The following is a 110,569-nucleotide window of genomic DNA, read 5'->3' on the forward strand; positions in this document are numbered from 1 at the left end:
ACGATCGAGGGGGCGCTGCGCGCTTCCCTCATCGACGGCCTCGGGCTCAAGCCGCGACTGGCATTCGGGCCGGTTCGCGTTGCGGTGACGGGAAGTCGGATCTCTCCGCCGCTGTTCGAGTCGCTCGAGCTGCTGGGTCATCGCAAGACCCTCGCGAGGCTGGATGCGGCGCTGGGCTGAACCCGGTTTGAGGCGTCGGGGGGCCGTCAGGTAATGTTTGGTCTCGGTTCGGACAACGTCCGAGGCCGGTGGGATATGGTGTAATTGGCAACACAGCGGTTTCTGGTACCGCCATTCTAGGTTCGAGTCCTAGTATCCCAGCGAGACCCGCTAAACCTCCTCCGGGAAGCGTTTGGTAGGGTTGCTCAGGTCGAAAGACCACCGTGGCCCCGTTGTGTAGCGGCCTAGCACGTCGCCCTCTCAAGGCGGTAGCGCGGGTTCGAATCCCGTCGGGGCTACCACGGAAAGACCCCCTGACCTGCGGAAACGCAGGTCAGGGGGTCTTCTGCTTTCCGTCCCTCCGGGGCGCGGTCTCGGCGCCACCGATCACCGGGGGAGGGCGCCGGACCCCGTCCAGCAGGAAGATCGTGTGGCCGTTGTGCCTGGCGACCCGGTGGTACCGGGCCGCGATGAGCCGGCGGGTGCGGGACGTGTCCAGCCCCCACGACCTGATCCGGTCCGTGACGAGGAGCCAGGTGGGTGCGTCGGGGCCCGCGAGCAGGGAGTCGAGCTCGGTCAGGCGAGGATCGAGAGTCTTGACCGGCAGGCTCCACAGGTGGGGGTAGGGCGATGCGAGCCCGGCGGCCAGGTTGACCTGGGGCTGGCCGTACAGCGTCGTGAGCGTGTCCCCGGGCCGGCTGGAGGCGGCGATCGCCGTCCCGATCTGCTCGCCGGTTGAGCTGGAGGGGACGTCGGAGACCTGGAGGACGGCCGGGGCGCCGGCGAGCACGAACGCGGTCAGCGCCGCGCCGGTCGCGACACGGCTGGTCCGGGCCGCGAGCACACCGATGGCCACGGCCAAGGGGACGATCATCTGGATCAGGTAGTGGAACCAGTAGGCACCGCCCGCAGCAACGGAGACCGCATCGAAGGCGATGGTCGCGGCCAGCGCGACCATGACCGGGCTGCGCCGCCACCGAGGTGCCGTCACGGCAACTGCGACGGTGAGGAGGGCCAGCCCGCTGCTCACCCAGGCCCAGGCCAGCAAGGCCGCACGAGGCCTGGCGTGGGCCAAGCCGCCGCCTTCGGAGATGGTCCGCGCTGCCTGGACGCGGAAGGCGTACATCGCATGGAAGACGTCCAGGGGGGACGTGCCCCGGGCCAGCACCCACACCGACGCGATCACCACCGTGGTGACCACACCGGCGACCAGGTACCCGATGCGCACCTGCGGCCGGGCCGAGCGGTCGCGTCGACCGAACCACCGCATCGCGACGACCAGCACGGTGGCGAAGACTGCCACGTCCACCAGGTTCTGCTTGACCAGCACCGCGCACGTGCCTGCGACCCCGCCGACGAAGGACGGCCATCGCGGGTCACGGGCTCGCTCAGCCTGCACCAGGGCAAGCAGCCCGCCGGCGACGAAGGGCGCCGCCAGCAGCTCCCCGCTGATCTCCTGGGTGCCGAGTCCCGGCGCCACCAGCAGCGCCGCCGTCGTGATCGCAGTCCAGGCGGACGCACGGGGACCGGCCACGATCCCGGCGGCGCGCGCGCTCAGGACGATGGTGGCGGCGACCGCGACGCAGCCGATCAGTCGCAGTGCGACCAGGCCGCCGGTGGAGTCGGCGATCTGGAAGAGGGTGATCAGCAGGGGCGGCCGGTCGACCCAGTAGCTTCCGTAGAGCGATCCGCCGCCCGGCGACCACTGGCCGGCGACCTGCAGGAAGCCGGCCTCGTCAGGGCCGGCGGGTATCGCGACGAACGGCAGGCGCAGCGCCAGCGCGACGATCACCGCCGTCCACTCCACGACGTGGTGCGACCGCCATGACGCCCTCGCCGTGCCCCCGGCTGCCGGTGCGACCGGCTCGGCGTGGGACACGTGTCGACCTCTTCGTTCGCGGGACGCCCTGACTGGCCGGGAGCGGCGCGGGCTGAATCTCCTTTCTTAGACGGCGCCGGCGGCGTGACGAAGGGCTCCAGGACCCCGTGCTGGGGGACGTTGGACCTCAATTGGAACCGCGTTCTTCCGGGCCGTGTCTCAACCGCCGGACGGCGGGTACGCCCGGCAGATGGTTCTCGCAGAAGCGGTTCAGACCCTCGCCGGCAACGACCCCGCCGGGCTGCTGCCGGCCCGCGAGCAGATGGCGCTCTCCCTCGGCTGGCACATCGTGCTGGCCGCGTTCGGCGTGGCGTTCCCGGCGATGATCCTCGTCGCCCACTGGCGCGGCGTGTACCGCAATGACGACGTGGCGCTGGGACTGGCGAAGCGCTGGGGCAAGGTCGCGGCGGTGCTCTTCGCGATCGGTGCGGTGTCGGGCACGGTGCTGAGCTTCGAGATGGGGCTGCTGTGGCCCGGCCTGATGGGGCCGTTCGGCGACGTGCTGGGGCTGCCGTTCGCCTTCGAGGGGCTGGCGTTCTTCACCGAGGCGATCTTCCTGGGCCTGTACCTCTACGGGTGGGGACGCATCCCGGCCAAGCAGCACCTGCTGATGCTCGTGCCCATCACCGGTGCAGGGATCTTCGGCACGTACTGCGTCATCGCGGTGAATGCGTGGATGAACATGCCGGTCGGCTTTCGGATGGAGAACGGCAACGTCGTGGACATCAAGCCGTGGGCGGTGCTGCTCAACAAGGGATCGGTGCTGCAGTTCGCACACATGTGGGTCGCGGCGTACATGGTCGTCGGCTTCGTCGTGGCAGGTGTCTACGCCGCCGGGATGCTGAAGGGCCGCCGCGACCGTCATCACCGGCTGGGCTTGACGATCCCGCTGGTGTTCGCGTCGGTGGCCGCCGTGCTGCAGCCATTCGTGGGTCACCTGCTGGGGCTGCGGATCGCCGACCGGCAGCCGGCCAAGCTGGCCGCCTTCGAGCTCGCGCTCGAGACCGAGTCGCCGTCTCCGCTGCGGCTCGGCGGCGTGTTGATCGACGGCGAGCCGCGCTTCTACATCGACATCCCGCGCATCGGTTCGATCATCGCCCGCAACTCCTTGACCAAGCCGGTCGAGGGCCTCAACACCATCCCGCCGGAGGATCGCCCACCGGTCAACATCACCCACCTCGCCTTCCAGGGGATGGTCGGCATCGGGACCCTGCTGATGGTGGCCGTGCTGATCTACTGGCTGTGGCGCTGGCGCGGTCACGATCTCTCGCAGAACACGTGGGTGCTGCGGTTCGCCGTCATCGCCGGGCCGCTGGCGGTCGTGGCGCTCGAGGCCGGGTGGGTCGCGACAGAGGTGGGCCGCCAGCCCTGGGTCGTGTACAACGTCCTGCGCACCCGCGACGCGGCCGGGGACAACCCCGATCTGTGGGTGCTGCTCGTGGCCACGGCCATCCTGTACACGGGCCTGACGGTGGGAGCGGTGATCGTCCTGCGCTCGATGGCGAGCAGATGGCGCGCCGGCGAGGAGGACCTGCCCAGCCCTTACGGTCCCGAGCCCGAGCCCCTTCGGGCGGACGCATCGGATTCGAGGCGGTCGTCATGACCCTGGCGGACGCGGTGGCGGCCGCGCTGTTCGTCGGGGTGATCGCCTACGCGCTGTTCGGCGGCGCGGACTTCGGCTCGGGATTCTTCGACCTCACCGCTGGGGGAGCCCGCAAGGGCGCCCAGCTGCGGACCCTGGTCGATCACAGCATCGGGCCGGTCTGGGAGGCCAATCACGTCTGGCTGATCTACATCCTGGTGATGTGGTGGACAGGCTTCCCGGAGTCCTTCGCCGCGGCGATGAACACCCTGATCATCCCCATGCTGCTGGCCTTGCTGGGCATCGTCCTGCGCGGTGCTGCCTTCGCCTTCCGCAAGTACGCCCCCACGATGGGGCAGGCCCGCCTGTACGGCACGATCTTCGCCGGCTCCTCCCTCATCACCCCGTTCTTCCTCGGTGCCGTGGCCGGGGCCATCGCATCGGGACGGGTGCCCATCGACCGCCGCGGCGACCTGTGGTCGTCCTGGCTCAACCCGACCTCGGTGCTGGGCGGTGTCATCGCGGTGGGGACGTGCGCCTTCCTCGCGGGCGTGTTCCTGACCGCCGATGCCGATCGCTCCGACCTGCCGAAGCTCGCCGAGACGCTGCGCCTGCGGACGACGCTGGTGGGCGTGGTGACCGGCGGCGTCGTGTTCGCGGCCCTGGTGCCCATCCACCGCGACGCCACGACATTGGCCCACGGGCTCGAGCACAGGGCCGCCCCGCTGATCGTCGTGTCGGGCCTGGCCGGCGCGGCCACGCTCGGCTGCCTGATCACCCGCCGGTACCGGGCCGGCCGGGTCACGGCGGTCGTGGCCGTCGGATCGGTGATCACCGGGTGGGGCGTCGCGCAGTACCCATGGCTCCTGGTGGACCAGGTGCGCATCGAGGACGGCGCGGGCGTGGACGCCACCCTGGTCGGGCTCCTGGTCGTGGTGGGGCTGGCGGCGGTGATCGTCGTGCCGCCGCTGGCCTATCTGTTCTACCTCGCGCAGCAGGCCGACACAGAGACCGAGACTGTCACCGCGAGGTCCGAATCCCGCCAGTGACCGTCGGGGCATCGGGGCATCATGGAGGCATGCACACCGATCACGAACGCTGCTACCGCGCGGTCCAGTCGCGCGACAGACGATTCGACGGTGTCTTCTACACGGCCGTCTCGAGCACGGGCATCTATTGCCGGCCGTCGTGTCCGGCCCTCACCCCGAAGCCGGAGCACGTCACCTTCCACGCGACCGCCGCGTCCGCGCAGGAGGCCGGATACCGCGCGTGCCGCCGCTGCCGTCCGGACACGACGCCGGGCTCGCCGGAGTGGGACGTGCGCGCAGACGCCGTCGGCCGGGCGATGCAGCTCATCGGCGACGGCGTCGTCGAGCGTGAGGGGGTCGAGGGTCTGTCGAGCCGCCTGGGTTACAGCTCGCGCCACGTGACCCGCCTGCTCGCGCAGGAGCTCGGCGCGGGCCCGCTGGCGCTGGCGCGCAGCAACCGGGCCCACACCGCCCGGGTGCTGATCGAGACCACTGACCTGCCGATGTCCGACATCGCCTTCGCAGCGGGCTTCGCCTCGATCCGTCAGTTCAATGCCTCGGTCCGCCAGGCGTACGCCCTCACACCCACCCAGATGCGGGGCAGGCGTCGGGGCACCGTGACCGGACGTGTCACGGTGCGGCTCGCGGTCCGACAGCCCTTCCACGCCGGGGCGCTGCTCGACTTCCTGGCGGCCCACGTCCTGCCGGGGGTTGAGGCGGTCACGGGGGCGACCTACGCACGGGTGCTCCGGCTGCCGCACGGCCTGGGTGTCATGGCGCTGACCCTGGACGACACCGGCGTCGTGTGCGAGCTCGAGCTGGCCGATCTGCGCGACACCGCCGTCGCGATCGGACGCGCGCGGCGACTGCTGGACCTCGACGCCGATCCGGTCGCGATCGACACGGTGCTGGGTGCCGATCCGGCGCTGGCCGACCTGGTGGCGGCCGAGCCGGGCCTGCGGGTGCCGTCGCACGTGGACGGATTCGAGCTCGCGGTGCGCACGGTCGTCGGCCAGCAGGTCTCGGTCGCGGGTGCCAACACCGTCCTGGGCCGGCACGTCCCGGCCCGCGGGACGCCGGTGGACTTCGCGTTGGCGGCCGATCATGGGCTGACCCACGCCTTTCCCGAGCCGGAGGCGTTCGCCGATGCCGACCCGACCGCGATGGGGATGCCACACGCCCGGGCCCGCACCATCATCGGGCTCGCGCAGGCGGTCGCCGACGGGAAGCTCGACCTGCATCCGGGAGCCGATCGTGCGGCCGTGCGCGAGCAGCTGCTGGCGATGCGCGGCATCGGCCCGTGGACCGCCGACTACGTGGTCATGCGGGGTCTGGGTGATCCCGACATCCTGCTGACCACCGACCTGGTGCTGCGCCGCGAGCTGGAACGCCGCGGCATCACCGCCGACGACACCGAGCGCTGGCGTCCGTGGCGCTCGTACGCCGGCATGCACCTGTGGCGGGCGTCCGCCGCCGTCGAGAGGATCCCCGCATGAACACCCGATGGATGGACTCACCGATCGGCGGCCTGCGGATCCACGCGGCGGCCGGACTCGTCACCGCGATCGACTTCGGCGCGCAGCAGCCGCGGGGGAGCCAGGTGCCCGAGGCGCTGCTCGATCGTGCCGAGCAACAGCTCGCCGAGTACTTCGCGGGAGAGCGCACGGAGTTCGACCTCCCACTGGCCAGCGAGGGCACCGAGTTCCAGAAGAAGGTCTGGTCGGAGCTGCTGCGCATCCCGTACGGGCAGACCGCCAGCTACGGAGACATCGCGCGGCGGCTGGGGTACGAGCCCGGTATCTCGCGGGCGGTGGGCGCGGCCAATGGCGCCAACCGGATCCCGATTCTCGTGCCGTGCCACCGCGTCGTCGGCGCCGACGGCACGTTGACCGGCTACGCCGGGGGAGTGGAGCGCAAGAAGATCCTGCTCGAGCTGGAGCAACCGGGCCTCTTCTAGGGCAACGCCACGCACGCACACCGCGGAGGTGGCACGATCGGGGCACACCGTTGCCACGTCCCGAGGAGAACCATGGCCAAGAGCTCGTCCAGCAAGATCAAGCGCCCGAAGGCGTCGAAGGCGTCGAAGGCGGACAAGAAGTCGTCTGCGCTCGAGACCGAGCTCGCGGCCGCGCGGGCCAGGATCAAGAAGCTCAAGGGGACCGTGGTCTCGCTGGAGAAGCAGGCCCGCAAGCTGGAGAAGAAGACCGACCGGCTCAAGACCGAGCTGAAGAAGGCGCGCTCCGGAGCCGTCAGCAAGGCCAAGAAGGTCGGGGCGGAGGGCACCGCGAAGGTCACCAAGTCCAAGCGCGTCCGCGAGGCGCTCGTGGAGCACGAGGACGTCGTCCCCGCGGAGGACATCGCACCTGCGGAGGAGGTCGCTCCCGCCACGGACGTCGTCCCGGCGGCGGAGACGCCCACTGCCGACCTCACCGTCGCGCAGCTGCGGGCGGTCGCGCGTGAGCGGGGCATCGCGGGCTACTCCCGCATGCGCAAGGACGATCTGATCGCCGCCCTGTCCTAGCAACCACCGGACGTCATCCCGGGCGCGCTCCCAGCGCCACGTGCGGGATGACGTCCCGGGGGGTGTGGATGAGCGACTCGACGGCGGCCCGTTACCCGGACCACGGTGGAGCCATGACATCGCGGCCCCCCAACCAGTGGACGTCATCCCGCCCGAGCCGCAGGCGGCTCGAGCGGGATGACGTCCTGCGCCCGGTCCTGTCGTTGGCGCGGGAGCAGGGTGGGGTGGTGTCGCGGCGTCAGCTGGGGGATCTGGGGGTCCCGCGGTGGCGCACTCGTGCGGAGGTGCTGGCCGGTCGCTGGCGTGCCCACTGGCGGCAGACCGTGGCGATCCACACCGGCCCCCTCGAGCAGCGCGGCCTGCTGTGGGCGGCGACGTTCGAGGGCGGGACGCGCAGCCTGCTCGACGGCGCCAGTGCCCTGATCGCGTCCGGACTCACCGGGTTCACGGTCGACCGGATCCGCGTCTCGGTGCCTCGCGGCGCGAAGGTTCACCGCTCCCGGGCGATCGACGTGCGCCAGACCCGTCGGCTCGAGCCATCGGACCGGTGGGAGGGGAGCGGCCCACCCCGCGTGCGTCCGGAGGTGGCGGTCGTCCGGGCGGCGCTCTGGGCACGCAGCGACCGGCAGGCGGCGATGCTCGTCGCCATGACGGTGCAGCAGCGGCTGGCCCCGGCCGAGCAGATCGGCCGTGAGCTGCTGAAGGTGCGGCGCGACCGCCGGCGCAAGCTCATCGAGCGCTTCGTGCTCGATGCGATGGGCGGCTCTCAATCGATGGGCGAGCTCGATCTCGTCCGGGAGTGCCGGCGTCGCGGCCTGCCGGTGCCCGATCGTCAGGTGGTCCGCAGGACCAAGGCAGGAACGTTCTTCCTCGACGCGCGCTGGGTGCAGTTCCGTGTCGTGCTCGAGGTCGACGGCTGGGCCGACCCGCAGGACGTCATCTCGCGCGAGGCGTAGACACCACGCGCGGGATGACGTCCCGGGTCAGCTGCTGCGGCGCAGGCTCTGGGAGAGCCGCTCGGCGGCCGCCACCACGGCGGGGGCGTGCATACGGCCGGGCTGACGGGTCAGGCGCTCCAGCGGCCCGGACACCGACACGGCCGCGACGACCTTGCCGGAGGGGGCGCGGACGGGCGCCGACACCGAGCCCACGCCGGTCTCGCGCTCGCCGACGCTCTGCGCCCAGCCGCGGCGGCGGACCGCCGACAGCTCCGCGGCGGAGAACGTCGCCTTGAGCAGCCCCTTGTTCATCCGCTCGGGGTCCTCCCACGCGAGCAGCACCTGTGCGGCCGAGCCGGCCGCCATCGTGAGCTGGCCGCCGACGGGGATCGAGTCGCGCAGGCCGGTCGGACGATCGGCGGCGGCGACGCACACCCGGAAGTCGCCCTGGCGGCGGAACAGCTGGGCCGACTCGCCGGTGATGTCGCGCAGTCGCGCCAGGACGGGGCCGGCGGCCGCCAGCAGGCGGTCCTCGCCGGCAGCGGCGGCGAGCTCACCCAGGCGCGGGCCGAGGATGAAGCGTCCTTGCATGTCGCGGGCGACGAGCCGATGATGTTCGAGCGCGACCGCGAGGCGGTGAGCGGTCGGGCGGGCCAGACCGGTGCTCGCCACCAGACCGGCCAGCGTGGCCGGACCCGGTTCGAGGGCTGCCAGTACCAGAGCCGCTTTGTCGAGAACGCCGACTCCGCTAGAGTTGTCCATGACTTGATACTGCCGTATCGCATTGTGAGACGCAAGCCGGGAATCCGGGCGTCCTGCAAGACCAGTTCCTGCTGATGCAGGAGATGAGGAGAGCACCAATGGGCAAGACTCTTGCCGAGAAGGTCTGGGACGAGCATGTCATCCGTTCGCACGAGGGCGAGCCGGACCTGCTCTACATCGATCTCCACCTCATTCACGAGGTCACCAGCCCGCAGGCGTTCGACGGCCTCCGTCTGGCCGGCCGCTCGGTGCGCCGCCCCGACCTGACGCTGGCGACCGAGGACCACAACATCCCGACGACGGACCTGGACAAGCCGATCGCCGACATCGTGTCCCGCACGCAGGTCGAGACGCTGCGCCGCAACTGCGCGGAGTTCGGCGTCCGCCTGCACCCGATGGGCGATGTCGAGCAGGGCATCGTGCACGTCGTCGGCCCGCAGCTGGGACTCACGCAGCCGGGCATGACGATCGTGTGCGGCGACTCGCACACCGCGACCCACGGCGCCTTCGGCTCGATCGCCTTCGGCATCGGCACCTCGGAGGTCGAGCACGTCCTGGCGACGCAGTCGCTGTCGCAGGCGCGCCCCAAGATGATGGCCGTCGAGGTCGATGGTGAGCTGCCGGCCGGCACATCCGCCAAGGACCTGATCCTGGCGCTCATCACGCAGGAGACCACCGGCGGCGGCCAGGGCTACATCGTGGAGTACCGCGGTGAGGCGATCCGCAAGCTGTCGATGGAAGCGCGCATGACGATCTGCAACATGTCGATCGAGTGGGGCGCCAAGGCCGGACTCATCGCGCCGGACCAGACGACGTACGACTACCTCAAGGGTCGCCCGTCCGCGCCGACCGGCGCCGACTGGGACGCCGCCGTCGCGCACTGGGACAGCCTGGTCACCGACGACGACGCGCACTTCGACAAGATCATCCGCATCGACGCCAGCCAGGTGACACCCTTCGTCACGTGGGGCACCAACCCGGGCCAGGGCGTCCCTCTGTCGGGCAACGTCCCCGATCCGGCCTCGTTCGAGGATCCCAACGAGCGCACGGCCGCCGAGAACGCCCTGCGCTACATGGGGCTTGAGGCCGGGACGCCGATGAAGGACATCGCGGTCGACACGATCTTCATCGGCTCGTGCACCAACGGACGCATCGAGGACCTGCGGGTCGCAGCGGACCTGATCAAGGGTCACCGGGTCGCCGAGAACACGCGCGTCCTGGTCGTCCCGGGATCCGTGCGCGTCCGCCTCGAGGCCGAGCAGGAGGGCCTCGACGTGATCTTCAAGGACGCCGGGGCCGAGTGGCGCGGAGCGGGCTGCTCGATGTGCCTGGGCATGAACCCCGACCAGCTCGCACCGGGCGAGCGCAGCGCGTCCACGTCCAACCGCAACTTCGAGGGACGCCAGGGCAAGGGCGGGCGCACGCACCTCGTCTCGCCCGAGGTCGCCATCGCGACCGGCATCCTCGGCCACCTGGCCGGGCCCGCCGACGTCGCCGAGCTCGAGAAGGCAGGAGCCTGACCATGGAGAAGTTCTCAACCCACACCGGCGTGGCCGCACCGCTGCGCCGCAGCAACGTCGACACCGACCAGATCATCCCCGCGCACTGGCTCAAGAAGGTCACGCGGGACGGTTTCGAGGACGGCCTGTTCGAGGGATGGCGCCGCGATCCGGAGTTCGTCCTGAACCAGCCGGCCTATCGCCAGGCCACAGTCCTGGTGGCCGGTCCGGACTTCGGCACCGGCTCGTCGCGTGAGCACGCGGTCTGGGCGCTGCAGAACTTCGGCTTCAAGGCCGTCATCTCGCCGCGCTTCGGCGACATCTTCCGGGGCAACTCGGGCAAGTCGGGCCTGCTCGCCGCGCAGGTGGACGAGAAGATCGTCCAGCGGCTGTGGGAGCACCTGGACGCCAACCCGGGCGCCACCGTCACGCTCGACCTGGTGAGCCGCACCGTCAAGGCCGGTGAGGGTGTCGACGCGATCGAGGACACGTTCACGATCGACGACTACACGCGCTGGCGCCTGCTGGAGGGCCTGGACGACGTGGGCATCACGCTCAGCCACGAGGAGGACATCGTCTCCTACGAGGCGAGCCGCCCCAGCTTCAAGCCCGTCACGCTCTGACCCGACGCTGACGCGTGGGTCACCCACGCGTCAGCGCCGGTGGACACGCCGTCACGGTCTAGGCTCAGGCCCATGCAACGACGCCCCTTCCCGAGGACACTGCGCATCATCGTGCTGTTCCTCCGGCCGGTGCTGATGGTGATCACCAAGCGCGACTGGCAGGGCCAGGAACGTCTCCCCGAGGGTGGCTTCGTCCTGGCCCCCAATCACCTCTCGCACCTCGACCCGTTCCTGATCTCGCACTTCATGGTCGACCAGGGCATCCCGCCCCGGTTCCTGGTCAAGGACACGTTGATGAGCCTGCCCGTCGCGGGCAGGATCCTGCGCAGCGCCCAGCAGATCCCGGTCTACCGCAGCTCCGAGGGTGCCGCCGAGTCGCTGCGCGCCGCGATCGCAGCCGTCGAGGCGGGAAGTGTCGTCACGATCTACCCCGAGGGCACCATCACCCGTGACCCGGCGGCGTGGCCGATGAGCGGACGCACGGGAGCCGTGCGGGTCGCCCTGGCCACCGGGTGCCCCCTCGTCCCGGTCATGCAGTGGGGGCCGCAGGAGATCCTGTGGCCGTACACCAAGCGCCCGCGGTTCTTTCCCCGCAAGACGATCCACGTGCGCGTCGGCGAACCGCTCGACCTGTCCGACCTCGCCGGCCGCGAGCTGACCGAGCAGGTGCTGCACGAGGCCACCGATCGGCTCATGGACGGCCTGACTGCGATGATGGCCCAGGTGCGCGCAGAACTGCCCTCGACACCACGCATCGATGTGCATACCTTGGGCAGGCCAAAGACCAACTACAGACGATCGGATCAGTGAATGGCGCAGATTGCGGTGATGGGTGCGGGCTCCTGGGGAACTGCCTTCGCGCTCGTGCTGGCCGACGCCGGCAACGACGTTCGCCTGTGGGGCCGCCGCCCCGAGGTCTGCGACATGATCAACGCCAAGCACGAGAATTCCGACTACCTGCCCGGTATCGAGCTGCCCGCGGCCATCTCTGCGACGCCCGATCCTGCCGAGGCGCTGGCCGATGCCGAGGTCGTGGTGCTGGCGGTGCCGTCCCAGCAGCTGCGGTCCAACCTCGAGGCGTGGAGCGAGCACATCCCGGCCGACGCCGTCATGGTCAGCCTCATGAAGGGCATCGAGCTGGGCACGCACCTGCGCATGAGCGAGGTCATCGCCGAGATGACCGGCGCCGGTCCTGAGCGCATCGCGGTCGTGTCCGGCCCGAACCTGGCCCGGGAGATCGCCAATCGCGAGCCTGCCGCCAGCGTCGTGGCGTGCGCCGATCAAGCGGTCGCCGAGCGGCTGCAGAAGCTGTGCCACTCGGCGGCGTTCCGTCCCTACTCGATGACCGACGTCATCGGGTGCGAGCTCGCCGGCACGGCCAAGAACATCATCGGCCTGGCGGTCGGCGTGTGCGTCGGGCTCGGCTTCGGCGACAACACCAAGGCATCGGTCATCACCCGCGGACTGGCCGAGACCGCGCGCCTCGGCGCGGCGATCGGCGCCGACCCGGTCACGTTCATGGGCCTGGCGGGCATGGGCGACCTGGTCGCCACCTGCTCGTCGCCGCTGTCACGCAACCGGACGTTCGGCGAGAAGCTCGGCGAGGGCATGAGCGTCGAGGAGGTGACCGCGCAGACCCGGCAGGTCGCCGAGGGCGTCAAGTCGTGCCGCTCGGTCAGCGAGCTGGCCAAGGCCAATGGCGTCGAGATGCCGATCGTCGAGCACGTCACGGCACTCGTGGCCGGCGAGCTGACCCCCGACGAGCTGGTGCGCCGGCTCATCTCGCGGACGGCCAAGCCCGAGACCGTCTGACGCCGGCCGCGGCCGGGGGCTACGCGACGGCGGCGAGGACGTTCTGGATGTCGAGCCAGAGGTCCTCGACGTCCTCGATGCCGACCGACAGGCGGATGAGGCCCTCCGGGACGCTCGTCGGCTCGCCGGGGTGACGGCGCCGCCGCTCCCACGTCGACTCGACGCCGCCGAGGCTGGTGGCGTACGTGATGATGTCGCTCTGCTCGGTCATCTTCTGCGCTGCGGCGGGGCCCGCGACGACCTCGAAGGCGATGATCGTGCCGAATCCGGGATAACGGCTGTGCGAGATGCGGGGAGAGGCCGACAGCCGGCGGTGCAGCTCCTTGGCATTGGCCTCCGCCCGGTCCAGGCGCACGTGCAGCGTGCGGATCCCGCGCGCAGCCAGCCAGGTCTCCATCGCACCGGGAATGGCCCCGAGCACGGTGCGCCGCTTCTCGATCGCGCGGAACGCCCGGTCGTCATTGGTCACCACCGCGCCCAGGATCAGGTCGCTGTGCCCGGCCAGCAGCTTGGAGGCGGAGTGCACGACGAAGTCGGCGCCCAGGTCGAGTGGCTTCTGGCGCAGGGGAGTGGCGAAGGTGTTGTCGACCGCGACCGCGGCCCCGGCCTGGGTGGCGGCGCGGGCGATGACCTCGATATCGGCGATCTCCAGGGACGGGTTCGTCGGTGACTCGATCCACACCAGGGCGGCGCCCTCGCACGCCGCGATGACCTGCGCGGTGTCGTCGATGTCGACCAGCCGCAGCTGGACCTGCCCGCGGCGATCGCGCTCGACGAGCTGGGCGATCGTCCCGTAGTACGCGTGGCGGGGTGCCACGACGGCAGCGCCGATCGGCACCAGGTCGAACAGCGCCGCCGAGGCCGCGACCCCCGACGAGAACGCCAGCGCGCGCCCACCCTCGAGCGCGCCGAGCACCGTCTCGAACGAGTCCCACGTGGGATTTCCCTGCCGGCCGTACTCCGACCCACCTCCGGGGACGAGGGCGCTGGCCAAGGTGATCGGGGCGTTCAGCGGCCCGCCGGGGACGCGCGCGGGACGGCCTGCGGCGACGGCGATGGTCGAGGGCGACAGTTCGGGTCCATGCATCGATCCATTGTGCACAGAACGATAAGGTTCTTGGCAATGAGCCCGGTCACCACTTCCTCGTCCGTCAAGCCCCGCCTCGCCGTGATCTTCGGCGGACGATCCAGTGAGCACGGTGTGTCGTGCCTGACCGCGCGGGAGGTGCTGGCCGCGATCGACGCAGATCGCTACGACGTCCAGCCCGTCGGCATCACCCGCGACGGAGCCTGGGTCGAGGAGACCGCCCAGTGGGACGACCTGGAGGCCGGGACGCTCCCGTCGGTCCGCGACGACCTGCCGGGCTTCGCCTGGGAGCGCCTGCGCGAGTTCGACGTCGTCTTCCCCCTGCTGCACGGGCCGTGGGGCGAGGACGGCACCCTGCAGGGCCTGCTGGAGATGGCCGACGTCCGCTACGTGGGAGCCGGCGTGCTGGCCAGCGCCGTGAGCATGGACAAGCCCTTCACCAAGACCGTCTTCTCCGCCGCCGGGCTGCCGCAGCTCCCGTACGTGACGATCCGCCCGTGGGAGTGGAAGCAGGAGCGCGAGCGGGTCGAGGCGCGCGTTCACGCCCTCGGCCTGCCGGTGTTCGTCAAGCCCGCCCGCGCCGGGTCGAGCTCGGGCGTCATGATGGTCGACACGTGGGAGGAGCTCGACGGGGCCGTCCTGAAGGCGCGCGACTTCGACCCCAAGGTCATCGTCGAGGCGGCCGCGCGCGGCAAGCGCGAGCTGGAGTGCGCCGTCATCCAGGGCCTGGACGGCAAGCCGGTCGCCAGCGTCGTGGGCGAGATCACCGTCGCGCAGGAGTCCAGCCACGAGTTCTACGACTTCGAGGCCAAGTACCTCGACGGGACGAGCAGCAACGTCGTCCCCGCCGATATCTCGGTCACCCTCAGCGAGCGCATCCGGGCGTACGCGGTGCAGGCCTTCGAGGCCGTCGGCTGCGAGGGCCTGGCGCGGGTCGACTTCTTCTGGACCGAGGACGGGCTGGTCATCAACGAGATCAACACGCTGCCCGGCTTCACGCCGTACTCGATGTTCCCCGTGCTGTGGGAGGCCAGCGGCGTGAGCTACGCGGAGCTGGTCGAGCGGCTCATCCAGCTGGCGCTGCAGCGTGAGACCGGCCTGCGCTGAGGCCTACACGCAGGGCTTGACCGAGGGGTCGTGCTTCTTGATGGTGCCGGCCACATCGGCCAGTGCCTCGGAGGCCGGGTCGTACGCCCGGGGCACCTCGAGGCTGACGAAGAACGAGCGGCCGATCGTCGTGAACAGGTAGCCGTCGGCGGTCGTCTCGGCGAACCAGTCGACGTCCCCGACGGGGTAGCACGGTGAGGAGATCGTCAAGGCGTCCGGCTTCTCGACCCCGCAGCGCATGACGATCGCCGGAGCCCCCCACGCCACGGCGTTGTCGTCCTTCACCAGGATCGAGTCCTCGCCGGCGACGGTCCGGGGTGCGTCGGCGTACAGCGCCTTGCAGTCGACCGCCGTGCCGGGCTCGGTCGGATAGGCGTCGACGGTGTATCCGGGGCTGCACCCCGCGACCAGGAGGATCGCGAGCGGCAGGAGCCTGCGCACCGTCAGACGCGGACGATCGGGCACGTCAGGGTGCGGGTGATGCCGCCGACGCCCTGGATCTGCGAGAGGACGAGTGCGCCGAGCTGGTCCATGTCGGGGCCCTCGGCGCGCACGATGACGTCGTACGGTCCGGTCACGTCCTCGGCGAGCGTCACACCGTCGATGGCGCTGATCGCCCGGGCGACGTCGGCGGCCTTGCCGACCTCGGTCTGGACGAGGATGTATGCCTGCACGGCCATTCGAGGTGCTCCTTTGGATCGGACGGGACTGTGCCACGCTACCCGATCCCGCGGGCGGACCCGTCCGGGGCTGCGAGAAGATGGACCCATGACTGCCAACGGCTCGAACGGATCCACGATCGGCGACATCGGAGAGTTCGGGCTCATCGACCAGGTACGCGAGCAGATCGGCCACAACCGCCACATCCTGATCGGTTCGGGTGACGACGCCGCGCACATCTCGACCAATGACGGCAGCTATGTCGTGTCGACCGATCTGCTGGTCGAGGGACGGCACTTCCGCCGCGACTGGTCCACGGCGAACGACGTCGGACGCAAGGCCGCGGCGTCCAACCTGTCGGACATCAACGCGATGGGCGGCGTCGCGACGGCCCTGACCGTGGGCTTCGGCGCCCCGGCCGACCTGCCGGTGGAGTGGGCGCTGGAGATGGTGCGCGGATTCGAGCAGGAGTGCGGGCGCGTCGGCGCCCACATCGTCGGTGGCGACGTGACGGCGTCCGACTCGATCATCATCGCCGTCACCGCGATGGGCGACGCCCCGCGGCCGGTGCGCCGGTCCGGTGCCGTCGCGGGCGATGTCGTGGCCGTCAACGGCGACCTCGGCCTGGCGGCTGCCGGTTTCGCGACGCTGAGCCGCGGATTCCGCTCCCCGAAGGCCGCCGTGGAGGCCCACCGGGTGCCGCACCCCCCGTACGCCGCCGGCCCACAGGCCGCGCGCGCGGGTGCCACCGCCATGACCGACATCAGCGACGGCCTGGTCGCCGACCTGGGACACATCGCCGTCGCCAGCGGCGTCGCGATCGACATCGACTCGTCGGCGCTGGTGATCCCCGAGGCCGTCGCGACCGTCGGCGAGGCGCTGGGCCGCCGGGCCATCGACTTCGTGCTGGCCGGCGGCGACTCGTACGCCCTGGTCGCGACCTTCGGTGCCGAGGGCGGACTGCCCCCGGGCTGGACGCGCATCGGTGAGGTCGCAGAGGGTGCCGGCGTGACCGTCGACGGCGAGGTCTACGACGGTCCGACCGGCCACCAGCACTTCCGCTAGGCGCTGATCCAGTACCTGCGGCGAGGCGGCTCGTCGGGGTCGTCGTGCGGCACGACGGCCTCCAGCACGCCGCCATTGGCCTCGATGACCCGTGCGGATGCGAGGTTGTCGTCGTCGCAGGTCACCAGGATCCGGTGCACGCCGCGGTCGCGCAGGATCTGCACCGACTGCCGCAGGATCTCGGTGGCGTACCCCTGACGGCGGTGCGCCGGCCGGACGGCATAGCCGATGTGGCCGCCGAGCCTGCGCAGGAAGTCGTTGAGCTCCCAGCGGATCGAGGAGCGTCCGACGACCTCGCCGTCGACCTCCGCGACGAGCTCGGCGTGGGCGACGAAGTCCTCGGGCAGGTCGATCCCGTCCTCCCAGCCGTGCACCAGGCGGACGTAGTCGGGCCACGGCAGGTCGCCGCGGTACCGGTACGACCAGTGCTCGCCCTCGGCGGCCATCTCGGCCACGGCGGCCGTGACGTCGTCCTGGTCGCGCAGCTCCAGCCGCCGCAGGACCAGCGTGCGCTCGCTCACGCCTGGATGCGCGCGAACGGGGTGTCGGCCTCCAGCTCGTAGGCCAGCTCGAGCAGCGTCTGCTCGTTGCCGTGGACGGCCGAGAAGTGCACGCCGACCGGACGACCGTCGGCCGTCTGCGCCAGCGGCAGCGAGATCGCCGGCCCACCCGCCGCATTGTTCAGGGGCGTGAACGCCGCGTACCGGATCAGCCGGTCGAAGTGGACCTCGAAACCGGCTGCCGGATTCAGGTGCCCGAGCTTCGGCGTGACGTAGCCCAGCGTGGGCGACACGATGACGTCGATGTCGGTGAACGCATCGCGATAGCTCTGCTCGGACTGCTTGAGCACGCGGATGGCCCCGGGCGTGCGCCACGCGTGCCGCCAGAACGTCCGCGCGAGCCCCCGCGTCAGCTGGTCGGTGGCTCCCTTCTCGAAGTCGGGGCTGTGCATGACGCGCTTGCCGAAGTGCTGCGTGCTGAACCCCAGCAGCGCCCAGTAGTGCGTGAACGCCCCCATGAACGCGACGGCGTCCCCGGGGATGGGCACCTCGGTCACGTCGTGGCCCAGCGCGGTGAGCCGGTCGACCGTCGCCAGGACGGCCCGGCGGCCGTCGTCGTCGGTGGGCCCGGTCACGGAGTCGAGCACCAGGCCCACGCGCAGGCGGCGCTCGGACGGGCCCTCGACGAGGCCGAGCGGCTTCATGCCCGCTGCGGGAAGGAACTGCTGGGTGCCGGCCATGAAGTGCGCCGTGTCGCGGACCGTCCGGGTGAGCACGCCGTTGGAGACGACGTCCACCGGCAACGTCGCGGACTCGGCGGCCGGGACGACGCGGCCGCGGGTCGGCTTCAGGCCGACCAATCCGCAGGCTGCTGCCGGGATGCGGATCGATCCGCCGCCGTCGTTGCCGTGCGCGATCGGCACGACGCCCGCCGCGACGAGGGCCGCCGATCCGCCGGACGACCCGCCGGGGGAGTAGTCGGTGTGCCACGGATTGCGGGTCGGCGCGAGCGTCTCCCACTCCGTGGAGGCGTTGAAGCCGAACTCAGGCATCGTGGTCTTGCCCAGCACGCCCAGCCCGGTGGACCGGAACTGCTCGGTGAACCGGTGATCGGCCGTGGCGGGGCGGGACCGGACCGCCAGCGAACCCTGGTCGGACGGCAACCCGGCGACGTCGGTGTTGTCCTTGATGAACGAGGGGACCCCGGCGAGGATCCCGGACAGCGGGCCGTCGGACCGGGCCAGCCCGCGATCGAAGTCGGGGTGCTGGATGGCGTTGAGCGTGGGGTTGACCACAGCCGCCCGGTCGACGGCCGCCTGGGCCGCCTCGCGGGCGCTGATGTCTCCGGCTGCAACGGCAGCGGCGACCCCGACTGAGTCGAGGTCGCCGAGGGCGTCATCACAAAAGGCGTGGACGCGATGAGTCGGCTCGTTGATCACGAGCCTGACTCTAAGGTCAATTCAGCGGAACTGACCAGCGGGAACTAGCGCGAGACCTTGCCGGCCTTGAGGCACGACGTGCAGACGTTGACCCGCTGCGGGGTGCCGTTGATGACGGCGCGCACGCGCTGGATGTTCGGATCGAAACGACGCTTCGTGCGTCGGTGCGAGTGGGAGACGTTGTGGCCGAAACCAGGTCCCTTGGCACACACATCACAGACCGCAGCCATGGCGAACTCCTGAAATATTGAGACTTACCGAGAAATGGGGATGCTGTCGGGAGGACGGTGACCCGCACTGCCAGACGACAACCGCTCAAGAATAGCCGACCACCCGACGCCGATGCCAATCAGGCCGTCTGGTCGGCCCACGAGGGGGTGGCGGACGATAGCCTCGCCCCATGGGCCTCACCCTCAACGCCGCGGCATTTCGCGCGTGGACGCAGCTGTGCGCGGGAGCCCTGTCGTCCGCACGCGCCGAGATCGACGCCCTCAACGTGTTCCCGGTCCCCGACAGCGACACCGGGACGAATGCGTACCTGACCTTCGTGTCGGGCGATGACGCCGTGCAGGCGCAGCCGCAGGACGCCGGCTTCGACGAGCTGGTCAAGGCCTATGTCGACGGGCTGCTGACCGGCGCCAAGGGCAACACCGGCGTCATCTTGTCCCAGCTGGTGCGGGCCTGCTTCGCCGACCTGTCGATCCGGCGGGAGGTCAGCGCGGCCGACGTCGCCCAGGCCTTCGTCGCGGCGTCGGACGCCGCGTGGGCGGCGGTCGGCGCACCCGTCGAGGGCACCATCTTGTCGGTCGCGAAGGCCGCCGCGGCCGGTGCGACCGAGGCGGCCGAGGCCGGGGTCGACGGCCGCACCGTCTTCGCCAGGGCGGCACGAGCGGCTCGCGAGGCGCTGGCCCGCACCCCTGAGCAGATGGACCTGCTGCGGCGCTCGGGCGTCGTCGACGCCGGCGGGCGCGCGCTCGTCGTGGTGCTCGACGCGACCGAGCAGGCGCTGACCGGGCGCGTCCCCGAGCAGGTGTCGGCTCACGTCCCCCAGCCGATCCCCGTCACGGGCGACGACCTCAGCGCCGACGGACCCTCCTACGAGGTCATGTACCTGCTCGAGGCTGACGACGACCGCATCCCCGAGCTCCGCTCGGCCCTCATGGCGCTGGGCGACTCGCTCGTCGTGGTGGGCGGTGAGCGCCTCTGGAACGTGCACGTGCACGTCGACGACGTCGGTGCCGCGATCGAGGTGGGCATCGCCGCGGGCCGTCCCTACCGCATCGCCGTCACGCACTTCGCCGACCAGGTGGCGCGCGGTCCGCGCCTGGACCGGGTCGTCATCGCCGCGACGACCGGGACGGGTCTCACCGGGCTGTGCCGCGAGGTCGGGGCCCACACGTTGGAGTTCAGCCGCGAGCAGCCGCTGACCGTGGCCGAGATGAGTGCGTCGCTGCGCGAGGCAGGTGCCGGCGAGATCATCGTGCTGCCCAACAACATCCGCTACATCCGCCAGTTCGAGGCCGCCGCGCAAGCCGCCCGGCAGGACGGCATCCGGGTCGCCGTCATCCCGACCCATGCGCAGGTGCAGGGACTCGCCGCGCTGGCCGTCCACGATCCGGGGCTCGGTTTCGACGAGGTCGTGGTCGCGATGTCCAGCGCCGCGGCCCACACGCAGCACGGTGCGGTCACGTTCGCGACGGAGCCGGGCATCACGATGGCGGGCCCGGTCGGCCCCGGCGACGTCCTGGGCGTCGTCATGGGCGACTTCGCGGTGATCGGCCACGAGGTGCTCGAGGTGGCGTACGGCGTCATCGACCGCATCCTGTCGCCCGCCGCCGAGATGGTGACCGTCGTCCTGGGCGACGGCGCCGACCCGCAGCACGCGGACGCCATCGGCGAGTACCTGCGGGTCTCGCGGCCCGATGTCGATCTCGTGGTCTACGAGGGCGGCCAGGAGAACTATCCGTTGTTCATCGCGGTCGAGTGATGGTCGACCTCACCACGAAGCTGGTCAACGTGATCGGCGACAAGACCGCCAAGCCGTTGGAGAAGGCCTTCGGCATGCGGGTCGTCGGCGACCTGCTGCGTCACTACCCACGCCGCTACGCCGAGCTGGGCAAGCTGACCGATCTGTCGAAGCTGGAGGTCGGCCAGCACGTTACGATCATGGCGCGCGTCGCCTCGGTCAAGAACTACTCCTTCGGCCCCGGCGGCAAGCGGACCCGCACCGAGGTCGTGGTGACCGACGGCACCGGGCGGTTGACCCTGACGTTCTTCCAGCAGGCGTGGCGGCTCAAGGCGATGGGCGACGGCTCCCTGGGCCTGGCGGCGGGGGTCGTGAGCCAGTTCAACGGCAAGCTGCAGCTGACGCACCCGGACTGGGAGCCGATCGACGAGTCGGCCGATCCCACCGAGTCGTCCCGGCTGAGCCGCGGCATCATCCCGCTGTACCGCGCCACGGCCAAGATGCCGACGTGGAAGATCGCCCAGTGCGTCGAGATGTGCCTGGACGCCGTGGGCCCCATGGACGACCCGCTCCCGGAGCCGATCCGGGCGGCGCGGGGCTTCTACGACATGTCCGGGTCCTTCGAGGCCATCCACCGTCCCCGCAGCGAGAAGGACTGGCAGGTGGGCCGTGACCGGTTCCGCTTCGAGGAGGCCTTCGTCGTCCAGACGGTCTTCGCGCAGCGCCGTCACGCCCTCGAGCACGAGCGCGCCGTGGCCCGTCCGCCCGTCGACGGGGGCCTGCGCGACCGGTTCGAGCATCAGCTGCCGTTCACGCTCACGGGCGGGCAGCGCACGGTCGTCGGTGAGGTCTCGGCCGATCTGTCCCGCACGCACCCGATGCACCGGCTGCTGCAGGGCGAGGTCGGATCGGGCAAGACGATCGTGGCGCTGCTGGCGATGCTGCAGGTCGTCGACGCCGGGGCGCAAGCGGCGCTGCTCGCGCCGACCGAGGTGCTCGCATCGCAGCACTATCGCGCGATCACCGCGATGCTCGGCGACCTGGCGAAGGGTGGGATGCTCGGCGGCGCCGACGTGGCCACCCGGGTCCGCCTGCTGACCGGGTCGCTGGGCGCCAAGGCCCGCAACGCCTCCCTGCTGGACGCCGCATCCGGCGAGGCGGGCATCGTGATCGGCACGCACGCCCTGATCCAGGACCACGTGCAGTTCGCCGAGCTCGGCCTGCTGGTCGTGGACGAGCAGCACCGGTTCGGCGTCGAGCAGCGGGCGGCGCTGGTCGACCGCTCGGAGGTCAAGCCGCACGTCCTGGTCATGACCGCGACCCCCATCCCGCGCACCATCGCGATGACGGTGTTCGGCGACCTGGAGGTCTCGACGCTGCGCGAGCTGCCCGCCGGGCGTCAGCCCATCCAGACCACCGTCGTGCCGTACCTGGAGCGGCCCGCATGGCTCGAGCGTGGGTGGGAGCGGGTGCGCGAGGAGGTCGGCAAGGGACGCCAGGCCTATGTGGTCGTCTCCCGCATCGGAGACGTCGACGAGGACGGCACCAACGAGACGTCCTCGCTGGTCGAGCTGCACGAGGAGCTGGTCGGTGGCCCGCTGCACGGGCTTCGCGTCGGCGCGCTGCACGGACGGATGAGCCCCGACGACAAGGACGCGACGATGAACGCCTTCGCGGCGGGCGATCTGGACGTCCTCGTCGCGACGACCGTCGTCGAGGTCGGCGTCGACGTGCCCAACGCCACGGTCATGGTGATCATGGACGCGGACCGGTTCGGCGTCTCCCAGCTGCACCAGCTGCGAGGGCGGGTCGGCCGCGGCTCGGAGGCCGGGCTGTGCCTGCTGGTCACCGGCAGCGATCCTGACTCGCCGGCCCGCGAGCGCCTCGACGCGGTGGCGTCGACGACCGACGGCTTCGAGCTGTCGCGGCTCGACGCCGAGCTGCGGCGCGAGGGCGATGTGCTCGGCGCGGCGCAGTCGGGCGTCCGCTCCAGCCTGCGCCTGCTCTCGGTGGTCAAGGACGGTGCGGTCATCGACGAGGCCCGCGCCGAGGCCGACGCCCTCGTGCTGGCCGATCCCTCGCTGGCCGACCACCCGGCGCTGGCGGCGGCGGTCGACGAGCTGGAGCACTCCGAGCAGGCCGACTACCTGGAGAGAACATGACACGCATCATCGCCGGCCAGTACGGCGGACGCCGCATCCAAGCACCCAAGGGCGACGGCACCCGGCCGACCTCGGACCGGGTCCGGGAGGCCTTGTTCTCGTCGCTGGAGTCCGAGCTGGGGGGCTTCGACGGCGTCCGTGTGCTGGATCTGTTCGCCGGCTCGGGTGCCCTGGGCATCGAGGCGCTGTCGCGCGGCGCCGAGCACGCCGTGTTCGTCGAGGCCAACACGCAGGCGGCCTCGGTCATCAAGCGCAACCTGTCCGAGCTCGGGGCGCCCGGCGTCGTGGAGCGCAGCAAGGCCGAGCGGTGGGTCGAGGACGGCGACCGGGACACCTTCGACCTGGTGTTCGTCGACCCCCCGTACGCGCTGCCCACCGATGCCGTCGCGGGGCTGGTCGCCGCCGTCAACGAGTCGTTCGGGGACGCGGACACGTTGTTCGTCGTCGAGCGGTCGACCCGCGACCCGTTCGTGTGGCCGGAGGGCGTCGAAGGTCTGCGCAGCAAGAAGTACGGGGAGACGACGCTCTGGTACGGACGCGCTGCGGTACGGTCGCTGGCATGACGAAGGTCGTGTGCCCCGGTTCGTTCGATCCCGTGACCAACGGGCACCTGGACATCGTGGAGCGGTCCGCCCACCTGTTCGACGAGGTCGTCGTGGCGGTGCTGGTCAACGAGAACAAGAAGGGCCTGTTCACGATCGAGGAGCGCCTCGACCTGCTGACCGAGGCCACCCGGCACCTGCCCAACGTCTCCACCGCGTCCTTCACTGGGCTGCTGGTCGACTTCTGCACCAGCAACGGCATCGACGCGATCGTCAAGGGTCTGCGCGCGGTCACCGACTTCGACTACGAGCTGCAGATGGCGCAGATGAACGGCAGCCTCACCGATGTCGACACCGTCTTCATCCCGACGTCCCCGGAGTACTCCTTCCTGGCCTCGAGCCTGGTCAAGGAGGTCGCCAAGCACGGCGGCGACGTCTCGGCGCTCGTCCCCGGCTTCGTCAACGACGAGCTGAAGAAGAAGTACGCCTGACGGTCACATCTGTCAGGCCTCAGGCGTCATACAGACATGGACCCCACCGAGGCCTTCGAGGCCGAGCGACCGAGGCTGACCCGGCTCGCGACCCGCGTGCTCGGCGACCCGGCGGAGGCCGAGGACGTCGTGCAGCAGGCGTGGCTGCGTCTGCACTCCGCCGGGAGCGACATCGCGAGCCTTCCCGCGTGGCTCACGACGGTGACCGGCCGGCTGTGCCTGGATCGGCTGCGGGTCCGGACGCCGGTGCCGGTCGAGGACGTCGAGGCGACGGAGCACGCCGCTGATCCCGCCGACGACGTCGCGGTGGCCGACTCGGTGGGCGTCGCGCTGAACGTCGTCCTGGAGCGCCTGGCGCCTCGCGAGCGGGTGGCTTTCGTGCTGCACGACAGCTTCGGCTTCGACTTCTCGGCCATCGCCGCGGTCCTCGACACGACGCCGGCCGCCGCGCGCAAGCTGGCCTCACGCGCCCGCGCCAAGGTCCGGCAGCCGGCAGCGGAGGACCAGCTGACCGACTGGGAGGTCGTCGACGCCTTCATGGCCGCCGCGCGCGAGGGCGACTTCGAGCGGCTCATCGCGCTCCTGGCCCCGGACGTGGCGGTGACGGCTGACATCGCGGCCGTCGCTGCCGGCACCCCGCAGCGGATCGACGGTCGCCGTGACGTGGCCCAGTTCTTCAACGGCAGCGCTCACGCCGCGCTGGCGGTGTCGTACCGCGACCGGCCCGGCTACGCGTGGTTCCACCGCGGCGAGGCCAAGGTGCTGTTCGACTTCTCGCTGGCCGACGGCCGGGTCACCGCGATCACATTCCGCGCCGAGCCCGAGGCGCTTCAGCAGATCACCCGACGCTCGACCAACGAACACCCGACACTGGGACATTCGACACAGAGGAGAACGCCATGAAGACCATGACCTGCCGCCAGCTGGGCGGTCCGTGCGACCTCGAGCACCACGGAGAGAGCGCCGACGACGTCATCAATGCCCAGGACAAGCACCTCAAGGACGCCGAGAAGGCCGGCGACGCAGCGCACCAGCCGGCGCGCGACGCCATGAAGGGCCGGTGGCGCCACCCCAAGAAGTCGCTCGGCTGGTACAACGACACGAAGAAGGCCTTCGCCGCCCTCCCCGACGCCTGACCCGGTCAAACCCCCACGCGCGTCAGTCGGGCAGGTGGGGGGCGGCGATCGGGTCGCGCTTGCCCAGCTGGACGGCACGGCGCAGGGCGGCCGAGCCGAACTTGTCGCGCACCGCGTCGATGGCGTCGTCCAGCTCGGCCCCGGAGGTGACGTCCAGCGGCAGTGCCAGCTGTTCGGGCTGGTCGTCGAGCGAGCCGAGGGTCACCCCGATCAGCGTGATGCCCTTGTCCTTGATCGTCCCGGCGCGGGACGCCAGCAGGCGCCGGGCGACGTCGAGCACCGTCACGGTGTGGGCGGTCGGGCGGGCCAGGGTGTGCGAGGAGGTGGAGCGGGTGAAGTCGCCGAAGCGCAGCTGGATCGTGACGGTGCTGCCCGTGCGTCCGGCGGCGCGCATCCGCCGGGTCACCCGGTCGACGAGGGTGAGCAGCGCGAGGTCGATCTCGGCGGGGGAGTGATCGCCTCCGCCCATCGCGTGCTGGGCGCCCATCGAGCCGCGGCGCTTGCCGGTCTGGACCGGACGGGGATCCCGGTTGTGCGCCAGGGCGTGCAGGTGGCGCCCGGCTCCTGAGCCGAGCAGCTGCACCAGCTCGATCTCGAGCATCTTGGCCACATCGCCAACCGTGTGGATGCGGGCGTCCCGCAGCTTGCCCGAGGTGACCTTGCCGACACCCCAGAGCCGCTCGACCGGCAGGGCGTGCAGGAACTCCAGCTCGCGCTCGACGGGGACGACCAGCAGGCCCTCGGGCTTGGAGACCGCCGAGGCGACCTTCGCGAGGTACTTGGTGCGGGCGACCCCGACCGAGATCGGCAGGCCGACGCGCTCGCGCACGTCGACGCGCAGCTGGGCGGCGATGGCCGACGGCAGCCCGCGGATGCGGCGCAGTCCGCCGACCTCGAGGAAGGCCTCGTCGATCGACAGGCCCTCGACCAGCGGCGTCGTGTCGTGAAACACCTCGAACACCGCGCGACTGGCCTCGGTGTAGGCCTCGAAGCGGGCCGGCACCACGATGGCGTCGGGGCACACGCGCAGCGCCTGGCGTCCACCCATCGCGGTGCGGACGCCGCGCGCCTTGGCCTCGTAGCTGGCGGCCAGCACGACGCCGCCGCCCACGATGACCGGCCGTCCTCGCAATGCCGGGTCGTCGCGCTGCTCGACCGAGGCGTAGAACGCGTCGAGGTCTGCGTGCAGCACGGTGCCCTCGGTCATGGCTTCCAGTCTCGCACCCGCCTCCGACACGGGCGGGGCCGATTGGCCTCGGCGTGGTCCGCCGGGTTACGATTGACGTCGGCCTGTTCGCAGGTTTTTCTTTTGTCGTGCTCTTGGACGGATGAGTGAGCGTGCACACCGGACCCCTGGTCTTCGATACCCACGAGATGGGTCGCAAGCCCGGTGCCGAACGCACCTTCACCCGCACGGTCGAGGCGCCGGCAGAGATGGGTTACGACGTCTACGCCGTGCCCGAGGGCTCCACGATCGAGCTCGAGCTCCGGCTCGAGGCGATCATGGAGGGGATCTTGGCAACAGGAACCTTCTCGGGTCGGGCCGTGGGCGAGTGTGTGCGGTGCCTGGAGCCGATCGACGAGCCTGTGGTCGTCGGATTCCAGGAGCTTTACCTCTACGACGCACCCTCCAACCCGGAGGAGGCGGACGAAGAGGATCATGTCCTCGAGGACGAGCTGCTTGACCTTGAGCCCGTCCTGCGGGACGCGGTGGTGCTTGCACTTCCGCAGAACCCGTTGTGTGGTCCGGACTGTCCGGGACTGTGCCCCGAGTGTGGGGCACGACTCGCGGATGACCCAGATCACACACACGGTGAGGCGATCGACCCTCGGTGGTCGGCGCTGAGCCAGCTGGCGGAGCAACCGGTCCCGCCAGCCGACCAGTCAGAGTCGGACATCACGTCCGACAACAGCAAGGAGTAGATCGTGGCAGTCCCGAAGAGGAAGATGTCGCGCAGCAACACGCGTCACCGTCGTTCGCAGTGGAAGACCACCGCAACGGCGATCGTCGACTGCGCCAACCCTGCGTGTGACTCCAAGGTGCAGCCGCACCACGCGTGCACCAAGTGCGGACAGTACGGAGCTCGCGGCGAGCGTCGCCAGGTCCTCTGATCACAGCCGCACTCAGCGCTGATGCGCTCCGGGAGGTCCTCGGTGTCGAGGACCTGGACCCGGAGCTGCTTCAGCATGCCCTGACGCACCGTTCGTACGCGTACGAGCACGGCGGGATCCCCAACAACGAGCGCCTGGAGTTCCTGGGCGACTCGGTGCTGGGGCTCGTCGTGACCGACACGCTGTTCACGAACCATCCCGACCTCCCGGAGGGCCAGCTGGCCAAGCTCCGGGCGGCGGTCGTCAGCGCCAAGGCGCTGGCGGTGGTGGCACGGACGCTCGGCATCGGCGAGCACATCCGCCTCGGACGGGGCGAGGAGGCGACCGGCGGTCGCGACAAGGCCTCGATCCTGTCCGACACCGTCGAGGCGATCCTGGGCGCGATCTACGTCCAGTTCGGCATCGAGCGTGCCGCCGAGGTCATCCACCGGGTCTTCGACCCGGTGATCGCCGACGCCGCCAAGCTCGGCGCCGGCCTGGACTGGAAGACGTCCCTGCAGGAGATCTCGGCCAACAACGGCCTGGGCGTGCCCCGGTACGTCCTGGTCGGCACCGGCCCCGATCACGACAAGAGCTTCACCGCCGAGGTCGTGGTGGGGGAGCGGACGTTCGGCGGCGGCGCCGGACGCTCCAAGAAGGAAGCCGAGCAGATGGTCGCCGAGATCGCCTGGCGCGAGATCAACGCCGGCCTCCAGACCTCCTAGTCGCGCCGTGCCCGAGCTTCCCGAGGTCGAGGTCGTCCGCCTCGGCATCGCCGATCACGTCGTCGGTCGCACGATCACCGGTGTGACGGTCCACGACGTCCGCTCGGTGCGTCGCCACCTGGCCGGGCCGGCCGACTTCGTCCACCGCCTCGAGGGGCGCACGGTGGTCGGCGCCGCCCGCCGCGGCAAGTACCTGTGGATGCAGCTGGACCACGGCGATGCGGTGCTGTGCCACCTGGGCATGAGCGGGCAGTTCCTGGTCTCGGACGCCGCCGCGCCGCCGCCGCGTCACCTGCGCATCACGCTGGCCCTGGACGACGGCCGCGAGCTGCGCTTCGCCGATCAGCGCATCTTCGGCGGGATGTCGTTCAGCGAGGACGGTGCCGAGCTGCCCGCGGAGATCGCGCACATCGCCCGCGACCCGCTCGACCCCTTGTTCGACCCGGCAGAGTTCGTGACACGCATCCGCAAGCGGCAGACCGGCGTCAAGCGCGCGATCCTCGACCAGACGCTGATCTCGGGGGTCGGCAACATCTACGCCGACGAGGCGCTGTGGCGCACACCGCTGCACTACGCCCGCAACACCCGGCACCTGCGCATCAAGGAGGTCGAGTCGCTGCTCGGCCACATCGGCGACGTCATGCGCGAGGCGCTGGCCCAGGGCGGGACGTCCTTCGACGCGCTGTACGTCAACGTCAACGGCAACAGCGGCTACTTCGACCGCTCCCTGCAGGCCTACGGGCAGGAGGGCCTGCCGTGCCAGCGCTGCGGGACGCCGATCCGTCGCGACCCGTTCATGAACCGGTCGTCGTTCTGGTGCCCCGTGTGCCAGCCGCGTCCGCGCAACGGACGGTTCTGACTACGCTGGCGCCATGTCATTGACTCTCCAGCCCATGACGCCTGAGCAGTTCGCGTCCTGGAACGAGAAGCTGATCGTCAGCTACGCCCACGACAAGGTGGAAGCCGGCGCCTGGCCCGAGCGCGGCGCCGTCGAGCGTTCTCGCCACGACATCGGCGCAGACCTGCCGCTGGGCCTGGACACCCCCGGCCACGACCTGTTCGTCGCTCGGTCCGAGGGTCGTGACGTCGGCTGGCTGTGGCTGGCCACCGACACCACGGGGCCCGCGCCGCAGGCGTTCATCCACGACATCGAGGTGGTCGAGGGCGAGCGCGGCCGCGGTCTCGGCCGGGCCCTGCTCGAGGCGGCGGAGGCGTGGTGCGCCGATCACAGCATCGCCGTCCTGAAGCTGCACGTGTTCGCCCACAACGAGGCAGCGGTCGGTCTCTACGAGTCGTCCGGGTTCGAGACGACCGACCTGTCCATGGCCAAGCAGATCCGATGACCCACGACCCGTACGGCGACGAGGCGTACGAGCGTTACGTCGACGAGCCGCCCAAGCGCTCCGGCCGCACCTCGTTCGAGCGCGATCGTGGCCGCATCGTGCACTCCGCGGCGCTGCGTCGGCTCTCGGCCAAGACCCAGGTCATGGGTGCAGGCTTCGACGACTTCGTCCGCAACCGGCTGACGCACTCCCTGGAGGTTGCGCAGGTCGCCCGCGAGCTGGGCAAGGCGCTGGGCTGCGATCCGGAGATCGTCGACTCCGCCGCACTGGCCCACGACCTGGGGCATCCGCCGTTCGGCCACAACGGCGAGGTCGCGCTGGACGAGGCGGCGCAGTCGTGCGGCGGGTTCGAGGGCAATGCGCAGACGCTGCGGATCCTGAGCCGGCTGGAGTCCAAGACCTTCGCACCGGACGGCCGCAGTGTCGGGCTCAACCTCACCCGCGGGACGCTGTCGGCGTGCGTGAAGTATCCGTGGCGGCGCGGCGAGGACACGGACGGCTCCGGCAAGTTCGGCGTGTACGCCGACGATCTGCCGGTGTTCGAGTGGCTGCGGGACGGTGCGCCGGCGCGGCGGCGTCCGATCGAGGCGCAGGTCATGGACCTGTCCGACGACATCGCCTACTCGGTGCACGATGTCGAGGACGGTGTCGTGGGCGGCTGGTTCGGGCTGCGCGTCGGCGACCTGGACATCGCGTCGATCCATGACGTCGCGCGCGACTGGTACGACCCGACCGCCACCGACGACCGCCTCGACGCGGCTCTCGCGCGGCTCGAGGAGATGCCCGAGTGGCCGACGACCTCCTTCGACGGCCGCCGGGCCGAGCGCGCCGTGCTCAAGAGCCTGACCAGTGCGCTGATCGGCCGGTTCGCGAACGCCGCGGAGGGGGCGACGATCGAGGCGTGGGGCAGTGGTCCGCTGACCCGGTACGGCGCCGACCTCGAGGTGCCGGTCGACACCAGGGACGAGATCACGGTGCTCAAGTCGATCGCAGCGCACTACGTCATGCGGTCGGACGACCGGGCCATGATGCTCGGGCAGCAACGCGAGCTGTTGCACGAGCTGGTCAGGGCGCTCGACCGGTCGGAGGGCCGCGAGCTCGAGGCCGAGTTCGCCCAGGACTTCGCCGAGGCCCAGGACGACGCCGCGCGTCGGCGGGTCGTGATCGACCAGGTGGCCAGCCTCACGGACGTCTCGGCGCGCGCCTGGGGCCTGCGGCTGCTGGGCTGACGCGGCCCACGGGGTGCGGGCGGTCCGGACTACCATTCACCTCATGGCCGGGCGCATCAAGGACGAGGACATCCAGCTCGTCCGTGAACGCACCCGCATCGACGAGGTCGTCGAGCAGTACGTGACGCTCAAGAACGCCGGCGGCGGTTCCCGCAAGGGACTGTGCCCGTTCCACGACGAGAAGTCGCCGTCGTTCAACGTGCGCCCCTCCGTCGGCTCCTACCACTGCTTCGGCTGCGGGGCCGGCGGCGACGTCTTCAAGTTCGTGATGGAGATCGAGGGCCTCAGCTTCGTCGAGACCGTCGAGCGACTCGCGGCCAAGAGCGGCATCACGCTGCGCTACGAGGACGGCGGCACGCCGGGACCGCGCCGCGATCCCAACCAGCGTCCTCGGCTGCTCGCCGCGCACCGCGAGGCGGGGGAGTTCTACGCCGCGACCCTGCAGTCGTCGCCGGATGCCCAGGCGGGCCGCCAGTTCGTCAAGGACCGCGGCTTCGACCAGGCTGCCGCCGAGAAGTTCGGCATGGGCTTCGCGCCGCGCGGGGGCGAGCAGCTCGTCGCGCACCTGAAGTCCAAGGGCTTCACCGACGACGAGCTGGTCGTCGGCGGACTGGCGTCGCGCGGCAACCGCGGCCTGTACGACCGCTTCCGCGGCCGCCTGCTGTGGCCGATCCGGGAGATGACCGGCGAGGTGATCGGCTTCGGCGCCCGCCGGATGTTCGACGACGACCGGGTCGAGGCCAAGTACCTCAACACGTCCGAGACGCCCATCTACAAGAAGAGCCAGGTGCTCTACGGCCTCGACCTGGCCCGCCGGTCGATCTCCTCCTCCGGCCAGGCCGTCATCGTCGAGGGCTACACCGACGTCATGGCCTGCCACGAGGCCGGCGTGACCACGGCCGTGGCGACCTGCGGCACCGCCTTCGGCGAGGACCACGCCCGCGTCATGCGCCGGCTGATGCTGGACGACCAGGCGTTCCACGGCGAGGTGATCTTCACCTTCGACGGTGACGAGGCCGGCCAGCGCGCCGCGATCAAGACCTTCAACGGCGACCAGCAGTTCGTCGCCCAGACCTATGTCGCGGTCGAGCCGCGCGGGATGGATCCGTGCGACCTGCGGCTGGCCGATGGCGACGCCGCGGTCCGCGAGCTCGTGGCCTCCCGCATCCCGCTGTACCGCTTCGTGCTGGAGAACATGCTCAGCAAGTACGACCTCGACCGCGGCGACCAGCGCGTCGACGCCGTGCGCGAGGCGGTCACGCTGGCCTCCGCGATCCGCGACCGCTCCAAGGTCGACGAGCTGCTGCGCGAGATCGCCGGCCGGGTGGGCACCGACGTCGACCAGGTGCGCAGCGAGCACCGTCGCCGGATGGCGATCGCCGCGAAGGCCACACCGGGGCAGCAGCCCGTCAGGCCCGGCCAGGCCGAGGCCCCGGCGCCCCCGCCGCCGTCGCCGGCGGTCAACTTCGGGCTGCCGCAGTTCGCCGACGAGCGCGAGGCGCTCAAGGCGATCGTGCAGCATCCGCACCTCGCCGCGAAGTACGCCGACGACCTCGACGACAACGACTTCACGCACCCGATCTCGAAGGTGCTCTGGAAGCACATCGAGGCGATGCCGTGGCCGACGGGCCCGGACAGCAACTGGCTGCCGCAGCTGGCGGACTCGGTGCATGACGAGGACGCCAAGAGGATCCTGTCGATCGCCGCGGTCGAGCCGCTGCACGCCCGGGGCAACACGGCGGCCGTGGTGATGTCGGACATCATCCGGCTGCAGATCCTGACGCTCGGGCGCCGCGTGGCCGAGGTCAAGTCCAAGCTGCAGCGCACCAACCCGATCGACGAGGCCGAGACGTACAACCGGATGTTCGGTGAGCTGATAGCGCTCGAGCAGCAGCTGCGCGATCTGCGCGACCGCTCGCTGGCCGGCGACGTCCCCAGCTGACGGACGTCCCGCCCGCCTCCACAGGGACGCGTCGGACGGGTGCCACGGCCCGTCTGGACGGCCCACGCTGGCGGCATGGATCGATTCGTCCGAACCCTGATGGCCGCGCCGGCGCTCTCCGCGGCCCAGGAGCAGCTGCTGGCCCGTCAGGCGCGCGACGGGGACCTCGAGGCCCGGGAGGCTCTGATCACCTCCGGAATGCGTTCTGTGGCCCTCAGGGCGCGGATGCTGGGCCTGCAGGGGGAGGACCTGCGTGATGCCGTGCAGTCAGGCGCCGTGGGCCTCATCCGTGCCGTCGACCGGTTCGATCCCGACCGGGGTGTGCGGCTGTCGACGTACGCGTGGCGGTGGATCGGTGCGGAGATGATGCGCACACCGCATCGGGAGCTTCCGCTGGACGACATCGAGCCGCTGGCCGACGGCCCCGTGGCTGGGAGCTGCGGGCCGTTGCTGGCGCCTCTGACGGCGGTGGAGGCGCAGGTGGTCGTCCTGCGATTCGGGCTGGGATCGCAGGGCTCATCGCCCATGAGCCGCCGCGCCGCCGCGGACCATCTGGGGCTCACCATCTCGCAGGTTCGGACCATCGAGGGGAAGGCGATGCGACAACTCCGAAGGGGGCTTGCTAAGGTTGGTGACCGTGCTCCTCACCAGTGAGAAGCCGATCCCCCATAGCTCAATTGGCAGAGCATTCGACTGTTAATCGGAGGGTTCTTGGTTCGAGTCCAAGTGGGGGAGCAGGACCCACGAAACCCCCGCCTCGGCGGGGGTTTCGTCGTTCATCACCGCATTTCTCCGGGCCCTTCGGCCCCAGACGTGGTGGCGCGGCCCGGTTAGCGTCACCACTGATGGAGCACGATCACGGCTGGCGCGAGGTCGAGCCCGACGGTGAGACGCGGTGGCCCATGGCGGCCGCCGTCGTGGTCGCCATGGGCGTGACCATCTCGCTGCCGAGCGACCTGCGGCTGGGTGGCCCCTGGGTGCTGCCCGTCATCTCGGGCCTCCTGCTCGTCGCGCTGCTCGCGGGGGACCCGGGACGGATCTCGCGGCGGACCACCGAGCTGCGGGTGGCCTCGGTGGCGCTGATCACCGTGCTGTCGGTGGGGGCGATGTGGTCGACGTTTCGGCTCGTCGTCGACATCCTCGACGCGGGTCCGACGACGGACTCGGCTACGGAGCTGCTCCAGGCGAGCGCCTGCGTCTGGTTGGGCACCGTCATCGCCTGTGCACTGCTCTACTTCGAGCTCGACTGCGGAGGGGCCGCTGCGCGCGCGGAGCGGATGCCGCGCAGTCCCGATCTGGCCTTCCCGCAGCAGCTCAATCCCGGGGTGGGTCCCGACGGGTGGCGCCCGCACTTCGTGGACTATCTCTACCTCGGGCTGACCAACGCCACGGCGTTCAGCCCGACCGACGTCATGCCGCTGGCGCGGTGGGCCAAGATGGTCATGTCGTTCCAGGCCGTGACGTCACTGGTCATCACGGGCCTGGTCGTCGCGCGCGCGGTGAACGTCCTTCGCTGAGCGCGCGGACCGGTTTCGCCCGCTGCAGCACGACCCTCACTGACCCCACTGCAGCGAGAAGACCTCGAAGGACGCTGCGTGGGTCGTGCCGAGCCGCCCGCCGGTCGGGCGCGACACGCCCTCGAGGAACTCGGCGGGGTCGAAGTTCTCCCAGCCCAGTCCCTCGATGTACGCCCGGTGCGCTGCAAGCGACTCCACGCCGCGGTCGAACGTGTCGGTGGTGTCGACCGCGTGGGTCGCATCGGGCGATCCCGCCGCCCACACCTGCTTCACACCGCCCCACGGCTCGACGCCCTCGATCAGCTGATCGGAGAAGACCCACCGGTTGCCGGCGTCCCCGGCGGAGTTGAGCGCCGCCCGGCCGACGGCCATGTGATCGGGCTGGTTGGGCGCCGAGCCGCCCCAGGTCTCGCGGAAGTTGTTCGTGATGATCACCTCGGGCCGGTGCAGCCGGACGACTCCGGTGATCGCGTGCCGCAGTGCGACGCCGTACTCCAGCACGCCGTCGGGCAGCCCGAGGAAGTCGACCGTGTCGACGCCGACGATCCGGGCCGACTCGATCTGCTCGGCCACGCGCACCATGCGGCACTCCTCCGGCGGGAGGGCGTCGATGCCTGCTTCGCCGCTGGTGACCATGCAGTAGACGACCGTCTTGCCCTGATCGGTCCACCGGGCGACCGCAGCCGCCGTCCCGAACTCGACGTCGTCCGGGTGCGCCACGACCACGAGGGCGCGTTCCCAGCTCTCGTCGACGGGTTCCAGCGGTGCGGGTCCATCAGGTGAGGAGTCCATGTCGGTAGGCTAAGCCCGCATTCCCATGGGGCGGTAGCTCAGCTGGTCAGAGCACGGGACTCATAATCCCTTGGTCGCGGGTTCGAGCCCCGCCCGCCCTACCAGAGCTACAGACCGAAGGTCGATCGCTGATCGGCCGGCACGAGCTCCACGAACTCCGGGTTGTCCCGGATGACCTTCGGCACGAACGGGCAGTACGGCAGCACCGTGCCGCCGCGTGCGGCGATCTCGGACAGGGCGCCGGAGATCAGCTGCCCGCCGATGCCGCGGCCCTCGAACTGCGGGTAGACCCGGGTGTGCGGGAGGGCGTACTCGTCCCCGTGCTTGCGGTAGTCGACGTAGCCCGCCAGGTCGCCGTCGACGGTGATCTCGAAGCGTGAGTCGAGCGCATTGTCGTGGATCTCGGTCGTCATTCGACATTCCCTCGTGAAGATGTTGTCCGGTCACCCAAAAGTACGACACAATGGTCCCGGATGTTCCCGAGACGCTGGGGAAGGCGACCTAGGGAGGCATCCATGAACTTGTCTTCGCCGACGACCCCGACGCGGGGTGTGCTGTTTGTGCACTCATCCACGTCTGCCCTGTGCCCGCATGTCGAGTGGGCGGTGGCAGGCGTGCTCGGTGGCACGCCCGATTTCAGCTGGGTCGCGCAGCCGGCAGAGCCCGGCACCTACCGCGCGGAGCTGTCGTGGCAGGCCCGGTCGGGCACTGCGGCCAAGCTGGCGTCCGCGCTGCGGGGCTGGGAGCAGCTGCGGTTCGAGGTCACCGAGGAGCCCACCGCGTCCAGCGAGGGCGCGCGCTACTCGTACACGCCGGACCTGGGCATCTTCCACGCCCTGACCGGCCTGCACGGCGACATCCTCATCCCCGAGGACCGCATCAAGGCGTTCCGGGTCAAGGTCGCGCTGGGTGAGATCGACATGGACACGGCGCTCGACGGGCTGCTGGGCGTGGCGTGGGACGCCGAGCTCGAGCCGTTCCGGCACGCCGGCGAGGGCGCCCCGGTGCGCTGGCTGCACCAGGTGATCTGAGCCGGGCTCAGCCGATCGTGACCTTGATCGTCGGGGTCGTCTCGCCGGTCACGGTGTTCTTGATCCGGAACGTCCGCTCGCCGGTGCGCGAGGTGTAGAGCTCGGTACGGAAGATGCCGCCGTCCCGGATCTGCGTCTGGATCGGGAAGTCGTCCCAGCCGGCACCGGAGCCGTCCTTGACCTCCACCTGCAGGGTCTGACCGTCCGGGCTGCCCGGGAACGCCCCGCTGAGCAGGAAGCGCTCACCGGGGGCCACCCGCTCGCTGGACGTGTTGATGGTCGGCTTCGGGTCGTCGGTCGGCGTCGCCTTCTTCGGCGCGGCCTTCTTCTTCGTGGCCGGCTCGGGCTTCGGGGTGGGCGTGGCCGTCACGCCGATCGCCGGCAGGTCGACCTTGCTGATGCCGGTCGCGCTCACGAGGGCCGCGCCGCCCAGGCCCACCGCACCGCCGATCACCAGGCCGAAGAACACGAAGGTCGCCGCGAATGTGCGCAGCTTGGTGCGGCGCACCTCCGGGTCGTGGTGGATCACCGGTGCGGGCTGGGACGCGGCGGACGGGTGGGACGCAGCGGCGCCACTGTCGTGATTGACCACGGCATCGATGGCGTCCTGCACGGTGGTCATCGAGTCGATGGTCGTGTCCGAGAGGTAGACGCCGAAGCGTCGACCCAGCTCCTCGCCCACCTCCACGATCGCGATCGAGTCCGTGCCGAGGTCCTTGAGCTTCGCGGACGGGACGACGGCGTCGGCGGGGCACCCGACGACGCGCACCAAGATGTCGGTGAGCTGCTCACGGACCGAGGAGGGAGAGGGCACGCGCTCAGTCTACCGAGACGGCGCCGCCGATCACGTCACACTCACGGCAAGGCCCGGACTGTTGTTCGCCGCCGTTCTAGACTTGATCGATGGAGAGCATCGAGGACGTGCAGTACGTCGTCGTGCACGGCCACCGGCGGGCGTATCGCATCGCCGGGTCCGGCCCAGCCCTGCTGTTGCTGCACGGACTGGCCTGCGACTCCTCGACCTGGGTCGACGTGATGCCTGCCTTGGCAGAGCACCACACCGTGATCGCGCCCGATCTGCTCGGGCACGGCCAGTCCGACAAGCCCAATGCCGACTACTCCCTCGGGGGCTACGCCAACGGGATGCGCGATCTGCTCACCGTCCTGGGCATCGACAAGGTGACGGTCATCGGGCACAGCTTCGGCGGGGGAGTGGCGATGCAGTTCGCCTACCAGTTCCCCGACCGGACCGAACGCGTCGTGCTGGTGTCCACCGGCGGGCTGGGCAAGGAGGTCACCCCGCTGATCCGCCTGATGACGGTCCCCGGCAGTGGCATGGCGATCGCGGTGGCCACGATGCGTCCGTGGCGGCCGCTGGTCCGCGGCGCCCTGGCATCGCTGTCCCGGTTGCCCATCTCGGCGACCCGCGATCTCGGCGAGGTGGCCCGGATCTACGAGTCGCTGGCCGATCCCGCGCTGCGAACTGCCGTCCAACGGGTCACGAGCCACGTCGTGGACTGGCGTGGCCAGTTCGTCACGATGACCGATCGCAGCTATCTGGCCCGGCTCATGCCCGTCATGGTCATCTGGGGGCGGGAGGACATGGTCATCCCCGTGTCACACGCCGAGTCCGCGCCGAGCCCGGTCTCCGACGTCCACGTGCTGGAGGACAGCGGGCACTTCCCGCACCGCGACCACCCGGAGCAGTTCGCGCGGCTGGTCCAGCAGTTCATCGAGGCCAACGCCCCGGCGCACTACCACCGCGGGCGATGGCGAGCGCTGCTCAAGCGAGGCGACCAGCACGAGCTGGAGAGCGTCGAGCAGCCGGCGGCGCCGCGCCCCGCGATCGTCTGAGTCAGGGGGCCGGGGAGACCGAGGGCTCGGGAGTCGCAGGGCGCGAGCCGACGGGCTCCGCGGGGTCCGGGGCGCCGGCCTGTTCGGCGGCCAGTCGTTTGCGCTTCTGCCGCTTGGTGTTGCCGGTGACGAGTGCGCCGACCCACACCGCGACAGCGCCGATCACCAGTCCGCCGATGTCGTCGGCGATGTAGTGCCAGCCGAGGTACAGGGTGGCCAGCATCGTGAAGCCGAGGTAGACCCACGCGGTGTAGCGCAGGACGCGGGCCAGGCGCGCGTAGTGCAGGAACAGGGCCAGGGTGAAGACCACCGAGACGTGCAGGGACGCGAAGCCGGCGATGCCGAAGATCTTGTCGCCCTGCGGGTCCTCCTTGAAGCCGAACGCTCCGCGCAGCAATGACATCTGCAGCTGGGTGGCACCGTTCTCGGGCAGGTCGGCGAAGCGTTGTGGCTCGTAGAACGCCGGGCCGAGCGACGGCAGCGAGTAGTAGCTGATGGTGCCGAGCACCCAGTTGAGGCTGACGGCGGTCGCGTACCAGGCGCCGACGGTGAAGTCGCGGTGCAGGACCAGGACCGCGGCCACCGTGATGGGCACGACCGGCAGGTAGAGCACGTACAGGACGGCCAGCACCTGCGCGGCGACCGTGGTGCCGAGCGCCGAGTGCAGCACCTCGGCCGGGTTGTTGCCGAAGAACAGGAAGTGGTCGAGCTCCAGCAGTGCTCGGTCGTGGATCGTGTCGCCACCCAGCAGCGGCAGATAGCTCTTGAGGTTTCGGTAGCTGACGTAGCAGATGTAGAACGACACCATGCCGGTCGCGGCGTAGGCGACGCGTCGCAGGTTCCACTCGTCGCGGACGATCGTGCGCATGCCGGGCAGCATCCGTCGGAAGCCATAGCGGTGGATGGCCTGCGGGGCGAGGCCGGCGGCGAACAGCAGGAGGCCCAGCAGCGGCAGGCGGATGTACGCCGGCCCCAAGAACCCCTCGGGGTCCTTGAGGCCGACGCCCAGATCCTGCGAGTAGTAGATCGCGGTCGCGCCCACGGCCAGCGAGAGGCAGAACGCAAATGCATACGGCCATCGGAGGAACGCGCGCGACCATCGGAGCATGGTGGTCATCTTAAAGGGCGCCCCAACCACGCTGCCATGCAGTGCCGGTCAGGCGTCGCCCCCCACCTGCTCCACTCCCGCGACCGCGGTCGGGTCGTCGATGCGGAAGCGGGTGAACGCCTCGTGGGCCGTCTCGGCGGCCACCGAACCGGCCTGGGCCAGCGTCTGCAGCACGGACACCACGATCGACTCGGCGTCGACCTGGAAGGTGCGTCGTGCCGCGGCGCGGGTGTCGGCGAAGCCGAATCCGTCCGTGCCCAGCGACTGCCACGGTCCGGGGACCCAGCGGGCGATCTGGTCGGGCACGGCGCGCATGTAGTCGCTGACCGCGACCGTGACGGCGCTGGAGTCCATGAGCTTGCCCGTGATGTACGGCACCTTGCTGTACTGGCCGGGGTGGTTCAGGTTCCACTGCTCGGCCGCGATGGCGTCGCGCGCCAGCTCGTTCCATGACGTCACGGACCAGACATCGGCCGCGACACCGTAGTCGGCAGCGAGGATCTCCTGGGCCTTCAGCGCCCACGGCACCGCGATGCCCGAGGCCATGATGCGCGCGGCGATGCCGTCACCGGTGGCCTTGCGGTACACGTAGGCGCCCTTGAGCAGGCCCTCGACATCGACGTCCTCCGGCTCGACCGGCTGGTTGAAGGCCTCGTTGTAGACCGTCAGGTAGTAGATGATGTCCTCGCCGTGCGGGAACGCGTCGCTCGTCCCGTACATGCGCTCGAGACCCTGCTTGACGATGTGGCTGATCTCGAAGCTGAACGCCGGGTCGTAGTGCACGACCGCAGGGTTCGTCTGCGCGATCAGCGGCGAGTGTCCATCGGCGTGCTGCAGGCCCTCGCCGGTCAGCGTCGTCCGTCCGGCCGTCGCGCCGATCAGGAATCCGCGGGCCAGCTGGTCGGCCATCGCCCAGATCGAGTCGGCCGTCCGCTGGAAGCCGAACATCGAGTAGAACAGGTAGACCGGGATCATCGGCTCGCCGTGCGTGGAGTACGCGCTGCCCGCCGCGATCGCCGACGCCATGGCGCCGGCCTCGCTGATGCCCTCGTGCAGCAGCTGGCCCTGGGCCGACTCCTTGTACGCCAGCAGCAGCTTGCGGTCGACCGACTCGTACGTCTGGCCGGCCGGGTTGTAGATCTTGGCCGACGGGAACATCGAGTCCATGCCGAACGTGCGGTACTCGTCGGGCGCGATCGGGACGATGCGGCGCCCGATCTCGGGATCCTTCATCAGATCGCGCAGCAGCCGCACGAAGGCCATCGTCGTGGCGATCTGCTGCTTGCCCGAGCCCTTCTTGAGCTCCTCGTAGATCGCGGGGTCCGGCAGCTTGACCGTCGTCGGGTTGACGATGCGCTGGGGCAGCGAGCCGCCGAGGGCCTCTCGCCGCGCCTTCATGTACTGCATCTCCTCGCTGTCCTCACCGGGGTGGTAGAACGGCGCGATGTCGCTCCCGTCGATCTGCTCGTCGGTGACAGGGATGTTGAGGCGGTCGCGGAAGCCCTTGAGGTCGTCCTTGGTGAGCTTCTTCATCTGGTGGGTCGCGTTGCGGCCCGCGAACGACTCCAGCAGCCAGCCCTTGACGGTGTGGGCCAGGATGACGGTCGGCTGACCGGTGTGCTTCTGCGCGGCCTCGAAGGCGGCGTAGACCTTGCGGTAGTCGTGCCCGCCGCGGGGGAGGCGCTCGATCTCCTCGTCCGAGAGGTGCTCGACCATCTTGCGCAGCCGCGGGTCGGGACCGAAGAAGTGCTCGCGGTTGTACGCGCCGGTCTCGACCGAGAGGGTCTGGAACTCGCCGTCGGGGGTGCGGTTCATCTGGTTGACCAGGACGCCGTCGGTGTCGCGGGCCAGCAGGTCGTCCCACTCGCGGCCCCAGACGACCTTGATGACGTTCCAGCCGGCGCCGCGGAAGGTCGACTCGAGCTCCTGGATGATCTTTCCGTTGCCGCGGACCGGGCCGTCGAGCTGCTGCAGGTTGCAGTTGACGACGAAGGTGAGGTTGTCCAGCTCCTCACGTGCCGCGACGCCGATCGCGCCCAGCGACTCGACCTCGCCCATCTCGCCGTCGCCGAGGAAGGCCCAGACGTGCTGCTGGCTGGTGTCCTTGATGCCGCGGTTGTGCAGGTAGCGGTTGAACCGGGCCTGGTAGATCGCGTTGATCGCGCCCAGGCCCATCGAGACGGTCGGGAACTCCCAGTAGTCGCTCATCAGGCGGGGGTGCGGGTACGACGACAACCCGTTGCCGGCGCCGTGCGAGTGCTCCTGGCGGAACCGGTCCAGCTGGGTCTCGCTCAGCCGGCCCTCGAGGAACGAGCGCGCGTAGATGCCGGGCGCGGCGTGGCCCTGGAAGTAGATCTGGTCACCGCCGCCGGGGTGGTTCTTGCCGCGGAAGAAGTGGTTGAAGCCGACCTCGTACAGGCTGGCGGCCGACTGGTACGACGCGATGTGTCCACCGACGCCGAGGCCGGGACGGTTCGCGCGCGACACCATGACGGCGGCGTTCCAGCGGATGTACGAACGGATGCGTCGCTCGATCGCCTCGTTGCCCGGGAACCAGGGTTCACGCTCGGGCGGGATGGTGTTGATGAAGTCGGTGCTGAGCAGCGCCGGGACGCCCACGTTCTGCTCGCGCGCCCGTTCCAGGAGCTTCAGCATCACGTAGCGGGCGCGGCCTCGGCCCCGACTGTCGACCATCTCGTCGAGGGAGCTGACCCATTCAGCCGTCTCATCGGGATCGATGTCGGGCAGCTGCGTCGGCAGACCCTCATGGATGACTGTCGGACGTTCCTGACCGGATTGCGGCATGTTCTCTCCCAGTTGTCTTGTGGACGTGTCCATCATTCCACTCCGGGTTCGCTACTGTGATACCGGCAACCATGCTGACGAACCTACTTTTGAGTAGGTTTTGGACAAACGTGAGGGAGACAAACCGGTGGACGCGGGCAAGCTGGGCTTCGGTCCTGACACCGTCATCCAGGAGCTGGGCTGGGATGAGGACGTCGACGAAGAACTCCGTGTCGACGTCGAGCGTCACACCGGCAACAACCTGGTGGACGGCGACTTCGGCGAAGACGTCGACGGAGTGATTCTGTGGTGGCGCGACGGTGACGGCGACCTGACCGACGCACTGGTCGACTCGCTGCAGGACCTGGTCGAAGGCGGATCGGTCTGGCTGCTGACGCCGAAGGTCGGGCGCGACAACTACGTGCCGGGCGCGGATGTCGTGGAAGCCGCGGAGGTCGCGGGTCTGTCGGTGACGACCACGTCGTCGGCCACGGCCGACTGGGCTGCCACGCGCCTCACGGCTCACAAACGCTGAGCACTCACCCGTCGAACTCAATCGACGTGGGTGACAGGTAGATCTCGATGACCAAGGGGTCACGTCGTCCGGGTGGTCCGGTGGACCACTTCAGGACGCCGTGGCCCTTCATCGTGTGATGCCGCCGGCACAGTGGGCCGAGATTGTCGGCTCGCGTGCGCCCTTCGGGCCAGGGTTCTCGGTGATCGATGTCGCAACGCTCGGCCGGCACCATGCAGCCGGGTGACTGGCAGACGCCGTCACGAAAGCGCAGCGCGACATTCAACGTGTCGGGACTGAATCTGCCGAGGTACTCGTGGCTGAGGAGGTCGTCGGTCACCGGATCGGTCACGATCCGGTGCCAGAAGGTGCTGCCGGTGCCGACCACGGCGGCGATCCATCCGGCGGGGACGGCCCAGCGCCCGTCGGTGGACTCCGCGAAGCCGGCGACGGCACCCGCGAGCACGTCGGCATCGATCATCACTGCGATGTTGGCATCGACCGCTGAGGTGGCCGCCTCAGAGTGGGTGCACCAGGCGACCAGCTGGTCGGCCTCGCGCTGAGCGACGGTGCGCTCGTCATCATCGGCGACGTTGCGACGCGCTTCCTTGCGCAACCGCGCCTCGATCGCCGCCAGCTCATGGGACGGCAGGTATGCGTACAGAGTTCCCATCGAGTCGGCCCCGTGGCGGACGGCCACGTGCCGATGACGGCGCTCGTCCTCCGCGCGTTCCACCGCCAGGTCGGCCTCGACCCGCTGCACGAATCGGCGCAACCAGGCCCGCAGCTCAGCACCCGTGTGGTCCACCGCGTAGGTGACGACCAACCGGTCGAGGCGGGTGACTGACTCGGCCCGCTTGAGCTGGTCGATCGTCGCGGCGATGTCACGCACGCGAGTGAAGTCGACCAAACCGTCGCCGAAGGCGTCCCACACCGAAGGTGCCTGCTCGCGCACCGTCCCGGCCGCGGAGAGTCGGCCCTGCACCTGTCCCTCGCTCAACCCGGTGGCCTCACCGATCGACAGGCAGATGGCCGACCGTTCGATCTGCCGACGCATGGGTGGCTCGACCGAAGCGGTCCGGGCCATCTCCGCGTCGCGGTAGTCCAGCATCGCCTCGAGCTCGTTCCACTCGGCCATCGCCCGCCACCGGACGACATCGCCCAGGCGAGTGGTCGAAGGAGCGGTCGAGGTGGCCATACCTCCAATCTAGGGGTCGGGTCAGACACTCCTTTTCGCTGCAATCCCGGCCTGTGCGCAAGTCGGTCAGCGAGTCGGTGGAGGCGCCGATACGCTCGCAGCATGACTCTTTCCGTCGGCGACGCCGCACCTGACTTCACCCTCAAGAACCAGCACGGCGAGGACATCTCGTTGTCGTCGTTCCGCGGCGACAAGAACGTGGTGCTGGTGTTCTTCCCGTTCGCGTTCAGCGGCATCTGCACCGGTGAGCTGTGCGAGATCCGCGACAACCTCGCCGCCTTCGAGACCGACGACGCCGAGGTGCTCGCGATCTCGTGCGATCACTTCTTCTCCAACCGGGCCTTCGCGGACCGCGACGGCTACACGTTCTCGATCCTCAGCGACTTCTGGCCCCACGGTGACGTGTCGCGTGCCTACGGGACGTTCAACGAGGACGCCGGCGCGCCGAACCGTGGTGCGTTCGTGATCGATCGCGAGGGGATCCTGCGCTGGCAGGTCGTCAACGGCATCGGCGAGGCCCGCAACCTGGACGACTACCGCAAGGCATTGGCCGATCTGTCGTGAGCAGCGGCTCACATTGACGATTTCTTCACGAATTCGGCTGCGGGCCCACTGCCGCATACGCTTTGATAATCGTGCGGCGGCTGCCAGGGACCCGAGACCCTGGCAGCCGCAGCCTTTTGCCTGGTCGCCCAGCTGCCTGCGGTAGTGTTCCGTGTTCCCGAGGGCGAATAGCTCAGTTGGTTAGAGCATCCGGTTTACACCCGGAAGGTCGGGGGTTCGAGTCCCTCTTCGCCCACCGTGCCGTGCAGCCCTACTTGGCTGCCTGCTCGGCGCTGAGGTTCTTGGAGACCTTGGCGACCGACTTGGCGTCGTACACCACGACCTTCTCGCCGTCGGCCACATCCGGGCTGTACGCCATGAACGAGAAGTCGCCCTCGCCGGAGATCTTCACCTGGGAGAACTGGACCTTCACGACGTCGGCGGAAGGCGCCTCGAGGTACGTCACGAAGCCAGCCTGGGCAGCCTCGTCGGAGGTTGGCGGCTTGTCGACGGAGATGTACGCCTCCAGATATTTCGCGAACTTGAGTGCGGCGTCCAGCAGGTCGGCTCGGTTCTTGGCCTCGACGCGCACGGGGTCGGACTTCGTCACCTTGGCGGTGTCCCCGTCCAGCGACGCCGACCCGTTGGGCGTGGTCACGGCAAGGTCGGCCCCGAACTCGCTGCGCTCGTACGCGGTCAGCTCCGACCCCGCCGGGAGGCGTGCGGCTGACTGTGCCTCGGCCAGATCCTTGGGGTAGTCACCCTTGTCGGCCGCGAACTTCTCGATGCTCCCCAACGCCTTGAACAAGATGTCCTCCGCGCTCGGGTTCTGCTCGGCTGCGCGCTGGGCAGACGCCAGCTCGACGGCGTACTGCGCCGCGGTGCCCGTCGGCGTCGGAACGGCCTCTGGGGTCGCGCTGGTCTTCGCGGGAGCGGACTTGGGCTCGGCGTCGTCGGAGCCGCAGGCGGCAACGCCGAGGAGCAGGGCGGTGGACAGGGCGGCGGTGGCCAGGGCACGAGTCTTCATCGCATTCCTTTGGTCGTCGAGACCGATACCTAACCAGATGTGGACGCGACGTGCCTCCGGTCACCGGCATCCGAGGCTTTTGTGCGTACGGTGACAGTTATCACACCAACTGGGGGATCGCCGTGCTCATGACCTCGAGGCAGAAGGTGAGCGTCGCCGTGACGATCGCCCTCGCCGCCGTCATGGTGCTGGCCGTGGTGTGGGCGCAGGCGTCGCCGCACTCCCCGGGGTCGGACGCGCCGGGCGCCGCGGCGCTGCTCGACCCGCAGTCGTCCGAGGTGGACTGGAGCACCCTGGAGACCGCCGGGCGCATCACCCCGGCCCCGCGAGACGCCGAGAAGGACCGGCCGGCGTTCTACGACAACGGGTCCGGATGCCAGATCGGGGACGGCGACGCCGTGCCCAAGATCTGTGCGGCCGGCGACCGTGACGCCCGCAGGACGCTGATGCTGGTCGGTGACTCCAAGATCGCCCAGTGGCAGACCGCGTTCTCCCACCTGGGAGAGCGGGCAGGCTGGCGGGTCCTGTCGTCGACCAAGAAGGCCTGCCCGTTCACGGACGCGGCGATCACCGGTGGCGACAAGGTCCGCGACGACTGCAGGCAGTGGGGCCGGTACACGATGCAGGACATCCTGCGCCTGCGACCGGACGTCGTGATCACCTCACAGCGCTTCGACACCGCACTCCCGGTCGGCACGTCCCACGGGGAGGACCGCACCACCGGCGCGATGGTCGCCGGCCTGCGGTCGTTCTGGAAGCAGATCCAGCAGGCAGGCATGCCGGTCGTCGTGATGCTGGACAATCCGTTCCCGAGCACACATCCGGTTGATGAGTGCGTGGCCGCGCACCTGAACGAGCTGAGCGCCTGCGCGTTCGCGCTCGCTCCCGGGCAGCAGGAGGCGGCCGCACCGGTCCTGCGCAAAGCCGCCCGCGGGGTGCCCGGCGTCGAGATCATCGACATGACACCGACGATCTGTCCTGACGACGGCATGTGCCCTGCGGTGATCGGGGACGTGCTGGTGTACCGCGCGGGGTCCCACCTGACCAAGACCTTCACGGTCAGTGCCGAGCGACAGCTGTCCAGGGAGCTCGCCGAGGCCACGCACGGCAGGTTCGCCGAGCGTTAGCTCACTCGTAGTCCGGGACCGGCGGCGGCGCGACCATGTGCGCGCGCTGCGCGAGGTAGACCGGCACGCCGAGCAGGAGGGCGATGCCGGCCATGAGGAACGGCCCCCACACGACGTACCAGGAGTCGCCGTTGTTGCGTGAGTAGTAGATGAAGGCGATGGACGCGGCGAGGGACACCACGGCGACGGCGACGTCCCGCACGAAGTGGGCGGTGATGCCCAGCCGCCGGTCCCGGATGCGCCAGGAGATCTGCGCCAGGGCCGAGAAGCCGAACGGGATGGCCGCGGTGATCCCCGTCATCAGCACCAGCGTCGTGAAGACCGTGGCGCCGTCGGTGCCCAGGAAGCTCACGACGACAGCGACCGAGGCGAGCACGGCCGAGGCGAGGATGCCGACGAAAGGTGCCCCGTGCCGGTTGGTGCGGATGAACGCGGACGGGAACAACCGGTCGTCGGCCGCGGCACGTGGCATCTCCGCGCAGATCATCGTCCAGCCGTTGCTGGCGCCGAGCCCGGAGATGACGACCGCGGCCGCGACCAGGTCGCCCGGCCAGCTGCCGCCCAGGATGCTGCTGGCCGCGACCGCATAGGAGTCCTTGTTCTCCCCGAGCGAGAGGGACGAGGCCGGAACGATGCCGAAGACCGCGGTCAGGGAGAGCATGTACACGACCGCCGCGGACAGCGTCCCCAGCACCGTGGCGCGGGGGATGTTGCGACGGGGGTCGCGGACCCGGGCAGCCGCGACGGCGGCGGTCTCGACCCCCAGGTACGTGAACAGGCAGATCGCCATCGCCCCGCCGATCGCGGAGACGCTGGAGTCGCCGCTGGTGTTCCACGGCGTGAAGTTGCCGGCCTGGACGAAGAACAGGCCGACGGTCGCGAGGAATACCAGCGGGATGAACTTGAGCACCGTGGTGACGACCTGGAACTCTCCCACGGTGCGGACCCCGGTGAGGTTGACCGCGGCCGGGATCCACAGGCAGGCCAGCGCGATGAGGATGCTGACGCCGGTGTGTCCGCCCTTGTTGACGAAGTGCTCGACGTAGAAGACCCACCCCACGGCGATAGCTGCGTTCCCGGCGCAGGCGTCGATCCAGTACGACCAGGCATTGCCGAAGCCGACACCGTTGCCGAATGCGGTCCGGGAGTAGGCGTACAGCCCGCCGTCGGCCGGCATGCGGCGGCTCAGCGCCGCGAACAGCAGCGCGAAGGCGATCGCCGCCAGGCTGCCGATGGCCATCGCCACCAGGCTGATCGGCCCGAACCCGGCCAGGGAGTACGGCAGGCTGAAGACGCCCACCCCGATGATCGTGCCGACGACGAGCGCCGTGGACTGGCCCAGCCCCATCTGGCGACCGGGCGCCGATTCGAGCTCCGGGTCCGACGCGGGCAGGCTCATCAAATAACCTTACGGCGATCCGGCCTCGCCGCACGATCGCTGCAATTGCGCCCCAGGTGGGGGAAGGGCTACTCGGCGATGAAGGCGAGGATGTCGCCGTCGAGGGACTTCTGGTAGTCGCCGTAGATCCCGTGGGGCGCTCCGGGGTAGACGACCAGGCGGCCGTCCTTGACCAGGTCGATCGACTTCTGCGCGGCCGCGGCGATCGGGACGATCTGGTCGTCGTCGCCCTGGGCGATCATGATCGGCGACGGTGCTCGAGCTCATGGCTGCACATCCTTGATCGTGTCGTCCCCACGGGCGGACGCGATGTTGTGTTCCCAGTATCACCATTTCCACGCCCCGTACCGCGTGGCTGCTTGATGTGGCAACGGGCCACATCTACCTTGTGACGCGACACCATGTCGCAGCACACCAGCACGTCGCGGTAGAACAAGCAAGGGGAACCATGTCGTCACGTCTCTCGTCCCGCACCGCTCCCGCGGTCGCCCTCGCCAGCCTCGGCCTGCTGCTCGGCGGGCTCGCAGCCCCGGCCGGCGCCGCGACCGGCACCGGCAAGCTCAGCGGCACCGTGACCCTCGACGGCGGTGGCATCGGCTTCGCCAAGGTCCAGCTGTACCGCAACGTCATCAAGGGCCAGGAGTCCACCAAGCCGGTGCGGGTCAAGACCGACAACACCGACGGCCGCGGCCGCTACTCCTTCACCGGCATCCCGGTGAAGAGCAGCTACAACTACACCCTGCTGGTGACCGACCGCACGGGCCGGACGGTCAAGACGTTCCGTCACGTCGACCCGGTGGCGGGCAAGAAGGTCACCAAGAACGTCCGCATGAAGGTCGCCGCCCTGCTGACCGGCACGGTCGTGCGCGCAGACGGCGGCTCGCCGGCGGACCTGACCGTCGGGGTCGACATCGACACCATCGACCGTGGTGACGCCGGGCCCGACTTCGACATGTTCTTCCCCGAGCAGCGCGCCGCCGTCAAGGCCGATGGCTCGTTCACGCTGAGCGGCCTGCCGTCCGGCCCGGCCGGCACCTACCCCAACGTCAAGGTCTCGGGCGGCCCGTACGCCGAGCAGTGCTACGACTTCGTCGCCGTCCGCCTGGCCGACTGCGCACCCCAGGACCCCGCATCGCTGCAGCGTCAGCAGATCACCCTGGCCAAGGGCGAGGCGCGCACGCTGCCGAACGTGACCGTCACCAAGCTGACGCCTCCCGTCTCCCGGCTCACCGGCACCGTGACCGACACGTCCGGCACGCCGCTCAAGGGCATGCAGGTGACGGTCCGGGCGCTGCCCAGCGGCGAGGCCGAGGCCGGCGAGCCCGTGCTGACCCGTTCCAGCGGTGGGTTCACCTTCCCGAAGGTCCCTGCCGGCACCTATGTGGTGCGCGTCGACGACCCCGACGGCGTGTGGGCCAAGCAGTACCTCGGCGGCGGCCTCAACCAGTGGGCGTCCCAGCGGGTCGTGGTCGCCGACGGCCGGCCCGTCCGGAACGTCGACGTCCAGCTGAAGTCGACCGCCACCGTCAAGGTCGGCAGGAAGGCCGGCAAGGGCTCCGCGAAGGTGGCCGTGCTGATCACCCGCACACTGACCGGCAGCAAGCCGGGCGGCCGGGTCGTGCTGTCCCACGAGGGCCGCACCAAGGAAGCGACGGTCGTGGACGGCCGCGCCACCCTGACGCTGAAGGGCCTGCCCAAGGGCACCCAGAAGCTGCGGCTGACCTACTCGGGCACCAGCAGCACGGCGGGCTTCACGAAGACGGTCACCGTCAAGGTGCAGTGACCGCGCCCGGGCTCAGACCAGGTAGTGGAACAGCGTGCTGCCGGGCTCGACGCGCTCGACGCCCAGCGAACTGTCGTCCAGGCGGGCCAGCAGCCCGTCCAGGTCGGACGCCCGCGCCAGCTCGACGCCGATCAGCGCGGGCCCGGTGTCGCGGTTGTTGCGCTTGACGTAGTCGAACAACGTGATGTCGTCGTCGGGGCCCAGGATCTCGTCGAGGAAGCGGCGCAGCGCGCCGGGCTCCTGCGGGAAGCTCACCAGGAAGTAGTGCTTCAGGCCCTGGTGGATCAGTGAGCGCTCGAGGACCTCGCCGTACCGGCTGATGTCGTTGTTGCCGCCCGACAGCACGCACACGACGGTCGAGCCCGGCGTCAGGTCGATCCGGTTGTCGAGCGCAGCGGTGGCGAGCGCGCCCGCGGGCTCGGCGATGATGCCGTCGGACTGGTACAGCCGCAGCATCTCGGTGCAGACGTGTCCTTCGTCGACCGTGATGAGCTGGGCACCGCCGTCGCGCACCAGCGGGAAGGTGTACGAGCCGGCGGTCGCGACCGCCGCTCCGTCCACGAACGGGTCCGTCGCGGCCAGCGGCACGGGCGCGCCGGCGTCGAGGGCCGCTGCCATCGATGCGGCCCCGGCCGGCTCGACCCCCACGAGGCGGGTGCCCGGGTGGCGCTCGGACATCCAGGCGGACACGCCGGCGATCAGGCCGCCACCGCCGACCGGGACGACCAGCACGTCCGGCGCCGATCCGAGCTGCTCGACGATCTCGACCGCGACGGTTCCCTGACCGGCGATCGTGCGCGGGTCGTCGAAGGCCGGCACGAGGACAGCACCGGTCTCGGTGGCGTCCAGGGTGGCCGCGACGAAGGCCTCGTCGTAGGAGTCGCCGCTGACGATGACCTCGACGTTGTCGCCGCCGAGCGCCGCGATCCGGTCGCGCTTCTGGCGCGGTGTCGTGCCCGGCACGAAGATGCGTCCGCGGACCCCGAGGGTCGAGCAGGCCAGCGCGACGCCCTGTGCGTGGTTGCCGGCGCTGGCGCACACCACGCCACGGGCCTGCGCGTCGTCGTCGAGCTGCACGATGAAGTTGTAGGCGCCGCGGATCTTGTACGACCGGACCGGCTGCAGGTCCTCGCGCTTGAGCCACACCTCGCACCCGGTCAGCTGGGACAGTCGCGTGCTGCGCACCAGGGGAGTCGTCTCGATGACGGGGGCGATCCGGGGGAGGGAGGACTCGACGTCGTCGGCGGTGGTGGTCATGGTGGTGCCAAGGTATCGGGACGGTTGCGGCCCGCCGTGATGGGATGCAGGTATGAGTGGTGGGGCCAGAGGTGACGTCGTGTCCCGTCTGAGGGCTGCCGGCAGCGTCTTCGCCGAGGACGAGGCCGCGGTGCTGCGCGCCGCCGCCTCGACACCGGCGGAGCTGGAGCGGCTCGTCTCGCGGCGCGTGCTCGGGGAGCCGCTCGAGGTCATCGTCGGCTGGGCCGACTTCCGCGGGCTGCGGATCGGGGTCGAGCCCGGGGTGTTCGTGCCGCGGGCCCGCACCGGTGTGCTCGTCGACGTGGCGACGCCGCTGCTGCGGCCGGGATCGGTCGTGGTCGACCTGTGCTGCGGGACGGGCGCGGTCGGGGTCGCGCTGCACGACCGTCAGCCGGCGATCACGCTGCATGCCACCGACATCGAGCCGGCAGCGGTTCGGTGCGCCCGCGCCAACGTCGAGCCGATCGGTGGGGTGGTCTGGCAGGGCGATCTGTTCGCAGCCCTGCCCGCGTCGCTGCGCGGCGCCGTGGACGTCCTGGTGGTCAACGCCCCGTACGTCCCCTCGGACGCCATCGGCCTGATGCCGCCGGAGGCCCGCGAGCACGAGCCGCGCGTGGCGCTGGACGGGGGAGCCGACGGGGTGGACATCCACCGGCGGGTCGCGGCCGGCGCCCGGCAGTGGCTGGCTCCCGCGGGACGGCTGATCGTCGAGACCAGCGGGCGGCAGGCGGCACTGACGTCCGCTGCCTTCGAGGCGGCCGGGCTGACGGCGCGAGTCGTGACGGACGAGGACATCGACGGGACCGCGGTGGTCGGCGCGACCGTCGTACCCGCCTGACACCATGCGGGTATGCCTTCTGCGACCACCACCGAGTCCGATGCCACGACAGCGCTGCGCCGCCTCACCGGCCGCGACGACGCGGTGTTCCACGACGGGCAGCTCGAGGCCATCCAGGCGCTGGTCGACGGACACCGCCGCGCGCTCGTCGTGCAGCGCACCGGCTGGGGCAAGTCGGCGGTGTACTTCATCTCGACCCTGCTGCTGCGCCAGCGCGGGGCCGGTCCGACCCTGCTGGTCTCGCCGCTGCTCGCACTGATGCGCGACCAGGTCGCTGCCGCGGAGCGAGCCGGGGTGCGGGCCGTCGCGATCAACTCGGCCAATCCCCACGAGTGGGACGAGACCCGCGCCAAGCTGGCCGCCGACGAGGTCGACATCCTGCTGGTCTCGCCCGAGCGGCTCAACAACCCGCGGTTCCGTGACGAGCAGCTGCCGGCCCTGGTCGAGCGGATGGGCATGCTGGTGGTCGACGAGGCGCACTGCATCTCGGACTGGGGTCACGACTTCCGACCCGACTACCGCCGGCTGGCCGAGCTCATCGCGCAGCTGCCCGCCGACCTGCCCGTGCTGGCGACGACCGCGACGGCCAATGCCCGGGTGGTGACCGATGTCGCCGAGCAGCTCGGCGCGGAGGGCGACGTCCTGACCATCCGTGGCTCGCTGGCCCGCACCTCGCTGCGCCTCGGCGTGCTCGAGCTGCCCGGCGCGCGCGATCGTCTCGGCTGGCTGCTGAGCCATCTCGCCGAGCTGCCGGGCAGCGGCATCATCTACGCCCTGACGGTCTCGGCGGCCGAGGACACCGCCCGGCTGCTGCGCGAGGGCGGGCACGCGGTGCGCGCCTACACCGGCCGCACCGATCCGGAGGAGCGCGAGCAGCTCGAGGGGCAGCTGAAGGCCAATGAGCTCAAGGCGCTCGTCGCGACCAGCGCCCTCGGCATGGGGTTCGACAAGCCCGATCTCGGCTTCGTCATCCACCTCGGCGCCCCGTCGTCACCGGTGGCCTACTACCAGCAGCTGGGCCGTGCCGGCCGTGCGACCGAGAGCGCCGACGTCCTGCTGCTGCCCGGCCGCGAGGACAAGGACATCTGGCAGTACTTCGCGACGTCCTCGATGCCCAGCGAGGAACGGGCCGCGGCCGTCATCGGCGAGCTCGGCGACACGCCGCTGTCGACGCCGGCCCTGGAGGCGCGGGTCAACCTGCGCCGTACCCCGCTGGAGCTGTTGCTGAAGGTGCTGGACGTCGACGGCGCCGTCCGGCGGGTGCAGGGCGGCTGGGTCGCGACCGGTGAGCCGTGGGTCTACGACCGCGAGCGGTACGAGCGCATCGCGCAGGCCCGGGCGGCCGAGCAGCAGTCGATGCTGACGTACGAGCACGACTCGCGCTGCCGCATGGAGATGCTGCAGCTCGACCTGGACGATGCGAGCGCGGCTCCGTGCGGACGCTGCGACAACTGCGCCGGGCCCTGGTTCCCGACCGGTGTCGACGCCGGTGCGACCCAGGCCGCGTCGGGGACGCTCGACAAGGTGGGCGTCGAGATCGAGCCGCGCGCCCAGTGGCCCACCGGCGCCGAGCGGCTCGGGGTCGAGGCCAAGGGCAAGATCCCGGTCGACGACCGCGCCGAGAGCGGACGGGCCGTGGCCCGCCTGACCGATCTGGGCTGGGGTGGCGTCCTGCGTGAGCTGTTCGCCGCCGGGGCGCCGGACGGGCCGATCTCCGACGAGCTGCTCGGGGCGTGCGTGCGGGTGCTGAAGGACTGGAACTGGGCGCAGCGGCCGGTGGCGGTCGTCAGCGTGCCGTCGCGGTCCAAGCCGCAGCTGGTCGACTCGATGGCCCGCGGCATCGCCCGCATCGGCCGCCTGCAGGACCTCGGCACGATGGACCTGGTGGGCGAGGGGGCGCGCAGCGGTCCGGGTGGCAACAGCGCGTACCGGCTGGCCGACGTGTGGGGTCAGCTCGCGGTCGGGCCCGCCATGGCCGAAGGGCTGCGGTCGCTGGGCGGGCAGCCCGTCCTGCTGATCGACGACCGCGTCGACAGCCGGTGGACCCTGACGGTCGCCGCCCGCGAGCTGCGCCGGGCCGGGGCCGGCTCCGTGCTGCCCCTGGTGCTCGCGCAGATGGGGTAGCGACTTCCGGCAACGTGGGTACGTTGGAACACATGGAGCATCGATACCTCGGCAACAGCGGTCTCAAGATCTCGGAGATCGCCTACGGCAACTGGCTCACCCACGGATCGCAGGTCGAGGAGGACGCTGCGACGGCCTGCGTGAGGCAGGCCCTCGAGGAGGGCATCACCACCTTCGACACCGCCGACGTGTACGCCAACACGAAGGCCGAGTCGGTGCTCGGCCGGGCGCTCGCCGGCCAGCGGCGCGAGTCGCTGGAGATCTTCACCAAGGTCTACTGGCCCACCGGACCCGGCGGGCCCAATGACTCGGGACTGTCGCGCAAGCACATCATGGAGTCGATCAACGGCTCCCTGACGCGGCTGCAGACCGACTACGTCGATCTGTACCAGGCGCACCGCTACGACGTCGAGACCCCGCTCGAGGAGACGATGCAGGCCTTCGCCGACGTCGTCAGGTCTGGCAAGGCCCTGTACATCGGCGTCTCGGAGTGGACCGCCGACCAGATCCGCGAGGGCCAGGCGCTCGCGCAGCAGCTGGGATTCTCGCTGATCTCCAGCCAGCCGCAGTACTCGATGCTGTGGCGGGTCATCGAGGAGGAGGTCGTCCCCACGTGTGAGGAGCTCGGCCTCGGCCAGATCGTCTGGTCGCCCATCGCGCAGGGCGTGCTGACCGGCAAGTACAAGCCCGGACAGTCCGTGCCGGAGGGCTCGCGGGCCACCGACGAGCACGGCGGTTCGCAGAACATCAGCCGGTGGCTGCGCGAGGACGTCCTGGAGGCCGTCCAGCGCCTCGAGCCCATCGCGCAGGCGGCCGACATCACGATGGCGCAGCTCGCCGTCGCGTGGGTGCTGCGGCACCCGAACGTGTCCGCCGCGATCATCGGGGCCTCGCGTCCCGAGCAGGTCACCGACAACGCGAAGGCCTCCGGGATCGTGCTGGGCGATGACGTCATGGCCGCGATCGACGACGCCCTGGGCGATGTCGTGGTGCGTGACCCCTCGCTGACCGCGAAGCAGGCACCCGTCACCCGTCCCACCTGATCGATACAGTGCCGACATGACCACCTTGCGCGATGTCGTGTCGGTCCTCGACGGTCTCTACGACCCCGCCTGGGCCGATGACTGGGACGCCGTGGGCACCGTCGTGGGCGATCCCCATGCTCCGGTCGCGAAGGTGCTGTTCGCCGTCGACCCGGTGACCGCGGTCGTCGACGAGGCCGTGGCCTGGGGTGCGGACCTGGTCGTGGTCCACCACCCGCTGTGGCTCAAGGGCGTCACGTCGGTGGCCGCGGACTCGCCGAAGGGTCGGGTGGTCCACACCCTGATCAGCAACGGCATCGGGCTGCACACGTGCCACACGAACGCCGACTGCCCGCCGCGCGGCGTGTCGGAGTCGATGGCGTTCGCACTCGGCGTCGGGGACGTCCGGCCGCTCGAGGCCGATGACGACCCGGCCCGGGGCAGCGGCCGCATCGGCACCCTCGACGAGCCGATGCCGCTGCACCGGTTCGCGCAGCGGGTGGCCGAACGCCTTCCGTCGCACCACAGCGCGATCCGGATCGCCGGCGATGCCGACCGCATGATCACGACCGTCGCCCTGTGCGGCGGTTCCGGGGACTTCCTGCTCTCCACCGCCCAGGCGGAGGGCGCCGACGTCTACGTGACGTCCGACCTGCGGCACCACCCGGTGAGTGAGCACATGGAGCAGCCGGACGCGTGCGCCGTGGTCGATGTCCCGCACTGGTCGGCCGAGTGGACGTGGCTGCCGGTGGCCGCCGATGCGTTGAGTGCCAGCCTGTCCGACATCGAGGTGCGGATCTCCACCACGGTGACCGATCCATGGACGGCGCACCTGCCGGGTACGGTGTCTTTGTGAAAGCCGACCAAACCGCCCAGACCGCGCTGCTCGACCTGCAGGCTCAGGACGCCCTGATCGCCCAGCTCCAGCACCGCAAGAAGACCCTTCCCGAGATCGCGCAGATCGCCGAGCTGGAGGTCAAGTTCAAGCAGCTCGACGGCCAGCGCATCGAGCACGACACCGCCGTCTCCGATCTGAGCCGTGCCCAGAAGAAGGCCGACGCCGAGGTCGAGCAGGTCAAGACCCGCCGCACCCGCGACGAGGAGCGCCTCAACTCCGGCGCCATCAGCAACCCGAAGGACCTGTCGAGCCTGCAGCACGAGCTCGTCGCCCTCGAGCGCCGCATCGGCACGCTCGAGGACGAGGAGCTCGAGGTCATGCAGAAGCTCGAGGAGGCGCAGGCGCGCCTGCGCAACGCCGAGGGCGACCTGGAGGTCGTCCGCGGCGAGCTGGACCGCAAGAAGGCCGACCGTGACGCCGCCCTGACCGCCATCGAGCAGCAGCTGGCCGGCGCCGAGGAGGAGCGCACCTCCTCCGCCGCTGCACTGCCCACCGACCTCATCGCGCTGTACGACAAGATCCGCTCCCAGTACGGCGTCGGCGCCGCCGCGCTGCGTGCCCGCCGGTGCGAGGGATGCCGTCTCGAGCTCAACGGAGCCGACCTGCGGGAGATCGCCTCGGCGCCCGAGGACGAGGTCCTGCGCTGCCCCGAGTGCAGCCGCATCCTGGTGCGCACCCCCGAGTCAGGGCTGTGACGTCGCGAGTCATCATCGAGGCTGACGGTGGCTCGCGCGGCAACCCCGGACCGGCGTCCTACGGCGCACTGATCCGCGATGCCGACACCGGCATCGTGATCGCGGAGCGTGGCGAGACGATCGGGGTGGCGACCAACAACGTCGCCGAGTACAACGGGCTCCTCGCGGGCCTCGAGCTGTTCGGGGCCCACACGCCCGATGCGCAGCTCGAGGTCAGGATGGACTCCAAGCTGGTCATCGAGCAGATGGCCGGCCGCTGGAAGATCAAGCACCCGTCGATGCGGCCGCTGGCGGAGCGGGCCCGGCAGATGGCGCCGACCGGCACCGTCTGGACGTGGGTCCCGCGGGAGCAGAACGCCGCGGCGGACGCCCTGGCCAATGCCGCGCTCGACAGCGCGCGCGACGGCGGCAGCGGTCTCATCACCGGACCGGATCCGATCGCGGCCCCCACACCGGCCGCAACCGGCTGGGGGGCGGCCACCGGGGCGGCGACGACGCTGGTGCTGCTGCGCCACGGCGTCACGCCCGCGACGGAGCGTAAGGTGTTCAGCGGGAGTGGCAGCAGCGATCCGGCGCTCACCGAGGCAGGCATGGAGCAGGCCCGGCGTGCCGCGCACTGGCTGCAGGCGCACGGCGGCATCGAGGCCATCGTGGCCTCGCCGATGCGCCGGACCCGGCAGACCGCCGCCATCGTGGGGGAGACGCTCGGTCTGCCGGTGGAGATCGAGGACGGTGTCGTCGAGACGAACTTCGGTGACTGGGACGGCCACACCTTCGCGGAGATCCAGAAGCGCTGGGGCGAAGAGCTCACGGCGTGGCTCGCCTCCAGTGCGGTGGCCCCACCGGGCGGCGAGGCGTTCGACGCGGTCTACGAGCGCGTCGCCGCGGCGCGCGACCGTCTGCTGCAGACGCATGCCGGCCGCACGGTCCTGGTCGTGAGCCACGTGACACCCATCAAGATGCTGGTGCGACGCGTGCTCGATGCGCCCATGGACGTCATCCACAAGATGGAGCTGTCGCCCGCCTCGATCACCACGATCCAGTGGTGGCCGGACGGGCCGGGGTCGCTGCGCAACTTCAACGTCGTCCCCTAGGTCAGGGCGACCTCCGCGACCACGACGTCGAGGCGGTTGCCCACGCGCTCGACGGACCAGCCGAGCTCCGCGAGTACGTCCTGCAGCTCCTCGATGGACTTCGGGTCGGTGCCGGACTCCATCAGGCCGCGCACGATGCGGCCCTTCGTGGCCTTGTTGAAGTGGCTGACGACCTTGCGCTGCCCGTTCTGCTCGTGCAGGACGCGCATCGTGGCCGTGCGGTCGGTCAGCTCCGCCGGCGGCTTGCCCAGCGCGGTGTAGGTGCCGGACCGCAGATCGACCAGCAGCCCGTCGCCGACGGCCTCGGTCATCACGCGGGGGAGCGGCTCGCGCCAGCGTGCGGCGACCGGGCCCAGGCGCGGCAGCGACACGGTGCCCGACAGCCGGTAGGCGGGGATGTGGTCGCCGGGACGCACGAGGCCGAACAGGGCGCTCGCGATCGCGATCGACTCGTCGGCTCGTTGCCGGGAGGCGGCGTCCAGGCTGGCCAGGTCGAGGGCCGAGAACAGCACGCCGGTGTAGATCTCGTCGGCCCGGGCCGCGGGCTCATCGAGCAGGCCCGCGTTGACGGTGACCGCGGCGGACTGCGTCGGGCCCAGGCCCAGCACCTCGGCGGCACGCTGGGCGTTGCCGGCGCACATCTTGACCAGGGTGCGCAGCAGCAGCTCGCGCACGGGGGTGAGGACGGGGAACGACAGCGAGCCGAGATCGAGCGGTGCACCGTCCGCCGGTCGGGTCTTGCCTTCGGACGGGGGAAGCAGGATCAGCACCCGCCGACCCTATCCGTCCGCCCTGTTCACCAGATGAGGGACGTCCACGCCCACAGCACGACGGTGCACCCGACGACCAGCACGGGTGTCGTCGCGAGGCCCAGCAGGTGGAACTCGCGCACCGATGACACCGTGCGGCCGCCGGACGAGCGCCACAGCACGTTCGCGACCGAGCCGATCAGTGTCAGGTTCGCGCCGACGTTGACGCCCACCAGCAGGGCCAGGATCGCGGCCGGGCCTGCCGCCGCGGCGGCAGGCAGCAGCAGGAGTGTCGCGGGCAGGTTGTTGATCAGGTTCGCGACGACCATCGCGACCAGGGCGAAGACCAGCAATGCGCCCAGGCCGGTCCCGGACGGCAGGGCCTCGGTGACGCGGTCGCCCCAGGGCGTCGACTCCAGCCAGGCCACGGCGAACGCCCAGGCCAGGATGACCGCGGCGAGGGGGAGGTTCGCTGCGTCCAGCAGGCTGCGCCAGGTCGTCTCCCGGCGCACGAGCGCGTGGACGCCGACCAGGATCGCGCCGGCTGTCGCGGGCACCCACGGCGTCGTTCCGCTCGCCAGCGCCAGCAGCACGACGATGACCACGGCGACCGGGAACAGCGGGACGGGGTGGACGCCCTCAGGCACGGAGGACGGGATGCGCAGCTCCTTGGCGAACCACAGGCGGAGCACCAGGAACTCCGCGAGGACCGCGACGACCCACACCGGCAGCATCGCCCAGGTGAAGCCGAGGAAGGTCAGACCGGTGGACGCGAACACCAAGAGGTTGGTCAGGTTGGAGACCGGCAGCAGGGTCGAGGCCGAGTTCGCGAGCCGGACCGACGCGAAGGCGTACGCCCGTCGTGGGGCGGCGGCGATCAGCACGGGCGTCAGCAGGACGACCGTCGCGTCCAGGCTCAGGACCGCGGTGACCACCGCGGCCAGTGCCACGGCGTAGATCAGCAGGCGCCGCGATGACCCGGCGGCGCGGCGCGCGACGCGTCCGCCCAGGGCGTCGAACAGCCCTTCGTCGGCGCAGGCCTGCGCCAGCACCATCATCGCCACCAGGAAGGCGACGATGCCCGCGAGCGAGCCGAGATCGTGCGTCACGCGGTGAACCTATCGGACACTCAGAGCCACCCGGCGCCCTCGGCGATCAGCAGCAGACCGAACACGACGAAGGCGGCCGTCGCGCCGATCTTGATGACCTTCTCGGGCAGCTGCTTGCCCAGCGCCGCACCCACGACAATGGCCAGCGCGTCGGCGGCGACCATGCCGATCGTGCTGCCGATCCACGTGCCGAACCAGCCTTCCTGGGTCGCGAGCGTGATCGTGGCCAGCATGGTCTTGTCGCCGAGTTCGGCGAGGAAGAACGCGACGCCGACCGCGAAGATGGCCGCGCCCTTGCTGGCCTTGGCCTTGCCGGCTTCCTCCTCGGTCAGCTCGTCGCCGCGCCACGTCCACGCGGCGAACAGCAGGAAGGCGACACCGGCGATGATCGAGATGATGTGCTGGCTCTCGGCGAAGCTGTCGCCGATCCACGCGCCGATGCCCACCGAGGCCAGGTGCACGATGGCAGTGGCGACCGTGATGCCGATCAGCACGTCGCGCACCTTGTAGCGCGTCGCGAACGTCATGGCCATCAGCTGGCTCTTGTCGCCCAGCTCGGCCACGAAGATCACGGCCGTGCTCAGGAGTAGTGCGTCCACGAAAAAAGCCCCTCGTCCACCTGGACGAAGAGCCGCGATCGACGAGTCCTCGACCAGGAAATGTCATCGACAGTTCTGGTCGAAAGTCTCGTCCGCCTCACCGGATCCGAAGATCCGTCGGGGCCCGCTGCACCGGATCTCCGCAGGTTGCACGGAGCTCAGTATGTCGACGCAGCTGTTGGGGACTACTCCCTTTCGCCTTTCAAGCGTAGCGGACGGATGGGGCACCTCTGCCCGGGGTATAGGATCGGCGACGCGAATGAGTCGGCCGGGCGGCCGCGGCACGTCCTCCGGGACGGGTCGAGGAAAGTCCGGACTCCACAGGGCAACGGTGGTGGCTAACGGCCACCCACGGTGACGTGCGGGACAGTGCCACAGAAAACAGACCGCCAGCGGCCCCAGCTCCTCGGAGTCGGGGTGCGGGTAAGGGTGAAACGGTGAGGTAAGAGCTCACCAGCGCCTCGGGTGACCGGGGCGGCTAGGTAAACCCCACCGGGAGCAAGACCAAGAGAGCATCGCTTCGTTCGCGAAGAGGTGCTTGCGCTGACGGGCTGCCCGTCCGATGTCAGCGGGTAGGTTGCACGAGGCGTCCAGCAATGGGCGTCCCAGATGGATGGTCGCCCGGGCCGGTGGAGTGATCCGCCGACCCGACAGGATCCGGCTTACAGGCCGGCTCATTCGCCCCGCCGGCTATCCGTGCACGTAGGTTACGCGATAGGCGGGCCCCAGCTCTTGTTCGAGCCGGTCGCGGAGCTCAGCTCCGATGCGACGCATCTCGTCGTCCTCGGCCGCGGCGGCTCTCTCGCGTGCGGGATGGAGGAGCCGCCCCAATGCGTAGCGTGCCCTGACGAGCGACTGCATGACCGGTACCCCGTCCCAGCGGTCGTCGTACACCTCCGGCGAGATTGACGCATCCCACCGTGCGGCGAATGCTTCCAGGTCAGAAGTCAACGAGTCGCTGAGGTGGAGCTCGTCGACATCGGCGTCGATGTCGTCGGGCCACAGAGGCAGACCGCCGCCGTACTCGTTCATCAGGCGGATGTGAATACGGTCGTCTGCTGCGCTCATGGTCATGGCTCGATTCTGTGGCACCGCTGCGTGGCATCAGGCGGGAACGTACTCCATCGCGATGTCCGGCGCAGGTGGGTAGAGCTCGATGATGAGAGGTTTGGACGGTGGTCTCGGTGGGCTGGTCGACCAGTGCAGCAGGCCGTGGCCCTTGAGGTTGTGGTGTCTTCTGCACAGCGGTCCCATGTTGTCGCCGGTGGTCGGGCCGATCGGGTGGGGTATCCGGTGGTCGAGGTCGCACCGTTCAGCGGGGACCATGCAGCCGGGTGCTTGGCAAACCCCGTGCAGGAACTGCAACGCCAGATCGAGGGTGTCGGGAGCGAACCGGCCCAAGTACTCGTGGGAGAGGACGTCGTCCTTGACGGGGTCGACCACGATGCGGTGCCAGAACGTGCTGCCGGTGGCGACCACGTCGGCGATCCACGATGCGGGAGCAGCCCAGGCGCCGTCGGTGGACTCGGCGAACCCGAATGCGGCACCGGCCAGGACGTCGGCGGCGACGGTGACGGCGATGTTCGCATCAACGGCTGAGGTCGTGGCATCGGAGCTGGTGCACCAAGCGACCAGCAGGTCAGCTTCACGCTGGGCGACGGTTCGGTCGTCGTCGGGATCGGCGGGCTTGCGGGCCTCTTTGCGCAGCCGCGCCTCGATGACCGCGGCCAAGTGCGAGGGCAGGTAGGCGTTCAGCCACGCCATTGAGTCGTCGCTGTGTGTGACGGTCACGTGCCGTTCGGCGCGTTCGGCCTCGGCCCGTTCGACGGCCAGGTCGGCCTCGACCCGCTGGACGAACCGCCGCAGCCACTGCCGCAGCTCGGCGCCGGTGTGATCGGCCGCGTAGGCCAGGACCCGGTTGTCGAGGCGGGCCACGGACTCCTCGCGGCGCAGCTTGTCGATCGCGGCGCTGATGTCCCGCACCCGCGAGAAATCGATCAGCCCGTCGACGAACGCGTCCCACACCTTGGGCGTCTTGTCACGGACCCGGTCGGCGATCGACAGCCGCAGCTGCACCTGCGCCTCGGACAACCCGGTGGCCTCACCGATGGTCAACGCGATCGCGGACCGCTCAATCTTGCGCCGCAACGAGGACTCAATCAGCGCGGTGCGCGCCATCTCTTTGTCCCGGTAGTCCAGCATCGCCTGGATCGTGTTCGCCTCGGCCATCGCCTGCCACCTGACAGCGTGCGACAACGACTGCGTTGTCGGTGCTGTCGTGGTGGCCATACCTCAAACCTAGAGGAAGCCACCGACACTTATTTCCGCTGCAACTGCAGTGTGGATCAAGATCGTCTGATCCGGTCTGGACAAGGACGACCGCGTCTCTCAACATGGCTTGGTGGAGCCAAACTCTCGCGACTGCGAAGACGCCGACCCCTTGCCCGGCCCCGGCGTCGCACCGCCATCGGCCAGCGAGCTCAGCGCCGTAGCTCAGACCCTGACAGTTGATGGGGAGACGTCGAGCTCCGCCCTGATGAGTACGGAGGCACGCACTACGAATGGGTGACGGGCCCGAACGAGGGGTACGGCTTCGGAAGCACCCCGACCCAAGGCTGGTCCATGGACCAGCACCGCGAGAACATCCGCTTGTTCCTTGCAGAGATCGACCCCACGACGGGTTACATTGGGGATTGAACTAATCGGACTCAGGTCCGCCAACCGCGCGGACGGTTGCCGGCAGTGCGTGAGCTGTGGATGAGACCTTCGCGCTCGTAGAAGTGAAGCGTCGAGACCGTCACCCCGGTGCGCGCGGCGACCTGTCCGGGCGTCATGACATGCAGTCGAGTTCTCTTGTGCGGCTCGATGCTGATCGCCTCCTTGACCTCAACGCTTGTTGAGGTTGTCTGATCGTGTCATGACCTTTGAAGTCCTCGATGAGGCGTACACCCGGCTGCGGTCCACCGGACCGGAGTTCGATGACTGGCTCAGCAACCACGGGCCCATGGCAGCAGAGGCGCTGGCCCGGCATAGACATGAAGACGAGATCCCTGGGTGGCTCGACGGCTACAGCAAGCGTCTTGAGGCCGCACCGCGACCGTCTGTGATGATCGATGACTGGCGCGCGGCGCTGGGCGACGCACGTCGTCTGGGCGACTGGCTGGGTTGGTTCGACAACGAGCTCCGGGACCAGCCGTGGACCCAGGTGTTGCAGACCTGGTGGCCTCGCCTCCTGCCCGGCATCGCTGCCGGCGCGACTCACGGAGTCATTCGCGTCGGTCACGCGGTACGCGTACTGCGGGAGGAGGGCGACACCGCGGCGCGAGTCTCGGAACTTGGCCACGGGCTGGGGTACTGGGCCGCACGATGGCAACCGGTACCTGCTGCCGCCTCGCCCGGTGGCCACCTGGATGCCGCATCCGCGGTCGCATCTATCCCGGCGATCCCTCATCAGGTCGGAGGGATCCAGTCGCGGTTCGCGCAGCTGGACCGAACCGATGGATGGCCGCAGGCCCAGCGCGCTCTGGCCAGCTCACCGGACTGGGAGGCACTGCTTCGCGACGTGGTGAACGCCGCGGTGAGGCGCTATGTGACCCATGCGCACCGCGAACCCGTGATGCTCGTCCATGCTGCGACCGCACCGAACGCGGTCCTACGCACTCTTCCCTCACTAACGGATGAGCTGTGGGCACCCAGCGCCGCAGCGGCCTGGTCGGCGTCCGCCGCAATTCATGCTGCCTACGCCTCCACGGCGAGCGCGCCACCGGCCCGGCCTGCAGCGACCGCGGCAGACGCCTTCGACAGAGCCGCTCAACACGGCGACGAACATGTCATCAAGCTCGCCGACACGGCACTGGACACCTACGCCTGGACGGGAGACCCCCAAGCGCTCGCTGCGGTCGAGACGGCGGCAAACCTCGTCGACCCACCATGAGACCTCGCGGGACACATGGCCGGGCGAACATCCCGGGTTGCCTGTCCCGCGTTGCGGACCTGAGATGCTGGTTCAGTGATGGCATCGTCAGCGCAGGACGCGTACGAGGTCTTAGTGGAAGATTTTCTGAGTCCCGCCTTGAGGGATCGCGATTTCAAAGGTTCCAGCGGGATCTACGAACTTCCCTCCGCCTCCCACTGGAAACGTCTAAGCCTTCAGAAATCGCTATACAACGACCGCGATGAGATCGCGTTTGCGGCGAACTTACTTGTCGTTCGGCGTGACCTCTGGGATGAGATGCGAGCGCGAGAGTCCATGCAACATTCTGTGCCGCGACCAGGCACGCTGTACAACGACCCGGTTGAATTCATGAGGCTGGCGCCGGCTGACGATTCTGATCACTGGTGGCAGGTGTCGCCTCGTACGGACGCAGCGAGTCTCGCCAAGGATTTCATGGACCTTCTCGATCGATTTGGCATTCCCTGGTTGGACGCGAAGTCGGCCTAGCGACATAACTAGGTGTTAGGAAGTTGGCTCTACTCGCGCCGCGGCAGATAGGCGCAGGTAAGACGCAGTCCGAACACGGATCGGACGGAGCGAGCCCGTCGATGTGCGCGAAACGGAACAACCCGCGCACGGCATGCATCCTCTGACCCGAAGCGCAGCACGGCGTTCTTTCGAGAATGTCTGTCCCTATCTCTAGTGTCACCGATACCGCCGCTCGGTGGCGCCCACTAGATGAGGAGCACTCCATGAAGGTTTCTAGCTACCACTCCAGCAACAAGTCCGATCCAGACGTCTATCACGATCACGACAACTGCCGGACAGGCCAGCAAATCCCGTCATACAACAAGTTGAGCGGTACCGGCGGCTTCCCGCGCTGCAAGCAGTGCATCGACAAGGGTTGATGTAAGACATCGGCCTTGCTGCTCGGCAGTGAGACCGCCTACGGACCAGAAGGTCAACGGCACGCGCCCATGTGCAGTCCGGACGCGACAGCGCAACCGAGTTTGGGCGAATGCGGGGGGAAGAACAGTGGATACATGTAGATGCCGCCCGTAGCGAACCGCCAGCTAGCGCATACGCGGGGGTATGACGCGCTTCTCCACATTCAAGAGAAGAGCCGCCATTAGAGCCTGATATCGCAACGCAGTCGGAGGCGGCTGTCCGCCTCATCAACATGCTCAACACAGAACGGCGCGTCGCCCACCCAGATCTGCTGGCACCCTTGAAACTCGTCCTGTGTCTGAATACTTCGATGTTTCGCCGTCCGTTCGCGCGCAGGTTCTTGAAGCACGGGCTCGAGTGAGGTCCGCGAACCAGACCATAGATAACTTGCTCCGAACCGACGCTCTAGATCCGTCGTTGATCAGCGCGATCCAAGCAATTGCTGAAGCACTTCGCTTCATCGGTGAGCACGCCCCGCACATAGTTAATGAAGACTCGGGAATCACCGACCGCATTGATTTCCTATATGCGCTTGATCAATCGTCGATTGATCAATACGCGGAACACACAGAAGACCTTCTGACAGTGCTCAACTTCATCGCGTCCTTCCCTGACGATCTCGACGACCTCGCTGACGCCGTCGAGGAATTGCTTAAACGCGTCGTCGGATTCCTCCGGGAACTGTTGGGCCAGGAGTCGCCGATGAACTCAGACCTATGGGTCGGAGTTGAGAGCCAATACACCAACTCGGCTGCAGTACTCAACTCTTTCGCCCTTTGGCGCAGTTCAGTACAGGCGTCGAAGCGTGCTGAGAGTGCCGCCGAAGCCGCAGCAGAGTCCGCTGGAGAGACGGCTCAAACTTCTCTCGCATCCGAATTCGAGTCGCTACGGGATGCTGAGAAGAGGATTGCGAACTGGTTTCGACGGTCTACCATCGGGCTCCTGCTTGCTACGCTAGGTTTCGCCGCGTACATAGCTTTCGGAGAGCATGATCGGGCAGCAGCTGAAGCCGCGCAAAAGCTCGCCCTGGCGGTGCCTGCTGTTTTGCTCGCCGCATACCTCGGCCGAGAGGCAAGCGCGCATCGGCGTACTGCCCACTGGGCCACTGTGATGGTTGCGCAGTTGAGGTCAATCCGGGCGTACTCTGCGGAACTCTCCCCGCAGGGCCGCGACGAGCTGAAATTGCGCTTCGGATTTCGAGTCTTTTTAGACGCGCCCGCGTTGGGTGGCGCGGATGAAGGCGCTAGCCCATCCAACAGGGACTTGGGGGTAGTCCAAGTTATTCGTGAGGCAAGTGAGGCTGCGCGCCCGACCAGGGGAGTTTGAATCGCACCGCCCCCGCGGGCACGAGCGAAAGCCCGTCCTGATTGCTCGCCGGGCACCCGCGGGGGTATGACGTAGGTCGCGCTAGGCCTTCCGCTGGTACTCGTCCCGAGTTGGCCAGTCACTCGGGATCAGTGCGACACCATTCCGCCAGTTATCAACGACGGCATCCTGAAACCAATCATCCGCCAGGTTTGCGTGATCGCAAACAATGACTTGCAGCTCCCCTGAGAGGGTCTCGACGACGTCGCGAAGCAGCTCAAACTGTCGGCGCACAGCAGCCCAGTCGGCATCTTCATCCTCTGCGGCGTCGACCACCTCTTCGGGGAAGAACGCCTGGGTTGGCTGGTCCAACATCAAGAACCGCGGCGTCGGACGGTCGTGGGTAACCAACCAGTGATGAAGCGCAAGGTGCGTGGCTAAGTGATATCCAACCCAGTTTTCCGCGCTCCCCATCCGTGCCAGTGGCACACGACCCCCGGGGCGGACGTATGACACTGTCAGCTCCGCGGGGTCGAGGCGCGCCGGGAACTCCGACCCTTCTAGTTGAAGGGCACGCGCGTAGAGGGTGATGAGTTCTCCGACCCCGTCCATCGTTCGCTTCATATTCTCAGTTGGGTCGTCAGCCTCGAAGAGTTCTTCGAGGCGGGCGAGCTGGCCACGGACCCGACGTTCGGCGGAACGCAACTCCTCCAAGCCGCCCTCGACCTGAACTCCGCGTTCTAGTTCTTGACTCACACGTCCCTGAAGGAATGCGATCTGCTCGCGCTGCGCCCTACCGTTTGCAAGCTCTTGGTTCTGGACGGCTGCCGCATTCAGATCGGCAGCGTTCTCGCGTAGCGATTCTCGAAGTCTGTCTCGGGATTCACCAAGTGACTCAATTAGAGATTCACGCCGTGCTTGCGACCCTCGTGAAGCCACGAGCCTGCCGTCCAGATCCACCAGCAACTGCTGCAGCGATTGGACAGACTCGTCGGGGTGTGGAAGTTCCTGCTCGCATAGAGGGCAAGAACTGGCAGGGCCGTCCTCGCTCACCCGCCGCGGAAGTAGGACATTGATCGCACTCAGTCGATCTCTCTGAATCGCAAGTTCGGACGTTGCGTCTGAATGCTCCGCTTCAAGTCGCCGCATCAGGCCGATCTGGTCATCAAGTTCTTGAAGTCGGCGCCGCAGAACGGTGCCCTCGTCGAGCAACTCCGCTTGCCGCGCCCCGGCTTCGCTCGTGGTGTCGCTGTCCTGTGTCACCCGATACGCGCGGATTCGTTCCAGAAGCAATCGAGCTTGGCTCGGGTCGGTGATTGTCTCGTCCTGGCTATCGAGCACGCCGAGGGAGACAGCAGATCGCAGGATCTGAAAAGTGCGGTCGCCTTGTTGCCCAAGGTCGGCTTCGGTCGTCCTCAGCTCCAACTGGATACGCTGGAGGCTGCGTCGCGCTTGAAGCAGTTGCCTTTGGATTGCCGACTGCTCGGGTGTGGATGCGCCCAAGAAGTAGGGCAGGACGCCGCGAATCGTTGGTCTGATGTCTGGCTCGTTCTGCCGATGAAACAGCACAGCTCGGTTCGCGATCTCATTCTGATTCTGAAAACTGAAGAAGATTGCTTGTTTGCTGGAGACCTCGAACGGATTCCGCAGGCTTCCCTGCTCTGGCTCGACCGTGAATCGATCAATACCGAGATGCTCGGTCAGCACGTCCTTCACGACTTCCGTATCCGCGTTTACCTCAAGGCCCTCGCTGGTCGCCGGCGCGACGAGGGTGCGGTCTCCGAGAACCACCACTGCACGATTCGTCGTTGCGGACTCGGGGTTCGGCCGCAGGATTAGAACGCGCTTGTCCGCAAATTGGAGGAGGGTTGTGTACCAAGCAGCCTTATCGCTGATAACACCAGTAGGAATCGTCACTGTGTCTCGACCGAGACAGAACTCCACGATGTCCAGGAGGGCTGACTTTCCCGTCTTGGACTTACCCGTGAGGATGTTCAGGCCGCCCGGTTTGAAGTCGACGTTTCTGAGTTGGCCGTGGTGTCCGTAGACCCCGACTGAAACGATATGCATTTAGCCTCCGATGCCGAGGAGATTGAAAGCCGTGATGACGTCAGTCGCGCGAAACCAACGGCCGACTACTCTGGCTGCTCTGACTGTGTTGACCAGTTCGTCCGGCCAAGACTGAGGATTAGGATTCTTGGGTCGGTTCCCGGCAAAAATGTCTGTGCCGCTGAGATTGAGCCTGCCAGTGCGCATGCCGAAGCGAATCGCCCGCCGTGTGGCTGGCGCAAGGGTTGCCACTCGGATGTCGAGGCCCTGAGAGAGGACTGGGTTACGAACGGCCCATGCTGCGAGCGTGACGTTGGGCGACCTAGGAAGGGAATCGCGAGTGGGCGGATGCAAGACCAGCGGAAGGATGACGAAGCACGCGGGCCAGGACAGGCCAGTGCCGCTGTCTTGCTCCTTTGCCCATGCGGCGTTCACGATCAGCTCTGCAGTGAACGCTTCGTTGAAAAGCGCAACCGCCTCGGGGGCTCGCCTACCTGATAGGGGCGCTAGGTCATGCTGTGACATCGGACAGCAGCCCTTCCAGTTGCGTTTGGAAGTCGGGGTGCCACCCAACCTGATGTCCTAACTCGCCATCGGCGAGCGCATGGAGCATGCCTCTGTTGAACCAAGGCTCGTCGAACCGATCCCGCAACCTCGAGCGGCATTCACGAGCGACTCGACTGAGGACGTCCTGACCCACTTTGCCGGGTTCGCGGTCGTCGGTCGCCATGCGTGCCACCTCATCGTCGAATACCTGCTCCCACTCGTCGTGCAACTTAAACGCAAAGCGATCGAGTTCCTGCTCGCCGACGAGCTGATATCGAAGCCAGAACGACCTTTGAGTGTAGGCGCGGTGATAGTCACGAATCGCCTTCCATAGCCGCTCGTGATCCAGTGCAATCCAGGCGAGCTGATGGACGAAGGTGCGGTCTTGGTAGTCGGCCGTTATCGACTCGTCGAACCGCTGAAGGACGTCCGGATCGACCGGGAGGCTGTCGGCTCGAAGCTGATCAACGATGTCCGCAACCTGTATGGCGAGATCGGTGCCGGTGATTGCATCAAGACTACGGTCGAGAAGCCGCACAGCAATTCCTGCCCACCATCCCTTGAGCAGCGCAACGAATGCCTCCTCCTTCCCCGGCGTAATCGCGTATCTGAAGACCTTCACGAGCTCGGAGTCGAGACCGCCGGCAGATGGGGTGGCGTCGTCGATCACAACCCGGTCGACGAGGGCGAACTTCTGGTCGTCGTCGAGAGTGAGAAAGCGCTTTCGCCACGTCGTCGACGTCGCGTTTCCTTCCTTGTCTGCTGCCTCGTCCAATAGGTCGATAGCTTGAAGGACGTCCCTGCCAGCGCCGCTTCTCAATAGGGCAAGGTGATCGTCGGTGTGTTGTGTTGTAACCATGCGAAGTACTGGGTTCTCATCAATGTCGAGATCCATCCACACGTTCAGGCTCCGCCAGAGATCGACGCTGTTCATCGTGACGGTTCCGGGGCCGATATGATGCTTCACTTGGAGTAGTTCTGTCGGCGACCCGCCATCGCTGAAATCAATGTCATCGAGCATCTCAATCCGCATTTCTACGGTGGGCTCGGTAGCGCCGCGGCGACCAAGTTCCGCGAGAGCTCGCATGCATTGCTGGAAGTATCCGAGGGCCTGGCCGGCCGCCGAGTGGGTACCGCTGCCTGGCACCGAGCACACCTCCGAATACGAGCAGGGCGCGGGTCGCGTCCAACTTGTTTGCTGACGCTATAACGAGAACGGTCTGTTCAGTTCCGTTTGAGACAACTCATATAGGTCGAGCCGAGACCTCGTGTGATGTGCTGGCGCAATGTAAGCGCGTCGATCTGGGCGGAAGGACGCAGTCCTCGCGACGAGACGTTGATGCGCTCGGGGCATCCGCCGACCGCTTGGAGGGCGACCGTCAAGGCCCGCACCGCAGCCCGCGAATCTGGGCCCGGCTCATTCGCCCCAGACCGGCAGGTGACGTTCACCTGCCGGAAGGGCTCAGTTCGCCCCGCCGACGGTTCTCCTCGACAGGTTCTCAGTAAACCTTCGATGATTGGACTGAACCTCATGGCCCGTAGAAGAACTGGTGTGCTGGCCGCCGGCACCCTCGCCGTCGGCGCGATCGCCCTCGGCAGTGCGGTGTACGCCGTCTCGCCCGGCTTCACCGACGACCGCTCGGCCGACCTGGCCGCGGCGATCAACCCCGCGAAGCCCAAGAACGTCATCCTGCTGATCGGCGACGGCACGGATGACTCGATCATCACCGCCGCCCGCAACTACGAGCTCGGCGCCAAGGGACGCTTCGCGCTGGACGAGCTGCCGTTCACCGGCGCGATGACGACCTTCGGTCTCAAGACCGGGCCCAACCCGGACGACTACCCGATCAACTACGTGTCGGACTCCGCGCCGACCGCCAGCGGCTGGTCGACCGGCAAGAAGACCGTCGACAGCCGGCTCTCGCAGGGTCCGAGCTCGGGCGACACCGTGCCGGGGGAGGACTACGAGACCGTCCTGGAGAAGTACAAGAAGCAGGGCAAGCGCACCGGCAACGTCTCGACCGCCGAGATCACCGACGCCACGCCCGCCGCGGCCGCCGCGCACATCAACCTGCGCGCCTGCCAGGGGCCGACCGACATGGCCTCGTGCCCCACGGCCAAGAAGTCGGCCGGCGGCAAGGGGTCCGTCGCCGAGCAGCTGGTCGACAACAAGATCGACGTCATCCTGGGCGGCGGGCTGAACCGCTACAACCAGACCACCGACGCGGGTCCGTCCGTCCTCTCGTACGCGCAGAGCGCGCACAAGTACCAGGTCATCAAGGACAAGACCGCCCTGTCCGGTGTCGACACGTTGGCCAACGGCCCGATCCTCGGTCTGTTCTCCGGCGGCAACATGACGCCGAAGTACAAGCCCTTGACGGCCACGCCGGCCGGGGCGGGCGGGCCCGACACGACCTGCCAGACCGCTGACCGCGGCACCCAGCCGTCGCTCGCCGACATGACCGACAAGGCGATCAAGCTGCTCGACAACGACAAGGGATTCTTCCTCCAGGTCGAGAGCGCCATGGTCGACAAGCAGGAGCACGCCTCCGACCTCTGCGGGGCGATCGGCGACGTGCTCGAGCTGGACAAGGCGCTGAAGGTCGCGCAGGCCTACCAGGCCAAGCACCCGGACACTCTCATCATCGTGACCGGTGACCACGCGCACTCCACGCAGATCGTGGGCAACGGGGGCTCGACCACCGACGCCACCGGTGCCACGGGCGGCAAGGCCACGGCCACGGTCAAGACGGCCGACGGCGACCCGATGACGGTGGCGTACTCGACGTCCAACCCGGGCGGTTCCCAGTCGCACACCGGCGCGCAGATCCGCGTCGCGGCGTCCGGCCCGCAGGCGGCCAACGTCACCGGCACGATCGACCAGACCGACCTGTTCGCGACGATGCTCGGGCGCACCCCGAGCAGGCTGCCGACCGGTCCGACAGCGCCGGCACCCACGGCCAAACCTGCTGCACCGGTCGTCGCACTCGTCGCGGACTCGCGCATCTCGGCCAAGCAGCTGCGGAAGCCGGGCCTGCGGGTCTCGACCAACGTGGCCGGCGCGACCTCGGTGAAGGTCTCGCTCGTCAAGGGCTCCCGAACCGTCGCCACCAAGACGGTCGGCCGGTACGGAGCGACCGTCCACCTCAAGGTGAAGTCCGGCGTCAAGGGCGCCCTGAAGGTCGTCGTCACGGCCAAGGGTCCCGGCGGCACCAAGACCAGGACGACGACGGTCACGGTCACCCGCTGATCGGTGGCAGGCAGGGGAGTGACAGTTTGACAGGGAGGGGCCGTGGGTACGCCACACCACGGCCCCTCCTCGGAGGCGAGGCCCACCCCACCCACTGATCTTCAGGAGCTCGTATGACCGTGCCCAACATCGCCCTCAACAACGGTGTCGACATCCCGCAGCTCGGATTCGGCGTCTTCCAGATCGACCCGGCCGAGACGAAGGACGCCACGCTGGCGGCCCTCGAGGTCGGCTACCGGCACATCGACACCGCCGAGATGTACGGCAACGAGAAGGGCGTCGGCGAGGCGATCCGCGAGTCGGGCATCCCGCGCGACGAGATCTTCGTGACGAGCAAGCTCAACAACGGCTTCCACGCCCACGACGACGCGATCAACGCCTTCGAGGGGACGCTCGAGGCGCTCGGCCTGGACAAGATCGACCTGTTCCTCATCCACTGGCCGCTGCCGGGCATCGACGTCGACTTCGTCGAGACGTGGAAGGCGCTGGAGGAGGTCTACCGCGACGGCCGCGCCCGCGCGATCGGCGTCTCCAACTTCCAGCCCACCCACATCCGTCGCATCCTGCAGGAGGCCGAGATCGTGCCCGCGGTCAACCAGATCGAGGTGCACCCCTTCCTGACCCAGGACGACGTGCGCGCGGTCAACGCCGAGCACGGGATCGCCACCGAGGCATGGTCGCCGATCGCCAAGGGCCAGGTGCTCGACAACCCGGCGATCACCGGGGTCGCGGCCGACAAGGGCAAGACGCCCGCCCAGGTCGTGCTGCGCTGGCACATCCAGCGCGGCGACATCGTCTTCCCGAAGTCGGTGACCCGCAGCCGCGTCGAGGAGAACTTCGACCTGTTCGACTTCGAGCTGTCCGACGGCGAGATGGGTGTCATCAGCGCCCTGAACAAGAACGAGCGCACCGGCCCGAACCCGGACGAGTTCAACTGGATCCCGTGATCGGCTGATCAGGGCAGGGTCAGGATCTCCGCACCGCTGTCGGTGACGAGCAAGGTGTGCTCGAACTGCGCGGTGCGGGATCCGTCCTGCGTGCTGGCGGTCCAGCCGTCGTCCCACATGTCCCACTCGACCCCGCCCAGCGTCAGCATGGGCTCGATCGTGAACGTCATGCCGGGCTGGATGACGGTGTCGTAGGACGGATCGTCGTAGTGGGGGACGATCAGCCCGTCGTGGAACGCCGGTCCGACGCCGTGCCCTGTGAAGTCGCGCACCACGCCGTAGCCGAAGCGCTTGGCGTAGGTCTCGATGACGCGGCCGATGACGTTGATCTCGCGGCCCGGCTTCACGGCGCGGATCGCCCGCATCGTGGCCTCGCGGGTGCGCTCGACCAGCAGGCGTGACTCCTGGTCGACTTCGCCCACCAGATAGGTCTTGTTGGTGTCGCCGTGCACCCCGTGGATGTAGGCGGTGATGTCGATGTTGACGATGTCGCCGTCCTGCAGCGGACGGTCGTCGGGGATGCCGTGGCAGATGACCTCGTTGACGCTGCTGCACAGCGACTTCGGGTAGCCGCGGTATCCCAGGGTCGAGGGATACGCGCCCTGACCGACGATGAACTCGTGACCCACCCGGTCGAGCTCGTCGGTCGTCACGCCCGGGGCGATCGCCGCCTCGACGGCGTCCAGCGCCTGCGCGGCGATCCGTCCGGCGACGCGCATCGCCGCGATCGTCTCGGCATCGCGCACCAGCGGGCCCTTGTAGGGCAGCGGGGCGATCTGCCCGACGTACTCGGGACGCTCGATCGAGGAGGGCACGGGCCGCTGGGGGGACACCCGGCCGGCAGTCAGGACGGTCACCGGGCGAGTGTAGTCAGCGCATCCGAGCGCGACCTGGGGCAGGATGGACCCATGTCAGCGCCCAAGTTCTACTACTGCACCAAGCACCACACGGTCGAGGGCGAGGACGGCTGCAAGGCAGCCGACCGGCTCGGACCGTACGACACCGCCGAGGAGGCCGCCCGCGCGCTGGAGATCGCCGCCGAGCGCACCAAGGCCTGGGACAACGACCCGGACTGGAACGACGACGCCACCCCGGACGAGCCCACGAAGGAATGAGGCGTCGACGCAGACGCAGGGCCGGTGGTCTGCGGCTCGAGCGTTCCGGTCCGTGGATCGCGGTCGGCGGGCTGTTCGTCCTGCTGTGGCTCGCGATCTCGACCTCGGTCTACGCGCCGTGGTGGGGCGTCATCCTGCACGTGCTGATCCTGGTACCGCTCGTCGGCTGGGTCGCCAGCTGGGCGCGGACCCGCCCCACGGCATGCACCTTCGTGCCGCTGGCGGGCCTGCCCCTGCTGGCCCTGGTGACCGCGGTCGGCGTGGGCCCGGGCGGCTGGAGCGCGTGACGCCTACTCGGCGAAGCTGTGCTCGGCCGACGGGAACGCGCCACCCTTGACGTCGTCGACGTACTCGCGGGCCGCGTTCAGCATCACGGTGTGCAGGTCGGCGTAGCGTTTCACGAAGCGCGGCGCCTTGCCGGTGTTGAGGCCGAGCATGTCCTGCCACACCAGCACCTGGGCGTCGCAGTCGACGCCGGCGCCGATGCCGACGGTCGGGATGTGCAGCGCCTTGGTGACCTCCGCCGCGGCGGGGGCCGGAACCATCTCCATGACGACCGCGAACGCGCCGGCGGCCTCGAGCGCCTTGGCCTCCTCGAGCAGGCGAGCGGCACCAGCACCGCGGCCCTGCACGCGGTACCCGCCCAGGTTGTGCTCGGCCTGCGGGGTGAAGCCGATGTGGGCGCACACCGGGATGCCGGCATCGGTCAGCAGCTTGACCTGCGGGACCATCGCCAGCCCGCCCTCGAGCTTGACCGCGTGGGCGCCGGCCTCCTTCATGAACCGCACCGCGGTGTGGAACGCCTGCTCGGGGGAGCCCTGGTAGGAGCCGAACGGCAGGTCGGCCAGCACGAGCGAGTGCTTCGCCGAGCGCGAGACGGCCCGCACCAGCGGGATGAGCTCGTCGACCGTGACCGGGAGCGAGGACTCGTTGCCGTAGACGTTGTTGGACGCCGAGTCGCCGACCAGCAGCACCTCGACACCGGCCTCGTCGAACGTCGCTGCCGTGTACTGGTCGTACGCCGTCAGCATGGTCCACTTCTCGCCGCGGTCCTTCATCTGCTGAAGGGTGTGGGTGCGGACGCGCTTGCGGGCTGTCGGCGCTGCGGCTGCAGGTCCGGTGCCGTACGGCGCGGTCTCTTCGGGGGTGGCGTCAGCCATGGCAGTTCTCCTGTTCGTCTCGCAGCTCCTGGCGGAGTCCACGGATGTCCTCAGCCTGCCAGATCCTGCCCGCGGCGCGACGAAGTGTGAAGCAACTCACCGTGCGCTCAGAGCTTCTCGCGCCAGCGGTGGGTGATCGGCACGCGTCGGTCGCGGCCGAAGTTGCGGCGGGACACCTTGGGTCCCGGCGGGTACTGGCGGCGCTTGTACTCGGCGCGGTCGACCAGGGTGATGACCCGTTCGACGAGCGCGGGGTCGAAGCCCTCGGCGATGACGTCGGCGGAGCCGAGATCGCGCTCGACGTAGGCGTCCAGGACCGCGTCCAACAGGTCGTACGGGGGCAGCGAGTCCGAGTCGAGCTGACCGGGCCGCAGCTCGGCCGACGGCGGCTTGCTGATCGTGTTCTCGGGGATCGGCGGCGTCTCGCCCCGCTCCACGGCGATCTCGTTGCGCCACGTCGCCAGCTCCCACACGAGTGTCTTCGGGACGTCCTTGATCGGCGCGTAGCCGCCGACCGCGTCGCCGTAGATCGTGGAGTAGCCGGTCGCCAGCTCGGACTTGTTGCCGCACGCCAGCACCAGGTGGCCGTGCTGGTTGGACAGCCCCATCCAGATCACGGCGCGGATGCGGGCCTGCAGGTTCTCCTCGGCGAGGCCGTCCAGGTGCAGGGCGTCCTGGTAGGTGTCGAAGATCGGGGCGATCGGGACCGTCTGCAGGGTCAGGCCCGTGCGCCGGGCCTGCTCGGCGGCATCTCCCGTCGAGTGCTCGGTCGACCAGGCGCTGGGGTTCGAGACGCCGAAGACCTTGTCGGGGCCGAGCGCGTCGACCGCGATCGCCGCGACGAGCGTCGAGTCGATGCCGCCGGACATCCCGAACAGCACCGACGAGAAGCCGTTCTTGTGCACGTAGTCGCGCAGCCCGGTGACCAGCGCCGTCCAGATTTCCTCGAGCCGGGGCATGCGGTCGGCCTGCTCGTTGGGGCGCGGCTCGTAGGGCGCGAACGGCTCGGACGAGATGATCGTGCGCTTGATCGCGAGTCCACCGAAGCGCTCGTCGGCGCCGGGCATCGACGGCGTGGCGGCGGGCAGGTCGAGGTCGACGACCAGCAGCTCGGGCGCGAACTGTCCCGAGCGTCCCAGCACCGCACCGGTGCGGTCGACGACGATCGAGTCGCCGTCGAAGACCAGCTCGTCCTGGCCGCCGACGAGGTTGACGTAGGCCAGCGCGCAGTCGCCCTCGACCGCACGACGCGAGCACAGCTCGAGCCGGACGTCGTCCTTGTCCGCCTCGTACGGCGACCCGTTCGGGACGACCAGCAGCGCCGCCTCGGCAGCCTTCGCGGCGGCCGACGGCCCGTCGCGCCACAGGTCCTCGCAGATCGCGAGGGCCACGTCGATGCCGCCGATCTGGACGATGTTGATCTCGTGGCCGGGCACGAAGTTGCGGATCTCGTCGCCGACGCCGTAGTTCCACAGGTGGTGCTTGGCCTGCCGGGTGACGATCCGGCCGCCGTGCATCACGGCGACGGAGTTCAGCGGCGCGTTCTTCGGGATGCCCGGGCCCGTCGGGGCGTCCTCGGCGTGGTCGAGGAACCCGACGACGGCCACCAGGTCGCCGCACCCCTCGTCCTGCAGGCGCGTCGCCAGCGACTCCGCGGTGGCGCGGGACGCCTTGATCAGCGAGGCGCGCATCGCGAGGTCCTCGATGGGATAGCCGGTCAGCATCATCTCGGGGAAGACCACGAGGTGCGCGCCCTGGGCCGCGGCGTCCTTGCAGTGCTGCACGACCAGATCGGCGTTGCCGGGCAGGTCGCCGACCACGGCGTTGACTTGGGCGAGGGCAAGGCGCAGCTGGGGCATGGTCCGACCCTAGTGCCGCATCACGCGGTGGGTCTCAGGAGATTGCCTCGCGCACCAGCTTGACCAACGCCTTCGGGGCCTTGATGCCGGACAGGGCGCCCATCCGGGCGCGGCCCTTGACCCCCCACCCGGGAGTCACGTTGTACTTGCGGCCGTCGAGGACGAGCGAGACGCTCTGACCGCCGGTGATCAGCAGCTGCTTGGCGGTCGTGGCGGTCAGCGCGGCGGTGTCGATGACGTCGCCCTTGGTCCCCAGCAGGGTGATCGTGCCGTCCTGACCGATCACGATGCTGCCGTGCTGTGCCAACGGCTTGAGGCCCTTGCCGATCTGGCACTCGTCGAAGGTGATGTCGCCGGTCGCGTTCTCGTCGGTGCTCATGCCGGGAGACTACGGTCACGCGGGCTCATGCCGGTTTTCGTCGTGCGTAACAAGGCCGTAACAATCCCCATGGGACACTGACGGCATGGGAAAACAGGAAGACTTCGTCCTGCGCGCGCTCGAGGAGCGCGACGTCCGCTTCGTACGTCTGTGGTTCACCGACGTCCTGGGGTCCCTGAAGTCGGTCGCCATCGCACCGGCTGAGCTCGAGGGCGCGTTCGCCGAGGGCATCGGCTTCGACGGCTCGGCGATCGAGGGCTTCGCCCGGGTCCACGAGGCCGACATGCTGGCGATGCCCGACCCGTCGACGTTCCAGATCCTGCCGTGGCGCGGCGAGACGCCCGCGACGGCGCGGATGTTCTGCGACATCCTCATGCCCGACGGCACGCCGTCGTACGCCGATCCGCGGCACGTGCTGAAGCGTGCGCTGCAGAAGGCCGCCGAGGCCGGGTTCACGTTCTACACGCACCCCGAGATCGAATTCTTCTTGTTCAAGGGCAAGCCCGACAAGGGTGATCGCCCGGTGCCGGTCGACGACAGCGGCTACTTCGACCACACCGCCCAGGGCGGCGGTCAGGACTTCCGCCGCGAGGTCATCACGATGCTCGAGAACATGGGCATCTCGGTGGAGTTCAGCCACCACGAGGGCGGACCAGGCCAGCAGGAGATCGACCTGCGCTACGCCGACGCATTGTCGACGGCCGACAACATCATGACGTTCCGCACGGTCGTGCGTGAGGTCGCGCTGAGCCAGGGCAAGTGGGCCTCGTTCATGCCCAAGCCCTTCACCGAGCACCCCGGCTCGGGCATGCACACGCACGTGTCGCTGTTCGAGGGCGACGAGAACGCGTTCTACGAGGCCGGCGCCGAGTACCAGCTGTCGCAGACCGGTCGCGCCTTCATCGCGGGCGTCCTGCGCCACACCCCCGAGATCACTGCGGTCACCAACCAGTGGGTCAACTCCTACAAGCGGCTGGCCGGCGGGGGAGAGGCCCCCAACTACGTCTGCTGGGGCCACAACAACCGGTCCGCGCTGATCCGGGTCCCCATGTACAAGCCGCACAAGGGCAACTCGGCGCGCGTCGAGCACCGCGCGATCGACTCGGCCTGCAATCCGTACCTGGCCTTCGCGCTGATCCTGTCGGCCGGGCTCAAGGGCATCGAGGGCAAGTACGAGCTGCCGCCCGAGGCCGAGGACGATGTCTGGTCGCTCACCGAGAACGAGCGCAAGGCCATGGGCATCGCGCCGCTGCCGCGCAACCTGGACGAGGCGATCCGCACGATGGAGACCTCCGAGCTGGTGGCCGAGACGCTCGGTGAGCACGTCTTCGACTTCTTCCTGCGCAACAAGCGCGCCGAGTGGCAGGACTACCGCTCGGAGGTCACGCAGTTCGAGATCGACCGACTGATGCCGATGGTCTGAGCGGGACGCCGGTAGCCTGATCCCCGTGACCACCGATGCACGTGACCTTGCTGTCGCACTCGCTCGCAAGGGGTTCCGGGACGGTGAAGCGGCCCTGGCTGCCCTGCGCTCCCTCGGCGACGTGCCGGACGAGCTGGTCGAGCAGATCGCATCGGTCGCCAGCCCTGACACCGCGCTCATGTCGCTGGCGACGATCGCCGAGCGGGCCGGTGGTGCCGGCGAGATCCTCGACCTGATCCAGTCCGATGACGACCTGCGCCAGCGGTTGCTGGTGGTTCTGGGCACCAGCGAGGCGCTGGGGGACTTCCTGGCCCGGCATCCCGAGCACGTCCGCGATCTCGCGGGTGACACGTTGTCCCGCGTCCCGATCGACCTGGACCGCCGTCGCCGCGAGATGGAGGAGGCGACCACGGCCGACGAGCTGCGGATCGGCTACTACCGCAAGCTGCTGCACATCGCCGCCCGTGACCTGACCGCGCTGACCACCTTCGAGCAGTCATCGGCCGAGCTGTCCGACCTGGCCGTCGCGACGCTCGGCGCCGCGCTGAAGATCGCCCGCGAGCACGAGGACGGCGCGGACCTGTGCCGGCTCACGATCATGGCGATGGGCAAGACCGGCGGGCACGAGCTGAACTACCTCAGCGATGTCGACGTCATCTTCGTCTACGAGCCGGTCGACGGTGCCGACGACCACGCGGCCGCGATGGCCGCGACCCGGTTGGCGTCCGCCGTCATGAAGCTGTGCCGTGACCACACCGGCGAGGGCACCATCTGGGAGGTCGACGCCGACCTGCGTCCGGAGGGCAAGAACGGGCCGCTCGTCCGCTCGCTCGGCAGCCACATCGCGTACTACGAGAAGTGGGCCAGCACCTGGGAGTTCCAGGCGCTGCTCAAGGCGCGCTTCGCGGCTGGTGACGAGGCGCTGGGGCAGGCCTACCTCGACGCGCTCTCGCCGATGATCTGGTTCGCCAGCACCCGCCCGAACTTCGTGGGCGACGTCCGTGCGATGCGCAGACGGGTCATCGACCACATCCCCGCCGCGCAGCGCGACCGACAGCTGAAGCTGGGTGCCGGCGGCCTGCGCGACGTCGAGTTCGCCGTGCAGCTGCTGCAGCTCGTCCACGGCCGCGCGGACGAGACGCTGCGCAGCCCGACGACGCTGACGGCCCTGCAGGCGCTGATCGACGGCGGCTACGTGGGCCGTCGCGACGGCGCGGCGATGGAGGAGGCCTACGAGTTCCTGCGGACCCTCGAGCACCGCATCCAGCTGTACCGCCTGCGACGCAGCCACATCGTGCCGGAGGATCCCGAGGACCTGCGGCGCATCGGCCGCAGCATGGGCTTTCGCCAGAATCCGGCCGACAGCGTCGTCAAGGAGTGGCAGGCCCACCGCCGGATCGTGCGCCGCCTGCACGAGAAGCTGTTCTACCAGCCCCTGCTGGAGGCGGTCGCGTCATTGCCCACCGACGGTCTGCGGCTCACGCCCCTGGCCGCCGAGCAACGGCTCACCGCGCTCGGCTTCGCCGACCCCCAGGGCGCGCTGAAGCACATCCAGGCGCTGACCTCCGGGGTGTCGCGGCGCGCGGCGATCCAGAAGTCGCTGCTGCCGGCGATGCTGGCGTGGTTCGCCGCGTCACCGGATCCCGATGGCGGGCTGCTGGCCTTCCGCAAGATCTCCGAGGGCCTGGGCGAGACGCACTGGTACCTGCGCAAGCTGCGTGACGAGGGCGAGGGCGCCGAGCAGCTGGCGCACGTCCTGTCGTCCAGCCGCTACGTGACCGACCTGATCCTGCGCGCGCCCGACTCCGTCGCCCTGCTGGGCGATGACGCCGAGCTGCGCCCGCTGGAGCGCGAGCGCCTGCGCACCGAGGTCGACCTCGCCGCCGCCCGGCACCGCAACCCGGCCGACGCGATCCGCGCCGTGCGCCGGGTGCGTCGCCGCGAGCTGTCGCGGGTCGGCATCGCCGACGTCCTGGGACGACTCGACATCGTCGAGGTGGGCGATGCGCTGACCGACATCTCGACCGCGACACTGGCCGGGGCGCTCACGGCGTCCACCGCGGCCGTCGAGGCGGAGCGCGGCGAGATGCCGACGCGCATGTCGATCATCCTGATGGGCCGCCTCGGTGGAAGTGAGGTCGGCTACGGATCGGACGCCGACGTCATGTTCGTGCACGAGCCGCTGGAGGGTGCCGACGAGAGCGAGGCGGCGTCCGCCGCGATGGCCGTCGCGCAGGGGCTGCGCAAGATGCTGGCGGCGCCGGGGGACGATCCGGCGCTCGAGGTCGATGCCGAGCTGCGTCCCGAGGGCCGCAACGGGCCCTTGGTGCGATCGTTCGCGAGCTACCGGGCGTACTACGAGAAGTGGTCGGCGGTGTGGGAGGCCCAGGCGCTGCTGCGCGCGTGCGCCAGCGTCGGCGACCCCGACCTCAACCAGCGGTTCACCGCCATGATCGACCCGCTGCGCTGGCCCGAGGGTGGCGCGACGGCCGATGAGGTCCGCGAGATCCGCCGCATCAAGGCCCGGGTGGACTCCGAGCGGCTGCCGCGCGGCGCGAACAACAAGACCCACCTCAAGCTGGGACGCGGCGGACTGGCCGATGTGGAGTGGACCGTTCAGCTGCTGCAGATGCAGCACGCGCACGCCGTGCCGGGCATGCGGACGACCAGGACGCTCGACGCATTGCACGCGGCGGCCGAGGCCGGGCTGGTGTCCCGCTCCGATGCCGAGATGCTGGAGTCCGCGTGGCGCCTGGTCAGCCGGATCCGCAACGCGGTCGTGCTGCTGCGCGCCAAGCCGGCCGAGTCGATGGTCGAGCAGGCGGGGGAGCGTGCGGGTGTCGCGCATCTGCTGGGCTACGGGATGGAGCACGGCGAGGAGATGGTCGACGAGTACCTGCGCACCACGCGGCAGGCGCGGCAGGTCGTCGAGCGCGTCTTCTACGCCTGAGCCCGGCTTGCGCAGGTATCGTCGAACGGTCGGTGAGGGGGAAGGCATGGAGATGATGGTGCGCGCACGATGGGCCCTGGCCCTGGTCTCGAGCATGGTGCTGGGAGCGACGCTGCTGGTGGCCGGTCCGGCCCAGGCAGCCGGCGAGCCGCCGCAGAACACCTCCGCGCCGTGGATCTCGGGCTCCGCCACGTACGGCAAGAAGCTGACCGGTCACGTCGGCACGTGGTCGGGCACGATCGACCGGCGCGACTACCGCTGGCTGCGCAACGGCAGATCGATCACCGGTGCCACCGGGCGCCATTACACCGTCCGCTCGGCCGATGTCGGCAAGAAGCTCACGTTCCGGGTGACGGCGAGACGGGCGGGGTCGCCGTCGGTCAGCGCGATCTCGAAGGCCAAGACCGTCCGCCACACCCGCAGCGTCCGCAAGACCGTCACGTACTCGGTGACGACCCGCGGCTCGGTCAACGCCAGCGTGTCCACCTTCAAGCGACAGGCCCAGCAGACTTTTGACGACCCGCGCGGGTGGCGGGCGATGGGCGTCCGGTTCAAGAGGGTGTCCAAGGGCGGCGACTTCACCCTCGTGCTGAGCCAGGCCTCGAAGGTGCCGAGCTTCTCCTCGGCGTGCAGCACGACGTACAGCTGCCGGGTCGGCCGCTACGTCGTGATCAACGAGACGCGCTGGCGCAAGGCGTCCCCCGCGTGGAAGGCCAACGGCGGCTCGTTGCGCAACTACCGTCACCTGGTCGTCAACCACGAGACCGGCCACTGGTTCGGCCGCGGGCACGTGGGCTGCGGCGGCAAGGGCCAGCTGGCGCCGGTGATGCAGCAGCAGTCCAAGGGCCTGGGTGGATGCTCGATCAACCCCTGGCCCAAGAAGAAGGAGCTGCACGCCCCCCGCTACGGCTGGTGAACCCCACGGCTGGTGAACCCCGTGGGCGGTGGCTGAGCCACGCATCCGGCCCGGGAAACGTGGCGGAGCCACCGCCCACGGTGGGTTCGGGGCTTGATAGGTGGCTCAGGCACCGCCCACCGCGGTCAGCCGGTCTTGCGCAGCAGCTGGTCGCGCTCGTTGATGTTCAGGCCGCCCCACACGCCATAGGGCTCACGGACGGTCAGCGCGTGGTTGAGGCACTCCTGCACGACGGGGCACACGGCGCACAACGCCTTGGCCGCTGCCTCCCGGGCGCGACGCCGCGGTCCGCGCTCGGCATCGGGGGAGAAGAACGTCTCCGGGTCGGTCCCGCGGCAGGCCCCTTGGTACTGCCACTCGTAGGTCTCCTGGATCGGCATGGGCAGGCGGGCGATCGAGGCCATGGCTCATGCCTCCTTCGGCCGGGTCAGCTGGAGCTGGAAGACGTCCAGGTAGCCGACGGCGAATCCCGCCTCGCAGTACGCGAGATAGAACTCCCACATGCGGCGGAACGTCTCGTCGAATCCCTGCTCCTGGATGTGCTCCCAGTTCCGGGTGAAGGCCGAGCGCCACTCGTGCAGCGTCCGGGCGTAGTCCTGGCCGAGGGATCGGCGGTCCGTGACGGCCAGTGAGGTGTGCTCGGCGAGCGTCTCGCCGATCGCCTCGAGGGACGGGATCAGGCCGCCGGGGAAGATGTACTTCTGGATCCAGCCATAGGAGTTGCGGGTCTTCAGGTATCGGTGGTGCGCCATCGTGATCGCCTGGATCGACACCTTGCCGCCGCGCTGGGCGGCCCGGATGGCCAGTGCGCCCCACCCGCTGCCGATCTCGAGCACGCGCGTCCCGGCGGTGACGCCGGCCTGGTCGAGGATGCCGTCGATCTTGCGCATCTGCGCCGACTCGAGATCCTCGTCGCCGTCGAACCACGCCGCCGAGTAGGTCATCGACGGGTCGAGGAACTGCGCGAACAGATCGTTCGACAGGTCGTAGTGCGCCTCGATGTTCCGGCGGGAGCCCTCCACGGAGTTGCGCTGCTGGTGCGGCAGCTGCTGGTCGACGAAGACCCGGAACCGTTGCAGCGGCACCGGGACGAGCGTCGCCATGCGCTCCGCGAACGGGGTGAGCAGCTGCGCGAGGTCGGTGTTCTCGCCGACGGTCCAGTCGCCGGCCATGTACGCCTCGCCGAGGCCGATCTTGCTGTCGGCGCCGAGCCGGTGGAACAGTGCCTTGGGGCGGACGACGTGCATCCGGGCGGAGCTGTCGTCGCCGGCTCCCCACGTGCCGCCCCCGGCGAAGTGCACCTGGACGGGGAGGCGGTTGACGGTCGGCTTGAGCAGCGCTCGAGCGGCGCGTGCCTTGAGCGGGGCGTGAGGGGTACGTTCGACACCGGGCCAGCCGGTGGCGGCGATCTGCGTCATCGGGTGCCTTCCTGCGGTTCGTGTGCCGGACGGGGAACGACCGGCAGCCTGCGGATCCAGAGCCATATACCGTGCATTCGGATCAGCAGGCTGGTGCGATGGGTCATGAACGGCATTTTCACGAGCAGATGTGCCAGCCGCGCCGCGGTCGCCGGTCTGGGGGTACCCCGGAACGTCGCACTGAAGACCGCAGCACCCCCCTGGCGCAAGATGATGCTGGACGAGACCTTGTCGCGCGCCAGCCCGAACTGCAGGTCATAGGAGCCGTCGACGGTGAAGAACGGGGAGACGTAGAACGACTTGTCCGTCTGGGCGCGGCCGTCGTCATCGGGCCGCACGAGATAGGCGTGCCGCTCACCGTACGTGTTGTGCACCTCGGCCACGAGGCAGGTCAGCGTGCCGTCCGGGGCGATGGCCCAGAACACGCTCAACGGGTCGAAGGTGTGGCCCAGGATCCGGGCGTTGGCCAGCATCAGCAGGCGGTGGCCGCCGATGTCGACGCCCTCCGCGCGGCAGAACCGTTCGATGTTCGTGCGGATCGACTCCCCGGGAGCACCGATGTGGTCGGCCGCCGAGAACGTCGAGAACGGGCGCAGCGGGCGCGGCATGCGCGGCAGGTCGTCGACGTCGACCAGCCACTGGTAGACGCGGTGGGAGAACGCGCGCCGCATCGGGGTGCGGCGCGTGTGGGACACCGTCCCCTCGACGAGTGCCGGCAGGGTCGGCAGGCCGGTCAGCCGGGGCCGCGCCGGCGCAGTCACCACGCTGTTCCCAAGGCGGCGGCGGCCTCGACGCCCGAGCGGCAGCCGTCCTCGTGGAACCCCCAGCCGTGGTACGCGCCGGCGAAGACCGTGCTGCCGGTGGAGAGCCGCTTGAGCTCGCCCTGCGCCGCGACCGAGGTCGGCGTGTAGATGGGATGCGTGTAGGCCAACGTCCGGACGACCTTCGCGGGGTCGATGTGCTGCGACGCGTTCAGCGTCACCAGGAACGGCTCCGTGCTGTCGATGCCCTGCAGGAGGTTCATCCAGTAGGTCACGGTGGAGCGGTCGCTGCGGGTCGTGCAGTCGTCCATGCGGTAGTTCCAGGCCGATCGGGCGGCCGGCGCGACGGGCAGCTGGGTGTCGTCGCGGTGCAGCAGCACCTCGTTGTCGGAGTACTGGAAGGCACCCAGCACGGCACGCTCGTCATCGCTGGGATCGCTCAGCAGGGCGAGGGCGTCATCGGCGTGCGTCGCGATGACCACGGCATCGGCGCGGTGCACGGTGCCGTCCACCATGGTCAGCTCGACCCCCTCGGCGCGGCGGGTGACCGAGCGGACGGCGGACGAGACGCGGACGTCCCCGATCGCGTCGCGAACCTTGTCGACGTACGTCGCCGAGCCGCCGACGACCGTGAACCACTGCGGCGAGCCCTTGATCGACAAGAAGCCGTGGTGCTTGAGGAACTCGAACAGGTAGCGCGCCGGATACTCGAGGGCCGTGTCGTGCCCGGACGACCACACGCACGACACGACCGGGATCGCGTAGTGCGAGACGAAGTACTCCGAGAAGCCGTGGTCCTGCAGGAAGTCCCCGTAGGTGAGTGGGTCGGACGGTGACTCGACCGCGTCGAGCAGCTCGTGCGCGAGCCGCCCGAACCGCTTGACGTCCAGCAGCATGCGGAGGTAGCGCGGATCGAGCAGCCGGCGCCGCTGGGCGAAGATGCCCTTGCCGCCGCGTCCACCTGCGTACTCCAGCCCGCAGTCGTCGCAGTGGATGCTCATGCTCATCTCGGTCGGGTGGACCTCGACGTCGAGCTCGGCGAACAATCGCCGCAGCAGGGGATAGGTGCGGTCGTTGTGGACGATGAATCCGGTGTCGACACGGTGGGTGGCGTCCGGGTCGGCGACGGTGTGCGTGTGGGCGTGGCCACCGACGCGCTCATCGGCCTCGAAGACCGTGACGTCCCAATCCTTGCGAAGGACATATGCGGCAGTGAGTCCGGAGATGCCTGAGCCGATGACCGCCACCGAACGACGAGGGCTGGTTGATTCCATGTCGGGTGTTCGTTGCTACTCGGCCGTTGGATTGGTCTCGGCGTCGTCGCGTCCGGCGCGTTTGCTCGCCTCGGCGATCTCGAAGATCTCGGTGCCGAAGGCCCCCACCTCGGTGGTGATCCTGCGCGCGGTGTCGAACAAGATGGCCGCGATGTGCCCGGCGCTGGCGATGGCGGCCTCCGTCGACTGCTGCACGGCGTCCTTGACGATCTCTCGCCGGCTGAGCGCCATCGGCCTGTCCTTCCCTCGAGATGTCGACGAGGTCAAGTGTGACCTACAAAAGGGTCCCCCGGCACGCCTGCGCGCCGGGGGACCCTTTCGTACGTTCTGCGCTACGCGCTGGTCGCCAGCTCCTCGAGGCGGCGAGCCTGCTCCTCGCGCTTGGCGCGACGCAGCGCCTTGCTCTCGGGGCTGTTGCCGATCTTGTACGGGTCGCTGGGCTTCTTGCCGAGCTTGGCCAGCTGGCGCACGACGCTGCCGAGCTGCTTGGACAGGCGGCCGGTGTTGTAGTGCAGGCCGTACTTCTCCACCAGCCGGTTGACGTCCTCGGCGACCTCGGGGTAGCGACGCGCCGGGATGTCGGGGAACAGGTGGTGCTCGATCTGGTAGCTCAGGTTGCCGGTCATGAGGTGGAACAGCTTGCCGCCGGTGATGTTGGCCGAGCCGAGCAGCTGGCGCAGGTACCACTGGCCGCGGTTCTCGTTCTGCGCGTCCTCCTCCTTGAACGTCTCCACCTCGGCGGGGAAGTGGCCGCAGAAGATGATCAGGAACGTCCACACGTTGCGGATCACGTTGGCCGCGACGTTCGCGCCCAGGATCGCGACCGGGGCCCACCAGCCGACGAACGGCACCAGGGCCAGGCCCAGCGCGGGCCACGCGATGTAGTCCTTGAAGACCTGCTTGCGGATCTTCTTGAACGCGCGCTTCTTGCGTCCCTCGAAGTCCTCCTTGGAGATCTTGCCGTGGAGGTACTGGTCGAGCTCGACGCCGTGGTACATGATGCCCCACTCGAACACCATCATCAGCGCGGTCGCGAGCGGCAGGTTGAAGCGGTGGCTGGGGTACCACGGCTGGTCCTCGTCGATGCGGAACATGTTGTAGCCGATGTCCCGGTCCATGCCGTGGATGTTGGTGTACGTGTGGTGGATGTAGTTGTGGCCGTGCTTCCAGTCCTGCGACGGGGCGATGTTGTCCCACTCGTAGCGGGCGCCGTCGATCATCGGATCGTTCATCCAGTCGTACTGGCCGTGCATGACGTTGTGGCCGATCTCCATGTTGTCGATGATCTTGGCCACGGCGAGCGAACCGACGCCGGCGATGAACGCGGGCGGGAAGAACGGCATGAAGATGCCGACGCGTCCCAGCACCTCGGCGCCCTTCTGGACCCGGATCACCCGGCGGATGTAGTCGGCGTCGGGCTGGCCGAGGTCGTCGAGCACGCGCTGGCGGACGGCGTCGAGCTCGCGGCCGAACTCCTCGAGCTGCTCGTACGTCATGTACTCAAGACCGATCGTCGCCGGCTTGTCGGAGGTCGGGCTGATCAGCGACAGGGGAGCGGCGTTGTGCTTGCTCGCGCTGCGGGGCTCGATGGGCTTGCTCTTGACGAACTTGCGGGCGATGGCGGTCGTGAGTGCGGCCATGGTTTCTCCTTGGCTCAGAGGGCGACGTTGACGTCGCCGATGGGGACCTGAACACAGATCTTGATGGTCTCGTCGGTGGTGGCGTTGACCTCACCGCTGACGACGTGCCGGACGGCACCGCTGTTCTTCTTGACGGCGCAGGTGTTGCAGACGCCCATGCGGCAGCCGAAATCGGGCTGCAGTCCCGCGTTCTCGGCCTGCTCGAGGATCGTGGCGCCGGTGTTGAACGCCTCCATCTTCGAGTCGTCGAACGACAGCATGCCGGTGGCATCGGCTGCGTCCAGGTCGACGGACGGAACCTTGAAGTACTCCATGCGGAGCTGGTCTGCGGCGCCGAGTTCGGCGTACGTGTCGCGCACGGAGGCGATGAGCCCGGCCGGTCCGCACGCGAAGGTCAATGTGCTGACCGGGTCGACCCCGAGGTGCTTGAGGTGGTCGATGTGGAAGCGTCCTGCCAGCTCGGCACCCGGGGCGGGCTGGCGCGTGTAGACGCGGACGATGCGGAAGTCGGTGGTGGCGTCGATGTCGTCGAGCTCGTCGGTGAACATCTCGTCGTCACGGCTGCGGGCGTAGTGCAGGAAGGTGACCTGACCGGTGTGGCCCTTGTCGCGCAGGGTGCGCAGCATCGACATGACCGGCGTGACGCCCGATCCGCCGCTGATCAGCAGCACGGAGTCGGGAACCTGCTGGGGGAGGACGAACTCGCCCTCGGCCTGCGACAGGTAGACGATCGTGCCCGGCTCGAGCTCCTTGTGCAGGAACTGCGAGACGTAGCCGTCGGGGTGGGCCTTCACCGAGACGCTGAAGGTGCCCTTCTTGGCGGTGCTGGAGCTGGAGACCGAGAAGACGCGGACGCGGCGCTTGCCGTCGACCTCGACCCCGAACTGCACGTGCTGGCCGGGGACGAAGCCTTCCCAGGCGCCATTGGGCCGCAGCACGACGGTGCTGGCGGCGCCGGTCTCACGGCGCACCTCGAGCACCTTGGCGCGGACGTTGCCCGCCGCCAGCATGGGGTGGATCTGCTCGAGGTAGTGATCCACGGTGAACGGGGAGGTCAACGAGGCGACGGGGCGCGAGGTGAGTGCCTTGCGGATGATGCCCATGGACGCCTCCTGACTGGTTGAGTGAACGTCCGTGCACTCAAAGTCTGCACGAGACGCGCGCGAACCGCAACAGACACGCCGAGTGACCTGTCGCACGACCGACACAAGTGTTCACCGAACGCTGCGCGATACCCTCTCTTCATGACCGAGTCCGCGCAGGTCGCCTCGCGCCAGGAGCAGAAGGAGCGCACACGTCAGGCGATCCTCGCTGCGGCGCTCGAGCTCACGCAGACCCAGGGATTCGCGCAGATCAGCCTGCGTCAGGTCGCGCGGCACGCGGGGATCGTCCCGACCGCGTTCTACCGGCACTTCGAGTCGATGGACGAGCTGGGGCTCGCGCTGGTCGAGCAGTCGTTCTCGACGCTGCGGCGGATGATCCGCGATGCGCAGCGCGATCCGAAGGTGTTCGACAACATCATCGACGCCGCGGCCGACATCCTGGTCGAGGCGGTCAAGCACAGCAAGGCGCACTTCGCCTTCGTGGCCCGCGAACGCGTCGGCGGGTCCGAGGCCGTGAGCCGGGCGATCCGGCACGAGCTGGACCTGTTCGTCAGCGAGCTCGCGGTGGTGCTGGCGCGGCTGCCCAACATCGAGAACTGGTCCAGCGACGACGTGCAGATGGTGTCACGGCTGTTCGTCCGCAACATGGTCTCGAATGCCGAGGAGGTCGTCGAGATGCCGGACGGGCGCCCTGACCTCGAAGAGAGCATCAAGGAGGGCGCCCGGCGTCAGATGCGTCTGATCGTTGTCGGCTTCCGCGACTGGAGGAGCTGAGCGCTCGGCTCAGCTGGAGCTTGCGACCTGACGGGCGCCGTAGGTGTCCTGTGCGGCGGTGGCCAGGTTGTCCAGGGCGCGCTTGAACACGTCGTCGCCCAGGGAGTCCTCGAGCTCCTGCAGGTGCTCCTCGTCGGCGGTGAAGTCGGCCGACCAGGTGACGTACGAGACCGCCAGTCCGGCGTCCTCGACGAGGATCGTCGCGCGGTGGTTCGCGATCGGGAACGGCGGGTCGGGCATGTGGTACGACAGCGTCTTGCCGGCGTCGTCCTTCTCCAGGATCGTCACGACCAGATCGGCGGGAGCCTCGGGGCCGTCGGCGTAGATGCGGAGCTTGGGGTGCCACTGCGCGAAGTCGTTGACCAACGACCAGACATCCTCAGAGGGTGCGGCGACAAACGTGCGACGGGAGATGCGGGGCATGGACGTCCTCTGGTGCGACAGTTCGGTATCAGGTCATTGAACCTCTAACGAGGCCTGATTGCCCCATTGTGGCAGTGAGTCATTTCTCACTCGAAGGAGCACTCATGACCGATCGCCATCTCATCGTCGGTGCCGGGCCGGTCGGCCGGCACGTGGCGCACCTGCTGACCGCACGAGGAGCCGAGGTCGTCGTGGCGACACGCTCGGGTTCGGACAGCGGCGTTGCCGGTGTGACGCACCGGCAGCTCGACGCCTCCGACCCGGACGCCCTGAGCGCGGCCGCCGAGGGTGCGTCCGCCCTCTACAACTGCGCGAACCCGCCGGACTACACGACGTGGGACACGGCGTGGCCGCCGCTGGCGGCCTCGTTGCTGACCGCGGCCGAGCGGTCCGGTGCGGTGTACGCGATCACCGGAAACCTGTATCCGTACGGCCCGGTCGTCGGTCCGATGCACGAGGCGCTGCCGGATGCGGCGACCGACCACAAGGGCGTCCTGCGGGCCAGGATGTGGGCCGATGCAAAGGCGCTGCACGACGCCGGGCGCATCCGCGCGGTGGAGGTGCGCGGCTCGGACTACGTGGGCTCGGGCGTCGGCGAGAACGGGCACGTCACTCGCCAGCTGCCGGGGATGCTGGCCGGCAAGCGGGCCTGGGTCGTCGGCCGCAAGGACCAGCCGCACACGTTCACCGACGTCCTCGACGCGGCACGGCTGCTCGTCGCGGCGGCGGACGACAGCTCCGCCCACGGCCGGTTGTGGCACGTGCCGAGCAATCCGCCCCGCACCCAGGAGCAGGCGCTGACCGACGTCATGGCCGTCCTGGACCGTCCGGCTCCGAAGGTGTCGGCGATCCCGACGCCGTTGCTGCGACTGGGGTCGCGGTTCGCTCCGATGGCCCGCGAGATCGCAGACCTGGCCTACCAGTGGGAGCGGCCCTACGTCCTGGACGACTCCGCGGCGCGCACGCACTTCGCGATGGAACCCACGCCGTGGGACGAGGTGTGCCGCAGGACCGCAGGACTGTGAGCTCAGGCGCCCATCAGCGACAGCATCTCCAGGCGGGTCTGCCATCCCAGGCTCGTGTAGAGCGGGCGCCCCTGCGCGCTGGCGGCGAGCACCCCGTGGGTGGCTCCGCGCCCCATGGCCTGGGCCGTGAGCGTGGCCATGACGTGCCGGCCGAGTCCTCTGCGCTGGAAGGCCGGCGTGGTCTCGATGCGGTCGAAGGTCGCGACCTGGCCCAGCACGGCGACGGTTCCGTTAGCGGCCACGGACGTTCCCGATTCCAGTGTGTACGTCACGGAGTGGTCATCCACGTCCCAGCGGAACGTCAGGTCCGCCTCCAGTGGCGGCACCGGCAGGTCGACCAGGTGGGTCGACATCAGTGCCTCGTCGTCACGGTCCAGCCGCACGCTCGCCGGCCGAGGGGCCGTCAGATAGGGGCCGACGTCGTGGGCGGCGACCGTCAGCATCGCGCGCGGGTCGCCATCGATGTGCCGCATGAGCTCCAGGAAGCGGTCGACGCCAGGCTCGACGCACACCAGCTCGGTCTCCCGGCTGGGCGAGCCCACGTGGACCAGCGGCCAGCCGTCCAGCTCGCTCGCCTCGATGCCGCGGAGGTGCGTCCACGTGGCGATCCACTGGTCGTTGAGGTTGCGGACGTCATTCAGGGCCATGGTCTCGATTCTCCCAGCTGGCTTTGGCTAGGATCGGACAGCTCGGCCGCACTCCTCGCGGGCGAGACGATGCCTCGGGAGCCGACATGACGCAGCAGCTGGACGTGAACGTCCGCCACGACCATGACCACGTCATCATCGACGTGGCCGGTGAGGTGGACATCGAGACGGCCCCCCGGCTGCGTGAGGTCGTCACCCAGGTGACCGACGACGGTGCCGAGCGTCTGGTCTTCGACCTCTCGAACGTCACGTTCGTCGACTCGGTCGGGCTGGGCGTGTTCGTCCTGGCCCGCAAGAAGATGCTGCTGCGCCAGGGGACGATCGGCATCGTCGCGCCCACCCGCCGGGTCGTCGCGATCTTCAAGATCGCCGGGCTCGATGAGCTGTTCCGCGTCCGCCCGAGCCTGACGGCGCTGCTCGCCGAGGACAACCCGGCGGAACCGGCGTAGCCGGACATCTCGCCCGGGAAAGCAAGTGTCCCCGCGCCGTTGGTGCGGCCGGGGACGTTGAGCCCGAAACCGCTAGATAGGGCGGCTCGGAACTGCCACCAAGTCTAGCCGACGTCCGGGGGTGGCTGCGCAGCGCGGGCGTCGAACGAGGTGTGGCTGCGCTCAATGCCCGGATTGTGCTCGACGGCCCACTCGGCCAGCGTCACAGCCGGGGCGATCAGCGTGCGGCCGGTTGCCGTGAGCTCGTACTCGACGCGCGGGGGCACCTCGGCGTGGACGGTGCGGGTGACGAGACCGTCGCGCTCCAGGAGGCGCAGGGTGCGGGTCAGCATCCGCTGGGAGACCCCCGGGATGCGCTGCTGCAGCTCGGTGAACCGCATGCTCCCGCCCTCGAGCGTGGCGACGACCAGCAGGGTCCACTTGTTGCCGATGCGGTCGAGGATGCTGCGGATCGCGCGGCCTCCGTCGCCGCGGATCAGGCAGGTCTTCTCATAGCTGGACATCGGCTCTCCCACGGTCAGGCACACCGGTGTGCCTTTTGTACGGGTCCTGATTGTCACTCATGATGATGCCACTTACCACTCGTAACCATCGGAGCGCTCATGACCATCGCCTACTGGATCCTTGCGGGTCTGCTCGCAGTGTTCTACCTCTACGCCGGCGGCAAGAAGATCACCCAGAGCCAGGAGGAGCTCGCCCCGATGATGGGGTGGGTCGACACTGTCCCGATGCCGGTCGTCCGGGCCCTCGGTGTCGTCGAGGTCCTGGGCGCCGTCGGGCTGATCCTGCCGCCGGCGACCGGCATCGCACCATGGCTGGCGATCGCGGCCGCTTCGGGGTTCGCCGTGCTCCAAGTCCTCGCGGCCGGACTGCACCTGTCCCGCGGGGAGGCCAAGGACACCGGCCTCAACGCAGCGCTGCTGATCGTCGCGGTGGCGGCAGCTTGGTTCGCCATGGCGTGGTGACCCCCGGGGACCGGGCGCACTCACATGCTGCCGGTCTCCAGGTATCGCTGGTGCCAGCTCAGTGCCTCGCCCATCAGGTGGGGCGTGTGACGGGCGCGCGGGCGCTCGGTCCAGGCCCTCTGCGTGTAGTCCAGCAGGGCGGGCCGGAACGTCGGGTGCGCGCAGCGCTCGATGATGCGCTCGGCGCGGGCGCGCGGCGAGAGGCCGCGCAGGTCGGCGATGCCGTGCTCGGTGACGATGACGTGGACGTCGTGCTCGGTGTGGTCGACATGGCTGACCATCGGCACGATCGCCGAGATGGCCCCGTCCTTGGCGGTCGAGGGCGTCAGGAAGAAGTTCAAGAACGCGTTGCGGGCGAAGTCGCCGCTGCCGCCGATCCCGTTCATGATGGCGCTGCCCATCACGTGGGTGGAGTTGACGTTGCCGTAGATGTCGGCCTCGAGCAGTCCGTTCATGGCGATGATGCCGAGGCGCCGCACCAGCTCGGGATGGTTGGAGATCTCCTCGCTGCGCAGCAGGATCCGGCCCTTGTAGGTGTCGATGTTGTCGATGAACCGGCGCGCGCCGACATCGGACAGGCCGAAGGACGTCGAGGACGCGGCCCGCAACGTGCCGTTGTCGAGCAGATCGAGCATTCCGTCCTGGATGACCTCGGTGAAGGCCACCAGGTCGGTGAACTCGCTGTCGCCGAGACCGGCGAGGACGGCATTGGCCACATTGCCCACGCCGGACTGCAGCGGCAGGAGCTCAGGCGGCATCCGGCCGGCGGCGACCTCGTGCCGCAGGAAGTCCACGACGTGCTCGGCGATCGCGGCCGAGTTCTCATCCGGCGGGCTGAAGGGCGCGTTCCGGTCCGGGCGGTCGGTCTCGACGATCGCCACGACCTTCTCCGGGTCGATGCGCAGGTACGGCTCGCCGATGCGCTGCATCGGATCGGTCAGCTCGATCGGGCGGCGGTGCGGAGGAAGCGCCGTCCCGTAGTAGATGTCGTGGAAGCCCTCCAGCCCGCGCGGCTGCCAGCTGTTGACCTCCAGGATGATCCGGTCGGCCTGGTCGAGCCAGGTCTTGTTGTTGCCGACCGAGCTGCTCGGCACGAGGAGTCCGCCGGGCAGCACGGCCGTCACCTCGACCACCGCGACGTCCAGGTTGCCGTAGAACCCGAACCACATGTGCTGCGCGGAGTGGCTCAGGTGGGCATCGACGTAGTCGACCTCGCCGAGGTTGATCAACGAGCGCATCGTCGGGTCGGAGTTGTAGGGCAGCCGGGTCGAGACCCCGTGGGCCTCGGCGAGGACACCGTCGGCGTCGGGCGCGGTCGAGGCACCCGACCACAGTCCGATGCGGAACTGCTCGCCACGGCCGTGCGCATCCACCATCGCGTCGTGCAGCGCGGCCGGAACCGCCTTGGGGTAGCCCGCTCCGGTGAATCCGCTGATGCCGACGTTGTCGCCGTCATTGATCAGCGCGGCGGCTGCCTGCGCGGACGTGATGCGGGCTCGCAGGACGGGGCACGTGATGCGGTCTGACATGACAACATTCTGGTGGGTGGGGTCGCGGGCTTGGATCCCGGTCCCTCGCCTGCGATCGCAGCACTGCGTGCTAGGGGCACCTGCGGCACCCCACATGTGGGGGGTTACACCGATGTGGTTTCCATATACAGTGACTCCCGCAGCTGGTTCGCCTCCTCAGCCAGGGGAGTCGTGGCAACAGGGAACCCGGTGGAAATCCGGGACTGCCCCGCAGCGGTAAGTGGGAACGACCTTCGTCATCAGCACTGGGCGCAAGCCTGGGAAGCGACGAACAGTAGGCGGCGGTGCTCCGGCACCGCCTGGCCCATGAGTCCGAAGACCTGCCAGTGCCGCGCCGTCCAGACGACGGTTCGGGTCCGCGACCTCGTGGGAAGGTCAGGGGATCAGGGTCGCTGTGTCGTCCCGTCTCCGTCACCCCTCGAGCTCGGACTGCGTCCACGCACCAGTTCACGAGGGGTGAACCGCATGACCATCACTGTCATCAAGCGCGACGGTACGCGCGCACCGTACGACGGCTACGAGATCGCCAGGTCCATCGAAGAGGCCAGCGCCGGGCTCGACGACCAGGTCGCCCGCGTCACGCAGCTGCAGGCCGAGCTCGAGATCACGCTGTTCGACGGCATCACCAGCGAACAGCTCGACGAAGCGGTGATCCAGGTTGCTCTGCAGAACGTCAAGGACGACCCGGCGTTCGACACGATCGCGTCGCGCCTGCTGGTCAAGACGCTGTACAAGAAGATCTTCGGCGAGGGCGTGAGCCGCGACGAGGTCCACGCCTTCCACGGCCCGGCCTTCGTCGCCTCGGTCCTGCGCGGTGTCGAGCTGGGCCTGCTCGACCCGCGCCTGACCGAGCTGTTCGATCTCGAGGTGCTGGGCGCCGCGCTCGACCCCGATCGCGACGATCTCATCCGCTACATCGGCGCACAGACGATGCGCACCCGCTACATGATCTGCGAGCCCGACGGCACGCCGCTGGAGGTGCCGCAGTTCTTCTGGATGCGCGTCGCGATGGGCCTGTCGCTGGGCGAGGACGATCCCACCGCCGCAGCCGTCGCGTTCTACGACAAGATGTCGCGCCTGGAGTACCTCGCGGCCGGCTCGACGCTGGTCAACGCCGGGACGTCCTACAGCCAGCTCTCCAACTGCTTCGTGATGCAGATGGAGGACGACATCGAGCACATCGCCAAGAGTGTGCGCGACGTCATGTGGCTGACCAAGGGCACGGGCGGCATCGGCATGTCGGTGTCCAGGCTGCGCGCCGAGGGCTCGCCCATCCGCAGCAACAACACCGCGTCCACCGGGCCCATCCCGTTCATGCACACGATCGACTCCACGCTGCGTGCCATCAGCCGCGGCGGCAAGAAGTTCGGCGCCCTGTGCTTCTACATGGAGAACTGGCACCTCGACTTCGCCCAGTTCCTCGACCTGCGCGCCAACTCCGGCGACCCGTACCGCCGCACCCGTACCGCCAACACCGCCGTGTGGATCAGCGATGAGTTCATGAAGCGGGTGCAGGACGACCGGGACTGGTACCTGTTCGACCCGCTCGACGTGCCTGACCTCGTCGAGCTGTACGGCGCGGCCTTCTCTGCGCGTTATGCCGAGTACGTCGCGATGGCCGATGCGGGGCGGCTGCGGCACAAGAAGATGCGCGCCCGCGAGCAGTTCCGAGCGATCCTGGTGTCGCTGCAGGCCAGCTCGCACCCGTGGCTGACGTGGAAGGACACCATCAACACCCGGGCGCTGAATCACAACACGGGCACGATCCACCTGTCGAACCTGTGCACCGAGATCACGCTGCCGCAGGATCGGGACAATGTCGCCGTCTGCAACCTCGCCTCGATCAACCTGTCCCGTCACGTCACCGGGCGCCGCCAGCAGGCCCGCGTCGACTGGAAGCGGCTGGCCGAGTCGACCCGCCTGGCCGTGCGTCAGCTCGACAACCTCATCGACATCACGATCTCGTCGGTGCCCGAGTCCGAGCACTCCAACGAGCTCAACCGCGCCCTCGGCCTCGGCGTCATGGGCTTCACCGACGTCGTCGAGCGTTTCGGGTACTCCTACGAGTCCGAGCAGTCGTACGACCTGATCGACCAGGTCATGGAGTTCATCAGCTGGCACGCCATCGACGTGTCGGCCGATCTGGCCCGCGAGCGCGGCGCCTACCCGAACTTCGAGGGATCGCGCTGGAGCCAGGGCATGGTGCCGATCGACTCCCTCGACCTGCTGGAGGCCGACCGCGGCGTGCCCGTCGACGTCGACCGCACGACGCGCCTGGACTGGGACGCCCTGCGCGGCAAGGTGTCGGCTGGCATCCGCAACTCCACCCTCATGGCGATCGCGCCGACGGCGTCCATCGGGCTGGTCGCCGGGACGACGCCGGGCCTGGACCCCCAGTTCAGCCAGATCTTCAGCCGGGCGACCAGTTCGGGCAAGTTCTTGGAGGTCAACCGGAACCTGGTCGAGGATCTGCGGGCCCTCGGTCTGTGGGAGAGCGTCCGTGAGGATCTGCTGCGACACCAGGGGGACCTGTCGAAGGTCGAGGGGGTGCCGGCCGAGCTGCAGGAGATCTACCGCACGAGCTTCCAGCTCTCGCCGTACGCATTCGTCAACGTCGCGGCCCGTGCGCAGAAGTGGATCGACCAGGCCATCAGCCGCAATATCTACCTGCAGAGCCGGGACGTGGGGGAGATGGTCGAGCTCTACGCCAAGGCGTGGGAGATGGGCGTCAAGACCACGTACTACCTGCACATGATGCCGCGGCACACCGCCGAGCAGAGCACCGTCAAGGTCAACAAGGCTGCGCAGCAGACGCCAGCCGGGGGAGCGCCGCGTCGCGGGTTCGGGGCGGTCGCCGCCCCCGTGGCCGAGCTCGAGGTCGTGGACGGTGCCGCCTGCCCGGTCGACCCGCAGGAGCGACTGAACTGCGAGTCGTGCCAGTGAGCGGGGGCATCCTGGGCACCGGCATCCAGGAGGGGCTGCTGCTCAAGCCCGTCACCTACCAGTGGGCCATGGACCTGTACGACCAGGCCGTCGCCAACACCTGGTTCCCGAACGAGATCCAGCTCGGCGAGGACCTGGCCGACTTCGAGCGCATGAGCGAGGAGGAACGTCACGCGCTGACGTTCCTGATGAGCTACTTCAACCCGAATGAGCTGCTGGTCAACAAGGCGCTGGCCTTCGGCGTGTACCCGTACGTCAACGCCGCCGAGTGCCACCTGTACCTGGCCAAGCAGATGTGGGAGGAGGCCAATCACTGCATGAGCTTCGAGTACGTGCTCGAGACGTTCCCGATCGACCGTGCGGCGGCCTACGACTCCCACGTGTCGGTGCCCTCGATGGCGGCCAAGGAGGAGTTCGAGATCCACTACATCCGGCGGATGACCGAGCAGACCCTCGACATCTCCACGACCGAGGGCAAGCAGGACTTCGTGCGCAACCTCGTGGCGTACAACGTCATCCTGGAGGGCATCTGGTTCTACTCAGGATTCATGGTGGCGCTGAGCTTTCGGCAGCGGAACCTGCTGCGCAACTTCGGCTCGCTGATCGACTGGATCGTGCGCGACGAGAGCCTCCACCTCAAGTTCGGCATCAACCTGATCCTGACGGTGCTGGAGGAGAACCCGGACGTCGCGACCCAGGAGTTCGCCGCCGAGATCCAGCAGATGATCCTGCACGCCGTGTCGATGGAAGAGGCCTACAACCGGGACCTTCTGCCCGGCGGGATCCTGGGCCTCAACGCGGACTACATCAACCAGTACGTGCGCTACCTGGCCGATCGTCGGCTGGAGGAGCTCGGCTTCGAACCGCACTACAACGCGGCGAATCCGGCCAAGTGGATGGCCACGGCCAACGACACCCTGCAGCTGGTCAACTTCTTCGAGTCGACCAACACGTCGTACGAGGTGAATGCCAAGCAGGGCTGAAAAATCCTGTCATATCAGGGTATTTCGTGTGCAGAACCATTGTGGTCACGGGCGGACTCCGATAGAATCGAACATACGTTCTAGTCGCTTCGGAGTCCGTCCATGATCCTCGATCAACTGTCATCGGTCAGAGATGATCTGGCTGCGCTCGAGCCCTGGGCGTTGACCGGCGGCGAGGTTCGTGAGGTCGCCGTCGCGGTGGTGAAGGCGCGGACGTGCCTGGATGCGGCGTTGTCGCGGTTGGCGGGTTGCGCGGACGACATGGGGTTGGCCAAGGATGACGGCGCGACGTCGACGACGGTGTGGTTGGCGGGTGCGACGGGGATCAGCAAGGGCGAAGCCGCCAAGCTCGTCGGTCTCGCGCGGGTGAGCGGGGTCCAGGCCAGCCAGGCGGCCTGGGCAGCCGGTGACCTGTCCACGGATCAGGCGGCGGTGATCATGAAGGCCATCGACAGCTTGCCGGACTGGTGTGGTGACGAAGAGCGCGCGGATGCGGAGGCGCATCTGATCCGCCTGGCCGGCGAATACGGCCTGGACGACCTGAAGCGACTCGCGAACCGCGTCTTGGAGGTCATCGACCCAGACGGCGCGGACGAGCACCTCGGGGAGCAGTTGCGCAAGCAGGAGCAGAAGGCCTGGGACGCCACCCGCATGTCGGTCAAGGACCGCGGTGACGGCACCACCAGGGGGTCGTTCATCATCCCGCAGGCCGATGCGGACACGCTGCGCGCTGCGCTGGAGGGGATCATCGCCCCGCGCCGGACGGCGGCCAACGCCGAGCACCACGGCATGGGTGCGCAGGACTGGTTGGCGCTGGGTCGTGACCAGAAGCTCGGGCACGCGTTCACCGAGCTCATCACCCATTTACCGACCGGCGCGCTCCCTCAGTCTGGCGGCCTGGCCGCCACCGTCGCGGTCACCGTGGACGTGGACGACCTCCGCACCGGGCAGGGCGTCGCCGAGAACACCTCCGGCACCCACATGTCAGCCAGGAAGGCGCAGCGGCTGGCGTGCAACGCGCACCTCGTCGCGCTGTATCTGGAGAACGGAACCCGGGTCATCGACCACGGCATGACCAAGCGCCTCTACGACCGCCACCAGCGCCTCGCCCTGGCCGTCCGGGACAAGGGATGTGTGTTCCCCGACTGCGACCGGCCACCAGCCTGGTGCGAGGCGCACCACCTGAGCTTCTGGTCAGAAGGCGGACCCACAGACCTGAACAACGCAGCGTTGCTGTGCCACTTCCACCACTTCCTGGTCCACGAGGGCGAGTGGGAAGCGCGCATGGGTGCCGACGGGATCCCCGAGATCATCCCGCCACCCCGCATCGACCCAGAGCAGAGACCCAGGCGCCACGCCAGGTTCACCAAGCAGGAACCCCGCGCCGCCTGAGAGCAGGTGTCAGTTGCCGCCGGCGGGAAGCTCTTCGAGCAGGACGTCGGGGTGTTCGCGAGCGGCGTTGTTGGCCCGCCACTTGTCGATGAACAGCGCCAGGTAGGTGCCGTCCGTGCGCTGCAGGACCTCGCAGCCGCGGAAGCCACGCAGCTCCTGCGCGCCTTCGGCGTCGGTGCGCCGGGCCACCTGGTAGTCCAGGCGGGTGAGGCGGATCGGCGAGTTGAACTCGTTGGTCATCCGCTCCTCGACGACCTCGAACTGCAGCGGGCCGACTGCGGCGAGCACGGGGCTCTGGTCACCGCGCAGGTCCGAGCGCAGGACCTGGACGACGCCTTCCTGGTCGAGCTGCTCGATGCCGCGACGGAACTGCTTGTACCGGCCGATGTCGCGGGCGGTCGCGGTCATGAAGTGCTCCGGGGCGAAGCTGGGCACCGGCGGGTACTCGATCTTGTCGCCGAGGTGCACCGTGTCGCCGACCCGCAGCGCCTGCGCGTTGACGAAACCGATGATGTCGCCGGGGGAGGCCTCCTCGACCGCGCTGGTCTCGCGGCCGAACAGCGACTGGGCGTACTTCGTGGCGAAGGGGCGGCCCGTCGAGGCGTGGGTGACGATCATGCCGCGCTCGAAGGTTCCCGACACCACCCGGGCGTAGGCCATGCGGTCCCGGTGGGAGCTGTTCATGCCCGACTGCACCTTGAAGACGAACGCGCTGAAGTCGTCCTCGACCCGGCGGACCGTGCCGTCCACGCCCGGCGTCGCGCTGGGTGCGGGCGCCAGGTCGAGCAGCAGGTCCAGCAGCTGGGCCACGCCGAAGTTCTGCAGCGCCGAGGCGAACATGACCGGTGTCGTCTCGCCGGCGAGGAACCGCTCCTGGTCGTGGTCGGCCTCGTCGAGGGTGAGCAGCTCGTGCTCGTCCCTCGCGGCGGACCACGCCTCGGCGTCGACGTCCTCGACCTCGTCGGCCGACATCCGGCGCTCCGGCGCGCGGGTGGCTCCGCCGGCGGTGCGCGTGTACTTCACGAACTCGCCCGTGCGGCGATCAAGGACGCCGCGGAAGTCGCCGGCCTCGCCGACAGGCCAGGTCAGCGGGGTGGGGCGCAGCTTGATCTGCCGCTCGATCTCGTCCATCAGGGCCAGCGGTGACAGGCCCGGCCGGTCCCACTTGTTGATCACGGTGATGACCGGGATGCCGCGCAGCGCGCACACCTTGAACAGCTTGAGCGTCTGCGGCTCGAGGCCCTTGCCGGCGTCGACCAGCATCACGGCCGAGTCGACCGCCGACAGGACGCGGTAGGTGTCCTCGGAGAAGTCGCTGTGACCGGGGGTGTCGACCAGGTTGACCACGTGGTCGCGGTAGACGAACTGCAGCGCCGCGGACGTGATCGAGATGCCGCGGGCCTTCTCCATCGCCATCCAGTCCGAGACGGTGGCGCGACGGTCGCCCTTGCCGTGCACGGCGCCGGCCTCGGTGATGACCCGCGCGTGCAGCGCGAGGGCCTCCGTCAACGTCGACTTGCCGGCGTCGGGGTGGCTGATGACTGCGAAGGTACGGCGCGGGCGTTTGTCGGGCACCCAGTGAATTTACCGGTCTGCGTGCAATGCCGCGGAGGCCGGGTCCGTGCTGAGCACCCGGATCGCCAGCGACGTGGTCGCCTCGACGCCCAGATAGCCCACGACCGTGTGGATGCGGTGGGGGTCCAGCGGGAGCAACCCGGGGGTGCCGGGAACGTCGGGAGTCAGCCCGAGGTCCAGGTCATCGCGGCCGGACATGATCCGCACGTTGAAGTCGTACCGCTCACGGGCGCCGGGGGCAGTGAGTCGGCGGACGACGGTGGCGCCCATCCGGCGCGAGCCCGTCTCCGTCGCCCAGGAGTCCAGGGTCGCCGCGACGACGCGTCCCTCGTTCCGGTCGATGTCCGCCCAGACGCTGCGCATCGGCCCGGCCTGGGTCAGCAGCTGGGCAGCGGTCTTCTCCCCGATGCCGGTGACGCCGGGCAGGTTGTCGCTGGCGTCCCCGCGCAGGGCGGCGAAGTCGAGGTAGTGCTCGGCGGCGACGCCGTACATCGCGACGAGTCGCGCCGGGGTGAGCAGGGGAGACCCGCTGAGCCCGCCGTTGATCAGGCGCAGCACCCGGGTGTGGTCGCTGATGTGCGCGAACGCGTCTCGGTCGGAGGTGACGATGACGCAGTCCCAGCCGTGGGACCGCGCCCAGGTGGCGGCCGAGGCGCTGACGTCGTCGGCCTCGAGTCCCGGGGGAGTGAGGGTGGCGAGGCCCAGGGCGTCGAGCAGGGCCCCTGCCCGCTCCAGCTGGTCGACGAGGGCCGGGTCCTTCTCGGCCCGCCCCGCCTTGTAGTCGGGATAGAAGTCCCGGCGCAGCGACGCGGTGCGGTCGTCGAGCCCGAAGATGACGGCGTCGGGCGCGAACCCGTCGATGGCCTCGAGGATCTGGCACACCATGCCGTGCAGCGCCCAGACGGGGCGTCCCGCCCGATCGGTCATCCGGGTGTGCGCCCGCGCGTGGTGGTTGCGGTGCAGCAGGGAGGGTGCGTCCACCACCAGCAGCAGCTTGCGGGGACGGTCTTCGGAGGCAGCCATGGGATCGCCGCCATCGTACGGCCCGGTGGGGACGTTGGGCCCTGCCGGGACGCCGGCCCAGACGATGAGATGTGACACCAGCCCGGGAGGCCCATTGCCATCGTCACTGCGCACCGCGGACGACGGATCGACGCCGGGGCAGGCGGTGCCTGCGTTCTGGAGCCGGTCGGCCGACGAGGTGCTGACGGCCCTCGGCTCGTCCACCGGGGGACTGACCACCCAGCAGGCGGACGCCGCACTGGAGGGTCAGACGTCCCGCCGGTCGGAGGCGACGCGGGAGGCGTCGAGCTGGCACCTGCTCCTGCGCCAGTTCGTGAGCCCGATCGAGCTGATCCTGGTGGCGGCCACCGTCTTGTCCGGGATCCTCGGTGACTGGACCGATGCCGGCATCATCTTGGTGATCCTGGTCCTCTCCGGCGTGCTGGGATTCGTGCAGGAGCGCAACGCGGGCAAGGCGATGAAGGCGCTGCTGGCCTCGGTCGAGGTGACCGCACAGGTGCTGCGGGACGGCGAACGGGTCGCCGTCGCGATGGACGAGGTCGTCCCCGGGGACGTGGCCGTGCTCAGCGCCGGCGACCTCGTGCCCGGCGACTGCCTCGTGCTGACCTCGCGCGAGCTGGTGGTCGACGAGTCGGCCCTGACCGGGGAGACCTTCCCGGTGGAGAAGCGTCCCGGCATCATCCCGGCGGCGGCCGCGATCGCCGAACGGGCCAACGAGGTGTTCCTGGGCACGCACGTGTCCAGCGGGACCGCGACGGTCGTCGTCGTGCACACGGGCGCCCACACGGAGATCGCGGCCGTGTCCGCCCGGCTGCGGTCGCCGGCACCGCGGACCGGCTTCGAACGGGGCATGACGGCCTTCGGCCTCCTCCTGGGGCGGGTGATGCTGGTGTTCGCCGGCGTGATCCTGCTGCTGAACATCGCGCTGGACCGCAGCGTGCTGGACTCGGTGCTGTTCGCCCTGGCGCTGGCCGTCGGGGTCACGCCCCAGCTGCTGCCCGCGATCGTGAGCATCAGCCTGGCCCAAGGGGCACGCGCGATGGCGCGGCAGCGGGTCATCGTCCGGCGGCTGGACGTCATCGAGGACTTCGGGGCGATGCGGATCCTGTGCTCGGACAAGACCGGCACCATGACGCAGGGCCGGATCGAGCTGGGGGCCGCGTTGACCCACGACGGCGCCGACAGCGCGACGGTCGCCGAGCTGGCCGCCCTCAACGCGGGGCTGCAGCAGGGGTGGAAGAACCCCATCGACGAGGCGATCATCCGCGCGCACCCGCCCGGCGCGGACGCCGAGGCAATCGACGAGCTGCCCTACGATTTCCGGCGCAAGCGACTGAGTGTGCTCGTGCGCAGAGGTGGGGCCGCGGAGCCGGTCGTGGTGACAAAGGGTGCGCTGGCCGATGTGCTGGCGGTCTGCACCGAGGCCCGGACGTCGACCGGGACGGTGCCGCTGGACGAGGCGGCCGGGCAGATCCAGCAGACCTTCGCGACCCTGAGCGCCGGCGGTTTCCGCGTGCTCGGTGTGGCCATGCGTCCGCTGCGGGTCGATCAGCTCCAGCTCGGCGACGAGGCGCACATGACCTTCATGGGCCTGCTGACCTTCGCGGATCCCGTGAAGCCCGACGCCGCCGCGACCGTCGCGGACCTGGTCGATGCGGGGGTGTCGGTGCGGATGGTGACCGGCGACAACCGGCTGGTGGCGGCCCACGTCGCGGCGGCGGTGGGCCTGGACATCTCTCGGGTCTGGACGGGGGCCGACATCGATGACCTGGACGATGCAGCCCTGGCCGCCGCCCTCCAGGGGGTCGAGGTGTTCAGCGAGATGAACCCCTTGCAGAAGGAGCGCGTCGTGCACGCCTTCCGCGCCACGGGGGAGGTGGTCGGGTACCTCGGCGACGGCATCAACGACGCCCCGTCCCTGCACGCCGCCGATGTGGGGATCAGCGTCGACACCGCGGTGCCCGTCGCGAAGCAGTCCGCCGCGATCGTGCTCCTGGACAAGGACCTGGGGGTCCTGCTGCACGGTGTCCGGCAGGGGCGGCAGACCTTCGCCAACACCATGAAGTACATCTTCATGACGACCAGCGCGAACTTCGGAAATGTCCTCAGCATGGCCTTCGCGGCCGTGACCCTGCCCTTCCTGCCGCTGCTGGCCGGCCAGATCCTTCTGGTCAACCTCCTCACCGACCTGCCGGCGGCCACGATCGCGACCGACCGCGTCGATGCCGAGCAGCTGCGGCGGCCGAGGGAGTGGAACACGAGGCTGATCGGTCGGTACATGCTCGTCTTCGGCTCGCTCAGCACGGTCTTCGACCTGACGACGTTCGTGGTCCTGCGCGTGGGGTTCGACGCCGATGCCACCGAGTTCCGCAGCGCCTGGTTCGTCGGCTCGGTGCTCACGGAGGTCGGCGTGCTGTTCGTCCTGCGGACCCGGCACCCGTTCTTCCGCAGCCGGCCGAGCGGCTGGCTCGTGCTCGCGTCGGTCGTGGTGGCGGCGGTGGCCGTCGCGTTGCCCTACTCGGACGCGGCCGGAGCCTTGGGTCTGGAGCGCATCCCCGCCGGGCTGCTGGCCGTGGTCGTCCTGATCACGGTGGGCTACCTCGCGGCGACCGAGGTGATGAAGAGGTTCTTCTGGCGCACACGGTGACTCATATATTCTCTATACTTTGCGGACGTGCGCGAAGAGGTCGCGTCAGCCCGAGGAGTCGCCGATGTCCAGCACCGTTGCCAAGGGGCCCAAGTTCGCCCTGGTCCTGCCCTCGACCAACACCTCGGTCGAGCGCGAGTTCTCGCACCTGCGTCCGCAGGACTGCTCGTGGCACACCGGCCGGATCATGATCAAGGCGCCCGCGCTGGACTCCGCGGATGCCTTCGGCGCCTTCCGCGAGTGCCTCAACGAGGCCCTGCCCGCGGCGCTCGAGACCGTGCTGACCTGCAAGCCCGACTACGTCGTGATGGGCATGTCGGCCGAGACGTTCTGGGGCGGTGTGAAGGGCAATGCGGCCTTCGAGCAGAACGTGCGGGAGCTGACCGGGCTCGAGGTGACCACGGGAGCCACCGCCGCCGGTGAGGCGCTCAAGGCCTTCGGCGCCAAGCGGATCGGCATCGTGACGCCGTACCAGCCGGTCGGCGACGAGCAGGTCGTCGACTACTTCACCGAGCTGGGCTTCGACGTCGCCGCGATCCACGGCCTGTGCTCGGAGTCGGCGACCTCGATCGCCGACGAGACGCCCGAGACGCTGCGCGCGGCCTTCCTGGCGGTCGACGGCCCCGATGTCGATGCGCTGATCCAGTGCGGCACGAACCTGGAGTGCATCGCGGTGGCCGCCGAGCTGGAGAAGGAGCTCGGCAAGCCGGTCATCGCGATCAACCTGGCCACGATGTGGCACGCCTTCCGGGTCAACGGCATCGACGACCACATCGCTGGCTACGGCTCGCTGCTCGAGCTGCACTGACCCGACCGACCACCAGGAGAGACATGTTCAACCACGTAGGCCACCTCACCCTCGTCCCCGAGGCCACCGACGACCAGATCGAGGGGATCGTCGCCGGGCTGCTCGGGCTGCCGGCGCAGATCGACGGGTTGGTCGAGGCGCAGGTGGTTCGCGACGCCGGCCTGACCCCGGGCAATGCGAACCTTCGGTTCCAGATGCGGTTCGACTCGGTGGAGTCGTGGCAGGGCTACAAGACCCACCCGGCGCACGTCGCGGTGGTCACCGATCACATCGGGCCGGTCCTGGGCTCCAAGGCATTCGTCCAGTACGAGGACGACGCAGTGCGGTCTGCCGGCGCCTGACGGACCACGCCGTCCGGTGCGGGCGGCAGGGTCCTTGGGCCGGTGTGCGGGGCGGGCGGACCGCCTACCGTCGCAGAGTGGAGACCAATTCCGGAGTGCCGAAGCGCTCAGTCGGCCCCCTGGGCCTGACGTTCGTGGCGGTGGGCGGCATGGTGGGGTCCGGCATCTTGTTCGCGCCCCTGTTCGCTGCCCGTCGGGCCGGACCGGCGGCGATCATCGCGTGGCCCATCGGGGGCCTGATGATGCTCTCGATCGCACTGGTGTTCGCCGAGGTCGCGGCGATGCTCCCGGTCGTCGGTGGGCTGGGCAGGATGCCGACGTTCAGTCATGGACGGGGGGTCAGCATCGTGGTCGGCTGGGTGGCCTGGGTCGGATATGTGACCGCTGCGCCGATCGAGACGCAGGCGATGCTGGAGTACGCGAGCAACGAGCCGGCCTTCGACTGGCTGTTCGTGGCCAGCTCGTCGGCGGACGGGGGGAGCGCGCTGAGCCCGGGTGGTGTCGTCGCGGCCGCCGTCGTCATGGCGGTGTTCGTGGTGTTGAACGCCTTCGGCGTGGCGCTGTTCGCCCGCCTCAACACCATGCTGACCTGGGTCAAGGTCCTGGTCCCCACCGTCATCGCGGTGGCGCTGCTGACCCGGTTCTCGACCGAACCGATCCGCGAGCAGGGATTCGCACCAGAGGGCTTCAGCGGCGTGCTGGCGGCGATCAGCAGTGGTGGGGTGGTCTTCGCCTTCCTCGGTTTCCGCCACGCCCTCGACATGGCGGGTGAGACGAGACGGCCGCAGCGGACGATCCCGGTGGCTCTCATCGGAGGGATCACGCTGTGCATCGTGCTGTTCACTGTCCTGCAGATCGGCTTCGTGGGCGCCCTCGACCCCGACCAGGTCGCGCGGGGCTGGCCCGACCTGCAGCACGGTGGCGCCAACGGGCCGTTGGCGGCCGTGCTGACGGCGCTGGGCATGAGCGTCCTGGCAAAGACCGTGATCGCTGATGCCGTCATCGGTCCGTTCGGCGCCGGTCTCGTCTCGACCGCATCGACCGGCCGGCTCGCGGTGGCGGTGAGCGAGGCCGGCCTGTTCCCGCCTCGGATCGCCCGGTTCTCGATGGCCGGGGTGCCGCTGCCGGCCCTCGTGCTGAATCTGGTCGTGGGGCTCGTGCTGCTGATCGGCTTCCGGGACGGCTGGTCGGAGCTGCTGGCCTTCAACTCCAGTGCCATCGTGCTCTCGATGTGCCTGGGGCCGATCACGGTGCTCGCCCTGCGCAGGCAGGTGCCGGACCGCCACCGTCCGCTGCGGCTGCCCGCCCTGCCGGTGTTGGCGCGCTTCGCCTTCGTCGTGGTCGGTCTGATCGTGTACTGGACCGGATGGCAGACGATGTCCAGGCTCGCGATCCCCGTCTTGCTGGGTGCCGCCATCTTGGCGTGGCGCGTCGTTCACGATCGGAGGCTGGCGGCGACGCTGGACCTGCGCTGCGTCGCCTGGCTCGGGCCGTACTTCGTGGGGTTGCTCGTCCTGGCGTTCGCCGGTCGCTACGGCGGCGGTCGCGAGTGGCTGCCGGCGGGCGTCGACCTGGCGGTGGTGACTGCCTTCGGGCTCATCATGTTCGAGTGGGGACTTCGTTCCGCCCTGCCCGCCTCGCAGGCGGCGGCCCTGGTCGCGGAGGTCCCGCCGCTCCCCGCGGAGGCCTGAGACCCCTAGGGGCCGTCACTTCGACTTCGACGTACCGCTCTCCAGGATGGAGACGATCGAGTAGAGCGTGAAGCAGATCGCGCCCAGGCCCACCAGCACCCGCGCGGCGATGAAGACGTTGGTGTCGGTGACAGCGGCCTGGAAGACGAACGCCGCCAGGAACAGGCAGCTCAGGGCGGTCACCACCGGGATCAGGGGCACCCGGTTGGCGAGCGCGAAGGTGCGCCGCCACACCAGGGCGAGCAGGCCGACCTTGCTCAGGATGCTGAAGCAGACCAGGCCCAGGCCGGTCATCACGAAGCCGGGCGTCCGGTAGTACGGCTCGTTGTCGAGGATCAGCAGCACCACGCCCCACACCATGCTGAGGGTGCCCATCATGATCACGAGCCACGGCCATCCATCGCGGTCCCGCGGACCGTAGGTGTCCTGGACCTGGCGCAGGATGCTCCACACCAGCCCGATGAGGCTCGTGCAGATCATCGCGAGGCCGCTTACCACGTGGCCCACCGTGAACCTGCTCGGCGAGGTCGTCAGCAGCAGGTTGCCGATCCCGAAGGCCCAGGCGACCGCCGCCATCAGCACCGGCAGCGCCGCGAGCACGACGACGGCGCCTCGGGAGAACGCCCCCGATGGCGTCGTCCGGTCGCCGACCGGCCTGGCGGAGTTGGCAGGGATCATCGAGAACTTGATGGAGGCCGTCGCCACGGTGGCCACGCACCCGCAGATCAGCCCGATCCCGAGGATGACGTGCCCGGCGACGTACTCCGGGCTCTGGCCGCTGCCCGAGACGCCGGAGAACAGGTTGATGCCGTACGCCACGGTGCCGATCGCCGCCAGGTAGCCGAGCGCCGGGTACAGGACCCGGTCGATGGTGTTGAAGCGGCCGATCAGCTGGCGGATGATCGTGGCGGCGGTGCAGAACAGGCACAGGCAGATCGCGCCGAGGAAGGTGACCACGCGCCCCGCCACGAAGTTTCCCGCGGCGTCGCCGTCGTTCCAGACGTAGGCGCCGAACCCGATGCAGACGCCCATCATGGCCAATGGAATGGCCCGGAAGATGACGCTGACCCAGTAGTTCATGCCACCACGACCCTCGGTCACTTGGAGTCCACCTGACCCCACAACTGAAGCAGGGCTAGCACCGTCAGCTCAGTGGCAATCGGCCCCTGCGGCAGTGACATAGGGCCTTGGCGCAGCCATCACGAATAGGACGCTCGGGCACCCGGCCGGACCGGGCGGACCAAGATCAGACGGGTCAGTCAGGCGGGTCAAGACGGGACGGTCAGGGACCAAAGTTCATGGGGGAATGGTCACAGTGCCCTACTCGCCCCAGGTGAAGCGCTCGCAAGGTGGAACATCGTGCCTCAGCCGGTCAATGGATGCCCGGAAGCGCACGCCCGGGTTGTGAGGGGACATCGTGCCGAACCTACGACGAGTGGTCAGCGGGACCACGGCCTGCCTGATCGCGGCGACGGCACTGGCGGTAGCGCCCGGCGTGAGCCGGGCACCGGCCTCCGCCGACCCCCCGACCGGGGGCAGCACCATCGTCCGAGAGACCTTCACCGGTGCGTCGGTGCCTGACCCGGCCTGGACCGTCCAGGGCCGGACCTGCCTGACCGGCGCCACCGCCGCCCCCCCGGTCGGCGCAGCGAACATCCCCACCTGTGCGAACCGCCGGGTTGGCGACGTGCCGGCGATCGGGACTCCGGGATACCTCCAGCTGACCGACGAGCAGCTGCAGACCGCCGGGAGCGTGCTCTACAACCGACCGGTCCCCGCCACTGCCGGTGTCTCCATCACGTTCGACCAGTTCCAGTACGGCGGCACCGGCGCCGACGGCATTGGGTTCTTCCTGGTCGACGGCTCCACCAACCTGACGGCGACCGGCGCGCCGGGAGGCAGCCTCGGATATGCCCAGCGGCGGGCCGGGCAGGGCGCGTTCGAGCCCGGGGTGGTCGGCGGCTTGCTCGGCGTCGGGCTCGACGCGTTCGGCAACTACTACAACGACGGCGAGGCCCGGGGCACCGGTTGCCCCGCCGACCAGGCTTCCCCGTCCACCGCCGAGGGGCCGATAGCACCCAACGTGATCACCCTGCGCGGCCCGGGTCAGGGGACCGTGGGGTACTGCTACCTGGCCTCGACCACGCCTCCGGCGCCGGCGGACCCGGACAACCCCGGGACGACCCTGAACGGGGGCGCCGGGACGCTGCGTGCCACCACCTTGGCCGGCTCCTGGCGCCAGGTGAACATCCAGGTGACGCCCGCGCCCAATCCTCGGGTGATCGTCCAGGTCCGGTACAACCCGGCCGATGCGGACGACCCGTGGATCACCGAGCTGGACGTACCGGCTCCCGCGGACCTGCCGAGCACCTACAAGTTCGGCCTCTCCGCCGCCACCGGAGGGCAGAACGATGTGCACTTGATCCGCAACGCCCTGGTGCAGTCGGTCGTACCGCTCTCCCAGCTGCAGCTGGAGAAGCAGGTGGACAGGTCCGGCCAGCCGCTGCCGGCGGTGATCACCGCCGGAACCGTGATCCCGTACCAGTACACGGTCACCAACGCCGGCCAGGAGACCCTGTCGACCCTTGACATCACCGACGACCGGATCACCGGAGCGATCACCTGTGACGCCACGACGCTACCGCCGGCCCCCGCTGCAGGCTCCACCACCGTGTGTCGCGGCACCTACACCGTCACGGCGGCGGATGTAGCAGCCGGTTCGGTCGTGAACACGGCCACCGCCACGGCGGTGAGTCCCGGGGGCGACGACATCACCTCGCCGGAGGCGACCGTCACGGTCCCGCTGGTATCGGCGCTCTCGCTCACCAAGACCGTGCAGACCCCCGGGCCCTACGAGGGGGGGCAGGAGATCGAATACCAGTACACGGTGACGAACACCGGCGGCTCCACGGTGTCCAACATCGACGTCACCGATGACCGTGTCGGTGCGGAGGCGCTGGTCTGCCAGGAGAATCTGTTGGACCCGGGCGCCTCCACCACCTGCACCGGCACCTACGTGATCGACGC

General features: G+C 69.1%; 109 protein-coding genes, 5 tRNA genes, 1 other RNA gene and 1 riboswitch (2 of these 116 running past the window's edge). Of the genes, 69 read left to right on the forward strand and 46 right to left on the reverse strand.

Annotation, left to right across the window (positions count from 1 at the left end; genetic code table 11):
- From gltX to NQV15_RS05955, 3 genes are all read left to right on the forward strand, one after another.
- Positions 1-180: the 3' portion of a glutamate--tRNA ligase gene (gene gltX, locus NQV15_RS05945; protein WP_232398766.1), read on the forward strand. It extends 1,326 nt beyond the left edge of the window; only the last 180 of its 1,506 coding nucleotides appear in the window; the start codon falls outside the window, past its left edge; its stop codon occupies positions 178-180.
- A gap of 69 nt (positions 181-249) precedes the next feature.
- Positions 250-321 (forward strand) — tRNA-Gln (locus NQV15_RS05950).
- A 64-nt stretch (positions 322-385) separates the two neighbouring features.
- Positions 386-461: transfer RNA gene (locus tag NQV15_RS05955), tRNA-Glu, on the forward strand.
- Positions 462-493: 32 nt separating this feature from the next.
- On the opposite strand, the gene NQV15_RS05960 is transcribed toward NQV15_RS05955, so the two are convergent.
- A complete protein-coding gene (locus NQV15_RS05960) occupies positions 494-2,038 on the reverse strand; it encodes an ArnT family glycosyltransferase (RefSeq protein WP_232398769.1) in 1,545 nt (514 codons plus the stop codon).
- A 190-nt stretch (positions 2,039-2,228) separates the two neighbouring features.
- Between NQV15_RS05960 and NQV15_RS05965 the strand changes: the two genes are divergently transcribed.
- From NQV15_RS05965 to NQV15_RS05990, 6 genes are all read left to right on the forward strand, one after another.
- Entirely contained in the window at positions 2,229-3,641 is a 1,413-nt protein-coding gene (locus tag NQV15_RS05965; RefSeq protein ID WP_232398771.1) for a cytochrome ubiquinol oxidase subunit I, read from the forward strand.
- On the forward strand, positions 3,638-4,669 hold the full coding sequence (locus NQV15_RS05970; protein ID WP_232398773.1) for a cytochrome d ubiquinol oxidase subunit II: 1,032 nt from the start codon (positions 3,638-3,640) through the stop codon (positions 4,667-4,669). Before NQV15_RS05965 ends, NQV15_RS05970 begins: the two co-directional genes overlap by 4 nt.
- A 29-nt stretch (positions 4,670-4,698) precedes the next feature.
- Positions 4,699-6,144 (forward strand): DNA-3-methyladenine glycosylase 2 family protein, encoded by a 1,446-nt coding sequence (locus NQV15_RS05975; protein ID WP_232398775.1) that lies wholly within the window; start codon positions 4,699-4,701, stop codon positions 6,142-6,144.
- Positions 6,141-6,605: a methylated-DNA--[protein]-cysteine S-methyltransferase gene (locus tag NQV15_RS05980; protein WP_232398776.1), complete on the forward strand. Its 465-nt coding sequence runs from the start codon at positions 6,141-6,143 to the stop codon at positions 6,603-6,605. The genes NQV15_RS05975 and NQV15_RS05980 overlap by 4 nt, the downstream gene beginning before the upstream one ends.
- Before the next feature lie 72 nt (positions 6,606-6,677).
- The gene (locus NQV15_RS05985; RefSeq protein WP_232398778.1) at positions 6,678-7,169 is read left to right on the forward strand and encodes a Rho termination factor N-terminal domain-containing protein; all 492 of its coding nucleotides are present in this window, start codon (positions 6,678-6,680) and stop codon (positions 7,167-7,169) included.
- Positions 7,170-7,282: 113 nt separating this feature from the next.
- Positions 7,283-8,125 (forward strand): hypothetical protein, encoded by an 843-nt coding sequence (locus NQV15_RS05990; RefSeq protein ID WP_232398780.1) that lies wholly within the window; start codon positions 7,283-7,285, stop codon positions 8,123-8,125.
- A gap of 27 nt (positions 8,126-8,152) precedes the next feature.
- Here NQV15_RS05990 and NQV15_RS05995 read toward each other — a convergent pair whose 3' ends face one another.
- On the reverse strand, positions 8,153-8,869 hold the full coding sequence (locus tag NQV15_RS05995) for an IclR family transcriptional regulator (RefSeq protein WP_232398782.1): 717 nt from the start codon (positions 8,867-8,869) through the stop codon (positions 8,153-8,155).
- A gap of 98 nt (positions 8,870-8,967) precedes the next feature.
- On the opposite strand from NQV15_RS05995, the gene leuC reads away from it, so the two are divergent.
- The 4 genes from leuC (at position 8,968) to NQV15_RS06015 (ending at position 12,803) form a co-directional block, all read left to right on the forward strand.
- Complete coding sequence (leuC, locus tag NQV15_RS06000) at positions 8,968-10,389, forward strand: 3-isopropylmalate dehydratase large subunit (protein WP_232398784.1); 1,422 nt, start codon at positions 8,968-8,970, stop codon at positions 10,387-10,389.
- Between the two features lie 2 nt (positions 10,390-10,391).
- On the forward strand, positions 10,392-10,991 hold the full coding sequence (gene leuD / locus NQV15_RS06005; RefSeq protein WP_232398786.1) for a 3-isopropylmalate dehydratase small subunit: 600 nt from the start codon (positions 10,392-10,394) through the stop codon (positions 10,989-10,991).
- Between the two features lie 72 nt (positions 10,992-11,063).
- On the forward strand, positions 11,064-11,801 hold the full coding sequence (locus NQV15_RS06010; protein ID WP_232398787.1) for a lysophospholipid acyltransferase family protein: 738 nt from the start codon (positions 11,064-11,066) through the stop codon (positions 11,799-11,801).
- Positions 11,802-12,803, forward strand: a complete 1,002-nt coding sequence (locus NQV15_RS06015; RefSeq protein ID WP_232398788.1) for an NAD(P)H-dependent glycerol-3-phosphate dehydrogenase — start codon at positions 11,802-11,804, stop codon at positions 12,801-12,803. It abuts the gene before it with no gap.
- Between the two features lie 19 nt (positions 12,804-12,822).
- Here the strand turns inward: NQV15_RS06015 and NQV15_RS06020 are convergent, their stop codons facing one another.
- Positions 12,823-13,890, reverse strand: coding sequence for a trans-sulfuration enzyme family protein (locus NQV15_RS06020; protein ID WP_232398790.1), 1,068 nt, complete (start codon positions 13,888-13,890; stop codon positions 12,823-12,825).
- 36 nt (positions 13,891-13,926) lie between these two features.
- Here NQV15_RS06020 and NQV15_RS06025 point away from each other — a divergent pair, with 36 nt between their 5' ends.
- Complete coding sequence (locus NQV15_RS06025) at positions 13,927-14,997, forward strand: D-alanine--D-alanine ligase family protein (protein ID WP_232398792.1); 1,071 nt, start codon at positions 13,927-13,929, stop codon at positions 14,995-14,997.
- A gap of 3 nt (positions 14,998-15,000) precedes the next feature.
- Here the strand turns inward: NQV15_RS06025 and NQV15_RS06030 are convergent, their stop codons facing one another.
- Together NQV15_RS06030 and NQV15_RS06035 are read right to left on the reverse strand one after the other, a co-directional pair.
- Positions 15,001-15,462 (reverse strand): DUF3515 family protein, encoded by a 462-nt coding sequence (locus tag NQV15_RS06030; RefSeq protein ID WP_232398794.1) that lies wholly within the window; start codon positions 15,460-15,462, stop codon positions 15,001-15,003.
- Positions 15,441-15,677 carry an Lrp/AsnC family transcriptional regulator gene (locus NQV15_RS06035; RefSeq protein WP_232398795.1) on the reverse strand — a complete coding sequence of 79 codons (237 nt, stop codon included), beginning with the start codon at positions 15,675-15,677 and terminating at the stop codon, positions 15,441-15,443. Before NQV15_RS06035 ends, NQV15_RS06030 begins: the two co-directional genes overlap by 22 nt.
- Positions 15,678-15,765: 88 nt before the next feature.
- Here NQV15_RS06035 and NQV15_RS06040 point away from each other — a divergent pair, with 88 nt between their 5' ends.
- Complete coding sequence (locus tag NQV15_RS06040) at positions 15,766-16,722, forward strand: thiamine-phosphate kinase (protein WP_232398797.1); 957 nt, start codon at positions 15,766-15,768, stop codon at positions 16,720-16,722.
- On the opposite strand, the gene NQV15_RS06045 is transcribed toward NQV15_RS06040, so the two are convergent.
- From NQV15_RS06045 to rpmB, 3 genes are read right to left on the reverse strand one after another with little or no spacing between them, the layout of a single operon-like run.
- Positions 16,719-17,243 (reverse strand): GNAT family N-acetyltransferase, encoded by a 525-nt coding sequence (locus NQV15_RS06045; RefSeq protein ID WP_232398799.1) that lies wholly within the window; start codon positions 17,241-17,243, stop codon positions 16,719-16,721. The two genes, NQV15_RS06040 and NQV15_RS06045, sit on opposite strands and share 4 nt — an antisense overlap.
- On the reverse strand, positions 17,240-18,661 hold the full coding sequence (locus NQV15_RS06050) for an amidase (RefSeq protein WP_232398801.1): 1,422 nt from the start codon (positions 18,659-18,661) through the stop codon (positions 17,240-17,242). The genes NQV15_RS06045 and NQV15_RS06050 overlap by 4 nt, the downstream gene beginning before the upstream one ends.
- A gap of 44 nt (positions 18,662-18,705) precedes the next feature.
- Positions 18,706-18,891, reverse strand: a complete 186-nt coding sequence (gene rpmB / locus NQV15_RS06055) for a 50S ribosomal protein L28 (protein WP_108577479.1) — start codon at positions 18,889-18,891, stop codon at positions 18,706-18,708.
- A gap of 170 nt (positions 18,892-19,061) precedes the next feature.
- Here rpmB and NQV15_RS06060 point away from each other — a divergent pair, with 170 nt between their 5' ends.
- Genes NQV15_RS06060 through NQV15_RS06085 form a run of 6 tightly spaced genes read left to right on the forward strand, consistent with a single transcriptional unit; the run spans position 19,062 to position 24,958 of the window.
- Positions 19,062-20,648, forward strand: coding sequence for a DAK2 domain-containing protein (locus NQV15_RS06060; RefSeq protein WP_232398803.1), 1,587 nt, complete (start codon positions 19,062-19,064; stop codon positions 20,646-20,648).
- Positions 20,648-22,789: an ATP-dependent DNA helicase RecG gene (gene recG, locus NQV15_RS06065; RefSeq protein WP_232398806.1), complete on the forward strand. Its 2,142-nt coding sequence runs from the start codon at positions 20,648-20,650 to the stop codon at positions 22,787-22,789. Before NQV15_RS06060 ends, recG begins: the two co-directional genes overlap by 1 nt.
- On the forward strand, positions 22,786-23,352 hold the full coding sequence (gene rsmD / locus NQV15_RS06070) for a 16S rRNA (guanine(966)-N(2))-methyltransferase RsmD (RefSeq protein ID WP_232398808.1): 567 nt from the start codon (positions 22,786-22,788) through the stop codon (positions 23,350-23,352). Before recG ends, rsmD begins: the two co-directional genes overlap by 4 nt.
- Complete coding sequence (gene coaD / locus NQV15_RS06075) at positions 23,349-23,822, forward strand: pantetheine-phosphate adenylyltransferase (protein ID WP_232398810.1); 474 nt, start codon at positions 23,349-23,351, stop codon at positions 23,820-23,822. The genes rsmD and coaD overlap by 4 nt, the downstream gene beginning before the upstream one ends.
- A gap of 36 nt (positions 23,823-23,858) precedes the next feature.
- Positions 23,859-24,725, forward strand: a complete 867-nt coding sequence (locus tag NQV15_RS06080) for a sigma-70 family RNA polymerase sigma factor (protein WP_232398812.1) — start codon at positions 23,859-23,861, stop codon at positions 24,723-24,725.
- On the forward strand, positions 24,722-24,958 hold the full coding sequence (locus NQV15_RS06085) for a hypothetical protein (protein WP_232398814.1): 237 nt from the start codon (positions 24,722-24,724) through the stop codon (positions 24,956-24,958). Before NQV15_RS06080 ends, NQV15_RS06085 begins: the two co-directional genes overlap by 4 nt.
- Positions 24,959-24,980: 22 nt before the next feature.
- Here the strand turns inward: NQV15_RS06085 and dinB are convergent, their stop codons facing one another.
- Positions 24,981-26,165 (reverse strand): DNA polymerase IV, encoded by a 1,185-nt coding sequence (dinB, locus tag NQV15_RS06090; protein ID WP_232398816.1) that lies wholly within the window; start codon positions 26,163-26,165, stop codon positions 24,981-24,983.
- Positions 26,166-26,296: 131 nt separating this feature from the next.
- Between dinB and NQV15_RS06095 the strand changes: the two genes are divergently transcribed.
- The 10 genes from NQV15_RS06095 (at position 26,297) to NQV15_RS06140 (ending at position 33,805) form a co-directional block, all read left to right on the forward strand.
- Positions 26,297-26,881 carry a YceD family protein gene (locus NQV15_RS06095; RefSeq protein WP_232398818.1) on the forward strand — a complete coding sequence of 195 codons (585 nt, stop codon included), beginning with the start codon at positions 26,297-26,299 and terminating at the stop codon, positions 26,879-26,881.
- Positions 26,882-26,884: 3 nt separating this feature from the next.
- On the forward strand, positions 26,885-27,070 hold the full coding sequence (gene rpmF, locus NQV15_RS06100) for a 50S ribosomal protein L32 (RefSeq protein ID WP_056607529.1): 186 nt from the start codon (positions 26,885-26,887) through the stop codon (positions 27,068-27,070).
- Positions 27,016-27,774: a ribonuclease III gene (gene rnc / locus NQV15_RS06105; RefSeq protein WP_439647521.1), complete on the forward strand. Its 759-nt coding sequence runs from the start codon at positions 27,016-27,018 to the stop codon at positions 27,772-27,774. The genes rpmF and rnc overlap by 55 nt, the downstream gene beginning before the upstream one ends.
- A 7-nt stretch (positions 27,775-27,781) precedes the next feature.
- On the forward strand, positions 27,782-28,633 hold the full coding sequence (gene mutM, locus NQV15_RS06110; protein ID WP_232398820.1) for a bifunctional DNA-formamidopyrimidine glycosylase/DNA-(apurinic or apyrimidinic site) lyase: 852 nt from the start codon (positions 27,782-27,784) through the stop codon (positions 28,631-28,633).
- A gap of 13 nt (positions 28,634-28,646) precedes the next feature.
- Positions 28,647-29,117, forward strand: a complete 471-nt coding sequence (locus NQV15_RS06115; RefSeq protein ID WP_232398822.1) for a GNAT family N-acetyltransferase — start codon at positions 28,647-28,649, stop codon at positions 29,115-29,117.
- Positions 29,114-30,346, forward strand: a complete 1,233-nt coding sequence (locus tag NQV15_RS06120) for a deoxyguanosinetriphosphate triphosphohydrolase (RefSeq protein WP_232398823.1) — start codon at positions 29,114-29,116, stop codon at positions 30,344-30,346. The genes NQV15_RS06115 and NQV15_RS06120 overlap by 4 nt, the downstream gene beginning before the upstream one ends.
- Positions 30,347-30,389: 43 nt before the next feature.
- The gene (gene dnaG / locus NQV15_RS06125) at positions 30,390-32,288 is read left to right on the forward strand and encodes a DNA primase (protein WP_232398825.1); all 1,899 of its coding nucleotides are present in this window, start codon (positions 30,390-30,392) and stop codon (positions 32,286-32,288) included.
- A gap of 75 nt (positions 32,289-32,363) precedes the next feature.
- Complete coding sequence (locus NQV15_RS06130) at positions 32,364-32,942, forward strand: sigma factor (protein ID WP_232398827.1); 579 nt, start codon at positions 32,364-32,366, stop codon at positions 32,940-32,942.
- Between the two features lie 8 nt (positions 32,943-32,950).
- Positions 32,951-33,023: transfer RNA gene (locus NQV15_RS06135), tRNA-Asn, on the forward strand.
- A gap of 110 nt (positions 33,024-33,133) precedes the next feature.
- A complete protein-coding gene (locus tag NQV15_RS06140) occupies positions 33,134-33,805 on the forward strand; it encodes a hypothetical protein (RefSeq protein ID WP_232398829.1) in 672 nt (223 codons plus the stop codon).
- Positions 33,806-33,841: 36 nt separating this feature from the next.
- Here NQV15_RS06140 and NQV15_RS06145 read toward each other — a convergent pair whose 3' ends face one another.
- Positions 33,842-34,597, reverse strand: a complete 756-nt coding sequence (locus NQV15_RS06145; protein ID WP_232398831.1) for a PIG-L deacetylase family protein — start codon at positions 34,595-34,597, stop codon at positions 33,842-33,844.
- A 27-nt stretch (positions 34,598-34,624) separates the two neighbouring features.
- Between NQV15_RS06145 and NQV15_RS06150 the strand changes: the two genes are divergently transcribed.
- A tRNA-Ile gene (locus NQV15_RS06150) sits at positions 34,625-34,701 on the forward strand.
- Between the two features lie 3 nt (positions 34,702-34,704).
- On the opposite strand, the gene NQV15_RS06155 is transcribed toward NQV15_RS06150, so the two are convergent.
- Positions 34,705-35,010 carry a GNAT family N-acetyltransferase gene (locus NQV15_RS06155; RefSeq protein WP_232398833.1) on the reverse strand — a complete coding sequence of 102 codons (306 nt, stop codon included), beginning with the start codon at positions 35,008-35,010 and terminating at the stop codon, positions 34,705-34,707.
- 102 nt (positions 35,011-35,112) lie between these two features.
- Between NQV15_RS06155 and NQV15_RS06160 the strand changes: the two genes are divergently transcribed.
- The gene (locus NQV15_RS06160) at positions 35,113-35,628 is read left to right on the forward strand and encodes a DUF3145 domain-containing protein (protein ID WP_232398834.1); all 516 of its coding nucleotides are present in this window, start codon (positions 35,113-35,115) and stop codon (positions 35,626-35,628) included.
- 7 nt (positions 35,629-35,635) lie between these two features.
- On the opposite strand, the gene NQV15_RS06165 is transcribed toward NQV15_RS06160, so the two are convergent.
- Positions 35,636-36,442, reverse strand: coding sequence for an acyl carrier protein (locus NQV15_RS06165; protein ID WP_232398836.1), 807 nt, complete (start codon positions 36,440-36,442; stop codon positions 35,636-35,638).
- Between the two features lie 89 nt (positions 36,443-36,531).
- On the opposite strand from NQV15_RS06165, the gene NQV15_RS06170 reads away from it, so the two are divergent.
- Complete coding sequence (locus tag NQV15_RS06170; protein WP_232398838.1) at positions 36,532-37,482, forward strand: alpha/beta fold hydrolase; 951 nt, start codon at positions 36,532-36,534, stop codon at positions 37,480-37,482.
- 1 nt (position 37,483) lies between these two features.
- Here the strand turns inward: NQV15_RS06170 and NQV15_RS06175 are convergent, their stop codons facing one another.
- Entirely contained in the window at positions 37,484-38,590 is a 1,107-nt protein-coding gene (locus NQV15_RS06175; protein WP_232398841.1) for a phosphatase PAP2 family protein, read from the reverse strand.
- Between the two features lie 48 nt (positions 38,591-38,638).
- On the reverse strand, positions 38,639-41,395 hold the full coding sequence (gene aceE, locus NQV15_RS06180; RefSeq protein ID WP_232398842.1) for a pyruvate dehydrogenase (acetyl-transferring), homodimeric type: 2,757 nt from the start codon (positions 41,393-41,395) through the stop codon (positions 38,639-38,641).
- 127 nt (positions 41,396-41,522) lie between these two features.
- Here aceE and NQV15_RS06185 point away from each other — a divergent pair, with 127 nt between their 5' ends.
- Positions 41,523-41,909 (forward strand): DUF3052 domain-containing protein, encoded by a 387-nt coding sequence (locus tag NQV15_RS06185; protein ID WP_232398843.1) that lies wholly within the window; start codon positions 41,523-41,525, stop codon positions 41,907-41,909.
- Between the two features lie 4 nt (positions 41,910-41,913).
- Here NQV15_RS06185 and NQV15_RS06190 read toward each other — a convergent pair whose 3' ends face one another.
- The gene (locus NQV15_RS06190) at positions 41,914-43,086 is read right to left on the reverse strand and encodes an HNH endonuclease signature motif containing protein (protein ID WP_232398845.1); all 1,173 of its coding nucleotides are present in this window, start codon (positions 43,084-43,086) and stop codon (positions 41,914-41,916) included.
- 102 nt (positions 43,087-43,188) lie between these two features.
- Here NQV15_RS06190 and NQV15_RS06195 point away from each other — a divergent pair, with 102 nt between their 5' ends.
- Together NQV15_RS06195 and NQV15_RS06200 are read left to right on the forward strand one after the other, a co-directional pair.
- Positions 43,189-43,650 carry a peroxiredoxin gene (locus NQV15_RS06195; protein WP_232398847.1) on the forward strand — a complete coding sequence of 154 codons (462 nt, stop codon included), beginning with the start codon at positions 43,189-43,191 and terminating at the stop codon, positions 43,648-43,650.
- A gap of 161 nt (positions 43,651-43,811) precedes the next feature.
- Positions 43,812-43,885: transfer RNA gene (locus NQV15_RS06200), tRNA-Val, on the forward strand.
- 15 nt (positions 43,886-43,900) lie between these two features.
- Here NQV15_RS06200 and NQV15_RS06205 read toward each other — a convergent pair.
- Positions 43,901-44,656 (reverse strand): hypothetical protein, encoded by a 756-nt coding sequence (locus tag NQV15_RS06205; protein ID WP_232398849.1) that lies wholly within the window; start codon positions 44,654-44,656, stop codon positions 43,901-43,903.
- A gap of 128 nt (positions 44,657-44,784) precedes the next feature.
- On the opposite strand from NQV15_RS06205, the gene NQV15_RS06210 reads away from it, so the two are divergent.
- Entirely contained in the window at positions 44,785-45,783 is a 999-nt protein-coding gene (locus tag NQV15_RS06210; protein WP_232398852.1) for an SGNH hydrolase domain-containing protein, read from the forward strand.
- 1 nt (position 45,784) lies between these two features.
- On the opposite strand, the gene NQV15_RS06215 is transcribed toward NQV15_RS06210, so the two are convergent.
- Positions 45,785-47,182: an APC family permease gene (locus NQV15_RS06215; RefSeq protein ID WP_232398853.1), complete on the reverse strand. Its 1,398-nt coding sequence runs from the start codon at positions 47,180-47,182 to the stop codon at positions 45,785-45,787.
- Positions 47,183-47,250: 68 nt separating this feature from the next.
- Complete coding sequence (locus NQV15_RS06220; RefSeq protein ID WP_232398855.1) at positions 47,251-47,424, reverse strand: alpha/beta hydrolase; 174 nt, start codon at positions 47,422-47,424, stop codon at positions 47,251-47,253.
- Positions 47,425-47,630: 206 nt separating this feature from the next.
- Between NQV15_RS06220 and NQV15_RS06225 the strand changes: the two genes are divergently transcribed.
- Positions 47,631-48,965, forward strand: coding sequence for a carboxypeptidase-like regulatory domain-containing protein (locus NQV15_RS06225; protein ID WP_232398857.1), 1,335 nt, complete (start codon positions 47,631-47,633; stop codon positions 48,963-48,965).
- A 12-nt stretch (positions 48,966-48,977) separates the two neighbouring features.
- Here the strand turns inward: NQV15_RS06225 and ilvA are convergent, their stop codons facing one another.
- Positions 48,978-50,222: a threonine ammonia-lyase IlvA gene (gene ilvA, locus NQV15_RS06230; RefSeq protein ID WP_232398859.1), complete on the reverse strand. Its 1,245-nt coding sequence runs from the start codon at positions 50,220-50,222 to the stop codon at positions 48,978-48,980.
- Positions 50,223-50,301: 79 nt separating this feature from the next.
- On the opposite strand from ilvA, the gene NQV15_RS06235 reads away from it, so the two are divergent.
- From NQV15_RS06235 to NQV15_RS06260, 6 genes are read left to right on the forward strand one after another with little or no spacing between them, the layout of a single operon-like run.
- A complete protein-coding gene (locus NQV15_RS06235; protein ID WP_232398861.1) occupies positions 50,302-51,060 on the forward strand; it encodes a putative protein N(5)-glutamine methyltransferase in 759 nt (252 codons plus the stop codon).
- A gap of 12 nt (positions 51,061-51,072) precedes the next feature.
- Positions 51,073-53,184: a RecQ family ATP-dependent DNA helicase gene (locus NQV15_RS06240; RefSeq protein WP_232398863.1), complete on the forward strand. Its 2,112-nt coding sequence runs from the start codon at positions 51,073-51,075 to the stop codon at positions 53,182-53,184.
- A 32-nt stretch (positions 53,185-53,216) separates the two neighbouring features.
- A complete protein-coding gene (locus tag NQV15_RS06245; protein WP_232398865.1) occupies positions 53,217-54,227 on the forward strand; it encodes an aldo/keto reductase family protein in 1,011 nt (336 codons plus the stop codon).
- Between the two features lie 16 nt (positions 54,228-54,243).
- Positions 54,244-55,062: a Nif3-like dinuclear metal center hexameric protein gene (locus NQV15_RS06250; protein WP_232398867.1), complete on the forward strand. Its 819-nt coding sequence runs from the start codon at positions 54,244-54,246 to the stop codon at positions 55,060-55,062.
- Positions 55,059-55,799 (forward strand): zinc ribbon domain-containing protein, encoded by a 741-nt coding sequence (locus NQV15_RS06255; RefSeq protein WP_232398869.1) that lies wholly within the window; start codon positions 55,059-55,061, stop codon positions 55,797-55,799. Before NQV15_RS06250 ends, NQV15_RS06255 begins: the two co-directional genes overlap by 4 nt.
- Positions 55,796-56,893, forward strand: coding sequence for a bifunctional RNase H/acid phosphatase (locus tag NQV15_RS06260; protein ID WP_232398871.1), 1,098 nt, complete (start codon positions 55,796-55,798; stop codon positions 56,891-56,893). Before NQV15_RS06255 ends, NQV15_RS06260 begins: the two co-directional genes overlap by 4 nt.
- Here the strand turns inward: NQV15_RS06260 and NQV15_RS06265 are convergent.
- The 3 genes from NQV15_RS06265 to NQV15_RS06275 are packed head-to-tail and all read right to left on the reverse strand — an operon-like array spanning position 56,890 to position 59,350.
- The gene (locus NQV15_RS06265) at positions 56,890-57,663 is read right to left on the reverse strand and encodes a YaaA family protein (protein WP_232398873.1); all 774 of its coding nucleotides are present in this window, start codon (positions 57,661-57,663) and stop codon (positions 56,890-56,892) included. The genes NQV15_RS06260 and NQV15_RS06265 overlap by 4 nt on opposite strands.
- 26 nt (positions 57,664-57,689) lie before the next feature.
- Complete coding sequence (locus NQV15_RS06270; RefSeq protein WP_232398875.1) at positions 57,690-58,751, reverse strand: SLC13 family permease; 1,062 nt, start codon at positions 58,749-58,751, stop codon at positions 57,690-57,692.
- Positions 58,752-58,771: 20 nt separating this feature from the next.
- Complete coding sequence (locus tag NQV15_RS06275) at positions 58,772-59,350, reverse strand: TMEM165/GDT1 family protein (protein WP_232398877.1); 579 nt, start codon at positions 59,348-59,350, stop codon at positions 58,772-58,774.
- 260 nt (positions 59,351-59,610) lie between these two features.
- Between NQV15_RS06275 and rnpB the strand changes: the two genes are divergently transcribed.
- An RNA gene (gene rnpB, locus NQV15_RS06280) (RNase P RNA component class A) lies at positions 59,611-60,031 on the forward strand.
- Between the two features lie 9 nt (positions 60,032-60,040).
- Here the strand turns inward: rnpB and NQV15_RS06285 are convergent.
- From NQV15_RS06285 to NQV15_RS06295, 3 genes are all read right to left on the reverse strand, one after another.
- Positions 60,041-60,424, reverse strand: coding sequence for a hypothetical protein (locus NQV15_RS06285; protein WP_232398879.1), 384 nt, complete (start codon positions 60,422-60,424; stop codon positions 60,041-60,043).
- Between the two features lie 30 nt (positions 60,425-60,454).
- On the reverse strand, positions 60,455-61,639 hold the full coding sequence (locus tag NQV15_RS06290) for an HNH endonuclease signature motif containing protein (protein ID WP_232398881.1): 1,185 nt from the start codon (positions 61,637-61,639) through the stop codon (positions 60,455-60,457).
- Between the two features lie 419 nt (positions 61,640-62,058).
- Positions 62,059-62,184, reverse strand: coding sequence for a MerR family DNA-binding transcriptional regulator (locus NQV15_RS06295; RefSeq protein WP_304523570.1), 126 nt, complete (start codon positions 62,182-62,184; stop codon positions 62,059-62,061).
- A gap of 83 nt (positions 62,185-62,267) precedes the next feature.
- Here NQV15_RS06295 and NQV15_RS06300 point away from each other — a divergent pair, with 83 nt between their 5' ends.
- The 4 genes from NQV15_RS06300 to NQV15_RS06315 all read left to right on the forward strand — a co-directional run bounded on the left by NQV15_RS06300 (position 62,268) and on the right by NQV15_RS06315 (position 65,558).
- Positions 62,268-63,284 (forward strand): questin oxidase family protein, encoded by a 1,017-nt coding sequence (locus tag NQV15_RS06300; protein ID WP_232398883.1) that lies wholly within the window; start codon positions 62,268-62,270, stop codon positions 63,282-63,284.
- Between the two features lie 78 nt (positions 63,285-63,362).
- Positions 63,363-63,791 (forward strand): DUF4304 domain-containing protein, encoded by a 429-nt coding sequence (locus tag NQV15_RS06305; protein ID WP_255669838.1) that lies wholly within the window; start codon positions 63,363-63,365, stop codon positions 63,789-63,791.
- A gap of 245 nt (positions 63,792-64,036) precedes the next feature.
- Positions 64,037-64,192 (forward strand): hypothetical protein, encoded by a 156-nt coding sequence (locus NQV15_RS06310; protein ID WP_232398887.1) that lies wholly within the window; start codon positions 64,037-64,039, stop codon positions 64,190-64,192.
- A gap of 334 nt (positions 64,193-64,526) precedes the next feature.
- Complete coding sequence (locus tag NQV15_RS06315; protein WP_232398889.1) at positions 64,527-65,558, forward strand: hypothetical protein; 1,032 nt, start codon at positions 64,527-64,529, stop codon at positions 65,556-65,558.
- Positions 65,559-65,639: 81 nt separating this feature from the next.
- Here the strand turns inward: NQV15_RS06315 and NQV15_RS06320 are convergent, their stop codons facing one another.
- Genes NQV15_RS06320 through NQV15_RS06325 form a run of 3 tightly spaced genes read right to left on the reverse strand, consistent with a single transcriptional unit; the run spans position 65,640 to position 69,279 of the window.
- Positions 65,640-67,607, reverse strand: coding sequence for a DUF3732 domain-containing protein (locus tag NQV15_RS06320; RefSeq protein WP_232398890.1), 1,968 nt, complete (start codon positions 67,605-67,607; stop codon positions 65,640-65,642).
- Complete coding sequence (locus tag NQV15_RS18190; protein WP_369413836.1) at positions 67,608-68,111, reverse strand: three component ABC system middle component; 504 nt, start codon at positions 68,109-68,111, stop codon at positions 67,608-67,610.
- Positions 68,098-69,279 (reverse strand): ABC-three component system protein, encoded by a 1,182-nt coding sequence (locus tag NQV15_RS06325; RefSeq protein WP_257125103.1) that lies wholly within the window; start codon positions 69,277-69,279, stop codon positions 68,098-68,100. Before NQV15_RS06325 ends, NQV15_RS18190 begins: the two co-directional genes overlap by 14 nt.
- A gap of 384 nt (positions 69,280-69,663) precedes the next feature.
- Between NQV15_RS06325 and NQV15_RS06330 the strand changes: the two genes are divergently transcribed.
- Entirely contained in the window at positions 69,664-71,382 is a 1,719-nt protein-coding gene (locus tag NQV15_RS06330; RefSeq protein ID WP_257125104.1) for an alkaline phosphatase, read from the forward strand.
- 113 nt (positions 71,383-71,495) lie between these two features.
- Entirely contained in the window at positions 71,496-72,329 is an 834-nt protein-coding gene (locus NQV15_RS06335) for an aldo/keto reductase (protein WP_232398893.1), read from the forward strand.
- Between the two features lie 8 nt (positions 72,330-72,337).
- On the opposite strand, the gene map is transcribed toward NQV15_RS06335, so the two are convergent.
- Complete coding sequence (gene map, locus NQV15_RS06340; RefSeq protein ID WP_232398894.1) at positions 72,338-73,186, reverse strand: type I methionyl aminopeptidase; 849 nt, start codon at positions 73,184-73,186, stop codon at positions 72,338-72,340.
- 51 nt (positions 73,187-73,237) lie between these two features.
- On the opposite strand from map, the gene NQV15_RS06345 reads away from it, so the two are divergent.
- Complete coding sequence (locus NQV15_RS06345; RefSeq protein WP_232398895.1) at positions 73,238-73,444, forward strand: AP2/ERF family transcription factor; 207 nt, start codon at positions 73,238-73,240, stop codon at positions 73,442-73,444.
- Positions 73,441-73,731, forward strand: a complete 291-nt coding sequence (locus NQV15_RS06350; protein WP_232398897.1) for a hypothetical protein — start codon at positions 73,441-73,443, stop codon at positions 73,729-73,731. Before NQV15_RS06345 ends, NQV15_RS06350 begins: the two co-directional genes overlap by 4 nt.
- Before the next feature lie 3 nt (positions 73,732-73,734).
- On the opposite strand, the gene panB is transcribed toward NQV15_RS06350, so the two are convergent.
- The 3 genes from panB to NQV15_RS06365 all read right to left on the reverse strand — a co-directional run bounded on the left by panB (position 73,735) and on the right by NQV15_RS06365 (position 76,842).
- Complete coding sequence (gene panB, locus NQV15_RS06355) at positions 73,735-74,604, reverse strand: 3-methyl-2-oxobutanoate hydroxymethyltransferase (RefSeq protein ID WP_232398900.1); 870 nt, start codon at positions 74,602-74,604, stop codon at positions 73,735-73,737.
- 107 nt (positions 74,605-74,711) lie between these two features.
- On the reverse strand, positions 74,712-76,463 hold the full coding sequence (locus tag NQV15_RS06360) for an NAD+ synthase (protein WP_232398902.1): 1,752 nt from the start codon (positions 76,461-76,463) through the stop codon (positions 74,712-74,714).
- 34 nt (positions 76,464-76,497) lie between these two features.
- Positions 76,498-76,842 carry a hypothetical protein gene (locus NQV15_RS06365; protein ID WP_232398903.1) on the reverse strand — a complete coding sequence of 115 codons (345 nt, stop codon included), beginning with the start codon at positions 76,840-76,842 and terminating at the stop codon, positions 76,498-76,500.
- 85 nt (positions 76,843-76,927) lie between these two features.
- Here NQV15_RS06365 and glnA point away from each other — a divergent pair, with 85 nt between their 5' ends.
- From glnA to NQV15_RS06380, 3 genes are read left to right on the forward strand one after another with little or no spacing between them, the layout of a single operon-like run.
- Positions 76,928-78,265, forward strand: a complete 1,338-nt coding sequence (gene glnA, locus NQV15_RS06370; RefSeq protein WP_232398905.1) for a type I glutamate--ammonia ligase — start codon at positions 76,928-76,930, stop codon at positions 78,263-78,265.
- Positions 78,266-78,290: 25 nt separating this feature from the next.
- The gene (locus tag NQV15_RS06375) at positions 78,291-81,215 is read left to right on the forward strand and encodes a bifunctional [glutamine synthetase] adenylyltransferase/[glutamine synthetase]-adenylyl-L-tyrosine phosphorylase (protein ID WP_232398907.1); all 2,925 of its coding nucleotides are present in this window, start codon (positions 78,291-78,293) and stop codon (positions 81,213-81,215) included.
- Between the two features lie 46 nt (positions 81,216-81,261).
- Positions 81,262-82,131 (forward strand): DUF3152 domain-containing protein, encoded by an 870-nt coding sequence (locus tag NQV15_RS06380; RefSeq protein ID WP_232398908.1) that lies wholly within the window; start codon positions 81,262-81,264, stop codon positions 82,129-82,131.
- A 125-nt stretch (positions 82,132-82,256) separates the two neighbouring features.
- On the opposite strand, the gene NQV15_RS06385 is transcribed toward NQV15_RS06380, so the two are convergent.
- From NQV15_RS06385 to NQV15_RS06415, 7 genes are all read right to left on the reverse strand, one after another.
- The gene (locus NQV15_RS06385; protein WP_232398910.1) at positions 82,257-82,535 is read right to left on the reverse strand and encodes a WhiB family transcriptional regulator; all 279 of its coding nucleotides are present in this window, start codon (positions 82,533-82,535) and stop codon (positions 82,257-82,259) included.
- A gap of 3 nt (positions 82,536-82,538) precedes the next feature.
- Positions 82,539-83,549: an SAM-dependent methyltransferase gene (locus NQV15_RS06390; RefSeq protein ID WP_232398912.1), complete on the reverse strand. Its 1,011-nt coding sequence runs from the start codon at positions 83,547-83,549 to the stop codon at positions 82,539-82,541.
- Positions 83,546-84,310, reverse strand: coding sequence for a DUF1365 domain-containing protein (locus tag NQV15_RS06395; RefSeq protein WP_232398914.1), 765 nt, complete (start codon positions 84,308-84,310; stop codon positions 83,546-83,548). Before NQV15_RS06395 ends, NQV15_RS06390 begins: the two co-directional genes overlap by 4 nt.
- The gene (locus NQV15_RS06400; RefSeq protein WP_232398916.1) at positions 84,307-85,584 is read right to left on the reverse strand and encodes an NAD(P)/FAD-dependent oxidoreductase; all 1,278 of its coding nucleotides are present in this window, start codon (positions 85,582-85,584) and stop codon (positions 84,307-84,309) included. Before NQV15_RS06400 ends, NQV15_RS06395 begins: the two co-directional genes overlap by 4 nt.
- A gap of 15 nt (positions 85,585-85,599) precedes the next feature.
- Positions 85,600-85,815 (reverse strand): hypothetical protein, encoded by a 216-nt coding sequence (locus tag NQV15_RS06405; protein WP_232398918.1) that lies wholly within the window; start codon positions 85,813-85,815, stop codon positions 85,600-85,602.
- Between the two features lie 101 nt (positions 85,816-85,916).
- Positions 85,917-87,224 (reverse strand): fatty acid desaturase family protein, encoded by a 1,308-nt coding sequence (locus NQV15_RS06410; protein ID WP_232398920.1) that lies wholly within the window; start codon positions 87,222-87,224, stop codon positions 85,917-85,919.
- 14 nt (positions 87,225-87,238) lie between these two features.
- Positions 87,239-88,327: a ferredoxin reductase gene (locus NQV15_RS06415; protein WP_232398922.1), complete on the reverse strand. Its 1,089-nt coding sequence runs from the start codon at positions 88,325-88,327 to the stop codon at positions 87,239-87,241.
- Between the two features lie 141 nt (positions 88,328-88,468).
- Here NQV15_RS06415 and NQV15_RS06420 point away from each other — a divergent pair, with 141 nt between their 5' ends.
- Positions 88,469-89,101, forward strand: a complete 633-nt coding sequence (locus tag NQV15_RS06420; RefSeq protein ID WP_232398924.1) for a TetR family transcriptional regulator — start codon at positions 88,469-88,471, stop codon at positions 89,099-89,101.
- Positions 89,102-89,110: 9 nt separating this feature from the next.
- On the opposite strand, the gene NQV15_RS06425 is transcribed toward NQV15_RS06420, so the two are convergent.
- Positions 89,111-89,524, reverse strand: a complete 414-nt coding sequence (locus NQV15_RS06425; RefSeq protein ID WP_232398926.1) for an SRPBCC family protein — start codon at positions 89,522-89,524, stop codon at positions 89,111-89,113.
- A gap of 104 nt (positions 89,525-89,628) precedes the next feature.
- Here NQV15_RS06425 and NQV15_RS06430 point away from each other — a divergent pair, with 104 nt between their 5' ends.
- Complete coding sequence (locus NQV15_RS06430; RefSeq protein WP_232398929.1) at positions 89,629-90,549, forward strand: NAD-dependent epimerase/dehydratase family protein; 921 nt, start codon at positions 89,629-89,631, stop codon at positions 90,547-90,549.
- Positions 90,550-90,551: 2 nt separating this feature from the next.
- Here the strand turns inward: NQV15_RS06430 and NQV15_RS06435 are convergent, their stop codons facing one another.
- A complete protein-coding gene (locus NQV15_RS06435; RefSeq protein ID WP_232398930.1) occupies positions 90,552-91,196 on the reverse strand; it encodes a GNAT family N-acetyltransferase in 645 nt (214 codons plus the stop codon).
- 86 nt (positions 91,197-91,282) lie between these two features.
- On the opposite strand from NQV15_RS06435, the gene NQV15_RS06440 reads away from it, so the two are divergent.
- Positions 91,283-91,645: an STAS domain-containing protein gene (locus NQV15_RS06440; protein WP_232398935.1), complete on the forward strand. Its 363-nt coding sequence runs from the start codon at positions 91,283-91,285 to the stop codon at positions 91,643-91,645.
- Positions 91,646-91,749: 104 nt separating this feature from the next.
- Here the strand turns inward: NQV15_RS06440 and NQV15_RS06445 are convergent, their stop codons facing one another.
- The gene (locus NQV15_RS06445) at positions 91,750-92,148 is read right to left on the reverse strand and encodes a winged helix-turn-helix transcriptional regulator (protein WP_232398936.1); all 399 of its coding nucleotides are present in this window, start codon (positions 92,146-92,148) and stop codon (positions 91,750-91,752) included.
- A gap of 99 nt (positions 92,149-92,247) precedes the next feature.
- Here NQV15_RS06445 and NQV15_RS06450 point away from each other — a divergent pair, with 99 nt between their 5' ends.
- The gene (locus tag NQV15_RS06450) at positions 92,248-92,610 is read left to right on the forward strand and encodes a DoxX family protein (RefSeq protein WP_232398937.1); all 363 of its coding nucleotides are present in this window, start codon (positions 92,248-92,250) and stop codon (positions 92,608-92,610) included.
- A gap of 20 nt (positions 92,611-92,630) precedes the next feature.
- Here NQV15_RS06450 and NQV15_RS06455 read toward each other — a convergent pair whose 3' ends face one another.
- The gene (locus NQV15_RS06455) at positions 92,631-94,139 is read right to left on the reverse strand and encodes an acetyl-CoA hydrolase/transferase family protein (protein WP_232398938.1); all 1,509 of its coding nucleotides are present in this window, start codon (positions 94,137-94,139) and stop codon (positions 92,631-92,633) included.
- 127 nt (positions 94,140-94,266) lie between these two features.
- Positions 94,267-94,481: riboswitch (cobalamin riboswitch) on the forward strand.
- A 123-nt stretch (positions 94,482-94,604) separates the two neighbouring features.
- Here NQV15_RS06455 and NQV15_RS06460 point away from each other — a divergent pair.
- The 3 genes from NQV15_RS06460 to NQV15_RS06470 all read left to right on the forward strand — a co-directional run bounded on the left by NQV15_RS06460 (position 94,605) and on the right by NQV15_RS06470 (position 99,457).
- Positions 94,605-97,082 (forward strand): ribonucleoside-diphosphate reductase subunit alpha, encoded by a 2,478-nt coding sequence (locus tag NQV15_RS06460; RefSeq protein WP_232398940.1) that lies wholly within the window; start codon positions 94,605-94,607, stop codon positions 97,080-97,082.
- Positions 97,079-98,065 (forward strand): ribonucleotide-diphosphate reductase subunit beta, encoded by a 987-nt coding sequence (locus NQV15_RS06465; protein ID WP_232399797.1) that lies wholly within the window; start codon positions 97,079-97,081, stop codon positions 98,063-98,065. Before NQV15_RS06460 ends, NQV15_RS06465 begins: the two co-directional genes overlap by 4 nt.
- A gap of 102 nt (positions 98,066-98,167) precedes the next feature.
- Positions 98,168-99,457, forward strand: a complete 1,290-nt coding sequence (locus NQV15_RS06470; RefSeq protein ID WP_232398942.1) for an HNH endonuclease signature motif containing protein — start codon at positions 98,168-98,170, stop codon at positions 99,455-99,457.
- Positions 99,458-99,466: 9 nt separating this feature from the next.
- On the opposite strand, the gene NQV15_RS06475 is transcribed toward NQV15_RS06470, so the two are convergent.
- Positions 99,467-101,032: a peptide chain release factor 3 gene (locus NQV15_RS06475; RefSeq protein ID WP_232398944.1), complete on the reverse strand. Its 1,566-nt coding sequence runs from the start codon at positions 101,030-101,032 to the stop codon at positions 99,467-99,469.
- 9 nt (positions 101,033-101,041) lie between these two features.
- Positions 101,042-102,055, reverse strand: a complete 1,014-nt coding sequence (locus NQV15_RS06480) for a 5'-3' exonuclease (RefSeq protein ID WP_232398946.1) — start codon at positions 102,053-102,055, stop codon at positions 101,042-101,044.
- Between the two features lie 94 nt (positions 102,056-102,149).
- On the opposite strand from NQV15_RS06480, the gene mgtA reads away from it, so the two are divergent.
- The 4 genes from mgtA (at position 102,150) to NQV15_RS06500 (ending at position 107,542) form a co-directional block, all read left to right on the forward strand.
- Positions 102,150-104,702, forward strand: a complete 2,553-nt coding sequence (gene mgtA, locus NQV15_RS06485) for a magnesium-translocating P-type ATPase (protein ID WP_232398947.1) — start codon at positions 102,150-102,152, stop codon at positions 104,700-104,702.
- 64 nt (positions 104,703-104,766) lie between these two features.
- On the forward strand, positions 104,767-105,510 hold the full coding sequence (locus NQV15_RS06490; RefSeq protein ID WP_232398949.1) for a maleate cis-trans isomerase family protein: 744 nt from the start codon (positions 104,767-104,769) through the stop codon (positions 105,508-105,510).
- A gap of 23 nt (positions 105,511-105,533) precedes the next feature.
- The gene (locus NQV15_RS06495; protein WP_232398952.1) at positions 105,534-105,851 is read left to right on the forward strand and encodes a Dabb family protein; all 318 of its coding nucleotides are present in this window, start codon (positions 105,534-105,536) and stop codon (positions 105,849-105,851) included.
- 77 nt (positions 105,852-105,928) lie between these two features.
- A complete protein-coding gene (locus NQV15_RS06500; RefSeq protein WP_232398954.1) occupies positions 105,929-107,542 on the forward strand; it encodes an APC family permease in 1,614 nt (537 codons plus the stop codon).
- Between the two features lie 15 nt (positions 107,543-107,557).
- Here NQV15_RS06500 and NQV15_RS06505 read toward each other — a convergent pair whose 3' ends face one another.
- Positions 107,558-108,643 carry a DUF2776 family protein gene (locus NQV15_RS06505; protein WP_232398956.1) on the reverse strand — a complete coding sequence of 362 codons (1,086 nt, stop codon included), beginning with the start codon at positions 108,641-108,643 and terminating at the stop codon, positions 107,558-107,560.
- A 334-nt stretch (positions 108,644-108,977) separates the two neighbouring features.
- Between NQV15_RS06505 and NQV15_RS06510 the strand changes: the two genes are divergently transcribed.
- On the forward strand, positions 108,978-110,569 hold the 5' portion of the coding sequence (locus tag NQV15_RS06510) for a DUF7507 domain-containing protein (RefSeq protein WP_232398958.1). It continues 1,360 nt past the right edge of the window; 1,592 of the gene's 2,952 nt are visible here — the first part of the coding sequence; the start codon lies at positions 108,978-108,980; the stop codon falls past the right edge of the window.

Origin of the sequence: Aeromicrobium wangtongii (genome assembly GCF_024584515.1) — a bacterium.
Taxonomy (GTDB): domain Bacteria; phylum Actinomycetota; class Actinomycetes; order Propionibacteriales; family Nocardioidaceae; genus Aeromicrobium; species Aeromicrobium wangtongii.

Bases quoted from the DNA above. Each gene is read 5' to 3' on its own strand.
- NQV15_RS05970 (WP_232398773.1), top strand. From the start codon at position 3,638: ATGACCCTGGCGGACGCGGTGGCGGCCGCGCTGTTCGTCGGGGTGATC.
- NQV15_RS05990 (WP_232398780.1), top strand. From the start codon at position 7,283: ATGACATCGCGGCCCCCCAACCAGTGGACGTCATCCCGCCCGAGCCGC.
- NQV15_RS06450 (WP_232398937.1), top strand. From the start codon at position 92,248: ATGACCATCGCCTACTGGATCCTTGCGGGTCTGCTCGCAGTGTTCTAC.
- NQV15_RS06010 (WP_232398787.1), top strand. From the start codon at position 11,064: ATGCAACGACGCCCCTTCCCGAGGACACTGCGCATCATCGTGCTGTTC.
- NQV15_RS06390 (WP_232398912.1), bottom strand. From the start codon at position 83,549: ATGACGCAGATCGCCGCCACCGGCTGGCCCGGTGTCGAACGTACCCCT.
- NQV15_RS06295 (WP_304523570.1), bottom strand. From the start codon at position 62,184: ATGACGCCCGGACAGGTCGCCGCGCGCACCGGGGTGACGGTCTCGACG.
- NQV15_RS06425 (WP_232398926.1), bottom strand. From the start codon at position 89,524: ATGCCCCGCATCTCCCGTCGCACGTTTGTCGCCGCACCCTCTGAGGAT.
- NQV15_RS06360 (WP_232398902.1), bottom strand. From the start codon at position 76,463: ATGCCCCAGCTGCGCCTTGCCCTCGCCCAAGTCAACGCCGTGGTCGGC.
- NQV15_RS05975 (WP_232398775.1), top strand. From the start codon at position 4,699: ATGCACACCGATCACGAACGCTGCTACCGCGCGGTCCAGTCGCGCGAC.
- NQV15_RS06430 (WP_232398929.1), top strand. From the start codon at position 89,629: ATGACCGATCGCCATCTCATCGTCGGTGCCGGGCCGGTCGGCCGGCAC.
- NQV15_RS06320 (WP_232398890.1), bottom strand. From the start codon at position 67,607: ATGCATATCGTTTCAGTCGGGGTCTACGGACACCACGGCCAACTCAGA.
- NQV15_RS05995 (WP_232398782.1), bottom strand. From the start codon at position 8,869: ATGGACAACTCTAGCGGAGTCGGCGTTCTCGACAAAGCGGCTCTGGTA.
- NQV15_RS05980 (WP_232398776.1), top strand. From the start codon at position 6,141: ATGAACACCCGATGGATGGACTCACCGATCGGCGGCCTGCGGATCCAC.
- NQV15_RS06460 (WP_232398940.1), top strand. From the start codon at position 94,605: ATGACCATCACTGTCATCAAGCGCGACGGTACGCGCGCACCGTACGAC.
- NQV15_RS06415 (WP_232398922.1), bottom strand. From the start codon at position 88,327: ATGGGCATCATCCGCAAGGCACTCACCTCGCGCCCCGTCGCCTCGTTG.
- NQV15_RS06040 (WP_232398797.1), top strand. From the start codon at position 15,766: ATGACTGCCAACGGCTCGAACGGATCCACGATCGGCGACATCGGAGAG.
- NQV15_RS06250 (WP_232398867.1), top strand. From the start codon at position 54,244: ATGACCACCTTGCGCGATGTCGTGTCGGTCCTCGACGGTCTCTACGAC.
- NQV15_RS06170 (WP_232398838.1), top strand. From the start codon at position 36,532: ATGGAGAGCATCGAGGACGTGCAGTACGTCGTCGTGCACGGCCACCGG.
- NQV15_RS05985 (WP_232398778.1), top strand. From the start codon at position 6,678: ATGGCCAAGAGCTCGTCCAGCAAGATCAAGCGCCCGAAGGCGTCGAAG.
- NQV15_RS06080 (WP_232398812.1), top strand. From the start codon at position 23,859: ATGGACCCCACCGAGGCCTTCGAGGCCGAGCGACCGAGGCTGACCCGG.
- rpmB (WP_108577479.1), bottom strand. From the start codon at position 18,891: ATGGCTGCGGTCTGTGATGTGTGTGCCAAGGGACCTGGTTTCGGCCAC.
- leuD (WP_232398786.1), top strand. From the start codon at position 10,392: ATGGAGAAGTTCTCAACCCACACCGGCGTGGCCGCACCGCTGCGCCGC.
- NQV15_RS06210 (WP_232398852.1), top strand. From the start codon at position 44,785: ATGACCTCGAGGCAGAAGGTGAGCGTCGCCGTGACGATCGCCCTCGCC.
- coaD (WP_232398810.1), top strand. From the start codon at position 23,349: ATGACGAAGGTCGTGTGCCCCGGTTCGTTCGATCCCGTGACCAACGGG.
- NQV15_RS06420 (WP_232398924.1), top strand. From the start codon at position 88,469: ATGACCGAGTCCGCGCAGGTCGCCTCGCGCCAGGAGCAGAAGGAGCGC.
- NQV15_RS06345 (WP_232398895.1), top strand. From the start codon at position 73,238: ATGTCAGCGCCCAAGTTCTACTACTGCACCAAGCACCACACGGTCGAG.
- NQV15_RS06085 (WP_232398814.1), top strand. From the start codon at position 24,722: ATGAAGACCATGACCTGCCGCCAGCTGGGCGGTCCGTGCGACCTCGAG.
- NQV15_RS06400 (WP_232398916.1), bottom strand. From the start codon at position 85,584: ATGGAATCAACCAGCCCTCGTCGTTCGGTGGCGGTCATCGGCTCAGGC.
- glnA (WP_232398905.1), top strand. From the start codon at position 76,928: ATGGGAAAACAGGAAGACTTCGTCCTGCGCGCGCTCGAGGAGCGCGAC.
- NQV15_RS06330 (WP_257125104.1), top strand. From the start codon at position 69,664: ATGGCCCGTAGAAGAACTGGTGTGCTGGCCGCCGGCACCCTCGCCGTC.
- ilvA (WP_232398859.1), bottom strand. From the start codon at position 50,222: ATGACCACCACCGCCGACGACGTCGAGTCCTCCCTCCCCCGGATCGCC.
- NQV15_RS06310 (WP_232398887.1), top strand. From the start codon at position 64,037: ATGAAGGTTTCTAGCTACCACTCCAGCAACAAGTCCGATCCAGACGTC.
- NQV15_RS06385 (WP_232398910.1), bottom strand. From the start codon at position 82,535: ATGGCCTCGATCGCCCGCCTGCCCATGCCGATCCAGGAGACCTACGAG.
- NQV15_RS06440 (WP_232398935.1), top strand. From the start codon at position 91,283: ATGACGCAGCAGCTGGACGTGAACGTCCGCCACGACCATGACCACGTC.
- NQV15_RS06130 (WP_232398827.1), top strand. From the start codon at position 32,364: ATGGATCGATTCGTCCGAACCCTGATGGCCGCGCCGGCGCTCTCCGCG.
- NQV15_RS06455 (WP_232398938.1), bottom strand. From the start codon at position 94,139: ATGTCAGACCGCATCACGTGCCCCGTCCTGCGAGCCCGCATCACGTCC.
- NQV15_RS06480 (WP_232398946.1), bottom strand. From the start codon at position 102,055: ATGGCTGCCTCCGAAGACCGTCCCCGCAAGCTGCTGCTGGTGGTGGAC.
- NQV15_RS06335 (WP_232398893.1), top strand. From the start codon at position 71,496: ATGACCGTGCCCAACATCGCCCTCAACAACGGTGTCGACATCCCGCAG.
- NQV15_RS06305 (WP_255669838.1), top strand. From the start codon at position 63,363: ATGGCATCGTCAGCGCAGGACGCGTACGAGGTCTTAGTGGAAGATTTT.
- NQV15_RS06225 (WP_232398857.1), top strand. From the start codon at position 47,631: ATGTCGTCACGTCTCTCGTCCCGCACCGCTCCCGCGGTCGCCCTCGCC.
- NQV15_RS06290 (WP_232398881.1), bottom strand. From the start codon at position 61,639: ATGGCCACCACGACAGCACCGACAACGCAGTCGTTGTCGCACGCTGTC.
- NQV15_RS06145 (WP_232398831.1), bottom strand. From the start codon at position 34,597: ATGGACTCCTCACCTGATGGACCCGCACCGCTGGAACCCGTCGACGAG.
- NQV15_RS06015 (WP_232398788.1), top strand. From the start codon at position 11,802: ATGGCGCAGATTGCGGTGATGGGTGCGGGCTCCTGGGGAACTGCCTTC.
- NQV15_RS06300 (WP_232398883.1), top strand. From the start codon at position 62,268: ATGACCTTTGAAGTCCTCGATGAGGCGTACACCCGGCTGCGGTCCACC.
- aceE (WP_232398842.1), bottom strand. From the start codon at position 41,395: ATGCCGCAATCCGGTCAGGAACGTCCGACAGTCATCCATGAGGGTCTG.
- dinB (WP_232398816.1), bottom strand. From the start codon at position 26,165: ATGACCGAGGGCACCGTGCTGCACGCAGACCTCGACGCGTTCTACGCC.
- NQV15_RS06115 (WP_232398822.1), top strand. From the start codon at position 28,647: ATGTCATTGACTCTCCAGCCCATGACGCCTGAGCAGTTCGCGTCCTGG.
- NQV15_RS06285 (WP_232398879.1), bottom strand. From the start codon at position 60,424: ATGACCATGAGCGCAGCAGACGACCGTATTCACATCCGCCTGATGAAC.
- NQV15_RS06035 (WP_232398795.1), bottom strand. From the start codon at position 15,677: ATGGCCGTGCAGGCATACATCCTCGTCCAGACCGAGGTCGGCAAGGCC.
- NQV15_RS06445 (WP_232398936.1), bottom strand. From the start codon at position 92,148: ATGTCCAGCTATGAGAAGACCTGCCTGATCCGCGGCGACGGAGGCCGC.
- panB (WP_232398900.1), bottom strand. From the start codon at position 74,604: ATGGCTGACGCCACCCCCGAAGAGACCGCGCCGTACGGCACCGGACCT.
- NQV15_RS18190 (WP_369413836.1), bottom strand. From the start codon at position 68,111: ATGTCACAGCATGACCTAGCGCCCCTATCAGGTAGGCGAGCCCCCGAG.
- NQV15_RS06380 (WP_232398908.1), top strand. From the start codon at position 81,262: ATGGAGATGATGGTGCGCGCACGATGGGCCCTGGCCCTGGTCTCGAGC.
- NQV15_RS06220 (WP_232398855.1), bottom strand. From the start codon at position 47,424: ATGATCGCCCAGGGCGACGACGACCAGATCGTCCCGATCGCCGCGGCC.
- NQV15_RS06175 (WP_232398841.1), bottom strand. From the start codon at position 38,590: ATGCTCCGATGGTCGCGCGCGTTCCTCCGATGGCCGTATGCATTTGCG.
- NQV15_RS06025 (WP_232398792.1), top strand. From the start codon at position 13,927: ATGAGCCCGGTCACCACTTCCTCGTCCGTCAAGCCCCGCCTCGCCGTG.
- dnaG (WP_232398825.1), top strand. From the start codon at position 30,390: ATGGCCGGGCGCATCAAGGACGAGGACATCCAGCTCGTCCGTGAACGC.
- NQV15_RS06245 (WP_232398865.1), top strand. From the start codon at position 53,217: ATGGAGCATCGATACCTCGGCAACAGCGGTCTCAAGATCTCGGAGATC.
- NQV15_RS06020 (WP_232398790.1), bottom strand. From the start codon at position 13,890: ATGCATGGACCCGAACTGTCGCCCTCGACCATCGCCGTCGCCGCAGGC.
- NQV15_RS06490 (WP_232398949.1), top strand. From the start codon at position 104,767: ATGTCCAGCACCGTTGCCAAGGGGCCCAAGTTCGCCCTGGTCCTGCCC.
- NQV15_RS06350 (WP_232398897.1), top strand. From the start codon at position 73,441: ATGAGGCGTCGACGCAGACGCAGGGCCGGTGGTCTGCGGCTCGAGCGT.
- NQV15_RS05965 (WP_232398771.1), top strand. From the start codon at position 2,229: ATGGTTCTCGCAGAAGCGGTTCAGACCCTCGCCGGCAACGACCCCGCC.
- NQV15_RS06190 (WP_232398845.1), bottom strand. From the start codon at position 43,086: ATGGCCACCTCGACCGCTCCTTCGACCACTCGCCTGGGCGATGTCGTC.
- NQV15_RS06405 (WP_232398918.1), bottom strand. From the start codon at position 85,815: ATGGCGCTCAGCCGGCGAGAGATCGTCAAGGACGCCGTGCAGCAGTCG.
- NQV15_RS06495 (WP_232398952.1), top strand. From the start codon at position 105,534: ATGTTCAACCACGTAGGCCACCTCACCCTCGTCCCCGAGGCCACCGAC.
- NQV15_RS06140 (WP_232398829.1), top strand. From the start codon at position 33,134: ATGGAGCACGATCACGGCTGGCGCGAGGTCGAGCCCGACGGTGAGACG.
- NQV15_RS06160 (WP_232398834.1), top strand. From the start codon at position 35,113: ATGAACTTGTCTTCGCCGACGACCCCGACGCGGGGTGTGCTGTTTGTG.
- NQV15_RS06155 (WP_232398833.1), bottom strand. From the start codon at position 35,010: ATGACGACCGAGATCCACGACAATGCGCTCGACTCACGCTTCGAGATC.
- leuC (WP_232398784.1), top strand. From the start codon at position 8,968: ATGGGCAAGACTCTTGCCGAGAAGGTCTGGGACGAGCATGTCATCCGT.
- NQV15_RS06195 (WP_232398847.1), top strand. From the start codon at position 43,189: ATGACTCTTTCCGTCGGCGACGCCGCACCTGACTTCACCCTCAAGAAC.
- NQV15_RS06410 (WP_232398920.1), bottom strand. From the start codon at position 87,224: ATGGCCGCACTCACGACCGCCATCGCCCGCAAGTTCGTCAAGAGCAAG.
- rsmD (WP_232398808.1), top strand. From the start codon at position 22,786: ATGACACGCATCATCGCCGGCCAGTACGGCGGACGCCGCATCCAAGCA.
- NQV15_RS06365 (WP_232398903.1), bottom strand. From the start codon at position 76,842: ATGAGCACCGACGAGAACGCGACCGGCGACATCACCTTCGACGAGTGC.
- NQV15_RS06215 (WP_232398853.1), bottom strand. From the start codon at position 47,182: ATGAGCCTGCCCGCGTCGGACCCGGAGCTCGAATCGGCGCCCGGTCGC.
- recG (WP_232398806.1), top strand. From the start codon at position 20,648: ATGGTCGACCTCACCACGAAGCTGGTCAACGTGATCGGCGACAAGACC.
- NQV15_RS06470 (WP_232398942.1), top strand. From the start codon at position 98,168: ATGATCCTCGATCAACTGTCATCGGTCAGAGATGATCTGGCTGCGCTC.
- NQV15_RS06060 (WP_232398803.1), top strand. From the start codon at position 19,062: ATGGGCCTCACCCTCAACGCCGCGGCATTTCGCGCGTGGACGCAGCTG.
- NQV15_RS06240 (WP_232398863.1), top strand. From the start codon at position 51,073: ATGCCTTCTGCGACCACCACCGAGTCCGATGCCACGACAGCGCTGCGC.
- NQV15_RS06435 (WP_232398930.1), bottom strand. From the start codon at position 91,196: ATGGCCCTGAATGACGTCCGCAACCTCAACGACCAGTGGATCGCCACG.
- NQV15_RS06205 (WP_232398849.1), bottom strand. From the start codon at position 44,656: ATGAAGACTCGTGCCCTGGCCACCGCCGCCCTGTCCACCGCCCTGCTC.
- NQV15_RS06120 (WP_232398823.1), top strand. From the start codon at position 29,114: ATGACCCACGACCCGTACGGCGACGAGGCGTACGAGCGTTACGTCGAC.